The organism is Mesorhizobium sp. B2-5-7, assembly GCF_006440875.1.
Classification (GTDB): Bacteria; Pseudomonadota; Alphaproteobacteria; order Rhizobiales; family Rhizobiaceae; genus Mesorhizobium; species Mesorhizobium australicum.
Window position 1 is genome coordinate 111,013 of sequence record NZ_VFUO01000006.1, and the last position, 113,919, is coordinate 224,931.

Below are 113,919 nucleotides of genomic sequence, written 5' to 3' on the forward strand. Positions count from 1 at the left end.
CGCCGGTAACCATTGCCAACTTCGTCCTCGGGCCGAATGCGGTGCTGCCGACCAGCCGCTGGGCGCGAACCTACGGGCCGCTTTCGGTGACGGATTTCGTCAAGCGCTCTTCGGTCGGCTATGTCACCTCGGCCGCGTATCCGGAACTGGCGCAGCATGCCCGCAGGCTCGCCCGCTACGAAGGCTTCAGCTCGCACGAAAACGCGGTCTCGGAAATCCGCGACCGCTATCTCGCCGGCTGAGCGGAGACGATCGCGATGAGGGCGGCACGACTTTATGGACCGGGCGACCTGCGCGTCGAGGACATCGCCGCGCCAGGCATTCCCGATGCCGGCTGGGTAAAGCTCAGGGTCGATGCCGCCGGCATCTGCGGTTCGGACCTGCACAATTTCCGCACCGGCCAATGGATAAGCCGGGCGCCCTCGACGGCGGGCCACGAGTTGACCGGCACGGTGATCGCGCTGGGCGAGGGCGTCGATACCATTGCCGTCGGCGACAGGGTCGTCGCCGATTCCCGTTTCTGGTGCGGAGACTGCGCGCAATGCCGTGCCGGCAAGCGGCATCTCTGCGCAGCGCTGGGCTTCGTCGGCGAAATCTGCGATGGCGGCTTTGCCGAACAGGCGGTGTTGCCCGCACGTCTGCTGCATGTCATCGATGCGAGCCTTGACGAGCGCGTCGCGGCGATGGCCGAGCCGCTTGCCGTCGCGCTGCACGCGGTGCGGCGTCTGCCGAAGACGGCAGGTTCGGTTCTGGTCATCGGCTGCGGGCCGATCGGCGGTCTTGCCGCGCTGTTGCTTTCGCGAACCTTCGCCGGCACGGTGCTTGTCGCCGACCGCAACCAGGCGCGCTGCGCCCGCGTGGCGCGGGTGACGGGCGCCACGATCGTCGATCTCGACCGCGAGGCCATTGCAGCCGCGACCGCCAATGTCCCGTTGCTGGCGGCCATCGAGGCGACCGGTAGCATCGCGGCGTTCAGCCAGTTGCTCGGCGTTCTCGATCCTGGTGGTGCGATAGCGATGGTCGGCATCTTCCATGGCCGCCTCGACATCGACCCCAATGTTCTTGTCGAACGCGAGATCGCGTTGCTCGGCTGCCATGCTTTCGCGGACGAATTGCCCGACGCTGTCCGGATGCTGGGTGAGCTGAGTGAACCGCTGCTGGCCCTGGTCGATTGCGAGATCGGTCTGGACGACATCCCAGCCGCCTATGAGCGGCTGTTGGCGGGAAGCAGCGATGGCTTGAAAACAATCATCCGCATGCGGCAACCTGCCGGAAAGGATTTTTGAAATGATCGATTTGCCCGACACGGCAAGCCCCCTCTACGAGAAGGTGAAGGACTATATCCTGACCAATATTGGGACGGGCCGGTGGGGCAAGGACCGCAAGCTGCCGTCCGAGAACGAGCTGGTGGCGTCACTGGGCGTGTCGCGGATGACGGTCCACCGGGCTCTGCGGGAGCTGACCTCGGCGGGATTCCTGATCCGGCTGCAGGGTGTGGGAACATTCATCGCGCCGCCCCGGCCGCAGTCGACGCTGATCGAGATCAACAATATCGCGGCGGAGATCGTCGAGCGCGGCAACAGCCACCGCTCCGAAGTCCTCGTTCTCGAAACGATGATGCCGAGCAAGGAATTGGCACTGTCGTTCGAGTTTGCGAAGCGGGTTTCGATCTATCACTCCGTCGTCGTCAATTTCGAGAACGACTTGCCGGTGCAACTGGAGGAGCGTTTCGTCAATCCGGGCCTGATCCCCGACTACGACAAGCAGGACTTCACCAAGACAGCGACCTATGACTACCTGATGCAGAAGACGCCGGTGACCGAGGTCGAGCATATCATCTCCGCCATCCCGGCCGACAAGGAGGCCGCACAGCATCTCGGCATCGATGTCGGCAGTTGCTGCCTTCTCCTGCATCGCCGGACATGGACGGGGGCCATCGTGGCCACGATCAGCAAGCTGACCTATGCCGGCAGCCGCTACTCGCTCGGCAGCCGCTACTCGCCTTCCAAAGCGAGCTGAAGGCGACGGGAGCGAGCTGAAGGCGACGGGCCAATGCAAGCCGCCGAGCTGGATCAACCTGAAATTTGAGTCTCTCCAACTTGTATATGCATGTATGTATTTCAGCCTTGACATCCGCTGCCGCTGCCGCTGAAATATGTCAGCGCTTCAACCATGAAGTGGCGGGCAAGACGCCGAGGCACAGTGCCGCAAGAGCAGAACCCCGCAGTCTCACCAGACCGGATGCCTGGGTAAAAAGCGGTCTGATCATCAAGGGGAACGAAAGATGACGCTTAACCTAGCAGGACAATTTCGCGCGCTCGTGATGGCCGCCGCGATCGGGCTCGCCACCGCCCCGGTGGCCCACGCAGCCGATGCTGCCATCCCGACGACACCTGAAGCTGGATCGTTCAAGATAGGCATCGAGCCCTGGCTTGGATATGGTCAATGGCACGTCGCCGAGGCCAAGGGGCTGTTCAAGACAAACGGTCTGTCGGACGTCCAGATCGTCAACTTTGCCGAGGACAAGGATATTAACGCGGCGCTCGCAAGCGGCCAGCTCGACGCCGCCAACATCGCCACCCACACGGCGATGGGCATGGTTGCGGCCGGTCTGCCGGTGAAGATCGTGCTGCTGCTCGATGTCTCCATGACCGCCGACGCCATCGTCGCCGGCAAGGATGTCACCTCAATCGCCGATCTCAAGGGCAAGCAGGTCGCTTTCGAGGAAGGCACGACGAGCGACATCCTGCTCAAATACGCGCTCGCCAGGAATGGCATGTCGGTCGCCGATATCCAGCCGGTTCCGATGCCTGCCGCCGACGCCGGCGGCGCCCTGATCGCCGGCCAAGTGCCGGTGGCGGTCACCTACGAGCCGTACCTCACTGTCGCCATGGCGCAGAACAAGGACGTCAAGCTGCTGTTCACCGCCGGCGAGGATCCCGGCCTGATCAGCGACGTGCTGGTGGTGCGTGACGAGGTGATCAAATCGCGGCCCGGCCAGGTGCTGGCCATGATCAAGAGCTGGGACGCCGCGCTCAAGGACTATAACGCCGACACCCCCGGCGGCCGCGCCATCATCGCCAAGGCGGTCGGTTCCGACGTCAAGGACCTCAACACCGCTTTCGACGGGGTGCGCTACTATTCGCTCGCCGAAAACAAGACGGCGCTCACCGGCGAGTTTACCACCAAGACATTCGCCGATGTTGAAGGGGCCGCCAAGAACGCCAAGCTTCTGCAGGCCGATGTGACGCCGGAGCAGATGATCGATCCGTCCTTCGTCAAGGCGGCGCAGTGACGAGATCCGGATCGCGGTGGTAACGCGGATGTCCGGGGAGCCTCCCGCGAAAACCGGCTTGGCCCGCCCGGCACGAGCGCCCGCCGCAACACAGGCAAGGCGACGCCGGTCCTCCGGGATCGGCGTGCCCATCGCCCGGTCGCGTTTCCTTGCGATAGCGGTGGCCGTCTTTGTCGGCCTTGGCCTCGCCTGGTGGGCGGCGACCGGGCTGGGATGGGTGAAACCCATCTTCCTGCCGTCGCCGGGCAGCGTTGCGACCCAGATCGCCAAGCTCGCCGCCGACGGCACCTTGTGGCTCGACCTCAGGGCTTCGATGTACCGCATTTCCATCGGCTTCCTCCTCGCCTCGGCACTGTCCATACCGGTCGGCGTGCTGATCGGCAGTTTCCGTTCCTGGGAGGCGGCCATCGAGCCGCTGGTCGATTTCATCCGCTACATGCCGGTTGTCGCCTTCGTGCCGCTCTCCATCCTGTGGGCCGGCACCGGCGATACCCAGAAATTCCTGATCATCTTCATCGGCACTTTTTTCCAGCAGGTGCTGATGATCATGGACAATGTGAAACGGGTTCCCGCCGACTTCATCGGCCTTGGGCGCACGCTCGGCCTGCCGGACCACAAGATCCTGACCCGCATCGTCGTTCCCAGCGCCTTGCCGGGCATTTGGGATACGCTGCGCATCAGCCTCGGCTGGGCATGGACCTGGCTGGTGCTGGCCGAGCTCGTCGCGGCGACATCCGGCCTCGGCTATCGCATCACCGTGTCGCAGCGCTATTTCCAGACAAACACCATCATCGGCTACATCCTGCTCTTGGGCGTGCTTGGCCTCATCACCGATCAGGTCATGAAGGCCCTGGAGAAGGTGCTGTTTCGGCAGGAAGGCCACCCGCAATGAGGAACCGCCGGTGACTGTTCCCAAATTGCGCATCGCCGGTCTCGACAAGAGCTTCGGCACCGGCGAGCGGCGCACGCAAGTGCTGCGGGACATCAATCTCGACCTCGCCGACAACGAGTTCGTCTCCCTCGTCGGCACGTCGGGCTGCGGCAAGAGCACGCTGCTGTCGATCGTCGCGGGACTGCAGGATTTCGACGCCGGCGATCTCAGCATCGATGGCGCGCCGATCCTGCAGCCGGGCCTCGACCGTGGTGTTGTCTTCCAGTCCTATACGCTGCTCCCCTGGCTGACGGCGCGGCAGAACATCGAGTTTGCTCTCAAGGCCGCCGGCTATGATCGCGCCGCCTGCCGCGAGATCGCGCTCGAGCATCTCGACCTCGTCAAGCTCACGCAAAGCGCCGATCGCTTCCCGTCCGAACTGTCGGGCGGCATGAAGCAGCGCGTCGCCATCGCGCGCGCTCTCTCCTATCGCCCCAAAATGCTGCTGATGGACGAACCCTTCGGCGCGCTCGATGCCTTGACCCGACACCAGATGCAGGAACTGCTGACCCAGATCTGGGAGGAGCACCGGCTCACGGTGCTGTTCGTCACGCATGACGTGGAGGAGGCCGTTTATCTATCGGACCGCATCGTCGTCATGGGGATCGGCCCGGGACGCATCATGCAGACCTTCAACGTCGACATCGAACGCCCGCGCCGGGAAGAAGTGATGGAAACGCCGGCCTTCATGGATTTGCAGCGCGGCGTGCACAAGGCGATTCGCGAGGCGTCGAGACGTCCCGAAATGGCGTGATGCCAGCAACCTTCGTCGGCTCCGGCGGTCAGGCGTTAGGGGCCGTGGGGACCGCACAGGCCGAGCGTCCACTGGATGGTTCCACAGAAGTCGTCGGCACGGCCCCGGTAACTGCCGTAGCCATTGTAGTAGCTGTCCATCCAGTCGTTATTGTCAGCCGAATTCTCGCCGGTCCAGCCCCTGCCAACCCAACCGTCACGGTGGCCGCGTCCGCGGTTCGCGGCGTGCGCGTGGTCATTATGGGCGGCGTTGACGCGGACATAATGGTGCCTGGTGACGGCGGCATCGGCCACAGCGGCAAACGGGACGGCGCTCGCGGCCAACAGCACCACGAGGGAGCCGAGGAATACGCTTCGCTTTCTCATCGGCATGTCTCCTTGCCATTCGAGACATATGGGAAAGAACGCCCGCCTCGCTGCACACGTTCCTTCACGAAATCGGGACGGCGCTCGCTGAAATGGGCAGTGTTTGTCCGCGGCACTCGTGGTGCCGGTCAAGATTTGTTGACTTCCAGCGAAGCGGAAATGACTACCGCTCGCCGATTTGCCGGATCACAAGAGGGCCTGCGATCAGGCCCGGCTGGCCGGCAAGGCAATCTTGCCTTTGAACCGGGACAAGCCACTTTGGCCGATAGAAGCCATCTGCATGACGGAATTGACCAGAGCATTGGAACAGCCTCAATTTGCCACCGAGCGCGACCCGAGGCTGCGGCTGATCATTCCGATCATCGTCGCCATCGCGTTTTTGATGGAGCAGCTCGATTCCACCATCATCACCACCGCGATCCCGGCAATAGCGCAAAGTCTCGACACGACGCCGGTCCGTCTGAACCTTGCGATCACCACCTACATCTTGACGCTCGCCGTGTTCATCCCGGTCAGCGGCTGGTTTGCCGACAGGTTCGGCGCGCGCAGGGTGTTCGCGCTGGCGCTTTTTACCTTCACCCTTGGCTCGGCGCTGTGCGGCATGGCCGACAGTTTCGGCATGCTGCTGGCGATGCGTGCCCTGCAGGGGCTGGGCGGCGCCATGATGACGCCGGTCGGTCGGCTGATCCTGCTGCGCAGCTTTCCGCGCAGCGGCCTGATCACCGCCATGACCTATATGACCCTGCCGGCCATCATGGGGCCGGTCATCGGGCCACTGCTCGGCGGCCTGCTGACCACCTACGCGTCGTGGCGCTGGATATTCTATGTCAACGTGCCGTTCGGCTGCCTTGGTATCGTTGCCGCGCTGCGCTTCGTCGACGACTTCCATGGCGAGGCGGTGCAGCGTTTCGATGTCCCGGGCTTCCTGATGGTGGGGTTTGGCGTGGCACTACTGCAGTTCGGGCTAGAGAATATCGGCCGGCCGGTCATTCCCGGATCCGCGACGGTGCTGGTGTTCGCCGCGGCCGCGTTGCTGCTGCTTGCCTTCGGGCGCTATGCGCGCCGCGTCGTGGCGCCGGCTATCGACCTGACGCTATTTCGGTTCCGCTCGTTCTGGGTCGGCACGCTGGCGGGCGGCCTGTGCCGCGTCGGTCTCAACGGCGCGCCGTTCCTGGTGCCACTGATGCTGCAGGTCGGCTTCGGCATGAGCCCGGTCACATCAGGCTCGCTGACATTCGTCGGCAGCTTCGGGGCGCTGCTCATGCGGCCGCTGCTGTCGCCGCTGCTGCGGCGCTTTGGCTTCGGTGTGGTGCTGGTCGGCAGCGCGCTCGTCGGCTCCGCCACCGTGGCGGGCTTCGCCCTGATGGGTCCCGATACGCCGCATTGGCTGATCGGTTTCTATGTCTTTCTGTTCGGCATCGTCCGCTCGGCGCAGTTCATGACATCCAACACCCTGTCCTACGCCGATCTGCCGGCCGACAAGCTCAGCCGCGCCACCAGTCTTGGCGGCGTGCTGCAACAGCTCAGCGTGTCGCTTGGCGTCTCGATCGCCGCGATGCTGCTGGGCCTGATTGCGGGCGAAAGCCATGTCCTGACGCCGGAACGCTTTCACCAGGTGTTCCTGCTGACCGCGATCATCCCGCTGCTCTCGATTCCGGGCTTCCTGTACCTGCGCGCCGAAGACGGCGTTCAAGTTAGCGGCCACATCAAGGGATCTCGCAAATAGGTCGTGTCGGAGGCATCAGGCAATCCGTCGGCTCGCACCCTGCCGGCACCGGCTCACGTCGCTTTGCCGACCGAAGCGTCCATTCCCATGGCTTCCTCGGAAATGTCGTCGAAGGAAGCGTAGTTCATGTTGTAGAGGCGGGCGTAAAGACCTTTTCTCTTCATCAACTGTTCATGGTTGCCGCTTTCGACGATATCGCCATTCTGCAGCACGATGATGCGGTCGGCGCCCCTTATGGTCGCCAGCCGGTGCGCGATGACCAACCCAGTGCGCCCTTCGAGCAGCTTGATCAATGCCTTCTGGATCAGCATCTCGGTGTAGGAATCGATGCTGGCGGTGGCTTCGTCGAGCACCAGGATCTTGGCGTCGGCCACTAGCGCCCGCGCGAAGCTGATCAGCTGGCGCTGACCGAGCGAGAGATTGCCGCCGCGCTGCTCGAGTTCGGTGTCGTAGCCGTCAGGCAGTTGCTCGATGAAGTCGTGCGCGCCGACGGCTTGTGCGGCGCGGACCACCTCTTCGCGGCTGGCGCCGGTCTTGTGATAGCGGATGTTCTCCAGCACCGTGCCGGAGAACAGGAACGGCTCCTGCAGCACCATGGCTACCTGATCGCCGAGCGAATCCTGCGTCAGGTCGCGCACGTCATGGCCGCCGACCAGGACCTCACCCGACCAGACATCGTAGAAGCGGTGCACCAGCGCCATCGAACTCGACTTGCCTGATCCGGTCGGCCCGACAAGCGCGACCGTCTCGCCCGGATTGACGCGGAAGGAGATGTTCTTCAGCACAGGCTGGTTCGGCCGGTAGCCGAAGGTGACATTCCGGAACTCGACCGAACCGTCCATGTCGCGCGACAGCGCCACCGCATTTTCCTTGTCGCTGACATCCACGGGCACGTCGAGCACTTCGGAAATGCGCTGGCCCGACGCCATGGCGCGCTGCATGACGCTGTATTGCATGGTGAGCGAGCGGATCGGGTCGAAGAAGCGCTGGATGTAGAACAGGAACGCCACCATCACGCCGATATCGAGACTGTGCGACAGCACCATCGACCCGCCGACGACGATCACGGTCGCCATGGCGATGCCCGTCAGTGTGTCGACGATCGGCACCATCACCTGCGCATATCTCGCCGACCGCAGATGGGCGTTGAGATTGGCCAGCACCTTCTCGTCATAGAGATCGAAATTGACGTGCTGGCGTTCCAGGCTCTGCACCGTACGCACGCCGTGGATGCCTTCGGCCAGCGCCCCGTTGGCGATGGAGTTGGTCTCGTGCGCGGCCATGAAGGCGACCTTGGCGCGCGGCAGCCAGAACAGGCGCACGATGAACAGCGCCGGCATGGTCGACAGCGTCAGCAGCCCGAGCCGGAAGTCCAGCCACAGCAGGACGGTGACGATGCCGAACAGAAGCACGATGTCGCCAACCGACATCACGGACGTCTCGAGGAATTCCTGCATCGAATTGACGTCGCCCTGCAGGCGCGACATCAGCCGGCCGACCTCGGTCTTGTCCATGAAGCCCAGAGAGACACGCTGCAGGTGGCTGAACATTGCACGGCGCAGGTCGGACAGCACGTTCTCCGCCACCTTGCCGACGACGCTCTCCTGGACATGGCTGGCGGCGTAGTTGATGAGGATGATCACGGCAAAAGCGGCGATCGCGGTGGTCATCACCGAACGGTCGAGCCTGCCTGGCGCCATGCCGTGATCGATGGCGTAGCGGATGACCAGCGGGATCGCCAACTGCGTCAGCGTGAACACCAGCACCGCCGCGACCGAGATGAAGATCCGGCCCCGATATGGTCTGACGAAGCCCCAGATGCGCCTGACGATGCGCGGATCGTAGGCCTTGCCGAAGACCTCTTCCTCATCGCGGTGCGAGCCGACGACGGCCTTGGTCGGGCGTCGGCTTGTGTCTTCCTTCTCGTCGTCCTGTGTCGACATCAGGCGGCTCCCTCGAGCCGATCGTCGTCCGGGCGCAACTGCAGGTCGTAAAGCGCGCGGTAGCGTCCGCCGAGCGCCAGCAATTCCTCATGCGTGCCGCGCTCCACGATCTGGCCGCCCTCGACGAACAGGATCTGGTCGGCATGCATCAGCGAACTCAGCCGATGCGAAATGATGAGCGTCACGCGATCCCTGGCGAAGCGCTTCATCGCCGCCCGGATCCGCTGCTCGGTGCCGGCGTCGACCGCGGCCGTGGAATCGTCGAAGACCAGCACCGATGGTCTTAACATCAGGCTGCGCGCGATGGTCAGGCGCTGCCGCTGGCCGCCGGAAAGCGAGGCGCCGCGTTCCCCCACGACCGTGGTGTAGCCGGCCGGAAGCCCGATAATGTAATTGTGCAGCTGGGCATACTCAGCGGCCTGGCCGATGCGGGTCTCGCGCGCCCAGGGATTGCCGTAGGCGATGTTGTTCTCGATCGAGGTGGTAAACAGGAACGCATCCTGCTGCACGACGCCGACCGCCTTGCGCAGCGATTGCAGCGTGACATTGCGGATGTCCTGTCCGTCGATGGTGATCGCGCCCGAGGTCACGTCGTAGAAGCGCGGGATCAGGTGCGCGATGGTCGACTTGCCGCTGCCTGGCGGCCCGACGATGCCGACGGTCTCGCCGGGCCTGGCTTCGAAGGAAACGCCGGAAAGCGTCGGACGCTCGCCCGCGCCCTGATAGCGGAAACCAACATCGTCGAAGCGCAGCACGCCCTCGGTGATGACGAGCTCCCTTGCGTCGGGCGCGTCCTTGATGTCGAGCTCAGCGTCGAGCAGTTCGAACAGCCGCGTGCCGCAGGTCGAGGCGCGCGCGAAGGAGTTGACCATCAGGCCGAGCTGGCGCACCGGCATCTGCAATATGGTCATGAAGGTGAGGAACTGGGCCAGCGTGCCGACGCTGATCTGACCCGCGATCACCTTCTGTCCGCCGAACCACAGCACCAGGCCCATGGCGGCGAGGAAGGAAAAATTCATGGCGCTGGTGTTCGAGACGCGGATGTCGACGCGCTCATTGGCTAGGTCCAATGCGTCCCGTTTGGCACGGTCGAATTTTGCCAGCTCATGCCGTTGAGCCGCGAAGGCGCGCACGACACGGATGCCGCCGAGATTCTCGTCCATCACCCGGCTCAGCACCGACAGCCGCTCCTGCAGCGTCAGCCAGGTGCTGCGCAGTCGGAGCTGCGTCACTGACGAGCGCCAGGCAACAAATGGCACGAAGCTGAGGCTCAACAATCCGAGCACGAGATCGGTGCTGATCAACAGATAGGCGCCGACACCGATCAGGACGCCAAGCAGCACCACGCGCAGGATACCGGTCGAAAAGAACATGCGCACGCCGTCGAGGTCGAGCAGCCCGAGGGTGATGAGATCGCCGGTATGGACCTTGTCGTGGAAGGAAAAGCTCAGCCGCTGGATCTTCTCGTAGAAGGCGAGCCGCAGCTCATAGCCTGTCCGGTGGCCGACGGCTTCGCCATAGTAATTCTGCGCCATGGTGAAGAGGCCGCGCAGGATGCTGACGACCAACAGCGTCAGCGCCGTATTCCACAGCGCCCGCTCGGCGGCGGTGCCGGCGCCCGCCGCCATCACCCCTTGCGCCTGGTCGATGGCGCGCCCCAGGAGACGCGGAATGAAAAGCTGCAGCGTCGCCGCGATAAACGTCGAGATGAGGGTGATGGCAACCTGCCAGGGATGGCGCAGCGTCATGCGCACGATGCGCAGCAAGGTGCTGAGGCCCTTGCCCCAGGAGGCTTCCGCCACATGGGCGAATGATTTGCCGCGCTTGGCAGCGCTGGTCGCATCAGTGTGCAAGGAAATACCAGACCAATCCGGACATTAGCCCGAACGAATGTAGCAGACTCAATCAGATAGCGCGATTTTACGCGCGTCCGACCTGCCCGTTCAAGGGACCAATGGCGGCATCGCACTGTACCTGAAACCGGCAAGATCGTGTCGCAACTCGCCGCTGGTCTGCCGCCGGTGATCGATCTCGCGCCGTTCCCGGCGGATAGGTTCTGATTATTCAAAGCCTGCCGGACCAGCAGGACTCCGCTCTTGCACGAAGGAAACCGACGTGATCGCAAATGCCGACACCCGCGCCGTTGAACCGGTCGATCCGCAACGCGCCTACACCGTGCTGGTCTGCGATCTGATCGGCCTGCGCTTCGACGCCGACGGAAAGCCCGACCCGTCGGAGGTGCGTGCGCATATCGAAGCCAAGGGCGGCCGCTTTCATACGGCTGCGCTTGGCGACAAGGCCGCTCTCGAATCTGGCCGCGTGCATTTCTTCTATCAGCCGGACCTCAGCACCCGCGAAGAGCTGATCGAAGTCGCCGGCGATGGACGCTATGATGCCGTCATTGCCGCCGCGACCTTCCTGCCCGCCGAAACCGTCTTTCCGCTCGCCGGCGTCCGCATCGGCGCCGGCACCGGCAATATGGGTTCGCACTCCTGGGGCGGCGGCAGCGGCGAAGGCGGTACGGCCGTGCTGATGAATACGCCCGGCATCAACAGCCGCGCCACGGCGCAGATGGTGATGAAGGCGATCCTGAAAGTGCTGCCGGATCTCCCGGTGGACTTGCTTCACAACCGGGTGGCGCGCGGCGCCTTCGACACCGGCAGGGAGCTGCGCGATTTCCCGACCGAAAAGCTCGAAGGCAAGACGATCGCGATCGTCGGCTACGGCAATATCGGCAGGGAGGTGGCCAAACTTGCCCGGGCCTTCGGCATGCGCGTGGTGATCCACGCACGGCCCCGGCATCGGGACTGGATAGAGGCCGAAGGCTTTGTCTATGCGGCGGACCTCCTCGATGCGGCTGATGGTGCCGATGTGTTGAGTGTTCATGTCGGCCTGGGCAAGCAGGATGCGCAGACCGGCCGCTACGCCAATGCCGGGCTCATCGGCGCGGATGTCCTGTCGCGCGTGAACAAAGGCGCGGTGCTGGTCAACTACGATCGCGGCGAGCTTGTCGACGTTGCGGCCCTCGGCGAAGCCTTGTCCTCGGGCAGGGTGCGTCATGCCGCGATCGATGCCGACCTGTTCAAGGATGCCGCGACCGGTCGCCTTTCCGGACCGATGCTGCCCTATCTGGGCCTCGTCGAGAAGCACAGCGGAAAACTCGAGCTTCTGCCGCATGCGGCAGCCGATACGGATCATCCCTCGCGCGTCGCCGGCGCCAAGCAGGCCGTCGACCAGATCTTCGATGTCATCTGCCGAAAGTCGGTGACGAACGCAAAAGGCAGCGTGCCGCCGGCCTATCTTTCCCTTGGAGCAACCACGCCTCCAGGCATTGGATTGGTGACCTCCGGCCAGCTCTTGAAACTGACCGCTAGCGAATGTTCCGAGCTGGCGGATCTCTGCGGTCGGCAAGGCCGGTTGTGGAAGGCTCTCTCCGATAACTCGCCTGCCGAGCGAGGCGCCGTTGTCGCCGAGCAGGGCGAGGACCTTGTCCGGTTGATCGACCGCTTCTGCCTTCTGGCCGAGAACCTCAATCTCAGGGGACCTTTCCAGCGATAAGCCGGAACTCAGTCTCGGGGACCAGCCACCATCCGGGCGACCCGCGTCATGTCCGCGCTCATCTCGCGGTCGTCGTCGAGCGGGCTGACGAGCGCACGCACGGCGGCGTAGGTGCGCCGTGGTCCTTCGCCCATACTGTCGACGACGCCGCGCAACTCCACGCCCGTCGCCGCGAAGATCAGCTCCATCGCCACGAGATAGCGCAGGCGTTCGACAATCTCGGCTGTCTTGGCCACCACCCGTGGTGCCATCGACGACTGGTCCTCGATCCCGTCCGATACGGCAAGCGGGCTGAGCGACATCGGGTTGGCCAGATGCCGGATCTCGGCCTCCAGCGCGGCAAGCGGTTTCTGCAATTCGGCGTAGCCTTGGCGGCTGCCGCCCCTGGCCGACAGGAAGCGCGGCAGTTCCGCCACCGTCGGTGACATCAGCTTCATGCAGCGATTGGCGGTGCCCACGGCGCAATGCGCAAGCGCCTGGCCGAGCTGCTCCCAGGCCAGCGTCATCGCGGTGAGGTCGAAATTGCCGTTCGAGACGACGCGTCCGTCTTCGGGTAGGATCACCGGGTTGTCGCCGGAATGGGCCAGTTCGATCTCCGTTGCCAGCTTCGCCTGTTCGAACGCATGCAACAGGCCGCCCCACACCTGCGGCACGCAGCGATAGCTGAGCGGATCCTGGAGCCGCCGCGCGGCGTTCTCCTTCCACAGCCCGCTCCCAGCGAACTCCGCCCGCAGCCGCGCCCCGATCTCGCGCTGGCCGAACGCTGGTCGTGCCGACAGCGCAGCTTCATCGATGGCGGTGAGTGACGAGCGGAACGCTTCGTGGTTGAGTGCCACCGCGGCCAGCGACCAGTCGATGAGGTGGGCGACATCCTCCAGGCAGAGGCAAGCCGTGCCGGTCGACAGGCTGTTGGCGACGATGATGGCATGGCCGTCCTTCTCGCGCAGGTCGAGCCGTTCGAGCCCGGCGAGCGCGAGCGCCTCGGCCGACGGCATGATCCTGCCCTGGAACTCCGTCTCGCCGTCGCCGCGCAGCGCTCGCGCCATGTGGCCGAGATGGGCAAGGTCCGCCGCTCCGATCGATCCCCAGGTCGGGATCACCGGATGGACGCCGGCGTTGAGTGCCGCCACAAGGCCCATCACCACGCGTTCGGAAGTGCCGGTGCCGCCGGCGGCCATTCCCGAAATGCGCGCGGCCATCAGCGCGCGGACCGCCTCGGTGGGAAGGGCCGGGCCGATGCCCATGCTGTGGCTGAGCGGCACGCTGTGTTGGAAGGCGATCAGATCGGCCTGCGCGAGCGGCGTGTCGACGCAGGCGCCGAGGCCGGTGGTGACGCCGTACATCGGCTTGCCGAGTTGCGTCAGCTGCTCGATGAGCGCGCGGCTCGCCCGGATGCGGCGCATCGCCTCCTCGCCCAACATCAGCCGCGCATTGCGCCGCGCGATCTCGGCGACATCCTCGATGCCAAGCGGCTTGGCGTCGAGCAGTATCATTCGGGCTGTCATGTCTCGCCTGTATCCGTGACCGTATGCCCGGGCCGACGGCGCGGCGGGCGTCGCCGTTTGTGGCGGCTTACCGGCTGGTCTGCAAGCCATTCCGATTGTGGCGGCAGCAGGCGAGGGGAGCTTCAGGCGAAATGCAGGTTTCGGCAGGTCACTTCGCGACGGCGTCGGGCACCACCACCAGCTTGCCGACGAAATCCTTGGCGACGAAATCGGCTTGTGCGCGGTGGAAATCGGAGAGTTTGTAGACGCCGCCGACAAGCGGCCGGATCTTGCCCTCTTCGATATAGCGAACGATGCGGCGGAAATCGGAGCGCGTGCCCTGGCTCGATCCGTGCAGCTGCAACTGTTTCAGATACATGGTCCTGAGATCGAGCTGGACGACCGGGCCGGCGATCGCGCCGGCCGTGGTGTAGCGGCCCTCCGGCCTCAGGACGCGCAGCAGATCGTTGAAGATCGCGCCGCCAACGAGATCGGCGACCACATCGATCGGCTGGCCGCCGGTCGCCTCGCTCACGGCTTGCGGCAGGTCCGCGACGCCACGGGTGACGACCGCCTCGGCGCCGATGTCGAGCACCGCCTGTTCCTTGCCCTTGCCGACGACGGCATAGGGAATGGCGCCGCGCGCCCGCGCCAGTTGCACGATGCCGGAGCCGACGCCGCCCGACGCGCCGGTGACCAGCACCCGCTCGCCTGCCTTGAGCTTGGCCCGTTCCAGCATCTGTTCGCCGGTGAGATAGGCGCAGCAGAAGGTGGCGAGTTCGACGTCGCTCAAAATGGTGTCGACAACATGCGCGTTGTCGGCCGGCACGGTCTGATACTCGGCATAGCCGCCGTCGCGGCCATGGCCCATATAGTCGATGTCGGCAAGTGAATCGTCGTCGCGGTTGTAGATGGAGAAATCGACCATCACCCGTTCGCCGATTCGATCGGACGAAACGCCTTCGCCGACGGCAACGATGGTGCCGACAGTGTCGGTGCCCTGGATGCGCGGGAAGGTCAGCGTGTTGCCCTGGCGGCGCCAAGTCGAAACGGCGGCCGCGTCCTCTTCCGTGCCATAGGCGCCCTGGCGCACCCAGACATCGGTATTGTTCATGCCGCAAGCGGTGACTTTCACCAGCACTTCACCTGACGCAGGCGCGGGCACTTTCACATCGGTTCGGTAGACGAGCTTTTCCGGTCCGCCGTGCCCGGTGAGCAGCACGGCGGCCATGGTGGCGGGGACGGTTTTGGTCATGGCATTCATCGGTCGTCTCAGAGATTGGCAAATACGCTGTTCACGGCATCGGCGGTCTTGGCCACCACGATGTCGGCTTCCTCGCGGGTCAGGCACAGCGGCGGCGCGAAGCCAAGAATGTCGCCCTGCGGCATGGCGCGGCCGATGACGCCGCTTGCGGCAAGGGCCGTGGCGACCTGCGGCCCAATCTTCTGCGAAGCATCGAAGAAGACACGGTCGTCACGCTCTTTGACGAATTCCACCGCCGCCAGCATGCCGTCGCCGCGCACCTCACCGACGTGTTTGTGACCCCCGACGGCCTTGGCCAGTTCGGCACGGAAATAAGCGCCGGTCTCGCCGGCATTCCGCACCAGGTCCATCTCATCGATCAGTTCAAGATTGGCGACGCCGGCGGCAACGCAGATCGGATGCGCCGAATAAGTCCAGCCATGGCCGAGCGAGCCGAGCTTGTCGGAGCCTTGCACCAGCACCTGCCACATCTTATCGGCCACGATGACGCCCGACAGCGGCGCATAGGCCGAGGTCAGGCCCTTGGCGATGGTGATAAGGTCGGGCTTCATGCCGTAATGGTCGGAGCCGAACATGGTGCCCAGCCGGCCGAAGCCCGTCACCACCTCGTCGGCGACCAGGAGCACATCATACTTCTTCAGCACCGCCTGGATCTTTTCCCAATAGCCGGCGGGCGGCGGCACGATGCCGCCGGTGCCGAGGATCGGCTCGCCGATGAAGGCGGCGACGGTTTCGGGCCCTTCGGCGAGGATCATCTCCTCGAGCTTGTCGGCGCAATGCTGCGAGAACTGCTCCTCGCTCATCGAGCGGTCGGCGCGGCGGAAATAGTAGGGCGCCTCGGTGTGCAGGATCGGCGCGCGCGGCAGGTCGAAGGCATTGTGGAAGAGGTCCAGCCCGGTCAGCGAGCCCGTCATGACACCCGAGCCGTGATAGCCGCGCCAGCGCGAGATGATCTTCTTCTTCTCCGGCCGGCCGAGCACGTTGTTGTAATACCAGATCAGCTTGATGTTGGTTTCGTTGGCATCCGATCCGGAGAGGCCGAAATAGACCCTCGACATGCCCTTCGGCGCGCGGTCGATGATCATCTTCGCCAATGTGATCGAGGCCTCGGTGCCGTGCCCGACATAGGCGTGGTAATAGGCCAGGTTCTTCGCCTGGGTCGCGATTGCATCTGATATCTTCTGGCGGCCATAGCCGACATTGACGCAATAGAGGCCGGCGAAGGCATCGATGCTCTTCCTGCCATTGTTGTCCCAGACGGTGACGCCTTCACCGCCGGCCATGATCCGCGTCGGCGATTCACCGCGTGCGTGCGTGCCCATATGCGTTGAGGGATGGAAGAAATGGTCGCGATCCCATGCGGCGAGTTCGTTGGATTGGTCGAGCATTTTTTAACTCCTTGAAAGAGATCCGGGTGCGAGCCTACGCCACATCCAGGCAAAGGTATTTGAGGTCGGTGAAAGCTTCCAGCCCGTGGCGCGAGCCTTCGCGGCCGATGCCGGACTGCTTGACGCCACCGAATGGGATCGGCGCGCCGGTGATCTTCACACGGTTGATGGCGACCATGCCGTAGTCGAGCGCGCGGCCCATGCGCTGCTGGCGCGCGCCGTTCTCGGTCACCACATAGGCGACCAGGCCATATTCGGTCGCATTGGCGCGTGCGATGACTTCGTCCTCGCTGTCGAAGGGTGTGACGGCGGCGACCGGACCAAAGGTCTCTTCGCGCATGATCAGCGCGTCGTCGGCGACATCGGCCAGCAGCGTCGGCTGGTAGAAGAGCGGTCCGGCCTGATGGCGCCTGCCGCCGGCGAGGCAACGCGCGCCGAGAACCACGGCGTCGGCGACCTGTTCCTCGACCTTCTTGACGGCGCGCTCATGCATCAGCGGCCCGATGTCGATGTCATCGGCCAAGCCATTGCCGGCCCGCAGCGCCTCGACGCGCTTGGCGAAAGCGGCGCAGAAGCGGTCATAGAGCGGACGCTGGACATAGATGCGGTTGGCCGCAAGGCAGTCCTGGCCTGATGTGGCGAATTTGGCGTCGATGGCAATGGTCACCGCTTTGTCGAGATCGGCATCGGCAAAGACGATCAGCGGCGCGTGACCACCAAGCTCCATCACCAGCCGCTTCATCGTCGGCGCGCTTTGGGCGGCGATCAGCCGGCCGATCTCGGTCGAGCCGGTAAAACTCATGGCGCGCACGCGCGAATCTTCGCACATGCGTCCAACGATCGTCGCGGCCTTGCCGGTGACGATGTTGAAAACGCCGGCCGGCAGTCCGGCGCGTTCGCCGAGTTCGGCCAGCGCCAGTGCCGAAAGTGGCGTCTCAGAAGACGGATGGGCAACGATGGTGCAGCCGGCGGCAAGAGCGGCGGCTGCCTTGCGGGTCAGCATCGCCGAAGGAAAATTCCACGGCGTGACCACGCCGACGACGCCGAGTGGTTCGCGCCGCACCATCATTTCCGCGTTCGGCAGATGGCTGGTGACGCTCTCGGCGTTGAGGCGTTTTGCTTCCTCGGCATACCACTCGATGAAAGAGGCGGCGTAGTCGATTTCGCCAAGCGACTCCTTGAGCGGTTTGCCCTGCTCAAGCGTCATCAGCAGAGCGAGGTCGTCTTTCGCTGCGATGATCAGCTCGAACCATTTTCGCAGGATTTTGGAGCGCTCCTGCGGCAGCAGCGCCCGCCAGCCCGGAAAGGCGCGCGCGGCGGCGTCGATGGCTTTTGTCGTCTGGCCGGCATCGAGCGCTGCGACGAAGGCCACGGTGGTGCCGGTCGCGGGATCGGTGACCTCGAAGCTCTCGGCCGCCTCGCTTGCCGTCCAGTGGCCGTCGATATAGGCGAGTTCGCGCAGCAGCCGGCGGTCGGCGAGCCGGTCGAGCGCTTCGTGGCGATGCGAGCGGGCGAAATGCGCGGACATGGTCGAAGCCTCCCGGTTCGGTTTGATGCGGGGAGACTACCCCTCACCGGCAGACAGAGAGGCTGTTTGGACGCCTGGCCGTAGAGAGAGTCTCTCTATTGCGGCGAGGGGGCAGTCGATCTCTCCGGTCTAGGTCGACGCCGGCAGCAGGTCCGCTATCGGCAGCGCGATGTCATCCTTCACCGTCTTGATGACGATGTAGGTGAAGTAGCGGTCGATGCCGATCTCGCGATCGAGCAAGCCGTCGACCAGCCGCTGATAGGCGTCGATGTCGCGCGCCATCACCTTCAACACATAGTCGACGCCGCCGCCCACCGACCAGCAGGCGACGATCTCGGGAATGTCGCGGACGACGCGCTCGAAGCGGTCGAAATCGGCCTGGCGATGGCTGGCCAGCGTCACCTCCATCAGCACGGTGGCGACTGGCGCAACAACGCGCATGGCAATCCGGGCATGATAACCCGAGACGATGCCGGCCTTTTCCAGCTTGCGCAGCCGCATCCAGCACGGCGTCGGCGACAGCCCGACCTGCTCGGCCAACGCCAGCTTGGTGATGCGTCCATCACGCTGGATGGCGTCGAGGATTTTGAGGTCGATCGCGTCGAGTTTCGCAGCAGTCATCAGCGCCCACTTTTTCGTCGATCGTACCATGACGGCGCATTATTTCGATTGTCAATTGCACTGATTTCGATCTCTAATAAGTCATGACATTGTGGCACCCAGATCCCGCGCTCATCCGGCGGCCGGCCTATCAATCGTTGGCCGACCAGTTCGCACGCGCCATCCACGACGGCCGCCTCGCCAACGGCGCGCGGTTGCCGACCCACCGCCGCCTGGCCGACGACCTCAAGCTTTCAGTGCAGACGGTCAGCCGTGCCTATGAGGAACTGATCCGGCGCGGCCTGATTTCGGGCGAGATCGGCCGCGGCAGCTTTGTGCAGACGCAGCGCCGCGAACCGGAGCCGCCTTATCTGCCGGAGCGCCTGGGCGAAGTCATCGACCTGTCGATCCTGAAGCCGGTCTGCGAGCCGATGCACCTGGAGCGGATGAAGCAGGCGCTGGGCTGGCTCGCCGAAAACCTGCCGTCGAGTTCGGCACTGTCGTTCCGGCCAAATATGGTGTTCCCGCGCCACCGTGCCGTGGCGGTCGAATGGCTGAAGCTGTGCGGACTGGACGCCTCCGCGCAGAATATCAGCCTCACCAATGGCGCCACCGCCGGCATGACGGTGGCGCTGATGAGCGTGGCGCCGCCCGGCTCCACGGTTGCCACCGAGGCGATCGGTCATCACACGCTGGTGCCGCTGGCGCGCTATCTCGGCTTCAATCTTCAAGGCCTGCCGATCGATGGCAATGGCCTGATTCCGGAAGCGCTGGACGAAGCCTGCCGGCTGTCCGACATCCGCGCCGTCTTCGTGCAGCCTTCGGTAATCAATCCCACGGCAACGCTCATGGATGCGGAGCGTCGCGAGCAGATCGCGGCGGTGGCGCGCAAGCACGACATCGCCATCATCGAGAACGACGTGCTGGGTCCCTTGGTCGAGGATCGACCGCCGCCGGTCGCCGCTTTCGCGCCGGAACGGACGCTCTACGTCACCTCCTTCACCAAGATCACCGTGCCCGGCCTGCGCATCGGCTATCTCGCCGCGCCCGATCGCTACGTTGCCGCTGTCGCCAATCGGCATCTAGTCTCGAACTGGATGGCGACACCGCTGGTGGCCGAGATCGCCACCAAATGGGTGACCGACGGCACCGCGATGGAGCTGGTGCGCTGGCAGCGCGCGGCGTTGCGGCGGCGACAGGACATCGCGGGCGAGGTGCTGGCCGGCGTCGACTACCGTGCCCGTCGCGACGGGTTGCATATCTGGCTGCAACTGCCGGCCGACCGTTCCGAGGAAAGCTTTGTCGCCCAGGCTCGGCTGCAAGGCGTGGCCATTGCGCCGGGCACCTCCTTCCGTATTTCGGATACGCCCTGGCATCCGGCGGTGCGCATTTCGCTGGGTTCGACCACCGAGGGGGAACTGCGCGCGGGTCTCGGCGTTGTCACCAAGCTCTTGCTTGGCGATCCGGAGCATCTGCTGCTTGCAATCTGAGCATGCCGCCCAATACACCAAGGCGTTCTGACAAAGGCATGTCCAAAAAGCCGGCTGGGATTGACCGGAAAATGTGCGCAATCAGAATAATTGTCATGATATTATTTTCCCAATTGACATGATTTGGCGCGTTCCGCATCGTTAGGGCACCAGGCTTCTCCAGCACGGGGAAATTCATTTGTCCGCAACCGCGCCCATCATCAAGATCGACAGCATCTCGAAGAGCTTTGGCAGCTTCAAGGTTCTGGACGGCCTGTCGATGCAGGTCATGCCGCGTGAGAAGCTGGCGCTGATCGGCCCCTCCGGCTCGGGCAAGACGACGATCTTGCGCATCCTGATGACGCTGGAGCGCATCGACGGCGGTCACATCCAGATCGACGGCGAGCAACTCTACCACATGGAGCGCAACGGCCAGCTGCTGCCGGCTGACGAGCGCCACCTGGCGCGAATGCGCCAGAAGACCGGCATGGTCTTCCAGCTGTTCAACCTGTTTCCGCACAAGAGCGTCATCGACAATGTGACCCTGGCGCCGATGCTGACCAAGGGCACGCCGCGCGCCGCGGCGCAGAAGCGGGCGATGGAACTGCTCGAGATGGTCGGCATGGCCGACAAGGCGAAGGCGATGCCGGCGCAGTTGTCAGGCGGTCAGAAGCAGCGCGTGGCGATCGCCCGTGCGCTTGCTTTGCAGCCGAAGATCATGCTGTTCGATGAGGTGACGTCGGCGCTCGACCCGGAACTGGTCGAGGAGGTGCTCAACGTCTTGTGGCGGCTCTGCGCCGAGACCGACATGACCATGCTGCTGGTCACCCATGAGATGGGTTTCGCCCACGACTTCGCCGACCGGGTGCTATTCTTCGATCGCGGCAGAATAGTCGAGGAAGGCAAACCCGACGAGATTTTCCGCAATCCCAAGCAGGAGCGCACGCAAGGGTTCCTGAAGAAGATCATCGCGGCCGGACATCGTGTCTGACCGCATGCCAAAGGCGGCGATGCCGTCCCCATGGGCGGTTGAGCCGTCCTAAGATCACGCAAACCAAGACAAGAACAAGGAGTTGGGAACAATGAAGAAACTTGGCACTCTGGCCGGCGTCGCCGGTCTCGCGCTTTCGGCGGTTCTGGCCGCCTCGATCCCGGGTTCGGCCGACGACAGCAAGCTCGAACAGCTGAAGTCGCAAGGCTTCGCTCGCTTGGCCATCGCCAATGAGCCGCCCTATACGGCTGTCGCCGCCGACGGCAAGGTTTCGGGTGCCGCGCCCGACGTCGCGCGCGAGATATTCAAGCGGCTGGGCGTTGCCGATGTCGCCGCCTCGATCTCGGAATATGGCGCCATGATTCCCGGCCTGCAGGCCGGCCGCTTCGACGTCGTCACCGCCGGCCTGTTCATGAAGCCGGAGCGTTGCGCCGCGGTTGCCTATTCCGAGCCGGTTCTGTGCGACGCCGAGGCGATGCTGGTGAAGAAGGGCAATCCGAAAGGCTTCAAGAGCTACGAGGATGTCGCCAAGGACACGTCCGCCACAATCGGCGCGCCAGGCGGCGGCACCGAGGAGAAGCTTGCGCTCAACGCCGGCGTACCACGCGAACGCGTCATCGTCGTGCCGGACGGCCAGAGCGGCCTGAAGATGGTGCAGGACGGCCGCATCGACGCCTATTCGCTGCCTGTCCTTTCGATCAACGACCTGATGAAGAAGGCCGCCGATCCGAACCTCGAAGTCATCGCCCCGGTGCAAGGCGCGCCGGTCTATTGCGACGGCGCGGCCTTCAAGAAGGGCGACGAGGCGTTGCGCGATGCCTTCGACGTCGAACTCGCCAAGATGAAGAAGTCGGGTGAGTTCGCAAAGATCATCGAGCCCTACGGCTTCTCGGCGGCGGCGGCTATGTCGACCACGCGCGACAAGCTCTGCGCGGCGAAATAAGGGCGTCTTTCTTGCCTTCTCCCCGTTCACGGGGAGAAGGTGTCACGAAGTGACGGATGAGGGGCGGCGCCATATTTGGACAAGCTAGCGCTGCCCCTCATCTGCCTGCCGGCATCTTCTCCCCATAAACGGGGAGAAGGAAGCTGAAACCAACGTTGGAAACTTCAACTCAATGACCCAGTGGTCCGGCTATTTTGGCCTGATATTGCAGGGAGCGCTTGTCACCATCGAGCTGACGCTGATGGGGTCGGTGCTCGCCCTGATCATGGCCTTTCTCGCCGGCATGGGGCGCCTGTCGCGCTTCTTCGTGCTGCGGGCCCTGGCCACGGCCTATATCGAGTTCTTCCGCGGCACCTCGATCTTCGTGCAGCTGTTTTTCGCCTATTTCGTGTTGCCGCTGGTGGGCTTCGAACTGACCCCGCTGCAGGCCGGTGTGTTGGCGCTGGGCTTGAATGTGGGCGCCTATGCAGCCGAGGTGGTGCGCGGCGCCGTGCAGTCGATCGGCCGCGAACAGCATGAGGCCTGCGTCGCGCTCAATCTCGGCCGTTGGCAAGGCATGCGACACGTCATCCTGCCGCAGGCGTTTCTGGTGATGCTGCCGACCTTCGGCAACAACGCCATCGAGCTGCTCAAGGCGACATCGGTGGTCTCGCTGATCTCGCTCGCCGACCTGACGTTCCAGGCACAGGTGGTGCGCGCCCAGACCGGCAACACCATGGTGCCGTTCACCACCATCCTCATCATCTATTTCATCCTGGCGCTGCTCATCTCGTGGGGTGTGCGCTCGCTGGAACGCCGCATGGCGCGCGGCCTCGACGGAGTGCGCGTCTGATGGCCAGAGCATTCCTGATGAATTGGGTCCGCTGATGGATTGGGACTGGGACTTCGTCCGGCAGATCCTGCCGACCCTGATCCAGGGGGTGAAGATCACCATCCTGGCGACGCTGCTCGGCTCGGTGCTGGCCGCGATCGTCGGTCTGGGCATCGCGCTGGCGCGCCGCTCGCCCAACAAGGCGCTGTCGCGTACCGTCGGTTGGGTGGCTGAATTCATCCGCGGCACACCGCTCCTGGTGCAGCTCTATTTCATCTTCTACGTCTTGCCCGACATCGGCATTCTCTTGCCGCCGCTGGTCGCCGGCGTCATCGGACTTGGCCTGCACTACGGCACCTACACGGCGGAGGTCTACCGAGCCGGCATCGACAATGTGCCGCGTGGTCAGTGGGAGGCCGCCAAGGCGTGCAATCTCAGCGCGCGGCAGACCTGGTCCCACATCATCATCCCGCAGGCTATTCCGCCGATGATCCCGGCGCTGGCCAACTACTTCATCGCCATGTTCAAGGAGACGCCGCTGCTCTCGGCGATCACAGTGCTGGAGCTGATGAACCAGGCGAAAAGCGTCGCCAACACCTATTATCGCTACCTTGAGCCGATCACGCTGGTCGGCGCCTTCTTCCTCGCCATCAGCCTGATTTCGGTCGTGCTGCTGCGCTGGCTGGAACGCCGCTACGGCAAGATCGAAAGATAAAAGATGAAGCCCTTGTCCGAGATCAAGCTTGTGCCCGACCGGCCAGCGCTCGATGAGCGTCCGCTGGAGCGGCGTGTCGGGCTGATCATCCTGGCCACCGACCACACGACCGAGCCGGATTTTCGCCGCATGGTGGCGAGCGAACGGATCGGCGTCTATGTCGCGCGCATTCCCTACGCCAACCCGACGACGCCTGAGAACCTGCGCAAGATGCAGCCGGCGCTGACGGCGGGCGCTGCCTTGATCCTGCCCGACGAGCCGCTCGACGCCATCTGCTACTCCTGCACGTCGGCCTCGGTGGTGATTGGCGATGCCGAGATCGAGACGGCGATCCAGGCCGCCAAGTCAGGTATACCCGTTGTCACTCCTCCGATGGCTGGCGTGCGCGGGCTGAACGCCTTCGGGGTGCGCCGGATCAGCATCCTCACGCCCTATACCGTGGAAACCTCCAGACCGATGGCGACCTATTTCGCCGAACGTGGCTTCGAAGTCCTAAGCTTCACCTGTCTCGGCTTCGAGGACGACCGCGAGATGGCGCGCATTGCCCCGGCAGCCCTCATCAATCTCGCGCGCCGGGCGATGCATCCGCAGGCAGACGCGCTGTTCGTGTCGTGCACGGCGCTACGCGGCGCGCTGGCGGTCACTGGCATGGAACAGGCGATCGGCCGCCCGGTGGTGACCAGCAATCAGGCGACCGCCTGGAATTGTCTGCGCCTTTGCGGTGATGAGACAGCCCATCCCGAATTCGGCCGTCTGATGACGCTGCCCTTGCCGCGCGGTTGACGACCATGGCGACCGTGACCCTTGGCGATATCCGTGCCGCGCGCGAGCGAATTGCCGGCAAGATCGAGCGCACGTCGATCGTGCTTTCGGCAAGTCTCTCCGAAGGGCTGGGCGTCCCGGTTCGACTCAAGCTCGAGCACCGCCAGACCACCGGCAGCTTCAAATTGCGGGGCGCTTCGAACGCCGTCGCTTCGCTCAGCGCAGGGGAGAAGGCGCGCGGCGTCGTCGCGGCATCGACCGGCAATCATGGCCGTGCGCTTGCGCATGCGGCAAAGCTCGAGGGCATGCGTGCTGTGATCTGCATGTCTCGACTGGTACCCAGGAATAAGCTGGACGAAATCCGCCGCCTCGGCGCGGAAATCCGTATCGTCGGCAACAGCCAGGACGATGCCCAGCACGAGGTCGAGCGGCTGGTGGCGGAGGAGGGACTTTTAATGCTGCCGCCCTTCGACCATCCGGCCATCATTGCCGGTCAAGGCACGCTCGGGCTGGAGGTGATGGACCAGGTCCCGGATGCAGCTCTGGTGCTGGTGCAACTGTCCGGAGGTGGGTTGGCCTCGGGTGTAGCGGCGGCCGTCAAAAGTGTCCGTCCCGGAACAAGAGTCGTCGGCGTGTCGATGGCGCGGGGCGCCGCGATGAAGGCCAGCCTCGATGCGGGCCGCCCTGTGCTGGTCGAGGAACTGCCGACGCTGGCGGATTCGCTCGGCGGCGGCATCGGCCTCGACAACCGGCTGACCTTCGCCATGTGCCGCGACCTGCTCGACGATGTCGTCCTGCTCAGCGAGGACGAAATCGCTGCCGGCATTCGCCACGCCTATGAACAGGAACGCGAGATCGTCGAGGGAGCCGGTGCGGTAGGCATCGCGGCGCTGCTCGCCGGCAAGGTCAAGGCGGAGGGGCCGGTGGTGGTTCTGCTTTCCGGCCGCAACATCGACATGCAACTGCACAGGAAGATTGTCTGCGGGGAAATGCCATCGATTTCGGAGCGCGCCGCATGAGCAGGATGACCATCCTCACCGAAGCTGAACTGCGCGCAATCGTGACGCTCGATCTCGACGCCGTCGCCTGTGTCGAGAACGCTTTTCGTGCGCTCGCCACGCTGCCGGTGGCGATGCCGCCGATCCTGCGGCTCGATATCCCGCAGCATCGCGGCGAGGTTGACGTCAAGACCGCCTATGTGCCTGGTATCGATGGGTTCGCCATCAAGATCAGCCCCGGCTTCTTCGACAATCCCAAACTTGGCCTGCCCAGCGTCAACGGCATGATGGTGCTGCTGTCGTCGAAGACAGGGTTGGTCGAGGCCTTGCTGCTCGACAACGGCTATCTCACCGATGTTCGCACCGCTGCTGCGGGAGCCGTCGCGGCCAAGCATCTGTCGCGGCCGGACTCGTCGGTCGCCTCGATCTTCGGCGCCGGCGTGCAGGCTGGGCTGCAACTGCAAGCGCTGACGCTGGTGCGGCCGATCACGCAGGCCCGCATCTGGGCGCGCGATGCCGCCAAGGCCGAAGTGACCGCGGCCACCTTACGCGAAAGGCTCGGCATCGACGTGCGCGCCGAGACTGACGCAGCCAACGCTGTTGCCGGTGCCGACATCGTCGTCACGACCACCCCGTCGACCGAACCACTGATCAAGGCAGGGTTTGTCTCGGCCGGCCAGCACATCACCGCCATGGGTTCGGACGCCGAGCACAAGAACGAGATAGCGCCGGCGATCCTGCGCATGGCCGATCTCTATGTCGCCGATAGCGCGAAACAGACGCGGCGCCTGGGCGAATTGCACCATGCCATCGCGGCGGGCGTGGTGGCTGGAGACGCGGAGGTGACCGAGCTCGGCCAGATCATCGCCGGCGCGAGGCATGGCCGGCGCTCGGCCAGCGACATAACCATCGCCGATCTGACCGGCACGGGCGTGCAGGATACGGCGATCGCCACGCTCGCCCGCGACCGTGCGCTGGCCGCGAAAGCCGGAACGATCTTTGAAAGCTGACGCCGGCCGCAGGAGCATGATCCGGAAAATGGCAACCGGTTTCCCCAGCATCATGCTCAATCAAAAAATTCCCTGGAGCCAGATTCAACGAGTTGAAACGGGCTCCAGCCCCAACAAACGAGGACCAACAAAATGCAGCCGAACCTGAAATTCTCGCGAAGCGAATATGCGGAACGCCTCGCCAAGACGCGGAAAGCCATGGAGGCGAAAGGCGTCGATCTTTTGATCGTCAGCGATCCCTCCAACATGGCCTGGCTGACCGGCTATGACGGCTGGTCCTTCTACGTCCACCAGGCGGTCATCGTGCCGCCATCGGGCGAGCCGGTCTGGTACGGCCGTGGCCAGGACGCCAACGGCGCCAAGCGCACCGCCTACCTCGCACATGACAACATCGTCGGCTATGCCGACCACTATGTGCAGTCGACCGAACGCCACCCGATGGATTTCCTGTCGGGTGTGCTGACCGATCGCGGCTGGGGCAAGCTCACCGTCGGCGTCGAGATGGACAATTACTGGTTCTCCGCCGCCGCCTTCGCCTCGCTGCAGAAGCATATGCCCAACGCCCGCTTCGTCGATGCCACCGCGCTGGTCAACTGGCAGCGCGCGGTGAAGAGCCCAACCGAGATCGATTATATGCGCAAGGCCGCCCGTATCGTCGAGGCGATGCACCAGCGCATCGTCGACAAGATCGAAGTCGGCATGCGCAAGAACGATCTCGTCGCCGAGATCTACGATGCCGGCACGCGCGGCGTCGACGGCATTGGCGGTGACTACCCCGCGATCGTGCCGCTGCTGCCCTCGGGCGCCGACGCCTCGGCGCCGCACCTGACCTGGGACGACAAGCCGATGAAGTCGGGCGAGGGCACTTTCTTCGAGATCGCCGGCTGCTACAACAGGTACCATTGCCCGCTGTCGCGCACCGTCTTCCTCGGCAAGCCGACGCAGGAATTCCTCGATGCCGAGAAGGCAACGCTGGAAGGCATGGAAGCCGGCCTTGCCGCCGCAAAGCCGGGTAATGCCTGCGAGGACATCGCCAATGCCTTCTTCGCCGTGTTGAAGAAATACGGCATCGTCAAGGACAACCGCACCGGCTATTCGATCGGGCTTTCCTATCCGCCGGACTGGGGCGAGCGCACGATGAGCCTGCGCCCCGGCGATCGCACCGAACTCAAGCCCGGCATGACCTTCCATTTCATGACCGGCCTGTGGCTGGAGACGATGGGGCTGGAGATCACTGAATCGATCCTGATCACCGAAACCGGTGTGGAGTGCCTGGCCAACGTGCCGCGCAAGCTGGTGGTAAAGGATTGAGCCCGATGTCCAGTCTTCGCCCGTCGCCGGTCACGCCGACCGTCGATTTCGATCGTGACGGCGTCCAGCATGGTTTCCTGCGCCTGCCTTACAGCCGCGACGATTCGGCCTGGGGCTCGGTGATGATCCCGATCTGCGTCATCCGCAACGGCAAGGGGCCGGCGGCGCTGCTGACCGGCGGCAATCATGGCGACGAGTATGAAGGGCCGCTGGCGCTCTACGAACTCGCCCGCACGCTCGATCCCAGCCAGGTCAGCGGCACGGTCATCATCGTGCCGGCGATGAACTATCCTGCTTTTCGGGCCGGCACGCGCACCTCGCCGATCGACAAGGGCAACATGAACCGCAGTTTCCCCGGCCGGCCCGACGGCACGGTGACGCAGAAGATCGCCGATTATTTCCAACGCGAGCTGCTTCCCCGCGCCGACATCGTCTTCGACTTCCATTCCGGCGGCAGAACGCTGGATTTCGTGCCGTTCTGCGCCGCCCACACTTTGCCCGACAAGGCGCTGGAGCAGAAAGCCTTTGCCGCGGTGGCGGCATTCTCGGCACCATTCTCGATGCGCATGACCGAGATCGATGCGATCGGCATGTATGACACGGCGGCCGAAGAGATGGGCAAGGTCTTCGTCACCACCGAGCTCGGCGGTGGCGGCACGTCGCGAGCCGAGACGGTGCGGATCGCGCGGCGCGGCATCCTCAACGTGCTGCGTCATGAGGGTATCGTCGCCGGGGCGGCCGAGACGGGCGGAACGCAGTGGCTGGACATGCCCTCGGGCGATTGCTTCTGCTTCGCCGAGGATGACGGCATGATCGAAACCATGGTCGATCTCGGCGAACCTGTCGAGGAGGGCGCGGTGGTGGCCCGCATCCATTCCACCGGCCGCACCGGCGTCGCGCCGCAGGAAATCCGGGCCAAAATGTCGGGCATGCTGGCGGCGCGGCATTTCCCTGGCTTAGTCAAGGCCGGCGACTGCGCCGCGGTGGTCGCCGTAAAGGTCGATTGACTGATTTCTCCGCCCGGACCATGCCGGGCGGACCCACTCTTCTGCTCGAGATGTCGAATCCGGATTATCGCACCCGCTCGCGGACGGAACACCGCGATCTGCTGGCCGCCTGCCGCCGGCGCGACGGCAAGAAGGCGGTGAGCTTTCTGAGCATCTTCGCGAGGGAAGCGACACGCTGGTCAACGCGACGGATGGCGGCGGTTGTCGCGAAAATTCTAAGCCCGAAGGGCAGGGGGCCGCCCGCAAGCGTGGCGCGTGGTTGCCATCGCGCCGGTTCGCTGCCACATATTGCAACATCAATGCTCGACACGAGGATGCCATGTCTCCCGTCAGCCGCCTGCCGGCACGTGCCCTTGCCCCGCGCCGCCATGACGAGATCCTGCGGCGGCTGGGGGCCCAGGGTTCCGTTAGCGTCGCCGAACTGGCTGGGTTCTTCGACGTCTCGCGCGAAACCATCCGCCGCGATTTGAAGCTGCTTTCCGACCAGGGCAGGCTCGGCATCGTGCATGGCGGGGCCGCCCGCTTCGAACCGAGCGAACCCGCGATGAGCCAGCGCAGCCAGGAAAATGCCCAAGGCAAGGCCGCGATCGGCAGGGCGGCCGCCGGGCTGGTCAGGAATGGCATGGTGGTCTTTCTCGATTCCGGCACCACCACTTTGGCCATCGCGCATGCAATGACGGAACTGCGCGATCTGACGATCTGCACGGCCAGCCTGAAGATAGCGCTGCACCTATGCCATGTTCCCGGCATGCGCGTGCACATGCTGGGCGGCGAAGTCGACCCGGGCGAGGAGGCGGCTTCCGGCATCGACACGCTCGATGCGATGGCGCGCTTTCGCGTCGATATGGCCTTTCTGGGTGGCGGAGCGCTGTCTCCGGTCGGCGAGGTGACCGATTTCACCCGCGCCGGGGCCGAACAGCGGGGCCGGATGATTAGCCTCGCCGGCAAGGCCTATTTCGTGCTCGACAGCAGCAAATTCGGCAAGCTGACGCCGCTCAGAATTCCGAATTTCGAACGTGCCACTGGGGTAATCGTCGACACCGACCCCGAATTCGCGCTTGCCGAGGCGCTTTCGCACAGGGGGCCTGAACTCATCGTTGCAGCTTGATGTGATATTTTGTGATATTATGAGTTGATATTTGGTTTTCCCATGGTAATGTCTCGGCCATCCCTCAAATGGCGGAACGCTCATGGCACATGAATTTCCCACCCAGGCTCGAACTGTCATTGTCGGCGGCGGCATCATCGGCTGCTCGGTCGCCTATCATCTGACCAAGCTGGGCTGGAGCGATGTGGTGCTGCTTGAGCAGGGACAACTCAGCGGCGGCACCACCTGGCACGCGGCCGGTCTTGTCGGTCAGCTGCGCAGCCATTCCAACATGACCAGCCTGATCCGGTACTCCACGCAGCTCTACAGCGAACTGGAGGCCGAGACCGGCCTCGCCACCGGCTGGAAGAACTGCGGTTCGCTGTCCGTCGCGCGCACCACCGACCGCATGACGGTGTTGAAGCGCACGGCCGCGTCGGCGCGTGCCCAAGGGGTCGAGATCGACGTCATCTCGCCTCGCGAGGCAGCCGAGCTCTGGCCGGTGATGGCGACAGACGATCTGGTCGGCGCCGTCTGGCTGCCCGGAGACGGCAAGGCCAATCCCACCGATCTCACGCAATCGCTGGCCAAGGGCGCGCGCAATGGTGGCGTCAAAATCTTCGAGCGGGTGCAGGTCACCGGCATCACGGTGAAAAACGGCGTCGCCTGCGGCGTCGAGACGGACCGCGGCGACATCGCCGCCGAGATCGTCGTCAACTGCGCCGGCCAATGGGCCCGCAAGGTCGGGCTGATGTGCGGCGTCTCGGTGCCGCTGCATTCGGCCGAGCACATGTACATCGTCACCGGCCGGATCGAGGGTGTGCATCCGGACCTGCCTGTCATGCGCGACCCCGATGGCTTCATCTACTTCAAGGAGGAGGTCGGCGGTCTGGTGATGGGTGGCTTCGAGCCGCACGCCAAGCCGTGGGGCATGAACGGCATTCCCGAAAATTTCGAATTCGCGCTGCTGCCCGACGACTGGGACCAGTTCGAGATCCTGATGGAAAACGCGCTGGTGCGCGTGCCGCAGCTGGCGCAGGCCGAAGTCAAGAAATTCTACAACGGACCCGAAAGCTTCACGCCGGACAACAATTTCCTCCTCGGCGAGGCGCCGGAGTTGAAGAATTTCTATGTCGGCGCCGGCTTCAATTCGATGGGCATTGCCAGTGCCGGTGGCGCCGGCAAGGCACTGGCCGAATGGATCGTCAACGGCGCGCCGACCATGGATTTGTGGCCGGTCGACATCAGGCGCTTCGCCGCTTTCAACAACAATCCGCGCTGGCTGCATGACCGCGTCAAGGAGACGCTCGGCCTGCATTACGCCATGCCGTGGCCGAACCGCGAATTGGATACCGCGCGGCCGTTCCGCCGCTCGCCGCTCTATGATCGGCTCGCCGCCAAGGGCGCCTGCTTCGGTTCCAAGATGGGCTGGGAGCGTGCCAACTGGTTCGCGGCGCCGGGAGAGAAAGCCGGGAACGACTATGCCTTCGGTCGCCAGAACTGGCACGAGGCCGTGCGGCGCGAGATGAAGGCGACGCGCGAAGCCGTCGCCATCTTCGACCAGACCTCCTTCGCCAAGCTTCTTGTCCAGGGCCGCGATGCCTGTGCCGTGTTGAACCGCATCTGCGCCGGCGACATCAATGTGCCGGTCGGCACGTCGGTCTACACCGGCGTGCTCAATGCGCGCGGCGGTTACGAAAGCGATCTCACCGTGATGCGGCTTGGCGCGGAAAGATTCCTCATCGTTACCGGCTCCGCCCAGGCGGTCCACGATGCCGACTGGATCGTCAAGAACATTCCGGCCCATGCCCACGCCGTCCTGACCGACGTTACCTCTGCTTACGCGGTGCTGGCGTTGATGGGGCCGCGTTCGCGCGATCTCCTCTGCAAACTGTCGTCGGCCGATCTTTCCAACGCCGGCTTCCCCTTCGCCAGCATTCGCGAAATCGATATTGGCTACGCCACTGCCTATGCCAACCGCATGACCTATGTCGGCGAACTCGGCTGGGAACTGATCGTGCCGGCCGAATTCGCCGTCGGCGTCTACGAGGCGTTGCATGAGGGCGGCCGCGAATTCGGTTTGGCCGACGCCGGCTACTACGCGCTCGATGCCTTGCGCATTGAAAAGGGTTTTCGGGCCTGGGGTCGGGAACTGACGCCTGATATCAATCCCTGGCAGGCGGGGCTTGGCTTTGCCGTTGCCATGGACAAACCGGGTGGGTTCATCGGCCATGACGCGCTTGTTGAGGCAAAGTCGTCGTCGGGACCGGCAAAGCGTATCGTGCTCCTTACGCTCGACGACACCGAGCCGATGCTGTGGGGCGGTGAGTTGGTCCTGCGCGACGGCAGGCCGGTCGGCGAGGTCCGCTCGGCCGCCTACGGCCATACGCTTGGCCGGTCAGTGGCGCTCGGCTTGATCGAAAACGAAACCGGCGTGGATGCTGTGTTCCTGAGCGGCGGCCATTTCGAGATCGATCTAGCCGGCGTACGCCATGCGGCTACCGTGCATCTGCGCAGCCCCTACGATCCGAAATCGGAGCGGGTGAAAGCCGATGTGGTGGAGGTTCGTGCCGCGGCTTAATCCGTCGACATAGAGCGCGCCATGTCGAGAAAGGCGCGCACCAGTTTGCCGCCGCTGCGCTCGCGCAGGCAGATCAGCGCCTCGTCCATCAAGGTCTCGGGCGCGTCGATGGTGATTGGGACGAGCCGCGAATCCTGGCCGAATTCGGCCGCCGAGACAAAGCCGATACCGGCGCCCGAGGCGACGATTTCGCGCACGGCTTCGCGGCCTTCTGCCTCGATCACAGGCCTCAACTCCACCTTAGAAGCCGCTGCCAGGTCTTCGAGCTTCTGGCGCGTCTTCGAGCCGCGCTCGCGCATGACCAGGGATTCCTGTGCGAGCTGCTTGAGCGTCAGCGATTTCTTCCCCGACAGCGGATGGTCGATCGAGGTGAAGGCGATGATTGGCGTCGAGTTCAGTTTCAGCACTTCGAAGTCGCGTCCGGCGGGCACCTCGCCCAGCACGCCGATATCGGCATCGTAGCTGTAGAGGCTGCTGATCACCGTCTCGGTGTTTCCGGCACGCACCGAGACCTGCACTCCGGGATAGCGGGCGCGGAAGCTGCCGAGAATGTGAAGCAGATGATGCGCGGCATCGGCGACGATGCGCAGCGTGCCGGAGCGCAGGGCGCGCGACTCGGTCAGAAGCTCAAGCGCTTGCTGCTCGGTGTCGAACATGCGGTGGGTTATTTCGAGCAGTTTCTGGCCGGAATGGGTCAGCGTGACCTGCTTCTTGTTACGGTTGAACAGCAGGACATCGTACTCTTCCTCGAGCTTGCGCACCTGGTCCGATATCGCCGGCTGGGTCAGGAACAGCGCTTCGGCCGCCCGCGAAAAGCCGCCGGAGATCGCCACCTGATGAAAGGCCCGTAACTGAACATAGCGCATCTTCTTCGCTCTCGCCTCTCTGGTTGCCAGCAGCCTATCATAAGCCCTGCTATGCAAAAGCCGGAAACAAACGATTCGCTTTATGCTTTGGCCTGCCGGGTTTCACGAAGCTGTCACGAGCGCCATGCAGCTTGTGCTCCATGCATCAGGTCATAAGTGAAATCGATATGTCGATACAAAATAACGATTTTACAAATATGTGACCTCAGCCAACAATGGCGCGACATCAAAAAAGCAGCGACCTGTCGGAGGACATCATGCTCGCCGAAACGAAATTTGCCGCGGAGCCGCTGGCCAGGCCGGCGCTGGGCGAGCCCTATCTGTTGACCCCCGGGCCGCTTACCACGGCCTATTCGGTCAAGCAGGCGATGCTGCGCGACTGGGGATCATGGGACGGCGACTTCCGCGCCATGACGTCAGACATGCGCCGCCGCCTGCTGGCGCTGACCGGTGACACCAATGGCGAGTTCGACTGCGTGCCGATGCAGGGCTCAGGCTCGTTCTGTGTCGAGGCGATGCTGGGCTCGTTCGTGCCCAGGGATGGCAAGGTTCTGGTGCTGGCCAACGGTGCCTACGGCCTTCGTGCCGCACAGACCATGCAGTATCTCGGCCGGGCCTATACGCTGATCGACAAGGGCGATTACCTGCCGCCGCGCGGCGACGAGGTGGCGGCAGCGCTCGAAGCCGACCACGCCATCACCCACGTCATCGCCATTCATTGCGAGACCAGCTCCGGCATTTTGAACCCGGTTGCCGAGATCGCCGAGGCCGTCCATGCCAAGGGCCGCAAGCTGCTGGTCGATTCCATGAGCGCGTTCGGCGCCGTCGCGCTCGAGGTCAACGAGATCCGCTATGAGGCGATGGTCTCGTCGGCCAACAAATGCATCGAGGGCGTGCCCGGCTTCGGCTTCATCATCGCCCGCAAGAGCGAACTGGAGGCAGCCAAGGGGCGCAGCCATTCCCTGTCGCTCGACGTCCACGCGCAGTGGGCGCATATGAACAAGACCGGCCAGTGGCGCTACACGCCTCCGACGCATGTCGTCGCCGCTTTCCTGGAGGCGCTGCGCCAGCATGAGGCCGAAGGCGGCGTTGCCGGCCGTGGTGCCCGCTACACCAGGAACCGGGACGTCATGGTGTCGGGCATGCGCGAACTCGGCTTCGAAACATTGCTCAAGGACCGCTGGCTGTCGCCAATCATCGTCACCTTCTTCAACCCTGCCCACGCCAACTTCGCCTTCGATCGCTTCTACGAACTGATGAAGGACAAGGGCTTTATCATCTACCCCGGCAAGCTGACGGTCGTGGACTCCTTCCGTGTCGGCTGCATCGGCCAAATGGACGAACATGTCATGCGCCGCGTCGTCGAGGCGGCGGCACAGTCGCTTGATGAAATGGGCGTCGACACCGCCGCTCCACCCGCCGCGGCAATCGCCGAGCGCGCCAAACTCGCCGCCTGAGCGGCCGATTTCGAGGATACCAGATGAACCAGATGTCTCCCATCAACGTCGCGGTCAACGGCCGCACCTACGCCTGGCCGCGCGTGCCGGCAATCGCCATCTGCCTCGACGGCTGCGAGCCGGCCTATCTCGATGAAGCGATCAAGGCCGGGCTGATGCCGGCCCTGGTCAGGATCAAGGAGAAGGGCACGGTGCGTTTCGCACACTCAGTTATTCCGAGCTTCACTAATCCCAACAATTTGTCGATCGCCACCGGTCGCCCGCCCTCGGTGCACGGCATTTGCGGCAACTATCTCTACGAGCGCGAGACCGGCAAGGAAGTGATGATGAACGACCCGCGCTTCCTGCGCGTGCCGACCATTTTTCAGGCCTTCTATGATGCGGGCGCCAAGGTTGCCGTGGTGACCGCCAAAGACAAGCTGCGTGCGCTGCTCGGCAAGGGTCTGTCTTTCGACGAAGGGCGCGCGCTGTGCTTTTCGGCGGAGAAGTCCGATACGACCACGGTTGGCGAGCACGGCATCGACAATGCCTCGAAGCATTTCGGCCTGCCTGTGCCGGAAGTCTATTCGGCCGAACTGTCGGAATTCGTCTTCGCCGCCGGCGTCCAGTTGCTCAGGGAATTCCGCCCCGACATCATGTACCTGACGACGACGGACTATGTGCAGCACAAATACGCACCGGGCGTGCCGCAGGCCAACGCCTTCTACGAGATGTTCGACAAGTACCTGACCGAACTCGATGCGCTGGGCGCCGCGATCGTCGTCACTGCCGACCATGGCATGAAGCCCAAGCACAAGGCCGACGGTGCGCCCGACGTCGTCTACGTCCAGGACCTGCTTGACGAATGGCTGGGCAAGGATGCCGCCCGCGTCATCCTGCCGATCACCGACCCCTATGTCGTGCACCATGGCGCGCTGGGCTCTTTCGCCACCGCCTATTTGCCTGATGGCGCCGACCAGGCGGGCATCATGGCGCGGCTGGCCAAGGTTGACGGCATCATGCTGGTCGTCGATAGCCGGACGGCCTGCGAGCGCTTCGAACTGCCGGCCGACCGCATCGGCGACATCGTGCTGGTCTCGACCGAGAACAAGACGATCGGCACATCGGAACATCGCCATGATCTGGCGGCGCTGAACGAGCCGCTGCGCTCGCATGGCGGGCTGACCGAGCAGGAAGTGCCGTTCATCGTCAACCGCATGCTGCCGGATCTGCCTGATGAGCCGGCGCTGAGGAACTTCGACGCCTTCTACTACGCCACGCTTGCCGCGGCGCTCGCGTGACGGATGGGTCGGGTGCCGGTAGGTGTCGCCTCCATGATGGCGCTGGTCGACCCCCACTCCGTCGAGCTTCGCTCGACACCTCTCCCCCGATCGACGGGGGAGAGGAAATCAGGCGAGGTCGGCGCCACCACGCTTTTAGGCTAAGCCGCCGCTAGCCCTGGCGGCCTTCCTCTCCCCCGTCGATCGGGGGAGAGGTGGCCCGAAGGGCCGGAGTGGGGGTCGACCCCTCGCCGCGACGTACCCAAGAATCTGCTGGAGCAGAGCACATGACCCAACTTGACCCCGCCATCAAAGTTCGCCACGAGCCGATGCGCATCGCCGGCAGGAAGATCGATGCCGATGGTGTCGTGGAGGTGCGTTACCCCTGGAACGACACCGTCATCGGCACCGTCCCCGCCGGCCGCGCCGAACACGCCCGCCAGGCGTTCGAGATCGCTGCAGGCTACAAGTCGAAGCTGACGCGCTACGAGCGCCAGCAGATCCTGTTCCGCACGGCGGAAGCTCTGGCGTCGCGCCGGGAAGAGATATCCGATCTGATCACGCTCGAGCTCGGTATCTCCAAGGCCGACTCGCTCTACGAAGTCGGCCGCGCCTATGACGTGTTCACGCTGTCGGCGCAGATGTGCATCCAGGACGATGGCCAGATATTCTCCTGCGACCTCACCCCGCACGGCAAGGCGCGCAAGATCTTCACCACGCGCGAGCCGCTGAAGGCTATCTCGGCGATCACTCCATTCAACCATCCGCTCAACATGGTCTCGCACAAGGTGGCGCCGGCCATCGCCACCAACAATTGCGTGGTGGTGAAGCCGACCGAACTGACGCCGATGACGGCGTTGATGCTGGCCGACATTCTCTACGAGGCCGGCCTGCCGCCGGAAATGCTTTCGGTGGTAACCGGCTGGCCGGTCGACATCGGCAACGAGATGATCACCAACGAGAATATCGACTTGATCACCTTCACCGGCGGCGTGCCCGTCGGCAAGATGATCGCCCGCACCGCCGGTTACAGGCGCCAGGTGCTGGAACTCGGCGGCAACGATCCGCTGATCATCCTCAACGATCTCTCCGATGACGATCTGGCCAAGGCCGCCGACCTCGCCGTGGCGGGCGCGACCAAAAACTCCGGCCAGCGCTGCACGGCGGTCAAGCGCATCCTCGTCCAGGAAAGCGTCGCCGACCGCTTCGTGCCGCTGGTGCTGGAGCGGGCGAAGAAGATCCGCTTCGGCGACCCGATGGCCCGCTCGACCGATCTCGGCACCGTCGTGCATGAGAAGGCGGCGGCATTGTTCGAAGCGCGCGTCCACATGGCGGCCGAGCAGGGGGCTGAGATCCTCTACAACCCGGGTCGTCAGGGTGCGCTGCTGCCGCCAATCGTCGTCGACCGCGTGCCGCACACATCCGAACTGGTGATGGAAGAAACGTTCGGGCCGATCATCCCGATCGTGCGCGCGCCAGATAACGATGAAGCATTGATCGCGTTGTCCAACTCGACCGCCTTCGGCCTGTCGTCGGGCGTCTGCACCAACTCGTTTCCCCGCATGCAGAAATACATCGCCGGCCTGCAGGTCGGCACGGTGAACATCTGGGAAGTGCCGGGCTACCGCATCGAGATGTCGCCCTTCGGCGGCATCAAGGACAGCGGCAATGGCTACAAGGAAGGCGTCATCGAGGCGATGAAGAGCTACACCAATGTGAAGACATTTTCACTGCCTTGGTCCTGACCGGGTCACATAAGCTGGCAGAACAAACAGAGGGAGCGTCCCACGCTCCCTCATTCGCATTTCGGAGACAATGATGGCCGCGATATCAGAGCTTGTGCATACCGAAGGCGATTCCAACACGACGGCGGCGCGCGGCCGCTGGGATACCGGCCAGAACGATCCCCGCATTCGCGGCCTGCTCGATCGCGATGCCGCCGCGTTCATGCACCAGAGCCTGTCCAGCCCCTGTCTTTCGACGATCGCTAGGGCGGAAGGCATCTGGATCGAGGACACCGCCGGCCGCCGCTTCATGGATTTCCACGGCAACAGCGTGCATCACCTCGGCTACGGCCACCCGAGATTGGTGGCGGCGATCAAGAAGCAGCTCGACGACCTCTGCTTCGCGCCGCGCCGTTTCACCTGCGAGCCCGCCGTCGAACTGGCCGAAAAACTGGCCGCGCTGGCTCCCGGCGATCTCGGCAAGGTGTTGTTCACCACCGGCGGCTCCGATGCCATCGAGGTCGCGCTGAAGATCGCGCGGGCGGCCACCGGCCGTTTCAAGACGGTGTCGTTCTGGGACGCTTTCCATGGCGCCGGCTTCGGCGCTGCCAGCGTCGGCGGCGAGGCGACGTTCCGTTCGCATATATCAGGCCCGATGATGACCGGCACCGAGCATGTCGCGCCCTGGGATGGCTATCGTTGCCCCTATGGCCACGATAGCCTCGAGGCATCGGGGCTCGCTTGCGCCAACATGATCGCCTATGTGCTCGGCCGCGAGCAGGACGTGGCGGCGGTCGTTGCCGAGCCGATGCGCGCGACGCCCAATCCGCCGCCAGCCGGCTTCTGGAAGCGGGTGCGCGAGGCCTGCGACATGCACGGCACGCTGCTGATCTTCGACGAGATCCCGACCGGCCTCGGCAAGACCGGAAAATTTTTCGCCCATGAGCATGACGGCGTAACGCCCGACATCGTTGTCCTCGGCAAATCACTCGGCGGCGGCATCCTGCCGATCGCCGCCGTCATCGCGCGCCGCGACCTCGACGTCACTGGCGGCTTTGCCATCGGTCACTACACCCATGAGAAAAACCCGGTCACGACGCGTGCGGCGCTGACGACCATCGACATCATCCTGGAGGAGGGGCTGGTCGAGCGTTCGGCTGAGCTTGGCGGCCATATGCTTGCACGTATGCAGGACCTGATGGCGCGCTCGCCCCATGTCGGCGACGTCAGGGGCAGGGGGCTGATGGTCGGCGTCGAACTCGTCGAGGACCGTGCTTCACGCCAGCCGGCGCGGGACCTCGCCGAACGTGTCTTCTACGCTTGCCTGGAACAAGGCCTGAGCTTCAAGGTCAGCCACGGCAACGTGCTGACGCTCTCGCCGCCGTTGGTTATTTCCAAGACCGATCTCGACCGCGCGCTCGACATTGTCGAGGACGCCGTGATGGCCGCCTGATCATGAAGGCCGTCCGCACCGACCGCGAACTCGAATGCCCTGAAATTGATGCCGGCTTGCGGGCGAAGGGCGTCGACCTGGTGACGCTGCCGGATGGCATTCCCGAAGCCGATCTCGCCAACGCGGTCGCCGACGCGGATCTCCTGCTCATGTGCTACACGCCGATCACGGCGCGGGTGATCGATGCCGCTCCCAGGCTGAAGGGTATCGTCAAATACGGCGTCGGCATCGATGCCATCGATATTCCCGCAGCGATGCGGCGCGGCATTCCCGTGGTCAACGTGCCCGACTATGCCGAGGAAACCGTCGCCGAAGGCGCCTTCGCGCTGATGATTGCGCTCGCCAAGCGGCTGCCGGGGATCACCCAGGCAATGACGCGAGACGGCTGGATCTGGCCCGAACAGCGCTGGCTGGGACGCGATATATCAGGCGCCACGCTTGGGCTGGTCGGCTGCGGCAAGATTGGCCGCAGCATGGCGCGCATGGCCGGCCGGGGATTTCGCGCGCGCGTCGTTGGTTTTGATCCCGGTGTCGATGCCGCGACGATGCGCGCCGCCGGCATCGAGAAGGCCGACGACCTGCACGCCATGTTGCGTGCCTGTGATTTCGTTTCGTTGCATTGCGTGCTGAACGACCAGACACGCGGCCTGATCGGCAAGCATGAGCTCGCCTGCCTGAAACCGTCGGCCATCATCGTCAATGTCTCGCGCGGCGCGCTGATCGATGAGGCGGCGCTCGTCGAGGCGATCGTTGCCGGTCGCATCGGTGGTGCCGGGCTCGATGTCTATTCGGTCGAGCCGCTGGCGAGGTCAGGCCATCCGATGAGCGCATTGTTCGGTCGCGACAATGTGATCCTGTTTCCGCATCTTACCTTCTTCACCTACGAGGCGATGCGCCGGCTGGAAGACGACACGCTCGCGCGCTGTTTCGAAATTCTCGAAGGCCGGCCAGTGACCATCCGCTCGCATGATCCGCGATTGCGGGCGCAGACCGCAGGCATTGTGTTCGGCCGATAACCTATATTTTCAAACCGATAGCCGCCATCGGCGCAGCATATTTGTATTCACGACATCGATGCGACAGTTCCATGACAAATATCAGAGAAAGTTTGGCTATCATAAAATAAATAGATTTTACTTATCGATGCCCAATCCCCAGAGTTGTCACAACGAAGACATCCAACCGGCTCAACGTCCGCCAGAGACCCAAAGGCCGGTTGGTCCTAGTGCATCGCAGAATGTGCCTTCAATCAAAGGGGAACTGGTTATGAAATCAAGGAACGCAACCATGGTCGCGGCCTTCGCCGCATTGCTCGCATCGGCGGCTCTCATTGGGCCGGCACTCGCCGACGGCGTCGTCACCGTCTACTCCGCCGATGGGCTGCATGACGGCAATGGCAGCTGGTACGAGACCGAATTCGCAGCCTTCACCAAGGCCACCGGCATCACCGTTCAGTATATCGAGGCAGGCTCGGGCGGCGTCGTCGAGCGCGTCGCCAAGGAAAAGTCGAACCCGCAGGCCGACGTGCTGGTGACCTTGCCGCCCTTCATCCAGCGCGCCGCCGCGGACGGTCTGCTGCAGGATTACAAACCCGAAGCCGCATCCCAGATCGACGGCGGCACCGACAAGTACCGGCCGCTGGTCAACAACTTCATGAATTTCATCTACAACAGCGCCGTGCTGTCGGAAGCACCGAAGAGCTATAACGATCTGCTCGATCCGAAGTTCAAGGGCAAGATCCAGTACTCGACCCCCGGCCAGGCTGGCGACGGCACGGCCGTCATGCTGCAGATCATCCATGCCTTTGGCGGCGAGGATGCCGGCTTCGAGTTCATGAAGAAGCTGCAGGACAACAATGTCGGCCCGTCCGCCTCGACCGGCAAGCTGACCGCGCTGGTCAACAAGGGCGAGCTGCATGTGGCCAATGGCGACCTGCAGATGAACATGTCGCAGATGGCAGACAATCCCAACATCAAGGTGTTCTGGCCCGCTGGCCCCGATGGCACCCGCTCCACCTTTGCGCTGCCCTATGAAATCGGCCTGGTCACCGGTGCGCCAAATAGCGACAACGGCAAGAAGCTGATCGACTTCCTGCTGTCCAAGGAGGCACAGTCGACTGTAAGTTCCGTTGCCCTCGGCATGCCGGCCCGCAAGGACGTGACGCCGTCCGACGCCAATTTCGCCAAGCTGCAGGAGGCGATGAAAGGCCTGACCATCTGGTCGCCGAACTGGGACGAGGCGCTGAGCAAGCTTCCCGACTACGTCAAGAAGTGGAACGAAGCGACCGGAAGTTGATCCGCACGGGAAGCAATCCGGAGAACAATGCCATGTCGGCCGCCGCCTTCACGGGCCCTAGTGTCACGGACATCGACGCCGCGAAGGTTCGCGGCGCCGGCTCGAACGTCCACTTCGACAAGGTCGTTGTCGCCTATGGCGCCCATGTCGTCCTGCATCCGCTGACCCTCGACATCGCGCCTGGCGAAATCCTGGCGATGATAGGCCCGTCCGGCTCCGGCAAGACGACCGCTCTGCGTGCCGTTGCCGGCTTCGTGCGGCCGGCAAGCGGCCGCATCCGCATCGGCGCCACCGACGTCACCGATCTGCCGCCCTATGAGCGTGGGCTCGGCATGGTGGTGCAGAACTACGCGCTGTTCCCGCATATGCGGGTCGAGGACAACGTCGCCTTTGGCCTCAGGGCACAAGGCGCCGACAAGGCGCTGATCGGCGAACGGGTGAAGGATGCGCTCGCCACCGTCGGCATGGCGACGTTTGCCCGGCGTTATCCGCGCGAGCTTTCGGGCGGCCAGCAGCAGCGCGTCGCGATTGCGCGGGCGCTTGCCGTGCGGCCGCGCGTGCTCCTGCTTGACGAACCGCTTTCGGCGCTCGACGCGCAGATCCGCCGCAACATGGTCGAGGAGATCGCCCGTCTGCACCGCAGCCTGCCGGGCCTGACCATCCTCTACGTCACCCACGACCAGACCGAGGCGCTGACGCTTGCCGACAAGATCGCCATCATGCGCGACGGCAGGGTCTGTTCGCATGGACCGACGACCGAACTCTATCGCCGTCCGCCAAACCGCTTCACCGCCGAGTTTCTCGGTCGCGCCAACCTTCTGCCGGTGACGGTTGCCGAGGCTGCGGGCCCGAAAGGCTTTGCCATGGCCAAGCATGGCGATGCCGTACTCGCCGGTGCCGGTCGCGGCGAGAAGGTTGGCGACAAGAGCCTGCTTTGCATCAGGCCGCAGCATCTGAGCCTGACGGCCGACAGCGAGCACACCAACCGCATTGTCGGCACGCTCAGGGAGGTGCACTGGCAGGGTGAACTCACGCATCTGGTGCTCGATGTCGACGGCACGCCGGTGCGCGTCTCGGCAACGAAACTGCCAATGGCCTTGCCGGAACCCGGCACAGAGGTGCCGCTGTTCTTCGCGCCGGCCGATACGTCGCTTCTTCCGGAAGACGCCGGTGTCTGAAGCGCTCGCCATTGGTATGCCGACGGCCAGAAAGCGAGAGCCGGGCCGGCTGTGGATCGTGCCGCCGGCGGCCCTGCTGGCACTGCTGTTCTTCTACCCGCTGGCGCTGATTGTACGTCAGGCCTTCCTCGACGACAGCGGCGTCGCCAATGTCGCGGAGATCGTCCGCGTCATGCATTCGCGCTTCTTCCTCAACGCGCTGGTCAACACGGTGACGATCTCGGTCACGGCGACCGCCGGATGCCTGGTCGTCGGCCTGGTGCTGGCGCTGATCCTCGCCTTCGTGCCGTTTCCCGGCAGCGGCTTCATCGCCAGGCTGATCGACACTTTCATCGCCCTGCCGACCTTCCTGGTGACGCTGGCCTTCACCTTCCTTTACGGCTCCGCCGGCATGCTCAACTCCGGGCTGATGGAAGCCTTCTCGCTGCCGCTGCCGCCGGTCGATTTCCTTTATTCGACATGGGGCGTCGTGCTGGCCGAGGTCACGGTCTACACGCCCTTCATCCTGCGGCCGCTGCTTGCCGCCTTTTCGCTGGTCGATCGCGGCCAGATCGAAGCGGCAAGCGTGCTTGGCGCGCGACCGTTCCGCATTGTACGCCAGGTCATTCTGCCGGCGGCGGTCCCCGCGCTCATCGCCGGCGGCAGCCTCTGCCTGCTCCTCACCGTCAACGAATTCGGCATCGTCCTGTTCATCGGCGCCAAGGGCGTCATCACGCTGCCGCTGCTGATCTATGGGAAGGCGATCCAGGAATCGGCCTACCAGGTCGCCTGCATCATCGCCGTGGTCAACATAGCCCTGTCGCTCGGCCTGTTCGGTCTCTACCGGTTCGCTGCCGGCCGGTTGGGAGTCTAGCGATGCTGGTCTGGTCACGTCCCGGCCGCTTCGTCATCTGGGTGATCTTCGCGCTGATCTTCGGCGTGCTGTTCCTCGCGCCGCTGGCTGTCATCCTCTTGTCCAGCCTCGCCGACCAATGGAACGGCGTGCTGCCCAATGGCTTGACCACGGAGCACTACGCGGATGTCGCCAAGGGCGCGGCCTGGAACGCGGTCAAGGCGAGCCTCGTCACCGGCTTCGCGGCAAGCGCATTGGCGCTGGTCAGCGGCACCTGGGCGGCATTGTCGCTTCGTCTTCAGGGTCACATCTTGAAGCGTTTGCTCGGCCTGCTGTTCTTCATCCCGAGCGCTGTGCCTTCGGTGTCGGTCGGCCTTGGCCTGCTGGTTGCGTTCAGCCATCCGCCGCTGTTGCTCAACGGCACGATCGCAATCGTCATGATCGCGCATTTCGTGCTGATCTCGGCTTTCACCTTCGGCAATGTATCGGCCGGGCTTGCGCGGCTGTCGCCCGACTTCGAGCAGGTCGCGTCGAGCCTTGGCGCACGCCCTGCCTATCGGCTCCGGCATGTCACGCTGCCCTTGCTCACCCCCTATCTGGTCGCGGCCTTCGGGCTGAGCTTCGCGCTGTCCATGGGCGAGCTTGGCGCGACCGTGATGGTCTATCCGCCGGGCTGGGTGACGCTGCCGGTGTCGATTTTCTCACTGACCGATCGCGGCGACATCTTTGCGGGGGCGGCGCTCACCATGATCCTGGTGGCGGCAACGCTGGTCCTGCTGCTCGGTCTGGAGCGCATCACCAAGCGCGCTACCGGCGCATAGCGGACATTGCGTCAGGCCGGCTGGCGTTCGACGATGTAGATGTGGTCGGCCGCCAGCACCACCTCGCCGCGCTGGTTGATCACTTCGCAGCGCTCGATCACCCGCCCCGAAGCGGGGCGCTTGGGGTCGTCCTCCTTGGCCGCGATGGTGGTGCGTGTGCGGATCGTGTCGCCGATGAACACGGGCTTGATGAAGCGCAGCCGGTCGTAGCCATAGGAAAAAGCGACGGGATTGATGACCGTTGCCGTCAGCCCGATGCCGACCGAGAACACCAGCGTGCCATGCGCGATGCGCTGGCCGAACTGCGTCGTCTTCATGAACTCGGCGTCCATGTGGTGCGGGAAGAAATCGCCGGTGTGACCGGCATGGACGATGAAGTCGGTCTCGGTAATCGTGCGGCCGCTGGTCAGCCGCGTCGAGCCGATCTCGTACTCCTCGAAATACTGGATCTGTTCCATCAGGGCCTTTCCGCGATCGGCGTCGCCGGCGCCGCGCTCGAACGATAGGCGGCTTCCACCAGCGCCATTGTGTTCCATGCGTCCTCGACCGAACTGATCAGTTCGGCGTCTTCGCCGGATGCAAAGCGCTGGACATTTGCCATGCGCCCGACAAAGGCGTCGGGAAACCACTCGCCGGCCAAGGGCACCGCGATCCAGTCCGATCCGCCCTTCGGATAGATTTCCAGAATGTCCGGCTCGCCCCGGGGATAATCGAGATTGAGACCGAGCTTGAGATAGGCGGCACCCTCGGTGCCGCAGACGCGAAATTCGCAGGCCTGATGCCGGCGCCCGAACTTGTGGTCGTGGTTGATCGATAGCGCGCAGCGTACGGTGTCGCCATAGTCGAGAATGGCGCTGGTGCGTGTCTGCGCCACGGAATGATTGGGATGGCCGAGCGTCTTGGCATGCACGCCCTTGGGGTCACCGAGCAACTGCCGGATCAGGTCGAGATAGTGGATCGAGTGCATGGCGATCTCGACGCGCGGCGCCTTGAGCAGGAATTCCCACAACTGCCACGGCGTCGCCAGCGCCAGCCAGGCATCGAAGTCGACGACCTCGCCGAGCCAGCCCTTGGCGATGGCGTCCTTCAGCGCCAGCATCATCGGCGCGAAGCGGAGCTGGAAATTCACCGCCGCCTTGAGCTTCTTGGCGCGGCAGATTTCGAGGATTTCGCTTGCCTCCTCGAGATAATTGCCCATCGGCTTTTGGATCAGTGCGACCGCATCGTCGGGCAGAGCCTTCAGGATATCGGCGTGCCGCCCCGGTGGCGTTGCCAGATCGAAGATCGCGTCCTTAACTCCAGCGGCTTCTTGCACCGAGCGGAACGCCTTCACGTCCCATTTATCGGCCAGGGCGCGCGCCTTGGCCTGGTCCGGATCGTAAAGACCGGCGATCGGAAACCCCGCTTTTCGGTAGGCCGGGAAATGCGCGTCGCCGACAATCGACCCTCCACCGAAAGTGACGATCGGTCGGGGTTGTGAGGGTTTGGCCCAGGCCTGGACGAGTGAGGCAGGGTCGAAACCGGCCTCAGTCATGGTGGAAGACCTCGTCCATCGAAGCCCACCATTCACCCTCCTTGCGGGTCGCAAGCGGCTCCTGGCAAGGTATGCAGACGGCCCACCATTCCTGCGTCCTCGGATCGGCCGCCATCTTGGCCATGTCGGCCTCGTAGTCGGTGCCGTGGTATTCGAAGGTGCTGAACAGCAGGTTCTCCGGCCGCTTCAGGTAAATGGAATAGTTCTTGATGTTGCATGCCGAAATCATGGTCAGCACGTCAGGCCAGACGGCGGCATGGAGGCGAACATAGTCCTCGACCTTCTCCGGCTTCAGCCCAAGCACAAATCCCATCCGCTGCATATCAGCTCCTTATGTCGTGATCGCCGTGGTGAATTCGGCGATGCTCATGGCCTTGACCGCGTCCCAGTCCCAATCGATGCCGATACCGGGCTCGTCGGGCGCCAGCGCATGCCCATCCTCGATGCGCATGTGCTTGCCGGTCAACTGGTCGAGTTGCGGAATGTACTCGACATACCTGCCGTTCTGAACAGCGCAGGTCAGGCTGACATGCAATTCCATCAGGAAATGCGGGCAGACTGGAATGTCGAAGGCCTCCGCCGCATGGGCGATCTTGAGCCAGGGCGTGATGCCGCCGATGCGGCCGACATCGACCTGCACGATCGAGCAGGCGCCTTTCTGCATGTATTCGCGGAAGTGCCTGACGGAATAGAGCGACTCGCCGATGGCGATCGGCGTCGGCGTCGAATTCGACAGCCTGATATGCCCGTCTATGTCGTCGGCCGGCAGCGGCTCCTCGATCCAGGCAAGATCGAGTTCTCGAAGCCTCGCCGCGCGCCGGATCGCCTCGTCAACGGAGAAACCCTGATTGGCGTCGGTCATGATCTCGTAGCCGTCGCCCACCGCCTTGCGCACCGCCGACAACCGCGCGAGATCCTCGGAGCCATGCGGCCTGCCGATCTTCACTTTCGAGCCGCGAAACCCCTTGGCCTTGGCGGTCACCGCATCGTCGACCAGCGCCTGCGTCTCGATGTGCAGCCAGCCGCCTTCTGTCGTGTAAAGCGGGCAGCGGTCCTTGGCGCCGCCAGCGAGCTTCCATAGCGGCAGGCCCTGTTTCTTCGCCCTGAGGTCCCAGAGCGCCGTGTCGATCGCCGCGATGGCGATTGCCGTGATGGCGCCGATCGTGGTGGCGTGGGTGGCGAATTCGAGATCGTGCCAGATCGCTTCGATCATATCAGGGTCGCGGCCGATCAGGCGCGGCACCAGATGGTCGGACAGGAGCCGCATCACCGACGAGCCGCCGGTGCCGATCGTGTAGCTGTAGCCGGTTCCGACCGCGCCATCGGAATCGGTGATGGTGACGATTGGCGTCTCTTGGCTGACGAAGCTCTGGATCGCGTCGGTGCGCTTGACCTTGGGCACAAGGTCGACCATGCGCAATTCTATCTTTTCGATCTTGGCCATGTCGGTCAACTCCGCAATGTCTTTCCGGTCTCAGCGGCAAACAGATGCGCCTGCGACAGGTCGAGGCTCATGGCGACGCGCTCGCCTGGCTTCAGCGGCCTGGGGTTCAGCATGCGAGACACCCAGTCACTGCCGTTGAACTCGACGAACACCAACGTCTCGTTGCCGAGCGGCTCGGTGACGGTGATCGGCAGTTCGATCTGATGCACGTCGGCCGCGCCGCCGGAGCTGATACCATGGCCGGTCGGATAGATGTCGTCTGGCCGCAACCCGAACACGACTTTGTCGCCGGCAGCGACGTTGACCTTGAACTGACCGGGCAGGGGCAGCTTGGCGCCGCTGGCGAAAACCAGCTGACCGTCGTCGACCGTCGCCTCGTGCAAATTCATCGGCGGCGAGCCGATGAAGCCGGCAACGAAGCGCGTGGCTGGCCGGCGGAACACTTCATCTGGGGTGCCAACCTGTTCGATATGTCCGTCGCGCATGATGACGATACGATCGGCAAGCGTCATCGCCTCGACCTGGTCGTGGGTGACGTAGATCACCGTCGATTGCACCTTGGCGTGCAGCTTCTTGATCTCGGTGCGCATCTGCGTTCTGAGCTTGGCATCGAGATTGGAAAGCGGCTCGTCGAACAGGAAGACGTCGGGGTCACGCACGATGGCGCGGCCCATGGCGACGCGCTGGCGCTGGCCGCCGGACAGTTGCGATGGCCGACGGTCGAGCAAAGCATCGAGCCCCAGGATGGCCGAGGCCTCGGCGACGCGGCGATCCATGTCGTCCTTGGCGGCGCCGGCGATCTTCAAGGAGAAGCCGAGGTTTTCGCGCACCGTCATGTGCGGGTAGAGCGCATAGGACTGGAACACCATCGAGATGTTGCGCGAACGCGGCGGCAAATCGTTGACGACGCGCCCGCCAATCTCGATCGAACCGGCGCTGATCTCTTCCAGCCCGGCGATCATGCGCAGCGTCGTCGACTTGCCGCAGCCGGAAGGACCGACCAGCGCGATGAATTCGCGGTCGGTGATGTCGAGGTCGATGCCATGCACGATCTCGATATTGCCGTAGCGCTTGGTCAGCTTTTTGAGGGAAACCGTTGCCATGAGATCAGCCTTTCACCGCGCCGGAGGTCAGGCCGCCGACAAGGTGCTTCTGGACGATGAAAGTGAGGGTGAGCGCCGGAATGATCATCACCACGGCGAGCGCGCACATGCCTCGCCAGTCGATGGTGAACTCGGCCGTGTAGTCGAGCAGGCCGACCGGCAGCGTCTTGGCGCTGACCGAGCGGGTCAGTTGGGAGGCCAGCGCGAACTCGTTCCAGCAGGTCAGGAAGGCGAAGATCGCGGCCGATGCGATGCCTGGTCCGGCGAGCGGGAACTCGACCTGCCAAAAGGCCTGCCAGCGCGTGCAGCCGTCGATTTGTGCTGCCTCGGCGAGATCCTTCGGCACCTGGCGAAAGAAGCCGTCGATCAGCCAGATGGTGAAAGGCACGTTGAGCGCGACATAGGCAAGGATCAGCCCGAAATGCGTGTCGATGATACCGAGCCGCACATAGAGGAAGAACAGCGGCAGCGACAGCGCGATACCGGGCACCGTGCGTGTCAGCATCAGGCCGAGGAAGACGCTCGATTTCCCGCGAAAGCGATAGCGCGCGAAGGCATAGCCGCCCGCCATGCCGATGGCGACCGCGATCACCGTCGAAGTCACCGAGATGATCAGCGAGTTGCGGAAATATTCGATGACAGGGATGCCACCCTTGCCGATGCCTGAGAACATCGCGACATAGGCGTCGAACGAAATATCCTGCGGGATCCACACCGGCGGCTTGGCCATGATCTCGACCGTCGGCCGCAGCGACGACAGGACGATCCACAAGCCCGGCAGGCAGATGGTCAGCATCGCCAGGAACAGGCCGATGCGATAGACGATATCAAGCAGCCTGCGCTTAAGGCGGGCGGAAGAATTCTCGTCCATCTTCACCACTCCGCGCCGATTTGCGTGCGCGCCGCGGCGAGCTTGTTGAAGAAGTAGACTGTGAAGGCGATCGACAGCAGGATCGAGAAATACGCCATGGCGTTGGCCATGCCCATGCGCCCGTCGCTGTAGGCGGTGCGTGCGACCAGAGTCCACAAAAGCTCCGTGCGGCCGGCCGGACCGCCATCGGTCATGATCTTGACGATGTCATAGGCACGCGCCACGTCGAGCGAGCGGATGGTCATGGCGATGTAGGCGAAGGGCATGACGAACGGCCAGGTCACATAACGGAAGGTCTGCCACGGCGTGCAGCCATCGACGCGCGCCGCCTCGATCGGCTCTTTGGGCATGGCGAGCAGCCCGGCGAGGATCAGGATGGCGAAGATCGCCGTCGACGACCAGATCTCGGCAACCGAGATGGCGATGAAGGCGAGGTGACCCTCGATCAGCCACGGGATGGCGTCCCTGGTGATGCCAAGCGACTGCAGCGCATTGTTCACCAGGCCGATATTGTCGTTGAACATGAACTTGAACTGGAAGCCGACGAGGATCGGCGAGAACATCATCGGAAACATCATCAGCGTGCGCAGGATGCGCTGGCCGCGCGTCGCCTTCTCAACCAACATGGCGAGACCAAGGCCAAGCAGCATTTCAAGATTGAGCGCGATCGTCAGCAACAGAACGGTACGGCCGAATGCCCACCAGAAATCGGTGTTGGCCAGGATCGACAGGTAATTCCTGAGGCCGATGAAGACGAAGAACGTCTCGGGCTTGGTCAGGCGGAACGGCGTGAAGCTTGAATAGAGCGACAGAAGCAGCGGCACCACGACGACCGCCGCCAGAACGACGATGGCCGGAAGCAGCAGCAGGAACGGCGCGGATGGCTTGAGGCCCTTCATCGGGCTCCTCTGGTGTCTGGCATTCAAATTTGGGCAGAGGCCCGACATGATGAAACGGGCAACGCCGGCAAAAGGCGATCGCCTCCCCCATTCACGATGGGGAAGGCAATCTTGGGAGCAATGCTTACAGTTTGCCAGCGTCCTGCAGGATCTGCGTCGCCTTGGCGGCGGCTTCGTCCAGTGCCTGCTTGGAGGTCTTGTCGCCGAGAATCGCGGCCTGCAACTCGGGATAGACGGCGTTCGAGATCTCGATCCACTCAGGCGTCTGCGGCACGGCGAAGGCGTGCTTGGCTTCTTCCTGGAAAGCCGACAGAACCTCCTTCTTGTAAGGGTCGTTGGCGGCTTGCTGCAGGTCCCAATCCCAGACCGCGGTGCGCGTTGGCAGCGGGCCGGCGGTGGCCTCGAGCTTCTGGCTGTCCTCGTTGGTCAGCCACCATACGAGCGATGCCGCTGCCTCCTTGTTCGGGCAGTTCTCGGTCACCGAGAAGCCATGGAAGCCCGACCAGCCGGTGCGCACCCCGGCGGAACCTTTCGGCGCGACCTTGACGCCGACATTGCCCGCGACTTTCGACGATTTCGGATCGTTGAAGAAGCCAGCCCAGCCCGGCCAGTCCAGATTGATGGCGACGGTGCCCGAGGCAAAGCCCTGGCCGAGATCGTCCCAGAGGTAGTTGGTGGTTCCGGCCGGCACGGCCTTGGCCTTGTAGAGGTTGACGAACCAGTCGAGCGCCCGGATGCCGGCTTCGGAATTGAAGACCGGCTTGCCGTCCTTGTCGAGATATTCGCCGCCCTCGGCGACGACCATTTCGTAGAAGCGGCCATTGATCGCCTCTTCCTTGCCGGCAAACTGCGTGCCGTAGAAATTGGGCGGGTTGGCGAAGAACTCAGCCTGGTCGGTGACTTCCTTCCAGGTGTCCGGCGGCACCAGGTCATAGCCGTATTTGGCCTTGAACTTGGTCTTGTTGTCGGCGTTCTCGTACAGGCTCTTCTGGTAGTAGAGCGCCGAGACGTCGAACTGCGCGCGCGGCAGCATTTCCAGCTTGCCGTCGATGGTTGCCGCCTTGATCGTCGACGGCACGAAGGCGTCGATCTCCGACTTCGGCAGGAGCTTGCTGAGGTCGGTGTAGAGGCCGGTGTATTGCGGCGCGAAGGAGGAATGATTCCAGCCGACGCACCAGTTGGTGCTGCCCGAGGCGATGTCGGACTTCAATTCCTTGTCGATGTCGAAGCCGTTCTTCTTGGTCAGGATGTTGACCTTGGCGCCTGTCGCCTTCTCCCATTCGGGAATGCGCTCGTAGAGCTTCTCATATTGCTGGCCGCCGATCAGCTTCACGTCGACGGTCACGCCGTCGAACTTGCCGGGCAGGTCGCCGGCAAGGGCGGTGCCTGCGCCTGACGCAAGCATCAATGCGCCGGCGCATACGCCGGAAAGCAGTCTGTTCATTGGTATCCTCCCTGGGTGCGCCTCGGTGGCGCCCGCAACTCGTCACGTGACAAGAAATGCTACATTCATATACAAACAAAACATTCATCCGTACGTCAAGGCGAAATTTGTTTCCGCCTGGCCGCGTTCCTGCGTATATGAAGAGTTGAATTCACTGGAGGGATGAGCCATGGACGACAGCGAAGACGAACGTTATCGCGCGCCGGCGCTCGACAAGGGGCTCGACATCCTTGAGCTTCTAGCGGGCGTGGACGGTGGCCTGACCCAGGCGGAAATCGCCAAGAAGCTCGACCGCAGCCCCAATGAATTCTACCGCATGCTGGACCGGCTGGTGCGGCGCGGTTACGTCACACGGCTCGATGGCGATCGTTATTCGCTGACGCTCAAGCTGTTTGGCCTGGCACAATTGCACGCGCCGGTGCGGCGGCTGGTTTCCTATGCGACGCCGCTGATGCGCGAACTGGCCGAGACCTCGCAGCAGGCCAACCAACTCGTTGTTTTTGATCGTGGTTCCGCCGTGGTGATAGGACAGCAGGAGGCGCCGAACTACTGGGGGATTTCGATCCGGGTCGGCTCCCACATCAGCCTGTTCGACACCGGTTCAGGCCATGTCCTGCTCGCCTTCCGTTCACCGGAAGAGCGGCAGATGATGATCTCGGAGCACGTCCGCAGCACCGACAAGACCGCGCAGCCGGCCGAGTTCTTCGCCCGTCTCGACCAGATCCGCGACCGCGGCTACGAGATGATGGCTTCCATGCAGACCGCGGGCGTCTTCAACCTTTCCGCTCCGGTGCGTGGTTCCGACGGCAAGGCCATAGCGGCGCTGTCGATCCCCTACATTACGGTCGTCAACGCGCCCTCGGCACCCGACATCACCCGCACCATCGAGTTGCTGCTCGCAACCTGCGAGAAGCTGTCGCACCTCGCTGGGTCGGCCGTCGGTTCATCGGCCTGAATTCTTATTTGAATGAAGAATTCCTCCGTGAGAGGATCGAAAAAGCTACAGGGAGGAGCCCGCCATGATCATCGACACCCATTTGCATCTCATCGATCGCTCGGCGCTTCGCTACCCCTGGCTTGCCGGCGTACCGGCACTGAACCGCGATTTCTCCTATGAGGAATACGCCACGGAGGCAAAGCGTGCCGGTGTCGAACGCGTGCTGCACATGGAGGTCGATGTCGACCCGGCCGACATCGAGGCGGAGACCGCCCGTGTCGAGGGCCTCTCGCGGCAAGCGGGCAGCATGCTCTCTGGGACAATAGCATCCTGCCGTCCCGAAGACGCTGACTTTGCCGCTTATCTCGAACGCCAGCGGACAAACCCCTTCGTCAAGGGTTTCCGCCGCGTCCTTCACGTCGTGCCGGACGATCTTTCGGAAGGCGCGCTGTTCCGTGACAACATCAAGCGGCTTGGCGGCACCGGCCTGACCTTCGACCTCGTCGTGCTGCCGCATCAGATTCCCAAGGCGATCGCGCTCGCCGAACTGGCGCCCGACGTACAGTTCGTCCTCGACCATTGCGGCGTTCCCGACATCAAGGGCGGAGCCGAGCATCCCTGGCGCGAACACATGAGCGAGATCGCACGGCGCCCGAACGTGATGGCCAAGATTTCCGGCGTGGTCGCCTATGCCGACGCCGCCAATTGGACCGTCGATACGCTGCGGCCTTACGTCGAACACACCATCAATTCGTTCGGCTGGGACCGTGTCGTCTGGGGCAGCGACTGGCCGGTCTGCACGCTTGGTGGCGGTCTCTCGACCTGGGTGGCGGCGACCCATGCGCTGCTCTCGGGTTGCAGCGTTTCGGAGCGTGACAGGCTGTTGTCGGGCAATGCCCGCAAGCTTTGGCGGTTGAAATAGCGACCTCGCTCAGCTCTCGCCAGGCGAGGGGGAACTGGCCCGGAACAGGCTGATGAGATCGGCGACGACCCGGCCGGCAGGATGGCCGGAGGTCAGGCCGGAATTGATGCGGTCTGACGCCGCCTGCTGGAACGCCATGTAGCCGTCATGGCGCGGCCGCACCCAGGCGCCCTCCAGCGTCGCGCGCGTGCCTCGATAGAAGTTGCCGGCCACTTCATTGATAGTCTGGTCTTCCCAGGCAGCCGCATGGCCCGGCTGGCCGCCGGCGGCGGCATAGATGCCACGCTGGACATCGCCGCTGGCGACCCAATAGGCAAAATCGATCGCTGCCTCTTTAGCCTTGGAGAAGGCTGATACGGCTATGCCTGTGCCGCCGAGCGCCGAGCCGATCGGACCATTGGAACCGACCGCCGGGATGTCGGCAAAAGCCAACCTGTTGGCGCGAAAACCCGACGCCGCATAAGAGACGTAGCCATAGATCAGCGGCGCGCAGACAATGCGGGAACCAGCCTCGGCCATGCGTTCCGAAACGGCGATCGGGTCCATGTCGAAGCACGTCGGGTCGACCAGCGCGGCGATCTCACGCATCGTCTCGAAGACTTCGCAGCCCGTCTCGACAGCGATGAGATCGCCCGACGGATCGGTCGCGCAGGGATGCCCGAGATTACCGACCAGCGTGTAGAAGGTCATCAGGCAATGCGGCGGTCGCAGCGGCAGCAGCACGCGGCCTTGCCGGGCGAGATCGAGCACTTCGCTCCACGTCGCTGCCGGCGCATCGAGCGCGTCCGGCCGCCAGGCCTGCACTTGGCTGGCCGCATCGATCGGAAACGCCCATTGCCGGTCTTGCCATGTGTAACTCGGATAGGACTGGCCAACGCTCCCCGACGCAAGCGCGGCGCGTTCCGCCTCGCGGCCGGCGACGTCGAGAGGCTCGAGGCAGCGCTCCGCGGTGATCTGGCCGACATGCGGATGGTCGATGACGATGAGGTCGTAGGCGCGCGCCAACTCCTCGACCGGGAAGGACTCGAAATCCTGCAGCGAACGCTTGTCCCATTCGATGGCAACTCCTGTCCGCTCGCGCCATAGAGCCGAGCAGGCAACCATGGGATCATAGCCACGCGGATGGCTCCAGGTCATACCCCTAAGCTTGAGGCTCACAGGTCGAACTCCTCGCGGATTTTTGCGCTGTGCTCCCCGATGCGGGGTGCCGCGCGGTCGACCTTGGCCCTGATACCGTCGACCCTCAGCGGCGAACTGGTGGTGAGGATCGAGACGTCGTCCTCGCGCGTCACCGTCTGCAGCATGTCGAGGGCCTGAAAACCCTCGCTTGCCAGCATCTCCGGCCAGGTCAGCACCTTGGCGCACCAGATGTCGGCGGGTTCGAGAATGGCCAGCCAATCGTCGATGGTCTTGGTCGCGATTCTCTGGGCGATGATCGCCTTGATATCGTCGCGCGCGGTGAACCAGGATGCCGGCTTGTCGCGATAGGGAGCCAATTCATCGAGCGACAAAAGGTCGGCCAACTTGGGGATCGGCGTCATGGCGATGGCGAGATAGCCGTCCTTGGCCGGATAGACTCCGTAAGGCGCCGAGAGATAGGCATGCGCGCTGCGGAAGCTCGAGCGCCTGGGCAGGCGGCGCCCGTCATTGAGATGCGTGGTCAGCACCTCGAACTGGAAGTCGACCAGCGCTTCCAGAAGGCTGGTCTCGATATGGCTGCCCTGGCCAGTGATGCCGCGCCGCACCAGTGCGGCCAGGATGCCTTGCGCGCAGGCCGCACCCGCCAGCATGTCGCCGATGGCGAGGCCGAACGGCACCGGTCCCTGGTCTTCGTCGCCGTTCAGCCACATCACGCCGGAGCGCGACTGCGCCAGCAGATCCTGGCCCGGGCGCTTCACCCACGGGCCATCCTCGCCATAGCCGCTGATCGAGGCATAGACCAGGCGCGGATTGATCTGGCGGACGGTCTCGTAGTCGAGGCCAAGGCGCTCGATGACGCCCGGTCGGAAATTCTGGATCAGCACATCGGCCTTGGCCAGCAGCCCGCGCAATGTATTGAGGTCCGCCTCGTTCTTCAGATCGATGGCGAGGCTTTCCTTGGCCCGGTTGATGGCATGGAAGATGGTGGAATCGCCGCCGATCTCGGTGTCGCTGAGATAGAGCCGGCGCGACAGGTCGCCGCCGTCAGGACGCTCTATCTTGATGACGCGGGCGCCGAGATCGAGCAGCCTGAGCGAGCAGTAGGGTCCAGACAGGAACTGGCTCATGTCGACGACGACGAGACCGGCAAGCGGCAATTCGGCTGCTGCCGGCATTTCTACTTCTCCGTCTTGCCGACGAAATCGGCAGGGTTGCGGTACTTCACCGTCTGCAGATGCTCGCAATAAAGAACGAGCTCGCCTTCGCCCTTGAACACCTCGTAGCTGGCGCGGATCAGCCCCATCTCCTTGTAGCGGGGGTGTTTGTCGAGGTTGGAACGGATCGAATAGATCGTGTCGCCGATGAAGACAGGCTTTATGAATCGTAGCTTGTCATAGCCATAGGAAAAAGCGTTGACGCAGTTGGTGGCGACCAGCCCGAGGCCCGCCGAGAAGACGAACGCGCCGGCAATCAGCCGCTTGCCGAAAATGCCCTCGCTCTCGGCAAACATCTGGTCCTGCACGTAAGGATGGATGTCGAGCACCAGTGCGTTGAAAAGGTGACTGTCGCCCTCGGCCATGGTGCGACGCAGCGAGCGGATTTTCTGGCCGACCGGCCAGTCCTCATAGAACCAGTTCTCGGCGTTCCACACCGGCAGGGCGGCATGATCGGCGGGCATATTCCTGGGATGCGTCGAGACAACGCCAACGGTTGGCGCGAAATCGCTCATGGCGTAGTCCACCGGGCTCGCGAGAGCGCCCATCCAGCCATTCGAGCACGCTTCAAAGCGCCTGGGTGCACGACGTCTCCTCCCGTCAATCTTCTTTTGTAAATACTATTTTCACATATGGGGTTGCGTTGCAAGCGAGGACAAGCGAAATTTTGGCGGTCCCACGGTACTGAGCACCGGCGGGCAGGGAGGGAAAACATGCGCAAAGCCTGTCTGGTCTTCGTCGGCAGCCTGAACCGCGAAGCGCCTTATTTTCAGAGTGCGCGAGGCGTCGGCCTTGGTGTCTACAGCTTCGACGAGGAAACGCTGCAAACAAGAAAGCTGGCCGAGACGAATAATGTCGACAACCCTACCTTCCTGTCGGTGACACCGGATGGCTCGCGCATCTACGCCAATTCGGAAGTCTTCACCTGGCGCGAGGGCACGGTCTCGGCCTACAGCTTCGATCGCGGCTCGGGCACGCTCGCCTATTTGAACAAACAGCCATCGCTGGGCAGCATCACGGCGCACAATACCGTCACGCGCGACGGCACCAAACTCCTGGTCGCCAATTACGGCATGGGCGAGGGTGGTCCGGACCGAGCGGTGGCTGTGTATGGTTTCGACGGGGAGGGCGCACTGTCCGCGCCATTGGCCAGCGTTTCGCACAAAGGCACCGGCCCCAACGCGACGCGGCAGGAACGCTCGCATGCCCACAGCGTCACCGAAACCATTGCCGGTGGAACGGCAATCGTCGCCGATCTCGGCATCGACCGGCTGGTGTCCTATCGGATCGGACAGAACGGAAGTCTGGTGAAGCTCGCAGAGTCCGCGCTCCCTCCGGGTGCCGGCCCGCGTCACATTGCCTTGCACCCGAACGGCCGCTTTGTCTTTGTCATGAACGAGCTGGATTCGACCGTCGCGTCGATGGCGCTCGACAATGCGACCGGCAGGCTATCGATCATCGACACCAAGCCGGCGGTGCCGGCCGAGGCCCGCGACAGCAATCACTGCGCCGATATCCAGATCTCGCCGGACGGCCGTTTCGTCTATGGCGGCAACCGTGGCCACGACAGCGTCGTCATCATGGCGGTCGACCAGCAGACCGGCAGCTTAAGTCTTGTCGGCTATGTCCCTTGCGGAGGCGCCACGCCACGCAACCTGGCGCTGACGCCTTCGGGCGGCCATCTGTTCTCCGCCAACCAGAATGCCGACCGCATTTCGATCTTCGTCCGCGACGCCGGCAACGGCATGCTGACCAATACCGGGCGCAGCATCGAGATCGGCACGCCGATGTGTGTCAAGATCGTCGCGTGACCGCCGGCCAGCAGACTAGCCGGGCTCAAGCCTCTTGGATGGCCGAGAGCTTCCAGGTCGAGCCATTCTGGCGCGTGAACGTCCACAACTCGGTCGTCTCCGTCGGATGCTCTTCGTCGCCCTCGACGACCTTGCCGCTCGCCCGTTCGCGCATCACGTCGCGAGACTCGTAGCGCAACGCCGCCGTGGCGTAGTCGCGGTCATCCTCGCGCCAGCTTTCCGCGATGTCGGCCTGCAGCAGGGTGACGTCGGACACTTCGTTCCTGAGACCTTTCTGGGCATTGTCGGCCAGCTCTTCCGAGAGATAGGATACCATCTCGGGCGTGACCGACCGGCGCAATGCCGCATGGTCTTCGCGCCCGAACGCTTCCTGGACATCGGTCAACAGCTGCTGGAACGCGTCAAGGTCGGCCTGGGCCAGCGTGATCTCTTCGGATCGGGTGGTCTCGTAGCCTCCGCCCGATCCGCCGCCAAACCCGGGAATTGTGAAGGAGCCAGCGCTGCTCGTGTTCTGCTGTGCCGTTGCGCGGTTCTCGAACCGTGAAGCTTGGGCATCGCCCATGCCGGCGAGCGCGGGCGCGGGGCCACGCGCGGATTGCGACCGGAAGAACCTGATGGCCAGCATGATCGCGCCACCGATGAGCAGGGCCTGGAGCAGGAATCCGAACATGCCGGCGAGGCCGCCGAAACCTTGGCCAAGGAGCAGTCCGATCAGGCCGCCGATCAGCAGGCCGCGCATCATCGTTCCACCGAAGCCGCTCATGAAGCCGGGCCTCTGCAGGCCGGTCTGTGGTTGCCGGGCAGCATTGTTGACGCCGGCGTTGGGTGTCATCGAACGCTCGACCGGAGCGGTCGGCGCCGGCGCGGTCCGGGTCGGCGGTGCCGATTGGAACGTGCGTGTGCCGCGGCTGCCGAAACTGCCGCCGCGCCGCGCCTCGGCATGATCGATCGCGACCATGGAGAATGCAAGGAACAGGCCGGCAAAGAGGGTGACAAATCGGCTTGTGCGGGAAATCATCGGGGTGACCTTTATCGCTGTGGTTTCGGACGTTTTCGGCAAAGGCTGGCCTCGGGAAGACCGGGCTCATATGGTCAATCGAACAGCTCTTCGAAAAATGATTTCTTCCGCTTCGGATAGCGGTGGCCATGCGAGCGGGAATAGTCGCCATCGCGGTCCCGGCTGTGTTGCGGCTGGGCAAATGGCGCCGGCTGTGGCTGCGGCGCGGGAGACGCGTCCCTGGTGGACCGTTCGATGATCTTGTCGAGTTCGCCACGATCGAGCCAGACGCCGCGGCACTGCGGACAGTAGTCGATCTCGATCCCCTGGCGTTCGCTCATCACGAGGGCGACGCGGCAGGAGGGGCAAACCATGCCGAGGAGGGAAGATGTCATGTGGGGCTCCTAACCAGAAAGTAATGAGCCCACTTAACCGAAAGGAATGGAAACGGGCCCGTTGAAGCGGTCCGACATCACGGTCGCCAAAGCGACAGTCAGAGGGGCCCGGCCCGCACACGGGAGTTAGGAATGCGGGACGAAGCCTTCAAGGGGCAATGTTGCCGGTGAGAGCGATTTGCTGCTCAAACCGTCACCACGATCTTGCCGAACTGCCCGTTCGATTCGAGATAGCGATGCGCCTCGACGATCCGGTCGAAGGGAAAGATCCTGTCGATGATCGGCCTGAGCGCGCCGTCCGCGAGGCCTTCGAGGATGAATGCCTTGGCCGGCTCCAACTTCTCCGGGTTGCCGGTGATCTCATGCACGAGATAGCCGCGCAACGTCAGTGTCTTGCCCAGTACCGCAGGCAACGGGAACGGCGTCGGCTGGCTGCTGAGGCCGCCATATTCGATCAGAATGCCGCCTCGCGACATCGCCGCAGTCAGCGGCTCGAAGATCGGCCCGCCGATCGCATCCAGCACCACGCGCACGCCTTGCGGCCCGGCGATCTGGCTCAGTCTGTCGGCAAGTTCCTCTTCCTCAAGGACCACGACATGCGCCGCGCCGGCGTCGAGCAGAGCCTGCCTCTTCACCGATGTCCGCGTCACCGCGATTGCTATCGCACCAACGCTGTTGGCGATCTGGATCGCTGCAAGCCCGACGCTGCTCGAAGCCGCCGTGATGACGACGACCTCTTCGCGGCGCAGCCTGGCGATGTCGATCAGCGCGCCGTAGGCGGTGAGGTACGGCATCCAGACCGCCGCCGCGGTTTGCCAGTCGAGGGACGCCGGATGCTTGACGATGAGCCCCGCGGGAAAGGTGACAAGCTCACCGTAAGCCGGCCAGCGAACCATCGATTGCGGCGGGATGACGCTCACGGCGTCACCATGTGCCAGCCCCATCACGCCTTCGCCAATTGCCTCGATGACGCCCGCCGCTTCCAGCCCAAGCCCGGAGGGCAGGACGGGTGTCTCAATGTAGCTGCCCGCGCGCAGCAACGCCTCGGCGCGGTTGAGGCCGAGCGCCTTGACGCGGATCTGAACCTCGCCCGGACCCGGTGGCGGAAGGTCGACCTCCTCGATGCGCAGGACCTCGGGACCGCCATGCTGGTGGAAGCGAATGATACGGGCCATTTGGCTCACTCCAAAATATTTGACACTGAATGAGCTATGACGCGAAAGCTTTGTGCGATAAACGGCTGTTTGGATTGTTCAGTAGAAACCAGGAGTTTCGAATATGGATAGGCTCGAGAGCATGGCCGTGTTCGTCAGGGCGGTCGATCTCGGCTCGTTCGCGGCGGCGGCCACCGCGCTCGATCTATCCGGACCGATGGTCGGCAAGCATGTCCGGTTTCTCGAGGAGCGGCTTGGCATGCGTCTGATTAACCGGACCACGCGCCGCCAGAGCCTGACCGATTTTGGCCGCGCCTATTATGAGCGGTGCCGCCTGGTGCTGGCCGAGGCCGAAGCGGCCGATGCGCTCGCCGCCGACCAGCTCTCGGAACCGCGCGGAAAACTGCGTGTCACCATGCCGGCGCATTTCGGGCGCCATTGCGTCGCCCCCGTGCTGCTGAAGCTGGCAGGGCAGTATCCAATGCTGGAACTCGAGCTGTCGCTCAGCGACCGCTTCGCCGATCTCGCCGAGGACGGTTTTGACCTCGCCATCCGGACCGGCGGTCTGGACGACAAGGCCGGCGTGATCGCGCGTCGCCTTGCACGCCAGGACATGGTCGTCTGTGCCGCGCCTTCCTATCTTGAAATTCATGGCGAGCCACGGCGGATCGAGGACCTCGCCGATCACCAGGCGATTGTCTACCGCCGGCTCGGCATGATCGTTCAGCCGTGGCTATTTCCGCGCGAGGGGCAGACTGCGCTCGAGGTCACCCCAAACGGCCGGCTGCGGCTCGACGATCTGGATGCCATCGCCGATGCCGCCGTCGACGGCATGGGACTGGCGTGGTTGCCTTACTGGCTGGCTCGCGAGCGCATCCAGGTCGGCACGCTGGTCGAGCTGTTGCCGGACCAGCCGCGCTATCCCTACGATTGTCATGCGCTCTGGCTGCGGACGCCGCATCTGTCGCTCAAGGTCCGGCTGGCCGTCGACGCATTGGCGGCCGCCTTGCCGAAAATGATGGCGTGATCGCCAACAGACGACATGCGCTCTTTGAGGCGTGGCGTTCCGGTGCCATATGAAGATGGCTTATGGAATGCGCGCATCGCAGGAGAGACGGTTCATGACCAAGGGTTCGGATCTGTTCGTGGCGGCCCTCGAAAATGAAGGGGTCGAACGAATTTTCGGCATTCCGGGCGAAGAAAATCTCGACATCGTCGAATCCATTCGCCGCTCGTCGATTCAGCTGATCCTGACGCGCCACGAGCAGGCGGCCGCCTTCATGGCCGCCACCTATGGCAGGCTCACCGGCAAGCCGGGTGTGTGCATCACCACGCTTGGCCCCGGCGCGCTCAATCTGACCACCGGCTCTGCCTATGCGCTGCTCGGCGCGATGCCGATGATCATGATCACCGGCCAGAAGGGCATCCTGTCGTCCCGGCAGGCGCGCTTCCAGATCGTCGATATCGTCGCGGCGATGAAGCCGCTGACCAAGCTGTCGCGCCAGATCGTCTCGCCCAGGATGATCCCGTCGCTGGTGCGCGAAGCCTTCCGCGTCGCCCAGGAAGAGCGCCCCGGCCCCGTGCACCTCGAACTGCCGGAAGACATCGCGGCGGCGGAATGCGAGCCGATCGCGCTGGTGCCGACACATCCGGTCGAATTGCCCCTGGCCAGCGCTGGCGCGCTCGATCGCGCCGCCCGCATGATCATCGAGGCCAAGCGTCCGCTGCTGATGTTCGGCGCCGCGGCGTCGCGCCCGCGGGTGACTCCCGATGTCGCCCAGTTCGTGCTGCGAACGCAGATTCCCTATTTTACCACGCAGATGGGCAAGGGCACGGTGCCCGGCGGCACCGAACTCTACATGGGAACGGCGGCTCTTTCGGAACGCGACTACGTGCACGAGGCCATCGAACAGGCCGACCTGATCATCACCATCGGCCACGACACGGTCGAGAAGCCGCCCTTCATCATGGGGGCGAAAGGACCGAAGGTTATTCATGTCGGCTACCAGACGGCTGATGTCGAGCAGGTCTATTTCCCGCAAGCCGAGATCGTCGGCGACCTCGGCCCGTCGCTGGCGCTGCTGGCGGACCGCATCGAGGGCAGGATTCCCAACGCGCAGGCCCTGCTGCCGCTGCGCGAAGGCATTTTGAGCCGCATCGCCGCGCGCGCCACCGAAGACCGTTTCACGCCGCAGCGCATCGTACATGATGTGCGCGCCGTGATGCCGGCGGATGGGATCCTCGCGCTGGACAACGGCATGTACAAGATCTGGTTCGCGCGCAACTACCGCACGCGCATGGCCAACACGCTGCTGCTCGACAATGCGCTGGCCACCATGGGTGCCGGCCTGCCGTCGGCGATGATGGCGGCACTGCTCTATCCCCAGCGTCGTGTCATGGCTATCGCTGGCGATGGGGGTTTCATGATGAACAGCCAGGAACTGGAGACTGCTGTCCGGCTCAAGCTCAACCTCGTCATCCTGCTGCTGGAAGACCACGCTTATGGCATGATCCGCTGGAAGCAGGCTGTCGACGAATTCCCGGATTTCGGCATGACCTTCGGCAATCCCGACTTCGTCAAATACGCCGAAGCCTATGGCGCCAAGGGCACCAGGGTTGGCGCGATAGCCGACCTGCAACCGGCGTTGGAACAGGCCTTCGCCGGCGGCGGCGTGCATCTCGTCGTGGTGCCCATCGACTATTCCGAAAACACCAGGGTGCTCGTCGACGAATTGCGAGAGCGACTGCCGGCGCCAAAGGCACCCTGACGGCAGCGGCAAAGCCGCCGTCAGGATCGGTTGATGCCTACAGCTTGCAGTAAGGCGTTACCGGCGCGATCGTGCCGAAATCCTTGACGATCTCGTAGCCGATGCCGTCCGCCGCCGCCTTGCCGACATAGGAATGGCAGAGCGTGTGGTTGTTGCTGGCATCGACCCGGATCTTGCCTTGTGGCGCATCGAACTCGATCGTCGGCAGCGCCTTGAGCACATCGTCGTCCTTCAGCGAGCCGGCCTTCTCGGCCGCCAGCGCGTAGAGATGCAGGCCGTTATAGCCGGCCTCGCCGATGCCATTGACCATCTTCTCCTGGCCGAATTTTTCGCGGAAGTTCGCTATGAACTTCTTGTTGACCGGGTTGTCGAGCGCCATCCAGTAGGGCTGCGGCGCGTAGGTGCCGGCGGCGACGCCAGGCGGCAGCGCGTCCTTGTTGAAGACCTCGTCGAGCGGTGCGATCAGAGGCTGCTTGATGTCGAAGCTGCGATACTGCTTGAGCTGCGTGACGGCGTCGTTGCCGACCACCATCGACCACACGACATCGGGCTTCAGCGACTTGATCTTCTGGAAGGCCGGGCCGAAATCCGTGGTGCCGAACGGATAATAGTCGGCGCCGACGATCTTGCCGCCGGCCTTTTCATAGGCGGCTGTGATCGCCTCGGCCATTTTCTGCGGCCAGGCGTAGTCGGAGGCCATGATGTAGATGGTCTTGCCGAGGTTTTCGGCCACCCACGGCATCATCGGGTCTACCTGCTGCATCGGGATAGGTCCGGTGGCGACGAAGTAGCGATTGCATTCGCCGCCCTCGAAATTGGTCGGGTAGAAGAACAGCTTCTTGGCCTTCGAGGTGACGGAAAGCGTGGCGCTGCGCTCGGGCGAAATGATCGTTCCCATGATCACGTCGACCTTGTCCTCGTTGAGGAGCTTGCGGGCCTTGTCGATGGAGCCCTTGGTCGTGGTCTGGTTGTCCTCGATGAAGAGCTCCACCTGGCGCCCGCCAATGCCGTTGGCGGCGTTGAGTTCGGCGGCGGCGAGCTTGTAGCAGTTGAGCAGCGTCTCGCCGAGGATCGCCTGCAGCCCGGTGATCGGGATCGACAGCCCGACCTTGACCGTGTCTGCGGCGCGCAGGATTCCCGGCGCGCCGACCATTGCGAAGGCGGCCGCGGCGCCGCCGGATTTCAGAACAGTTCTTCTGTTTATCATTGTTGTGTTCCCTTCCAGTCCAGGCGCGCCCCATGCACGCCTTACAAAGCCAAGAGGTCCTTCAGCAGGGTCTCGTCGGCGAATGCTTCCGGCGTGCCCTCATGCACGATCCTGCCCTTCTCCATCACCAGGCAGCGGTCCGCCGCCTTGAGGACGAGATCGAGATTCTGCTCGACCAGGACGATGGCGATGCCGCGCTCGCGCGCGATGCGCGGCACCAGCTCGGCGATCGACTGCACGATGTTCGGCTGGATGCCTTCCGAAGGCTCGTCGAGCAGCAGCACCGACGGCAGGCCGCACAGTGCGCGGCCTATCGCCAGCATCTGCTGCTGGCCCCCCGAGAGCGTACCGGCGGTCTGCGCCTCGCGCTCGCGAAGGATGGGAAAATAGCCAAAGATGTCGGCTGGAATGTCGCCGTCGCCACGATCCTTGGCGGCGCGCGTGCCGACTTCCAGGTTCTGCCGCACCGTCAGCTGGTTGAAGATACCGCGGCCCTGCGGCACATGGGCGATGCCCGCCCGCGCGCGGCGGAAGGCCGGGGCGTTGGTGAGATCCTGGTCGCCGAGAACCACCGCACCGCCGCTCGCCTTCAGGCCCCCGGCGATGACGCGCAGCAGCGTTGTCTTCCCGGCGCCGTTGCGGCCGAGCAGGCCGACCACTTCGCCCGCCGCGACGCCGAGGTCGATGCCGTTCAGCACCGGGAGCAGGCCGTAGCCGGCCGACACGGCAAGTGTCCGCAGCATGGTCAGCGCCTCCCCAGATAGACGTCGCGGACCATCTCGTCGGCCTCGATGTCGTGGAAGGGACCGCTGCGAAGCCGGCGACCCTGGTGCAGCACCAGCGTTTCGCAATTCAGCGCCCGCACGAAGCGTATGTCGTGCTCGACGGCGACGATCGAGAACTCGCCCTTCAGCCGCAGCAGCATTTCGGCCGTCGCCAGCGTCTCCTGCGGCGTCATGCCGGCGGTTGGCTCGTCGAGCAAAAGCAGCCGTGGCTCGATGGCCAGCGCCATGCCGATCTCCAGCCATTGCTTCTGGCCGTGCGCCAGTTCGCCGGCCAATGTGGCAGCACGATTGGTCAGCGCGACCAGTTCCATCAATTCACCGATTGGCCGCGCCGGGGAAGGGGCACCCCATCGTGCGACCTTGAGGTTGTCCTCAACCGAGAGGCTCGGGAAGACCGACGGGATCTGGAACTTGCGGGCAATGCCGAGCCGGGCGACGCGATGCAGCGGCAGGCCGGCAATGTCGCGGCCGAGGAAATGGACGCTGCCGCTGGTCGGGCGCAACGTGCCGGTCAGCACGTTGAGGAAGGTACTCTTGCCGGCGCCGTTCGGGCCGATGATGCAGCAGAGCGCCTTGTCGCGGACCGTCAGGTTCAATCCTTCGAGGGCCTGCAACCCTCCGAAGCGGATGCCGACATTTTCGGCTTGGAGCAGGACGTCGCTCATCAGGCCTGGCTCCTGCCTTTGAACAGGCTCTTCAGCCGCGCATAGATCGACAGGATGCCGTCCGGCAGGACAAAGACGATGATGACGAAGACGCAGCCCAGCAGCAGCGGCCACAGGCTCGGATTGAAGCTGCTGATCGTCTGCTGCGCGCGCTGGATGAAGATTGCGCCCAGCACTGGGCCAAGCAGCGTGCCGCGCCCGCCGACCGCCACCCAGACAATGACCTCCGTCGACAGAAGCAGTCCGGACAGGTCGGGGGCAACCAGCCCGGCCATGCAGACATAGAGCGCGCCGGCAAGCCCGGCGATAGCTGCCGAAAGGATGAAGGTGACGAGCAGCCGTAACGGCGCATTGTGGCCGAGTGCCGCCGCCCGGACCTCATTATCCTGAATGGCGGTCAGCACCGTGCCCCAGCGGCCACGGCTGATCGACCACAGCGACAGAACGGCCACCGCCACGATGACCGCGACGAAGATATAGCTCGACAGGTCCTGGCTGAGATCGACATGCCGGCCGCCAAGATCGAATTCGATCGGCGGGATCCCGATCAGGCCGCTGTCGCCGCCGGTGACCGAACTCCAGGAGATGGCCGCCTGCTGGCAGATGACGCCCATGGCCAGCGTGACGATGGTGAAGTAGCTGCCGCGGATGCCGCCGAAGAACAGGAAGTAACCGATGATGGCGGCGACGAAGGCAGCCCCGGCAATGGCGCCCACGATGCCGAGCAGGCTGCCGAAAGGAATCGCGTCATTGAGCGTGACCAATGCCATGATGTAGCCGCCGATGCCAAAGAAGGCGGCGTGGCCGAAACACAGGATTCCGGTGCGGCCCCAGAAGAAGTCGAGGCTCGCCGCGAACAGGCCGAAGATCAGCGCGTCGCGGATCACCGTCAGTTGGTAGCCGTCGGCGAGGAAGGGATAGAGGATCGCGAGCGCCACGCAGACGGCGAAGATCAGCAGCCAGTTGCGGTCGCGGGCGATCATCGCGACGCCCCGTTGAACAGGCCGTTGGGCCGCACCCGCACGGCGACGATGGCCGCCAGCAGCACGACCGCCTGCGCCAGCGATGGCGAGATCTGGTAGTTGAGGATGCTGGTCAGCCCGCCGACGAAGACGCTGCCGGCGACGAGGCCGCCAATCGAGCCGACCCCGCCGACGATGACGACGAAGAAGGCGTTGGCGAGATAGTTCACCCCCATCTGCGGCAGCACGATCGCCAGGGGCGCGACCAGTCCCCCAGCCAGCCCCGCGATTGCCGCGCCGAAGGTGAAGGCGATGGCGTAAGTGCGGCGCGTGTTGATACCGACGCCCTCCGCCATTTCGCGGTTCTGGATGACGGTGCGGATGTCGAGCCCGAACGACGTCCGGCTGATCAGCAGGATGACGCCGAGCAGGGTCAGCATGGCGATGGCAATCAGGATCAGCCGGTAGGCCGGATAGACGGTGAAGAAGAGGTCGAGCGTGCCCTCGACCGGCGGCGTCACCGGCTTGGCGCCGAGGCCAAAGGTCAATTCCAGCCCTTGCTGCAGGATGAGGCTGACGCCCCAGGTGGCAAGCACCGTCGACACCGGCCGCGAATAGAGGTGGCGAATGACGGCGAATTCCAGGATGCAGCCGACCACGGCGCCGGCGATCGGCGCCGCAGCCAGGCCCAGCCAGAACGAGCCGCCCATACTCTGGATGAAGTATACCGCGAAGGCGCCGACGGTCACAAACTCGCCATGCGCCAGATTGGTCACGTTCATCAGGCCGAAGCTGATGGCGAGCCCGAGCCCGACCAGCATCAGGATGCTGATCAGCGTCAGCGCATTGAGCAATGTCGTGATGGCGAAATCCATCGCTTCAGGCCGCGCTGGCGAGGCGTTGGCGCAAGCCCGCGAGCAGGCCTTCAGCGGCATCGATCACCGCCGCCTGATGCGGCTGCAGGTCCTGCCCCGCCCACTCGTCGATATGGTCCGACAGCGGGTCGACCACCTCGGTGCGGTGATTGGCCAGCGTCTCGATGACGGCGTGGCCGCAGAATGGCACATAGCCCTCGGAATAGCCGCCTTCATGGCTCATCATCAGCCGTCCGTTCGAGACTTCGGCCGCAAACGCCACCATGCGCGCGGCAAGGCGGCGAAAACATTCGCTGTTGAGCATCATGCGGCCGAGCGGATCGAAGCCGGACGCGTCGAAACCGGAAGCGACGATGACGAGGTTGGGCTTGAACGCGCGCAAGGCAGGACCGATGACGCGGTCGAACGTGGCTTCATAGGCGCCTGTGCCGCTGCCGGCCGGCAGCGGGACGTTGATGTTATAGCCTTCGCCGGGTCCCTTGCCGTTGTCGACGAGCGCGCCGCGTCCGGTCGGGTATAGATTGTCCTGATGGAGCGAAATCGTCAGCACCGACGGATCGGAATAAAACACCGTCTCGGTGCCATTGCCGTGATGCACGTCCCAGTCCACCACGGCGGCACGGCCGAGCAGGCCCTCGTGCTGCAGCCGCCGCACGGCGACGCCGATGTTGGAGAACAGGCAATTGCCCATGGCCTGGTCGGGTTCGGCGTGGTGCCCGGGCGGCCGCGCCAGCGCATAGGCGTTGTCGACGCGGCCGGTCAGCACCGCACGCATCGCGGCATAGGTGGTGCCGGCGGACAACAGCGCGATGTCGAAACTGTTGAGGCCGATCGGTGCCTGAGGCCCGGCGAAACCGGATCCGCCTTCGCTCAGCATCCTGATATCATCGACGTGGCGTTGCGTGTGGACGCGCAGCAGGTCTTCCACCGTTACCGGTTCGGCAATGATCGGAACCAAATGGCGTGCCAGGCCACTGACCTGGATGAGATTGTTGAGCCGTCGTTTGGATCCAGGCGATTCCAGGTGGCGTCCGGGTTCCACGAAACGGCCGGGAGGCATCATGTCGGCGCTGGAGCCGGTATCATGCCACATCAGCTGTTCGTGAAAAACGTAGCCTGTCGCCATCCGCGGCATCCTCTAAAAACCAGACGCTAGCAGGCTAACAATCGCCCGGCCCGACCCTAAAGAGGGGCCATGTCAGTCATCTATGCCCCTCCTTTCGGAGGGGTGCGGAGGTTTGCGGCGACCTGCGCGGCGCGCACTGCCTGGACGCGGTTCGATACCGAGAGCTTGCCGAAGATGTTTTTCAAATGCCACTTCACCGTCGTTTCGCTTACCGACAGTGCAACGGCGATATCGCGATTTGACATGCCTTCCGACAGAAAGTGCAGCAGCTCGGACTCGCGCTGGGTGAGCTGTTCTTTCTCGACCGTCGGGGCGGCTGTTTTGCGCGTCGTCACGGGCATCGTCTGCGCGGCATCGATGATGCGCGTCGCATAGGCCGACAGTGACGGGTCGGCCTTTGCCTGGGCCGCCCGGAGCCGCATCAAACCCTCGACGACAGACTTGCCTTCGTCGACGAAGGAGCGGATGAAGCCCGAGGGTTGCGCAAGGCGCAATGCTTCGTGCAGATGGCGGTCTGCTTCCCGCTGGTCATGGCCGGCGCTCTTGGCGCGCAGGATCAGCGCCAGTATGTGCCGGCGCATGCGCCCGCTGCTTTTCGTTCGCTCCAGCAGCGCGTCGAAAATCGCCGCCGCCGCCGCGTAGGATTTTTCCGCCGTAAGCAGCCGGCCTTCGGCGAAGAACTCGAATTCATTGGCGACGGTAGAGGCGGTTTCAGCGCTTTCGCGGCGATGCTCGTCGAGCAGCGCGCGGGCTTCCGGGGTGCGGTTCTGGTCAAGAAGCAGCCGGATGCGATCGTGCACCAGCACCGAAGCGAGGCGGCGGTAGACGGAGCCGCGCACGCGCTGGTAGACGCGCTCCAGCATGTCGAGGGCGGCTTGGCCGCGACCGGTCAGCTGCAGCACCCGGGCATAGGTCGGCACGCTGGCCAGGGGATAGACAATGACCGCTGCGCCCTCGATCAGCGGCCCGAGATTCTCGACCAGCGCCAGTGCTTCGCCGGATGCGTTGGTCTCATAGGCGAGTTCGGCAAGCAGCGTTCCGGCGAGGGCCTCGGCATAGGAGTTGGCGCCGATCCGCGTCCTGGCCTCGATGATCGCGTTGCGCAGCAGCCGTTCGGCCGCGGGCAGGCGGCCGGCCGACCGCTCGATGACGGCCATGTAGCAGTTGGCGATGGTGACGCCGAGCAGGCTGCCGCTTCGCTCATGGGCCTTGCGCGCCGCATCCACAGCAGCGCGTGCCCCCTCAAGGTCGCCCAGCGCGTATAGATTGTAGCCGATGACGTTTGCCGTCGCGCCTTCCATGAACCACGCATCGGGGGCTATGATGCGCAGGGCCGCCAGTGCGGTGTCGCGCGCGTCCTCGAACTGTTCCAGCGTGCTGTGCACGGCCGCTGCAAGGACCTCGAGTTCCGCCTCGATGGTCGTGCCGGTCAGCGTGCCCGGATCCTTGCTATCGGTCGGCCCGGTTTCGACGAGCTGGCGCGCATTGGCGAGGGTCTGCTGGGCAATCTCGGGCTGGCTGCTGTGCACCGCAAGCCACAGCACGACGAGTTGCAGCCGGATGCGCTGATCGATCAGTTTCCTTGGCAGCAGCGCCAGCAGCTGGCGCACATAGAGAAGCTGGCATTGGGCGATGAGTTCGAGCGCGTTGTTCTCGATGAACACCGCGGCGCGGGCTTCGTCGCCGGCGGCGAGCGCATGGCCGATGGCCTCGGTCAGCATCTTGCGTTCGCCGAACCATTCCGAAGCCGCCAGGTGCAGCGGTGCGATCATCTCCGGCTCGCGCCGTTCCATTTCACGGCTGAGGAAGTCGTGGAAAAGGTGATGATAGCGGAACCAGCGCCGTTCCTCGTCGAGCGGCACCAGGAACAGGTTGCGGGTCTCGATCTCGGTGATGGCAACCTCGGCGTCCGCCGCCCGCATCACCGCCCGGCAGGCCTCGGCGCTGAAGCGCTCGAAAATCGAGGAATAGAGCAGGAACTTCGCCAGCGCCGGCGGCAGTTCCAGGAACACTTCTCCCATCAGGAAGTCGGCGACGTTGCGGTTGGCGCCGGTGAAATTGCCGATGACTGTTTCGGGCGCATGGGCCGCACCGAGCGACAGCGAGGCGAGCTGCAGGCCGGCGGCCCAGCCTTCGGTGCGCGAGCACAGTGTTTCCACCGTGCCGCTGCTGACAGAGAGGCCAAGCTTGTCGTTGAAGAAGGCTTCGGCTTCCGACGAGGCGAAACGCAGATCGTCCGGGCCGATTTCAAAGATATCGCCGAGCACCCTGAGCTTGCCGAGCTGCAGCTCGGGCAGGTTGCGCGAACCGATGACGAAGACGACGTTGGTTGGTGCCTGCCGGGTCAGCCGTTCCATGAACCGCTTCACCGCCGGTGCATCGATGGCGTGATAGTCGTCGAAGAACAGGGTGATGTCGGCGTGGCGTGCCGCCAAACCCGACACGAGTGCCGCAAGCACCACGTCGAGTTGCGGGATGGGGCTCGACTGGAAGGCGAGGTCGAGCTCGGCCGGGTTCTGGACGAGATGGCGCAACGCCCCCACCAGATGCGACAGGAAGGCGCCTTCGTCATTGTCCGTCGCCTCGCAGGACAGCCAGGCCGTCAGCCGGCCGTGGCGCGCGACTTCGGCCGCCCATTGCGCCATCGTCGTCGATTTGCCGAAGCCGGCGGGCGCGGCGAACAGCACGATGCGCGTGTCGACATGCCGCTCCAGCCTCGACAAGATGCTCTCGCGCCGTACCCACCGGCGATGGTGAGGCGATGCCAGGCTGGCGGGTTGCGACGACGGTCTCATCTGGCGCCGGGCACCCATTCCGTTTCGATCAGCGGAATTTGCGGCGCGCAATCGCGCGGCAGGGTGCCCTTGATCCTGGGATCATCGGTGATTTCGAAACCGGTTGCATAGGGTTCAAATCCGCAAGCCCGGTAGAAACCGATAACGCTGTGATGATCGAAGCTGCTGGTGTGCAGCCAGATGCGGATGGGGCCTAGGCGCCATGCCTGGTCGAGCGCGCCCGCCATCAGCCTTTTGCCGAAGCCTTGGCCAGTCAAGGAGGGAAACAGGCCCAAATAGGTGATCTCGATCTCGTTGCTGTCGGCGACCGAGAATTCGACCATGCCGACATGCCCCCCACTCTCATCACGGCCGTAGTAGAGATGCTGACGTGGGTCGGCGAAATGCGCCGCGATGTCGGCGTCCGACATTTCGGCGGCGCGGTCCCAGAGCCAGGGAGCGCCGATCCCGAGGAAGACTGCGCGGTAGATGGCGGGATCGGGCTTGGTGACGCGGGTCATCGCTAGCGGATGCGCGAGACCGGGCACCGGGGCACGCGCCTCCATCCACGTCACCGCATTGATGATTTTGCCTGCCGGCACGCGCCGGTAACCCGGCGCCAGATCGGTGGTTTCATCCGGCAATGAGCCTTCAGTGACTTGCATCTGTCCTCGGTCCTCCGCCGCGCAGCCTGGCCGGCATGTCAAGAAGCTGATGCCAACTCTGCGGCCGCCTGCCAAGTGGCTCCAGAGGTGGGCCATGATTTTGACCCGCCTGTCGCCTTGCCTTTTCGAAGAATGGCATATGAGATATGATACACCATCCATGGAGAAGCGGAATATCATGCCTGAACGAATTGCGGACGAGGCCATCTTGCGGGCGGTCGACGATGGCTTCGACCGCCAGCTCGCCTTCTTGGCGGACCTCGTACGCTTTCCCTCGCAGCGTGGTGAGGAACACGCCGCGCAATCCTTCATGGCGGCCGCCTATGAAGCCAATGGCTATGCGGTCGATATGTGGCGTGTCGATGTCGATGCGATCCGCGACCTGCCTGGATTCTCGCCCGTAGCGGTTTCCTACGATGACGCGTTCAACGTCGTCGCCACCCACACGCCGAAAAACGTCACCGGTCGCTCGCTGATCCTCAACGGCCATATCGATGTGGTGCCGACCGGACCGCTCGACCGCTGGGTGCGAGATCCCTACGATCCGGCGATCGAGGATGGCTGGATGCATGGGCGCGGCGCCGGCGACATGAAGGCCGGCCTGTCGGCCTGTCTCTATGCGCTGGCCGCCTTGCGCGGCCTCGGCTATCAGCCGGCGGCGAAAGTGTTCCTGCAGTCGGTGGTCGAGGAGGAGTGCACCGGCAATGGCGCGCTTGCTTGCCTGCAGCGCGGTTATCGCGCCGACGCCGCCTTCATTCCCGAACCGCTGGAACCAAGACTGATGCGGGCGCAGGTTGGGCCGATCTGGTTCAGGGTCGAGGTCGACGGCGATCCGCAGCACGCGTCGGGCGCCTTTTCCGCCGGCGCCAATGCCATCGAGAAGGCGTTTCTCATCATCCAGGCGCTGAAGCAACTCGAAATCGTCTGGAATGCCAGAAAGGTTGACGACAGGCATTTCTGTAATCATCCGCACCCGATCCGATTCAACCTCGGCAAGATCGAAGGCGGCGAATGGACATCGAGCGTTCCCGCCCGCTGCGTCTTCGAGATGCGGGTCGCGACCTATCCCGGCCAGAAGCTCGAGGACGCCAGGGCCGAACTCGAGGCCTGCATCGCCGATGCCGCCCGCCCCGATCCGTTCCTCGCCAATCGCCCGCCCAGGATGACCTATAACGGCTTCATGGCCGAGGGCTATGTGCTGGAAGGCGCCGACGAGATGGAAGCCGTGCTGCGCCGCAGCCACACCGCCGTGTGGGGTGAGCCGTTGACGGAACATGTCACCTCGGCCACCACCGATGCGCGCTTCTTCGGCCTTTATGCCGACACGCCGGCAATCGTCTACGGCCCGATCTGCCGCATGCCGCATGGCTATGACGAGGCTGTCGATCTCGATTCCGTGCGCAAGGTCACCCAGACCATTGCGCTCTTCATCGCCGACTGGTGCGGCCTCGAACCCATCGATGCCGAGGTCAGGCCATGAACGCGGCCGTATCGGATGCTTTCGGCGAGACGCTCGCGGACGATGCGCCCGATGTCTCGATCGCCGAGGCGCTTGCCCTGTTGCGTCGGCACTATGGGCTCACTGGCAGCGCGCGCACGCTGCCAGGCGAACGCGACCACAATTTTCACATCCAGACGGAAGGCGAGGGCGAATTTGTCCTGAAGGTCTCGCATCCGGCGGAAGAGGCTGATTTCACCGATTTCCAGAACAAGGCGCTCGACCACATACTGATCGTCGACCCGGCTTTGCCGGTTCCCTCGGTGCGCAAGAGCCTTGAAGGCGAAGCGCAGTTCATGGTCGACCTCGGCGGATCGGTGCCGCGCATCGTGCGGCTCGTCACCTATCTGCCGGGCCAGCTGCTTTCGCGCTCGCCCACCTCATCGGCACAGGATCGCAATCTCGGCATCTTCCTCGCCCGGCTTGGCCGGGCGCTGCGCGGCTTCTTCCATCCGGCCGCCGGCAGCGACCTTTTGTGGGACATCCGCAAGGTCGCCAAGACGCGGCCCATGCTGGCGCATATCGTTGATGCCGGCCACCGCGCCATGGTCGAGCGCGCCATTGACGCCTACGAGGAGCACGCGGCGCCGGTTATTCCCGGACTGCGCGCCCAGATCGTCCACAACGACATGAACTCCTACAATGTGGTGATGGACGCTTCGCGACCGGAAATGGTCAACGGCATCCTCGATTTCGGCGACATGATCCATTCGCCGCTGATCTGCGATCTCGCCATCGGGGCCGTCTATCGCTGGCCGGCCGAAGGTCATCCGCTGGCGCCCGCCGCGCGCTTCGTCGCCGGCTATCAGTCCGTGCAGCCGCTCGAGATCGAAGAACTTGGCATCCTCTTTCACCTCATTCGTGCCCGCCTCGCACTCATCGCCAACATCGCCAGCTGGCAGGCCGAGCGTTTTCCGGCCAAGCGCGACTATGTCCTGCGCCTCATCGCCGAGGTCTGGGCCTCGCTTGAGCGGCTGGACGGACTGTCGTCCGCGGACGCTCGCCGCTATTTTTTCGACCATTCCAAGCCGGAGTAGATGCCCGTGTCCCTGTCCTCGCCACATCCTGCAAATGTCGATTCGGCGGCATCCGAGCAAGCGCTTCTCGAACGTCGCGCCAGATTGCTCGGGCCGACCTATCGCGCCTTCTACCGCAGCCCGATCCATCTGGTGCGTGGCAGCGGTGTCTGGCTCTACGATGGCCAAGGCCGAAAATACCTCGACGCCTATAACAACGTCGCCTCCGTCGGACACTGCCACCCGCGCGTCGTGGAGGCGCTGTCTGGGCAGGCCGCCACGCTCAACACGCACACGCGCTATCTCAGCGAGATCATCCTCGACTACGCGGAAAGGCTGCTCGGTACGCTTCCCTCCCATCTTGGCCATGCCATGTTCACCTGCACCGGCAGCGAGGCCAACGATCTCGCCATCCGCATCGCCCAGCACTCGACCGGCAACAGCGGTGTGATCATCACCGACTTCGCCTATCACGGCGCCACCATCGCGACAGCACAGCTGTCGCCGGCGGCGGTCGGGGCAGCGGGCGTGCCCGCCCGGCATCGGGTCGTGGCAGCGCCGGACACGTTCCGCGACGGCGGCCGCGCCGCGCATGATTTCGCCAGAAATGTCGCCGCTGCCATCGAGGATATGCGCGCGCAAAACATCCGCCCGGCGGCGCTGCTGCTTGATTCCGCCTTTTCCAGCGACGGCATTTTCTTCCCCGAGGCTTCCGTCATGCGCGAGGCGGCCGATCATGTCAGGAAGGCCGGCGGCATCGTCATCGCCGACGAGGTCCAGTCCGGTTTCGGCCGGCTCGGCCAGGGCATGTGGGGCTTCGCCAACTATGGCCTCGCGCCTGACATCGTCACCATGGGCAAGCCGATCGGCGACGGGCATCCCATGGGCGCGGTGATCGTGCGGCCGCAGCTGGTGAGCTCGTTCGGTTCGAACACCGGCTACTTCAACACTTTCGGCGGCAATCCGGTCGCCGCCGCGGTCGGCATCGCCGTGCTCGATGTGATCGAGGGCGAGGGGCTGATCGAGAACGCGCGGACGGTTGGCGCCTATACAGGAGAATTGCTGCGCGCCTTGCAGAGCCGGCACGGCATGGTCGCCGATGTCAGGCACAACGGCCTCTATTTCGGCGTCGAGCTGATGGCGGAGGATGAGGCCACTGCTGCTGCCAAGACTTCATCCGTCGTTGAAGCCATGCGCGAGGACGGCGTGCTGATTTCGTCCTGTGGCCCCCGCGGCAATGTGCTGAAGATCAGGCCGCCACTGCCCTTTGCCAGGGACAATGCCGAGCAGCTGGCCGAGGCGCTCGATCGCGCACTGTCGAACTGGTGAGCTGAGCGGGCACGCATGCTGAAGCTCGAGCATCAAACCCTCAATGACCGGGCCTACGGCGCGCTCAAGCAGGAGTTGATCTCGGGCGGCTTCAGCCCGGGCCAGATACTGGTCATCCGCAAGCTTGCCGAGAGCTTTGGCATTTCGACGACGCCGATCCGCGAGGCGCTGCAAAGACTGGTCGCCGAGCGACTTCTGGAAATGCAGAACAACCGCTCGATCATCGTGCCCTTGCTCTCCGCGCCCGCCTTCTCGGAACTGACGCGCATCCGCATCGCCGTCGAGGGACTGGCAGGCGAGATGGCCACGTCACGGATGACTGAAAGCGGGCTGGCCGACATCCAAGCCGCGCTCGCCGACATGCAGCGGGCCATCGAGGCGCAGGACGCCACGGCCTATCTGGCCCTGAACGAAGCCTTCCATTTTGCTATTTATGAGCACGCCGGCGCGCCGATCCTCTTGAACATGATCCGCGATCTCTGGGGGCGCGTCGGACCCTATCTCAAGCTCCTGATGCGGGCCGATCGCTACATTCCGCAATCCAATGACGCACACCGCGGGATCGTCGCCGCATTGGAACAGCGCAACGGCTCGGCCGTTCGGGCTTCCCTTGAAGAGGATATCTCCGTGGCGGCCGCGGTCCTCTGCGACAATCTCCACATGGCGCACTGATCGCGGGCAGGCTCGGTCGGCCTATGCCGTCTCGTCCATCCGGTCGCGCAGGATGCTCCAGCCGAGCAGCATGTTGGGCGCGTGCCGCAGCAGGGCATGGAGCGGAATTGGCGCCGGCGGTGCGAAGGGCACCGGCAAATCACGCGCTTCGGCTCCAGCGGCCCAGTCGGCCAGCACCTTGCCCATCGCCGTAGTCATGGCAATGCCGCGTCCATTGCAGGCGCGACCGGCAATCAGCCCCGGTCCAAGGTCCAGGAGATGCGGCAGGAAATCCGGTTCGACCGCCGCCATCCCCGACCAGCTGTAGGCAAGGGGGGGCAAATCAGGCAGGTCGAGGTGCCGGCCAAGCCGTCGCCAGATTGTTTGCGGCACGCGCGTATCGGCGCCAGCGCCAAGAATATGCATGCCGCCGCTGATCAGCCGGTTGTCGGCGTCGAAGCGAAAGGTGAAGAGGTTGCGCCTGGTGTCGCCGACGCCTTGACCGCCAGGCAGCAGACGCGTTCGGATTTCATGCGGCAGGGGCGCGGTCGCGATCTGGAAGACCTTCAGCGGAATATAGGTTCGCCGCAGCGACGGATCGAGCGATCCGCCATAGGCGTTGGTAGCGATCAGCACCTTGGCCGCGCGTATCAAGCCCAATCGTGTTTGAAGTGCCCAACCATCGGCGACGCGATCGATCGAGGCGACCGGCGTGTGCTCGAAGATCTTCGCGCCGGCCTTCTCCGCCGCATCGGCGAGCCCCAGCGCATAAGCGACCGGATTGAGCACGCCGCCGGAACGATCCATCCAGCCACCGACATAGCCGCGCGCGCCGGTCAGCGCCTCGACCTCTTGCCGATCCAGGGTGACGACAGGCCGGCCGCGCCGCGCCCATTGGTCCGCGCGGGATTTGACCTTCTCCAGGGCCGCCGGCGAGTGCGCCGGCTGGATCCATCCGTTCTGCACCGCGTCGCAGTCGATGCCGTGCCGCCGGATCAAGCCGAAGACGAGGTCGGCACTGCCGGCGGCAAAATCGATGAGCCGTTCGCCGCGCTCGGCGCCGAGATGCGCGAGGATGCTGTCTGGATCCATCCTGGCGAAGTTAGGCACGACGAAACCGGCATTCCTGCCAGTCGCGCCCCAGGCGATGATCTCGGCTTCGAGCACTGCGACCGAGATGCCTTTTTCGGCGGCGTGCAGCGCGGTCGACAGACCGGAAAATCCACCGCCGACAATGGCAAGGTCGACATCGAGGTTGCCACTCAGCGCAGGCCGCTTGCGGCGATCGCGGCTGATGGCATGCCAAAGCGAAGTGCCGTTCGCACTCTGCCGGACCGGGGAATTCATGAACCGGAACTGCTTTTGTCCGTGGCGATCCGCGTGCGCTTGCCGAAGCGCGTCCGCAGCGGCCTGTCGCCGAACAATCCGTTCGGCCGCATCAGCAGGATCACGCAGAGCATCACGCCGATGGCGACGATCTGCAGCGAAGCGGCGCGCGCCTGCTGCTCGGGCGGGAAGAACACGCTGGTCAGCGTGCCCGATCCGGCCCAAATCCCCCAGACCAGGACACTGCCGATGACCGCGCCGAGATTGCTGCCCGAGCCCCCGACGATCAGCATCACCCAGACCTGAAAGGTGAGGATCGGCAGGTAATTGTCCGGCGCGATGAAGCCGGTGAAATGCGCCTGCAGCGCGCCGGCCAGCGCCATGATGGCGCCGCCGACGGCAAACGCCTGGACGCGGTAGAAGCGCGCGCTCTTGCCCAGCGAAATCGCGGCCCGCTCGTCCTCCCGCAGCGCCTTCAGCACACGCCCCCAGGGGCTGCGCGACAAGTGTTCCAAGGCGAGATAGGCAATCAGCGTCACAGCGCAGACGACGGCAAGGTTCGACAGGTTGAACAGCAGCGGCGTCTCCGCCAGGCCGCCGAAGGGGCGCGGGATGAAGCCGATGCCGAACGGTCCGCCGGTCAGGTTCTGCGCGTTGAGTGCGACCAATTGCACGACGACGGCCACGCCGAAGGTGGTGATCGCCAGATAGTCGGATCTAAGACGTAACGTCGCCATGCCGGTAAGCGCCGCCGCAATGCCGCCAACGACCATGGCGCCCACCCAGCCGGCGAGGATGGGCAGGCCAAAGCCGCCGAGCCGCGCGGGATCGTCCGGTGTCGTCAGCAGCGCCGAGGTGTAGGCGCCGATGGCGACAAAACCGGCGAGGCCGACATTGAACAGGCCGGTCAGTCCCCATTGCAGGTTGAGCCCCAGCGTGACCAGCGAGAAGATCAGCGCCGTGGTCAGGAAGAAGGCGCCGTAGCCGACCAGATCGATCATCGTTCCCGAACTCCGAAAAGGCCGATCGGCCGCACGAACAGCACAGCCATCAGGATGATGAAGGAAACGGCGGCGCGCCATTCGGCGCCGATCAGCTGCACCGCGCCGGCTTCGGCGAGACCGATGATCAGGCCGCCGAGCACCGCGCCCGGGATGCTGCCGATGCCGCCGAGGATGGCGGCGGCGAACATCGGCAGCAGCATGTCGAAGCCCATGAACGGGCGAATCTGCACTAGGATGCCGATCATCACGCCAGCCACGCAGGCGAGCGCGCCGCCGATGATCCACGTCACCCGCACCACGCTGGCAACGTCGATCCCGACGACGCGGGCCAGTGCCGCGTTTTGGCTCAAGGCCTGCATGGCGCGGCCAGTCTGCGTGCGCGTCATCAACAGATGCACGCCGAGCACGAGTATGGCGGTCAACACGAGCAACGCGATCTGGTCGGGCGTGATGCGGATGCCGAAGCCGACCGGCATGGCGATCTGGATCGCTCGGCTGAAATAGGTCGGCCGTGAGGTGAAGGTGAATTCGAGCAGGCTGCGTAGCGCCATCGAGGCGCCGAAGCTCGCCATCACCACGATGATCGCCTGGCCCTGCGAGCGCAGCCGCGAAAACAGGATCTTGTCGAGCAGCAGTGCGAGCAAGGCGGTGAATGCCATGCCGACGATCAGGGCAACAAGAAGCGGCCAGCCGAAGGATAGCGGCCCGATCGGTGCCACCTTGCCGAACATCGCACCGATGGCACTGACCACGGCCAGCGTCGCATAGGTGCCCCAGGCCATGAAGTCGCCATGGGCGAAGTTGGAGAAACGCAGGATCGAATAGGTGAGCGTCACGCCGATGGCGCCGAGGCCGATCATCGAGCCGGTCAGCAATCCGTCGACGATGAATTGCAGGCTCATGCCGCGCCTCCCTTGCCTGCATGGGAAGGGCGCTGGCCAAGATAAAGTTCGGCGACGACAGGGTCGTCCCACAATTCGGAGGCGACGCCCTCGTGCCGGTCCTTGCCTTCGGCCAGCACATAGGCGCGGTCGCCGATGGCAAGCGCTGCCTTGGCATTCTGCTCGACCAAAAGGATGGTGACTCCGGACTTGCGGATGCCGGCCAGCATCTCGAATACCATCGCGACGAACTTCGGCGACAGGCCGGCGGACGGCTCGTCCAGCACCAGCACCTTGGGATGGACGATTAGCGCCCGCGCCACGGCAAGCATCTGCCGCTGGCCTCCCGACAGATTGCCGGCGGCGGTGCGGCGCTGGCGCACAAGGTCGGGGAAGGCGGCGTACATTTCCTCGATGCGAGCCGGGATTTCGCGCCGCTCGAGGATGCCGCAGGACACCTTGAGATTGTCCTCCACCGACATCAGCGGAAAGATGTTCTCGGTCTGCGGCACGAAGGCGAGGCCAAGCCGCACCATGGTGTGGGCGGGCGCGGCGGTGATGTCCCTGCCGTCCAGCAGCACCGTGCCGCCGGTGATCGGCACGAGGCCGGCGATCGCCTTGATGAAGCTCGACTTGCCAGCGCCGTTGGGGCCGAGCACGACGACGATCTCGCCTCTGTCGACGGTGATCGAGGCGCCGCGCACGATCGGCACACCGGGCTCATAGCCGGCTTCGAGGTCGCGCACATCGAGGACGGTCTCGTTCATACGGTGCCTCCGAGATAGGCCTCGATGACGCGCGGGTCGCGCGCGACCTCTTCCGCCGTGCCTTCGCTCAGCAGTTGGCCGCTCGCCATGACAAGGACGCGGTGGCAGAGCCGCGTCACCATGTCGATGTTGTGCTCGATCAGCAGGAAGGTGATGCCGCGCGCGTTGATGTCGCGGATGCGGTCGATGATGACTTCGAGCAGCGTCGCGTTGACGCCGGCGGCGGGTTCGTCAAGCAGGATGATCGCCGGGTCGGCCATCATGACCCGGGCAAGTTCGAGCAGCTTGCGCTGGCCGCCGGACAGCACGCGCGCCGGCTCATGGGCGAGATGGCTGAGGGTGACGAGTTCGAGCAGCTCGAGGGCTTTCGTCCGGGCGGCTTTTTCCTGTGCCGCCACCCGCCACGGCGTGAGGAAGTTAGCCAGCAGCTTTTCGCCGGCCTGGCCCTGTGCCGCGAGCATGATGTTTTCGATCAGCGTCAGATTGGGCAGCGGGCGCGGGATCTGGAAGGTGCGGCCGAGCCCTCTGCCGATGCGCAAATGAGCGGCTTCGCCGGAGACGCGCGTGCCGTTGAGAAGGATATCGCCGCTGGTCGGCAGGATGCTGCCTGCGAGCAGGTCGAACATGGTCGTCTTGCCGGCCCCGTTGGGTCCGATCAGGCCGAGGATTTCGCCGGCTTTGACATGAAACGAGACATCGTTGACGGCGACAAGGCCGCCGAACCGCCTGACGACGTTGCCTGCCGTCAGAACCGGGACACGGGTCTCCTTCCCCTGCCTTTCCGCTGCCTCGCTCATCAAACCCTCTGGCCGAAGACGGTCGTCGCCGTCTTCTGATTATGATTTGTGATCACACTTGCTTTGATCACGCTATTCGGCTTTAATTTCATCCGCAAGCCGAAAACCCGCCGAGAACGGAATTCCATGCAAAAGGCTGCCATCGAAAAAAACAACGAGGCGATTGCGGCCCAGCTCGCGCCGGTCGGCCGCGAGACGGTGCAGGATCGCGTCTATTCCGAACTGCGTCGCGCCTTGATCGGTGGCCTGTTCGAACCAAGCCAGGTGCTGACCATCCGCGGTCTGGCCGATGCGCTGGTCACTTCGACAATGCCGGTGCGGGAGGCGCTTGGCCGGCTGATCACGGAAAAGGCGCTGGAGGCGCTGCCCAACCGCTCGGTGCGCGTGCCGCCAATCACGCTGGAACGCCTCGACGATCTCCTGCGCGCCCGCATCCTGATCGAGGGCGAGGCGATCGCGCTGGCTGCCGCCCGCATGGGACCGCGCCAGATCACCACCATCGAAACCATTCTCGGCGAGTGGGACGAGATGCGGGCGCTGAAACACAAGAAGGATGTCGACCGCGAAGTGACGCTCAACCAGAGCTTTCACTTCGAGATCTATCGCTCCTGTGGCTCGGCCGTGTTGATCCCGATGATCGAGAGCCTGTGGCTGCAATCAGGTCCATGCATCCGCGTCGCCATCTACGCTTTCTCGGAAGCCGGCGAGGTCGACACCGCCCAGTATCACCGCCGCATCGTCGAGGCGCTGGCCACGCAGGATGCTCGGGCGGCGCGCGAAGCACTGGTCGCCGACATCAGCCGGCCCTTCACCTTCCTGCGCAGCAAGCTGCAATCCGCCGCCGCGAAAGGCCAGATATGACCTCCATCAGCATCAGCGAGCCCCGCTCCAAGCTTTCCGTCACTGCGCTGCTGCTGCCGGAAAAGGCGCCGGAGAATGCGGCCTTTCTCACAGCCTATCTCGCCACGCCACGTGTCGTCCCCGCCATTCACGCCATGTGGACGGGACCTGAGATCTCCTCTCCGGTTCCATCAGCCGATCTCGAGGGGCAGGCCTATGCCCAGCCGCTGCCGGCGGAGAACGCGACCCTGACGCCGCAGCCAGGTGACATCGTGTTGTCCTACGTGCCGCCGCGCATGTGGGGCGGCCACCCCAACGCCATCTTCGACATCGGCCTGTTCTACGGGCAGGGCGCGCGTCTGCTGTTCCCGATCGGCTGGCTGGCCGGCAGCGTCGTCGCGCAGGTGAAGCCCGAGGAGCGCGATCAATTCGCGGCTGCCTGCGGCATCATCCGCCGCAACGGCGCCTGCGACATCACCTTCAGCCTGGTGGAGGCCTGAAATGGCTGACGACAGTTTCGAACTCTTCGATCTCCGCGTCGAGGCGGTCATTCCGCGGGGCAAGCCGATCTATTGCGGCGCCAGGGCCGGCGACTATTTCGAGCTCAAGGGCGAGATGCTGTCGATGCCAGCCGGGCAGGGCTTTTCGATCTATTCGATCTCGGCGGTGCTGCCGCTCCTGGCGGCGAAGCAGCGCCCGACCCACCCGAACGACTGGATGACCTCGGACGCGGAGATCGCCTGTCCCGATCCCAACTGTGCCAGCAGGCTGCGGATCGTCAGGCTGGCCAAGCGGCGATTCAGCCATGCCGAAACCACGGCCGTGCCGCTGCCGAAAGGGAATGACCTGACATGACCGCCAAGACATTCGAGCTCAGCCCCGGCTACGCGATTTCGCGCGTCATACGCGGTGGCTGGCAACTGGCCGGCGGCCATGGCGCCATCGATCGCAGTCAGGCCGTAAGCGACCTGATCGCCACCTTCGATGCCGGCATCTGGACCTATGATTGCGCCGATATCTACACCGGCGTCGAGGAATTGATCGGCGCCGCGCGCTTGCGGCTGGCCAATGAGCGTGGTCTCGATGCAGCCGCCAAAATGAAGGTGCACACCAAGCTCGTGCCCGACCTTGAACGGCTCGCTACGATCAGCCGCGACTATATCAGGGGCATCGTCGACCAGTCGCTGCGCAGGCTTAAGACCGAGCGGCTCGACCTCGTGCAGTTTCACTGGTGGGATTATGCGCAGCCGCGCTATGTCGAGGCGATGGGTTGGCTCGACGAGCTTCGGCGCGAGGGCAAGCTGCGCAATCTCGGCACCACCAATTTCGATACGCCCCGGCTTGCCGAAATTCTGTCAGCCGGCATACCGCTGGTCAGCCAGCAGCTGCAATATTCGGTGCTCGACCAGCGTCCGGCGAACAGCCTCGCGGCGCTTGCGGAGGAAAACGGCGTCAGCTTCCTCTGCTACGGTTCTGTGGCCGGCGGCTTTCTCAGCGACAAATGGCTTGGTGTCGCCGAACCCGGCACGCCGCTCGAAAACCGCTCGCTGGTCAAGTACAAGCTGATCATCGACGATTTCGGCGGCTGGGACCTGTTCCAGCAACTGCTTCGCGCGCTGAAGGTGGTGGGCGACCGCCACGCCGTCGACATCGCCACCATCGCCAGCGCCTGGGTGCTGGAGCAGCCGCGAGTGGCCGCGGTCATCGTCGGTGCCCGCAATCAGGCGCATGCGCTGGCCAACGCCAAGATCATGGATGTCGTACTCGACGCCGATGACCGTGCGCGGATTGCAGCCGTGATAGCGAGGGGCAACGGCCTTGAGGGAGATGTCTACACGCTGGAGCGCGACCGCCACGGCCGCCACGGCTCGATCATGCACTACAATCTCAACGCGGGCCGGATATGAAGACCATGGACGACAGGTTGTTTTCGCAGGCCAGCGCCGAAGTCGTCGATCTGCATCGCTTTTTCGTCGACTGGTTCGTCGCCTCGCGCGCCGACAAGGTGGATTTCGGCCGCTTCGAAGCCGTCATGGGCGAAGGCCTGACCATGATCGCACCAGGCGGCCAGATCCTCGACCGCGATGCCGTGATCGACCATGTGCGCTCCAGCCGCGCCACTTGCGACGACGGCTTTGCCATCTCCATCGAGGACATCCGGCCCGGCTGGCAGGATGGCGACACGATCGTCGTCCTCTATGTCGAGGCGCAGCTGCGCGCGGGCAAGCACAGCCGCCGCCAGTCGAGCGCGGTCTTCACCACCCGTTCATCGGCGCCCAACGGCGTCCAATGGCGGCATCTGCATGAAACCTGGCTGCAGGTGCCGGAACACTGAGACTTTCCAGACGTCAAATCAGTTCGTGTAACTCAAGGGGAACAACAATGAGAAAGACGTTACTCCAGCTCACCACGGCACTTGCTCTCGTGACGATGGCGGGTGCCGCACAGGCCGCCGACTGCAAGATCACCATCGGTCTCGTCATGGAACTGACCGGTCCGGCCGGTGAATACGGCCAGGCCGGCGCCAAGTCGGTCGAAATGGCCTTCCGCGACATCAACCAAGCCGGCGGCGTGCGCGGTTGCGATCTCGTCACCGACACGCGCGACAGCCAGAGCCAGGGCAACATCGCGGTCGATGCCGCCACCCAGCTGGTTCAGGTCAAGAAAGTGCCTGTGATCATCGGCGGCATCATCTCCTCGGTGTCGATCCCGATCCTGACCTCGGTGACCGCGCCGGCCAAGATCGTCCAGGTCTCGCCGGCGTCGTCCTCGCCGACGCTGACGACACTCGGCCGCGACGGCAAGACCAACGGTATCTTTTTCCGCACCATCACCTCGGATGCGCTGCAGGGCGTGGCCGCCGCCAAATATGCCGTCGACAAGGGTTTCAAGAAGCTGGCGATCATCCACGTCAACAACGACTTCGGCGTCAACATGGTGGCCGAATTCTCGCGGGCCTACAAAGCGCTCGGCGGCACCATCGTCTCCGACACGCCCTACAACGAGAAGCAGTCGAGCTACGCCTCGGAAGTCACCGCGGCGATGGGTGGCGAACCGGATGGACTGTACCTGGTCAGCACGCCCGTCGACGGCGCCACCATCGCCCGCACCTGGATTTCGCAGGGCGGCGTGCAGAAATTCCTGCTCAATGACGGCATGAACAGCCCCGATTTCATCGAGTCCGTCGGCGCCGATTATTTGAAGGACGCCTATGGCACGTCTTCCGGCACCAGCCCGACCGCCTCGACGGAGTATTTCACCAAGAACTACAAGGCGTTTTCCGGCATCGAACCGTCAAATCCCGCGGCAGACCGCTCCTATGATGCCGGCGCCATTGTCGGGCTCGCCATCGCGATTGCCGGCTCCGAGGACCCGGCCAAGATCAAGGACGCGATGTACAAGGCAGTCGATCCCGCCGGCACGCCGATTTATGCCGGCAAGGAAGAATTCGCCAAGGCGCTCGGCCTGATCAAGGACGGCAAGCCGATCCGCTATGAAGGCGTCATCGGTCCCGTCGCCTTCGACAAGTTTGGCGACATCACTGGCCCGTTCCGGCTGTGGAAGATCGCCGACGGCAAGGTGACGACTGATGGTGAAATGACCACCGACGACGTCAACGCGCTGCAGGCCAAGCTTCAGTAAGCCGACGCTGTACTTCCGGCATCGATCTCGCCCATCGCGATCGATGCCGGCATAGTCTGAGACAGCTCGATATCGCTTGCACGACAAGCGGGCGCGATTAGGATCGGCCGGCTGCAGTTCAAGGGATGGCGAGCGTGCTGGACAAGGATACTCATCGGGCGATCCGGTTGTTGGATGCTGACGGTGCGCCCTGTCACGCAGGCGCCTGAGCCGGATGTCGCCTGAAACACAACGGCTGCTCTCCGCGCTTGGCAACAGGCTGGGCGCGGGCGGCGTGCTCGCCGGCTCCGACGTGGACCAGCGCTATCGTGACGATCCCGACGGCAAGCTCGGCGTGCTTCCCGAAGCCGTGCTGCGCCCGCGCGATGCCGAGGGTGTCGCGGCGGCACTCGCCGCGTGCAACGCTCTTGGCCAGCCGGTCGTCGTCCAGGGCGGGCGCACCGGGCTGGCCGGTGGCGCGCGCGTCCAGCCGGGCGAGGTCGTGCTGTCGCTGGAGCGCATGACCGGCCTTGCCGCCCCGGATTGTCAAGCCGCCACCATCGTCGCCGAAGCTGGCGCGACGCTGCAATCGGTGCAGGAAGCGGCCGACGGCGCCGGGCTGATGTTCGGCGTCGATATCGGCGCGCGCGGCTCCGCCACGGTCGGCGGCAACATCGCCACCAACGCCGGCGGCATCCGCGTGCTGCGTTATGGCATGTACCGGGCACAGGTGCTGGGGCTGGAGGCGGTACTCGCCGATGGCACCGTGCTGACGTCGCTCAAAGGCCTGCCCAAGGACAATTCCGGCTACGACCTCGGCCAACTCTTCATCGGCGCGGAAGGGACGCTTGGCGTCGTCACCCGCGCCGCGCTCCGGCTGCATCCCAAGCCAGCATCGGAGGTGAACGCCTTCTGCGCGCTGCCTTCGCTCGATGCGGCGATCGCCCTGCTTGGGCTGCTGCGGCAAAAGCTCGGCCCGCTTTTGTCCGCCTATGAGGTCAATATCGCGCCGCTCTATGACGTCATGGTCGCCAGCATGGCCATGCCGGCGCCGCTTCCGGCTGGATCACCCGTCTACGTGCTGGCTGAAATCCAGGGCAGCGAGCCAGAACGCGACGGCGAGCGCTTCGCCGAGGTCTTGATGCAGGCGGTCGAGGACGGCGTCGTCGACGATGTTGTCGTCTCCCAATCGCCGCGCGAATTCCGCGCGCTGTGGGATGTGCGGGAGGACGCCAACCGCGTCCTGTTTTCGATGAAAGGCCTGATCGGCGTCGACATCAGCATCCCGTTGGCGCGAATGGGGGCGTTCCTGCAAGAAGCGGATGCCGCCATCCGCGCGGTCGATCCCGGTGCCGACATCTACGTCTTCGGCCATCTCGGGGACGGCAACCTGCACTATCAGGTGCTGACGGCGGACCCGGCGGCGGCCTACGGTATCATCTATCGCGGCGTGGCGGCGGCCGGAGGTGGCGTGTCGGCCGAGCATGGCATCGGCCTCGACAAGAAGCAGTGGCTGAATCTGGTGCGCAGTGACGCCGAGATCGCCACGATGCGGCGGCTGAAGACGGCGCTCGATCCGAAGAACATCCTCAATCCCGGACGAGTCTTCGACCTTGACCCAACCGTTTGAAACTCAGGTACGTTCCGTCGCCATTTGCCTGGGAATGAGAAAACGGGCGGCGAGCACGCACAGCAGCACGGTGAACATCAGGATCAGCGCCACCAGCGCGTTGATGTCGGGCGAGAAGCCTAGCCGCATCATCGCCCACAGCCGGACCGGCAGCGTGCTCTGCGTGCCGGTGACCAGGATGGTGATCATCGTCTCGTCGAACGACAGCGCGAAGGCCAGGATGGCGCCGCCGACCATGGCGCTCGACAGGTTCGGCAGGATGATGCGCCAGAAGGTCTGCCAACCGCTGGCGCCGAGATCGTAGGATGCTTCGACCAGCGTGCGGCTCATCGACTGCAGCCGCATCAGCACAGTGCGGTAGACGATCGCCAGCACGAAGACGGTGTGGCCGATGACAACCGTCAGCAGCGAGCGTTCGAGGCCGATCTCACGGAAGAAGATCAGCAGCGCCAGGCCGCTGATGATAGGCGGCATCAGGAATGGCAGGAAGATGATGAACTGCAGAACCGAACGTCCCGAGCGGCGGCCGTGATAGTAGAGCGCCAGCAGCGTCCCGCTGACCACCGACAGGATCACGGTACAGACGCCGACGATCAGCGTGGTGCGCAACGCGGTCAGGATGTCATGGTTTTCAGCCAGCGCCACATAGGTCGAAAAGGTCGGCGACGACCAGTCGACATTGCCATGCGAAATGGTGAAGAACGACGACACGATCGGCACGAACAGTGGGCTGTAAAGCAGTACCGCGACCAGCGTCGTAATCGCGGCCAGGAAGATGGTGGAAGGCCGGGGCAGCGCGCTCATACCGACGTCCCCCGGCTGCGCCCGAACCGTTCGCCAATGAGAATGGCGGCGATCACCACGATCGCAAGCGCCACCGACAGCGCGGCGCCGAACGGCCAGTTATAGGCCGTGCCGAACTGGCTGTAGAGGATGCGGCCGAAGGTGAAGCCGCTGATCCCGCCGACCATCTGCGGTGTCAGGAAATCGCCGATCGCCAGTACGAAGACGAAGCTCGCCGCCGAGGCGACGCCGGGCAGGCTCAGCGGCAAGGTGATGCGCAGGAATGTCTGCAGGCTGCTGGCGCCCAGGTCATCCGAGGCGCGCAGCAAGGTCTGCGGAATCCGCTCCAGCGACAGGAAGATCGGCAGGATGGCGAACGGGATCAAAAGCAGGCTCAGCGTCAAGAGGATGGCGTTCATGTTGAAGACGAAAAGCGTCGACGGCTGATCCAGGATGCCGAGCGCCACCAGCGCCTTGTTGAGGAAGCCGTTGAGGCCGAGGATGCTGCGGATCGCGTAGATCTTGATGACGTAGCTCATCAGCAGCGGCACCAGCAGCAGCATCAGCAGGGCGTAGCGCCACCGCCCCTTCAGCGTCGTCAGGAAATAGGCGGCGGGATAGGCGAGAAGGATACAGATGACGGCCACCGATACGCACAGCACGATTGTGTTCCAGAACACCGGCAGAAAGATCGGGTCGGTGAAAAACCTGACATAGTTGCCGAGCGTCGGTGCATGGACGATCGTACCCTGGTCGACGCTGAAGAAACTGTAGACCAGGAAGATTGCCAGCGGCACGAGGACGAAGATAACCGGCAAGGCGAATGCCAGCACCGTCACCAGCCGTGACAGCCGCCGTTGCGCGGCGTGTGTCGAGCCGGTTCCGCTCATGCCAGCACCAGATGGCCTTCATGCGGCGCAAACGAAAGCCAGACCGTCTCGCCGGATTTCAAGATGCTGCCGTCGATCCGGCTCGGCATGCGCAGCCGCAGGCGCTGCGCGGCATCGTCCGCACCCGCCATGATCGTGGCGACCGTCGACGAGCCGGCAAAGGCGAGATCGACAATGGCACCGGAAAAGCGATTGGCGCCATCACGGGCGTCCGCGAGATGCAAGGCTTCGGGGCGGAACGCCGCGAAAGCCGCGGCGCCATCCGGGGCAATCTTCAGATGCGGCTGGTCGCTGATCGAGCAGACCAGCCGTCCGAGTGCCGTCTCGATCGGTCGCTGCTCGCCTTGCACCGGACCGAGTTTTCCAGCCACCAGATTGTTCTCGCCGAAGAAGCGCGCCACGAATTCGCAATTCGGCTTGTAGTAGAGCTCATGCGGCGTGCCGAGCTGGCGGATATGGCCGGCCTGCATGACGCAGATCCGATCGGCCATGCCGATCGCTTCTTCCTGGTCGTGGGTGACGAACAGGAAGGTGGTCTTGATCTCGCGCTGGATGGATTTCAGGAACTCCTGCATCTGCCGGCGCAATTCGAGATCGAGTGCCGCCAGCGGCTCGTCGAGCAGGATCAGGCGCGGCTGGCAGATCAGCGCCCGGGCGAGCGCGACACGCTGGCGCTGGCCGCCGGAAAGCTGTGCCGGAAAGCGCTCGGCGAAACGTCCGAGCTGCACCAGATCGAGGGCTTGCGCCACGCGGCTGGCGATCTCCTTGCGCTTGATATGGCGCACCGAAAGCCCATAGCCGACATTGCCGGAGACGGTCATATGGGGGAACAGCGCATAGTCCTGGAACACCGTGTTGAACGGCCGCTTGTTGATCGGCATGCGGCTGATGTCCTGGCCGTCCAGCCGGATCTCGCCGGACGTCAGCGGCTCCAGCCCGCCGATCAGCCGCAGGACCGTGGTCTTGCCCGAACCCGACGGCCCAAGAACGGTGAGGAACTCACCGTCCCGGAGCGACAGGTCGATGCCGTGCAGCACGGGAACCGTGCCGTAGGATTTCGAGACGGACCGCAGCGTCAAGAGGTCGGTGTTCTGGCTCATGGGATATTCTCGCATACGCTTCGGCGGTCCGGAACGTCCGGACCGCCGGGTCCTTCGAAGTCAGGCGCGGAAGGGATCAGGGCGTCGCCTTGACCTCGTTCCACAAGTCCGAACGCTTGAGCGGATCCTCGACATTGTTGAGCCAGACCAGCTTGTCGTTGCCGCCCGCACTGCTCGACTCGACCACCGTGTTGCCGAATCCGGTGCGCTCGGAAAGCGCGCCGCTGACCTTCTTCGTCAGCATGAAGTCGATCCATTTCTCGGCCGCGGCATTGTCGCGGACGCCCTTGGAGATCACCCAGTTGTCGAGCCAAGCAAGCGCGCCTTCGCTCGGATTGACGTAGGCGACATGGGCGCCGATCTTCTGCAGTGCCTTCACCTGCTGCTGGCCATAATTGGCCCAGATCAGCGCAACATCATTGTTCTGGTAGATCTGCTGCGCCTCGTCGGCGGTGGTGTAGAAGCTCAGCACATTGCGCTTGAGCTCGACCAGCTTGGCCTTGACCGCCGCCATTTGTTTTTCGTCGAGGTTGAACGGATCCTTGTAGCCGAGCGTCAGCGCGGTGAACGAGAAATTGTGCTCGCCATTGTCGTAAGCGAGGATCTTGCCCTTGTAGGCCGGATCCCACAGGACGGACATCGAGGTCGGCGCCGGCTTGACCTTGTCGGTGTCGTAGATCAGCCCGATGGAATCGAAGCAGAACGGAATACCGTAGACCTTGCCGTCCTTGGTGTCGCCGCTGACCTGAGACAGATCGCGGAAGCGCGGCAGCACGTCCTTCTGGTTCGGCAGCTTGGTGATGTCGATCGGCGACACCAGATCGGCCTTGATGTAGCGCTGCAACTGGGCGGTGTTGACGGCGAAGACGTCGAAGTCCTGCCCTTCGCTGCCCTTGATCTTGGCCCAGATTTCGTCATCGCTGCCGATGAAGACGACATCGACGCCGATGCCGGTGGCGGCGGTGAAGTCCTTCACCCAGTCCGGGTCGGCATAACCGTCCCAGGCCAGCACGCGAAGGTTCGCGGCCAGCGCCGCCGACGTCATCAGGCCGATGCCGAGCCCGATGGTCGCTAGTCTCAGAAACGCTTTCTTCAGTCCCATTTTTAATCTCCCATTGTCGTTCTGGTGGACCGTAATTTCCGGGGCTATCGCCGTCACAGCTGGGTGACTGCGACCAGTCCCTCGTCCGGCACCGACACCATCCGGTTGCGCAACGGCTTGCCGAATGTCTGTGCCTGGATTTCATACTCGTCGCCGGAAGCCGTCTTGACGCCGGAGGCGTAGCTCATCACCGCCGCTCCGAAGAAATAGGCGTGCAGGTCGCCCGCCCTGCGGTGCATCGGGTAGCGGAAATGGAAGTGTTCGAGATTGGCGATCGAATGCGACATGTGCGCTTCGCCCGACAGGAATTCCTGTTCCCAGATAACAGTGCCGTCGCGCAGAATGCGGGAATGGCCACGCACTTCTTCGGGCAGGTCGCCGATCAGAAGCTCCGGTCCGATCGAGCAGGAGCGGAGTTTCGAGTGGGCGAGATAGAGGTAGTTCTCGGCCTCCGTCACATGGTCGGAATATTCGTTGCCCAGCGCATAGCCGATGCGATAGGGGCGGCCATCCGGCCCATTGAGGTAAAGGCCGACGATCTCGGCTTCTTCGGCGCCGGCTTTCGCGAAGGCAGGCATCGGCAGATCGGCGCCAGGCGGCACGACACAGGTGCCGACGCCCTTGAAGAACCACTCGGGCTGGATGCCGATCTTGCCGGCGCCGGGCTTGCCGCCTTCCAGGCCCATGCGGAAGATCTTCAGCGAATCCGATTCCTCGGCGTCCTCGCCATGGGTCAGCACATGCATCTTGTCGCGCGCGGCGGCACTTCCGGTGTGGGTGAGGCCGGTGCCGGTGACCAGGAAGCGCGCCGGTTCCGGATGGTCGACGGGAGCGAGCACGCGGCCATCGCGCAGCAGTTCGCTATAGTCGATCGTGGCCGCACCCGTCCGCTTCTCGACCAGCGCCGCGATCGATGCACCCTGGGCGATCGCCGCTTCGGCGAGCTCCAGCACGGTGCTTGTCTTGTCGAGTGGATGCAGGCGATTGCCGTCATCGGAAACGCGGCCGACCCGCCTGCCGCCATCGATCGTTGTGTACTGAACAAGACGCATGAAATGCCCTTCTTCCCTAGAGGCCGTACGGGGTCACACCCAGCCCGCGTCGACGATGAACTGTTGGCTCGTGCACATCAGGCTGTCGTCGGCGGCGAGGAACAGCGCCATGCGCGCAATGTCGGATGGCTGCAGCCGGTCGGGCAGGCACTGCCGCTCCGCGATCTGGCGTTCGCCGGCGGGGTTCAGCCATAGCCGCATCTGGCGCTCTGTCATCACCCAGCCAGGCACCATGCAGTTGACGCGGATGCGCTCGGGGCCGAGTTCGCGGGCCAGCGCCCGCGTCATGCCGTAGACAGCGGCTTTCGCGGTGACATAGGCAGGGCAGTCGGGATCGCCGACCATCCAGGTAATGGAACCGAAATTGATGATCGAGCCGCCGCCCAGCGAGCCCATTTGCGGGCGCACCGCCTGGGCGGCGAAGAACTGGTGGCGCAGATTGACCGCCATGCGGTCGTCCCAATAGGCCACCGTGACGTCCTTGGTCTGGTGGCGGTCGTCATTCCCGGCATTGTTGCACAGCACCTGGATCGGGCCGTTGTGCCGCATCGCCTCGACGGTCGCCGCCTGCAGCTGCTCGACATTGCGCAGGTCGCAGGGAATGAATAGCGGCGCGGCATGCCCTTCGGCCGCGATCGCATCGACCAGGCGCCGTGAAGGCTCCTCGGCCAGATCCACGAAGGCGACGCGGCTGCCTTGCGCGCAGAAATGGCGCACCAGGCTTTCACCGATGCCGCCGCCGCCGCCGGTTATGAACACGCTGCGGCCCTTCAGGCTGGGGTAGGTCGCGTAGCTGCCGATCTGATCCGTCATCGCGCCCCTCTCTAATGGGAATGCCGGGGAATGCCGGCATCGCGCCGACCGACGAGAAAGTCGAAGTCGCAGCCCTTGTCGGCCTGCAGCACGCGCTCGACATAGAGGCTCTGGTAGCCACCCTGCGGCGGCTCCGGCGGCTTCCAGTCACGGCGGCGGATCGCCAGTTCCTCGTCCGAAACCAAAAGCTCGAGACGGCGGCCGGCGACGTCGAGCTCGATGAGATCGCCGTCGCGCACCAGGGCCAGCACACCACCGGCCGCGGCCTCCGGCGCCACATGCAGCACCACCGTGCCGTAGGCGGTACCGCTCATGCGCGCGTCCGAAATGCGCACCATGTCGGAAACGCCTTCTCTGAGCAGCTTGGTTGGCAGCGGCATGTTGCCGACCTCGGCCATCCCGGGATAACCGCGCGGTCCGCAATTCTTCAGCACCATCACCGAGGAGGCGTCGATATCCAGCTCCGGATCGTCGATGCGGGCATGGTAATGCTCGATGTTCTCGAAAACGACCGCCTTGCCGCGATGCTGCATCAGTTCGGGCGTTGCCGCGGACGGCTTGATGACCGCTCCGTTGGGCGCCAGATTGCCACGCAGGATCGAGATGCCGCCCTCCTTGGTCAGCGGCTCGCGCAGCGGCCGTATGACCTCACGGTTATAGTTGGGCGCGCCGTCGATCAGTTCACCGATGGTCTTGGCGCTGACGGTCATGGCGTCGCGATGAAGAAGCCCCACTTCATCAAGCGACGCCATGACCGCAGCTAGCCCCCCGGCATAGTAGAAATCTTCCATCAGGAACCGGCCCGACGGCATCAGGTCGACAATGGTTGGCACGCCGCGGCCAAGGCGGTCCCAGTCATCGAGGCCGAGATCGACACCAACCCGGTTGGCGATGGCGATCAGATGCAGCACCGCATTGGTCGAGCCGCCGATCGCGCCATTGACGCGAATGGCATTCTCGAAGGCTTGCCTGGTAAGGATCTTTGCAATCGTCACGTCGCGGTGGACAAGATCGACGATCTGCCGTCCGGCCAACTGGGCAAGCACGCTTCGGCGCGAATCCACCGCCGGGATCGCGGCGTTGTCGGGCATGCCGATGCCGAGCGCCTCCACCATGCTGGCCATGGTCGAGGCGGTGCCCATCGTCATGCAGCTGCCGGCCGACCGGCTCTGGCCCTGCTCGGCGGCAAGGAAGTCGGCGACCGGCATGCGGCCGGCCTTGACCTCCTCGGCGAATTTCCAGACATGCGTGCCCGAGCCGATATCCTGTCCGCGGAACTTGCCGTTCAGCATCGGCCCACCGGAGACGGCGATGGTTGGCAGGTTGCACGAGGCAGCCCCCATCAAGAGCGCCGGCGTGGTCTTGTCGCAACCGACAAGCAGGATGACGCCGTCGATCGGATTGCCGCGGATGGATTCTTCGACATCCATGCTGGCAAGGTTGCGAAACAGCATGGCGGTGGGGCGCATGTTGCTCTCGCCCAGCGACATCACGGGAAATTCGAACGGCAGGCCGCCAGCCTCATAGACGCCGCGCTTGACGTGATCGGCGAGCGCCCGCAGATGCGCATTGCACGGGGTCAGTTCCGACCACGTGTTGCAGATGCCGATGACCGGGCGGCCGTCGAAGGCGTCAGCGGGAATGCCCTGGTTTTTCATCCAGCTGCGGTGCATGAAAGCGTTCTTGCCTTCACCGCCGAACCAGGCTTCCGACCGCAATTTGCGTTTGGTCTCGGTCACGATTGCAGACCCCGCTCGTTGCGGCGTTTGTTGCGGTTCTCGACGCTGCGGCGCACGTCATCCTCGGCATTGTCGATAAGCACCAGCAATGCCTTTTGCGCGCCGGCGGCGTCGCCGTCGGCAATCTTCTCGGCGACTTTCCGGTGCAGCGGCAAGGAATGGCGCTGCCCTTCCGGATTGTCGTTGGAGAGGCGAAAGCTCATTACCAACGCGGTCTCGACCAGTGCGGCCAGCGAGCCGATCAGCTCGTTGCCGGTCATGCGCAATATGGTCTGGTGGAACACCAGATCGGGCTTGGCGAAGCGGTCTCCGTCATCGCTCAGTGCTTCCATTTCGGCCAGCGCTGCATGGATCTCGGCGATCTGAGCCGGCGTCGCACGCTGCGCGGCAAGAGCCGCCGACATCGGCTCGATGGCGCGGCGCAGTTCAAACAGCGCCCGCACATCCTCCGCACTGACACCGCCGGTATAGCGCCAGGACAGGACGTCGGGGTCGAGGAAATTCCAGTCGGCGCGAGGACGCACCCGCGTGCCGGTCTTCGGCCTGGATTCGACCAGCCCCTTGCCAGCCAGGACCTTGATCGCCTCGCGCAGCACTGTGCGGCTGACCCCCAGCATCTCGCTGGAATCGTCGGCATTGGGCAGCGCCTCGCCGGGCAGGAAGTCGCCTTGCACGATGCGCAGCCCGATCTGCTCGACGACGGTGGCGTGCAGCGCGGTGGAGCCGCTGGAAACCGCGACCGCGACTCGTGACGTGCGGGCTGTGCTGAATGATTTTCTATTCTTCATACTATTCATATGATATGTCTTATAGGCGTGGGGATTGGAGTCAAGGGATTGGGGGAGTGCCGATGACAAAGAATTTCGCTGTGGCCGTCGCGCAGTACACGGAACTGGTCTCGATCAGCGACGGCATCGCGACGGTCGAAATTGCTCCCGCCGCTGGTGGAGCGCTGGCGTCGTATCGATGGTGGCGGGATGGTTCGGCCGTGGATTGGCTGCGTGCGGCTCACCCAGCGGCGATCGGCCGTGGCGATGCCGGCGCCATGGCCTGCTTTCCGCTCGTGCCCTATTCCAACCGCATAAGGAATGGCCGCTTTGAATTCGCGGGGCGCCCCATTCAATTGCCGACGGCCCCGGACGATCCACATCATGAGCACGGCCATGGCTGGCGTCACCCGTGGGCCGTCGTGAGCCATGAAGCGAGCATGATCGTCCTGCGCTATCGCCATACCGCCGATTCCTGGCCATGGAGCTACGAAGCCGAGCAAGTGATCTCGCTGGCCGAAGGCAGGCTTTGCATGACCATTACCATGGGCAACCTGTCGGACGCGCCGATGCCGGTTGGCCTCGGTCTCCATCCTTACTTCCCATCGACACCGTGGACGCATGTCCAGGCACGGGTATCAGGCATGTGGGAAACCGATGCGGAGGTGCTGCCCATCCGGCATGTCCCGCCGCCCGTGGGGGCCGACCCGTCGATCGGCTTTGACGTATCGGAAGTGGACTTCGACACGGTCTTCACCGGATGGGCGCGCCGCGCCCGGATTACCTGGCCCGAACACGGACGGCAGCTGGACATCGAGGCAGAGGCGCCGCTCGACTTCCTCGCCCTCTACACGCCGCCGGGCGAACCGTTCTTTTGCGCCGAGCTGGTCAGCAACATTACCGATGCTTTCAACCGGAGGGGCGACAAGGACATCGACACCGGCTGCATTGTGCTGGCCCCTGGCCAGAAACAATCCGCAAGCGTCCGCTTCATACCGTCGCTGGCTGTTTGATCTTCGCCGCGGCTTGCTCGACGCGAGGCCAGGTCAGAACGGATAGTGCTGGCCCGGTCCTCGGCCGTCACCCAGCGCAAATCGGTGAATTCGCCGACCGAGGCCTTGCCGCCGGAGCAACCATAGCCGGAGCCCTTGACGCCGCCGCTGACGCGCATCGCGATCTGGCGTTACGCCGCACCACGTGGGCCCTGGTGCCACAGCCATGAAAGTCGGGATCAGCCGGTTGCGCTGGCATAGATGTCGAGAACGTCCGTCACGCCTGCGATGAGGAGTTCCCTGGCCTTTGGCGCGACGGATCCGCTCGCTACCGCGCTGTCGAGGCGGCCGAGATACTGGCTGATCAGGGGTGAGGGGATGTCGCGCTCGCCCAGCGCCTGCATCAGCGCGTTCACGGACTGCCGCGCCGCCGGCGCAGGCCAGTAGTAGCGGATACGGTCGCTGTAGGAAAAATGCCGCTCGATCCGCTGCTCGGCCTCGGAGCCGTGATAGTAATTCTTCCAATTGCCGGGCGCCGCCAGCATGACGCGCTCCATGGCCGCCGGCAGGCTTTCCCGCGATGGGTCGGGAACCAGAATGTCGGCGATATGGCTCAGACCATAGAGGGCTTCGCGCAGCGCGAAGGTCAGCCAGGGCCCGACCTTTAGTATGGCAAAACCGTCGTCGACCAGCGCGCTCAACGCCGCAGCGGGCTGGTAGTCGGTCGAGTGGGCCTCGAAGACGAATTGCGGCAGGTCTCGCAGCGTGCCGGCAAGCGCCCGGGCGCGTTCCGGCCGGTAGGTGATGACCTCGGCATTGCCGAATTCGACGCCCGGCTGCACGACGACGCCGATCGCCCGCGAGAAAGCCTGGTCGAGGCCGCGCCGGCTAAAGGCATCGTGGTGGATGCGAACCGTCTCACCCGCAGCCTCCGGTGTCGTCACCGCCAGATGGTCCATGGCCTGCTGTGCGCCGCCCGGCACCGGCACTTCCGTGCCGATGACATAGACAGGCCTGGTGCCGCCTGTTCGTTCAACCGCGGCCTCCGCCACCTCGGCCAGTTCGGCGGCGCGCGCGGCGATGGTGGCGTCGGGCGGTGCCGCGCCTTCGCCGGCGCAGCCCATGCTGGCGTCCAGGTGGATCTTTGTGAAGCCGGCCTCGGCATAGGCATCCACCATGCGTGCGGCTTTTTCCATCGCCTCGGGCGCCGGCAGGTGCTTCCAAGGATTGGGGCCCAGATGGTCGCCGCCGAGCACCAGCCTGTCCAGGGGAAAGCCGGCCTTTCCGGCGATCGTCTCGACGAAGCGGCGGAAATCGCGCGGTGTCATGCCGGTATAGCCGCCCTCGTGGTTGACCTGGTTGCAGGTGGCCTCGATCAGCACATCGGCGCCGCGCGCCTTGCCGTGGCGCAGCGCCGCTTCGACGACCAGCGGATGGGCCGAGCAGATCGAGGTGATGCCACAGCGTTCGCCGGCCGCACGGCGCGTGGCGATGCCAGCCAGTCGATCGGTCGCCTGGCTCATGCCGGTGCTCCGGTCCGGGCGGTCTCGATGAACGCCTCAACGGTGGCGAGCGAGGCGATGCCTTCCATTGGTCCCTTCTTCGTCACCGCCAGCGCGCCGCAGCCATTGGCTATTCGCAGCGCCCTTTCCGGTGCCTCTCCACGCAGCCAGAAGGAGACAAAGGCCGCGGTAAAGCAGTCTCCGGCGCCGGTCGGATCGATTTCCTCGACGACGAAGCCGGGTGAGGCTGTGCGCCCCGACTGGGCGTAGTGGACGGCGCCCTGCGCGCCCTTCTTGACGACGATAGTGGAGATGCCGCGGTCCAGCATTTCGCGTACCGCGCTTTCCTCGTCGTTTGCCTCGGCGAAGGTGAAGAGTTCCGGCCCGCTCGGCAGGAACACGTCGGTCTTTGACAACACGAAGAGCAAGGCGTCGCGCATGCCCGGTAGATCGAGCATCTCCTTGCGGATGTTGGGGTCGAAAGAGACCGTGCCGCCGCGCATCTTGACGGCTTCGATCCCGTTGCGGGCAATTTCGATCACCTCGGGCGAGAACAGCGATGTCCCCATGACGTGAAAATGGTCGGCGCCGGCCAGCAGCGCGCGCGCTTCCGCGCCCATCTCGATCAGGCCGGCGGCACTCTGCTTGATGTTGTAGACGAAGTGCCGGCTGCCATCGCTCTCATAGGTGACGAAGGCGGTTCCGGTCGCGGCACCGTGATGGACGGTAATGGCCGAGATGTCGGCGCCGTCGGCACGCAGGCGCTCGATGTTCAAATGGCCGAAATCGTCGTCGCCCACTGCCGCGATCAGCCCCGCCGGCTGGCCGAGCCGCGCCGCCTGATCGACGAAGATGGCGGGAGCGCCTGAGGGAAACGGACCGACCAGCGGGCCGGGGGCGCGAAAACTCTGGCCGATCCGCTCGGCCATGATCTCGACCAGGATCTCGCCGGCACAAACCAGTTTCTTCATGTCCTCACCATCTGCCGGACGGACGGCCTCCGCTTGGCCAGAAATTCCTTTATCCGTGCATGTTCAAAACCTAAGTTGTCGTTTTCGGAGCGTCAATAAATAATTTGACGTGCGCAATGCTTTTGCGTTGTACTGGAAATATGGAAATTTGACTGAATAAGTCCGCTCAAGCAATGCTGCCTCACCGCGACGATCGCAAGACTGATTCTGGCCAGAGCGTTAAGGCTGGCATCGAGGATAAGGGGCCTGAAATATAGATGGCGGAAAAGACCCACCGGACGATGGATGATTTCGCCAGGGCGTCCGGCGTTTCGCGGCCGACCCTGTCGAAGTATTTCGACGATCCGGCCAGCGTGAAGCCGGCGACCCGGGCGCGCATCGAGGCGGCGCTTAGTTCGTCCGACTATCAGCCGAATGTTTTTGCCCGCAACCTCAACCGCAAGCGCACCCGCAATGTCGGCATCGTCGTACCGGCGATCACCGATCCGTTCTACGCCGAGATGGTCAGCCGCATCGAACGGCGCTGTCGCGACGAAGGGTTTTGGCCGATCGTCATCTCCTCGCACGGTTCGCCGAAACTGGAGGCGGAATCGGTCAGGACGCTGATGTCGCTGAAGGTCGCGGGCGCCATCGTCGCGCCCTTGGGCTTGGTCTCCGAACCCGGCGTCTTCGAACGGATGAGCGAGGACATCCCGATCGTCTATTTCGACACCTATATCGAAGGCGACACGCCATTCGTCGGGAATGACAACCACCAGAGCACCTCGACCATCGTCGATTATCTCTGCCGGTCCGGCGAACCGCCTGTCTATGTCGACATCCCGCACGTCAACCACAATTCGGGCGAACGCCTGCAGAGCTATATCGACGCGATGCAGGCCGCGGGCCTGGAGCCCACCGTTCTCAAGGCGGCGGGCGACTATAGCTGGGACTTCGAGCGCATCGGCCACGAATGGATGGACAGGACGCTGGAGAAAGGCGGCCTGCCGGCCCGCACGCTGCTCTGCGCCAATGACCGTCTCGCCTTCGGTGTGATGGCGGCCGCCTTTTCGCGCGGGCTGAAGATCGGCCGCCGCGCCGATTGCGATTTTCGCGTCGCCGCCCACGATGATCATCCGTTGAGCCGCTACACCTGTCCCGCGCTGACCACCATGGCACAGGACTTCGCCGCCATGGCCGGCCGCAGCGTCGAGATCCTGCTGGCGTTGCTGGACGAGGCCGATCCGTCCGGCCATGATCTGGCGCGCAACGTCAAGCTTGGCGCCACCCTGGTGATGCGTCAGTCGGCCTGAGTGATCGGCTCCGGCGTCTGTAGGCGGAGCCAGGCCGCCGCCTCGCTTACCGTTTGCCGCGCGGCCAGGATGTGGCGGCCCATCGAGACGAAGCCGTGGATCTGACCCGGCCAGTGTCGCAACGCCAGCGGCACTCCGTCGGCGCGCAGGCGCTCGGCATAGGCCGTGCCTTCGTCGGCAAGGATGTCGTGGCCGGCGATCACGACGAAGGCCGACGGTGCGCCGGCGAGGCTGGAGGCCAGCAGCGGCGATACGCGCCAGTCCGCGATATCATCGGGCGTTCGCACATAGTGGTCGCGGAACCAGGCCATGGTGGCGGCGGTGAGTCCGAAGCCGTCGCCGAAACGCCGGTAGCTGTCCGCCGTCTGGCGGGCATCGGTGTTGGGGTAGATCAGGGTCTGGGCGGCGAGCGGCGGCGCCAGCCTGTCGCGGGCGAGCAATGCCAGCACGGCGGCAAGGTTGCCGCCGGCACTGTCGCCAGCGACGGCAATACGGGTCGGGTCGATGCCGAGTTCTCCAGCGGCCATGAAGCGCAGCGCTGCCGCGCAATCCTCGAGCCCGGCGGGAAACTTGTGCTCCGGCGCCAGCCGGTAATCGGGACAGACGACGACGGCGTTGCCGAGATTGGCCAGCCAGCGGCAGATATCGTCATGCGAGGCGAGATTGCCGATCACCCAGCCGCCACCATGCAGATAGAGCACGGCACGCGCCCCGGTCCGCGGCGCGCCGATACCGCGATGGATGCGGATCGTCACCGGACCGTTCGGCCCGTCGATCTGCTGCTGCTCGGTTGCCGCGACCTGTTCGTGCTCGCCCTGCAGCGTCGGGAACGAAGCGTTGTACGCGGCCCGCGCCGCCGCGACGCTGCCATTCTCGAAGGGTTCGCCGCGGGCGGCACGGCCGATTTCCAGGGCACGCAGCGCATCTGGGTCGAGCGTCATCGCCATCTCCGTCAAAGCAATTCCAGGAAAAGTGTGCAGCGGTTTTCCGTCCGGAATTGCGGGAAAACAAGGAACGTTTAGGCGAGCAGGCCGCGCGCCTCGTCTTCGCCAAGCTGGGCCGGCTGGACGACGTCACCTGCTATGGCGACCGGACTCTTCGTCTCGCCCGAATGCAGGATCGCTTCCATGATCTCCAGCACATGCAGCGCCAGATTGCCGGAAGCGCGGGGCGTCGCGCCTGTCTGCAGCGAACGCACCAGGTCGGCGACGCCGAGCATGCGGTAGTTGGCGCGGTCGGGCGCCGCGTAAGGCCAGTTGCAGGCGCCGTAGAGTTCGCCTTCGCTGGCGAAATCCTTCCAGTCGGCGCCGCGTTCCGACAGCGACACCGTGCCGCCGAACGTATCCGGGTCGGGCAGCCGCAGCGAGCCTTCCGTGCCGTGCAGTTCGATCGGATGATTGGAATGCCTGAAGACATCCCATGACGAGCCGAAAGTGACGGTCGCGCCGGAGCGGAATTCGAGCAGCGACAGCACACTGGTCGGCGTGCCGACCTTGAATGTGGTGTTCTTGAACGGCCCTTCGGCCGTGATCAGGCGTTCCTCCTGGCCGCGTGTCACCATCGCCATGACGCGTGCGACCGGGCCGAGCAGATTGACCAGCATCGTCAGGTAGTAGGGACCCATGTCGAACACCGGGCCGCCGCCCGGCTGATAATAGAATTGCGGGTTGGGGTGCCAGTGCTCCATGCCGCGCCCCATCACGAAGGCGGTGCCGGTGACAGGGCGGCCGATGGCGCCCTCGTCCATCAGGCCGCGCGCTTTGCGTCCGGCTGCGCCAAGGAAAGTGTCCGGAGCCGAGCCGAGCAGCAGGCCGCGTTTGGCCGCCTCCGCCACCAGGCGGCGGCCGTCGCCGGCCGAGGTTGCGAGCGGTTTTTCAGTGAAGACATGCTTTCCCGCCGAAAGGGCGGAGAATGAAATATCGAAATGCGCCGCCGGAATGGTCAGGTTGAGGACGAGGTCGATCTCGGGATCGGCCAGCAGCGCATCGACGCCAAGGGGCCGGATACCGTATTCCTTGGCTCGCAGCGCCGCCATCTCGGCTGAAATATCGGCGCAGGCGCGCAATTCGATGCCGCCGAAAAGCGCGGCATTGCGCAGGTAGGTCATCGAGATGTTGCCGCATCCGATGACACCGATGCCGAGTTTGGCTTGTGAGTTTGCCTGCATTTTCTGTCGTACCTCCCAATGCGATCACGTCTGCCCGATCCGTCGCGACGGTGCCGGATCGGGCTCGAAATGGCTATACAACGTTTTAAATATTGACGCGCGTAAAATTTTTATAGAACATGCGGAAATGCCTGCGCGGTGTCGGGAGTCTGCTGGCCCTGGGAGGAGAAAATGATGGACATGAAAACCGGCCGATCGCGGGCGCCGAAGCCCGCGGGTCATTCGGCCTCGGATATTTCGAGGGCGGCCAGGAATCGCGACGGGTTCAGGCATAGATCACCATGGCCCCGATCCTATCAAGCTGGCTGCGTATTGGACCGGGCAGGCCATCGTCGGTGATCACCACATCGACGCCCGACAGCGAAAAGGCCTTGGAGGTCCCGCTGACGCCCCATTTGCTCGAATCCGCCAGGAGGACAACGCGCCGGGCCATGCGCACGAGGATTCGCTTCGTTCGCGCCATGTCTTCGTTCACGTCGACCACATCCAGTGACGAGTCGATCGCATGCGCTCCGACAAAGACCTGATGCGCTACCAAGCCGCCGAGAGCCGTGTCGGCATCGGTAATCAGCGTGCTCACCGTGTCTGGATAGACCCGGCCACCGATCATGTGAACGTCGAGCCCGGGCCGATGCATCAGATGCTGCACGATATTCATCGCCGTGGCCGCGACCACGACATTGTTGAGCGGCGGTAGCTGCATGGCAACCTGCATCAATGTCGAGCCGCCGTCGAAGATGACCGACTGGTTGTCCTCGAACAGCTCTACCGCTGCCCGGGCGATGCGTTTCTTCGCATCGAGGTTGGTTTGCATCCGGCGGGCGAACGCGGCCGTGGTCGAATCCGTGGTCCGGGTCACCGCCCCTCCACGGGTCTTGGTCAGCAGTCCCTTGCGGTCCAGTATCTCGAGGTCGGAGCGGACCGTGACTTCCGACACGCCAAAATCGTCTGACAGGTCCTTGATGCGAACCTGTCCGCTGCGTTGCACCTCACACAGGATCGATTGGCGTCTCTGCTCTGACAACATTGCCTTGTCCTTGCCTCCATATGCCAAGCCCTGGCCTCGGCTCACGCTACCGAAAATACGCGAATTCGAAAGATTTCGAAAGATTGCATTTATCCTTTCTTTCGAAAACACTGGATCCAGGATTTGGAAATCAATCGATTGGAGAATTTTGCACTCATGAGCCTCGGAACCCAGGTGCGCCTTGCGCGCCTCTTCTCGCATCCATCGGGCAATCTTTTTGGCGGCGCGGTCGACCACTTTGTCGGCTATGGCGACGTGCGCAAAGGCGGTCTTGCCGATCTGCCCGGTGCGCTCGCCCGCGTCATGGTGGGCAAACCCGACTACGTCAGCATCCAGCCTGGCACAGCGCGCCATCTATGGCCGCAATACGCGGGCAAGGCCTGCCTGGTGATCCAGGCCGGCTGCTTCACCCCGGACGATCGCATCAGTGAGCTGATCGCAACGCCCGAGGATGCCGTGCGCGCCGGCGCCGATGCCTTGGCCGTGGCCATTCCGGTACGCGGCGCGACCGAGGGCAAATACATACGCTGGCTGACCGATTCGGTGAATGCAGCGGCCCGCTACGGCATGCCGGTGGTCGCGCATATCTATCCTCGCGATTTCACCGACGGGGCAAAAATCGTCTTCACCCCCGACGAGATCGCCTATGCGGCGCGCATCGGCTACGAGTCTGGCGTCGACGTGATCAAGATCGGTTACACGGGAGATTTCGAATCGTTCCGAGAGACCGTTCGGACATGCCCGGTGCCGGTTGTGATCGCGGGTGGCCCGAAGACCGATACGCTGCTCGGCGCCCTCCAGCAGACGGCGGACGCCATCCGTGCCGGTGCGCGCGGTGCCGTGGTGGGCCGCAATCTCTGGGGGCATGGCGATCCGGAGAAAGCAGCGATAGCCTTTCGGGGCGTCATCCATGACGGCCTTTCGGCGCAAGACGCCCTGGCAAGGGCGGGTGCCTGAACGATGCCCGCCGTCCCTTCAATCCTCGGCTTCGGAGCTATTGCGATCGACGACATCGTCTATGTCGATCAGCCGTTGTCGGCGGGCAAGGGGAAGGTTCTGCAAAGCGCCCGGGCTTTCGGCGGAAATGTCGCGACGGCCCTTGCCGCCGTCGCGCGGCTCGGCGGCACCGCCGGGTTCGTCGGATGGCTGGGCAGTGCCGCGGACGACGCCGTGCTGTGCGATCTCGTTGCGAGCGGTGTTGAAACTGCATTCGCGCCGCGCCACCCGCACGCACGCCCGGTGCGCTCGCGGATCACCGTCGGCTCGGATGGGGAGCGGTTCATCGCCTATGACGACGAAGCGATGCTGGGCACCGCGCCGGACTTTCCGGACGAGGTCCTCAGCCGCGCGACAGTCCTGATCGTCGATAGTTACGCGATCCGGTCGCTGGATGTCGTGGTTCGGGCTCGCGATCTCGGCCTTGCGATCCTCGGCGATATCGAATGGAGCAGAGGCCCAGCCACCGAGAAGCTGATCGCGCTCTGCGACCACCTCATTCTTCCCCTCGGCTTTGCGCGGATCGCCACAGGGTGCCGCTCGCCCGCCGAGATACTCGATGCATTGTGGTTGCCGTCGCGGTCCGCCGTGGTTCTGACGGATGGCGGCAGGGGCGTCTATTATCGCGGACGCGACGAGAAAGGGCTCTGGCACCTGCCTCCCCATCGGGTTGCCGTTGTCGATTCGACCGGCGCCGGTGACTGCTTTCATGGCGCCTATGCCCTGGCATTGACGCGCGGGGCCGACACCCCACGCCGGGTCGCGTTCGCGGCCGCGGCGGCGGCCCTTTCGATAACGGGGCGGGGCGGGCGCGAGGCGCTGCCGACCGACGGCCAGGTCACGGAATTCCTTGCATCGACGAACGCGCCGTCGGCAGTCGAACTGAAATATGCGCCGCTCGATACTGGTACATAGCCTGAACTGTCCGAGCAAATATTTCGCAGGCGAACATAAGCCAAGGAGAACTATAAAAATCGGCGGGCTGGACTTGTGGAGGGAGGAATATGGCTCAAGTCATTCTTGAGAATATCTGCAAAACCTACGGGAACAATTTTAACGCGATCGACCACTTGAACCTGTCGGTCGAGGACGGCGAGTTTTTGATTCTCGTCGGGCCGTCAGGCTGCGGCAAATCCACCGCGTTGCGGATGATCGCTGGGTTGGAGGACATTACCAGCGGCAGCCTTCGGATCGGCGGCATCGACGTCGTCGACATGCCGCCCAAGGACCGCGACATCGCGATGGTCTTCCAGAGTTACGCGCTCTACCCGCATATGACCGTGTTCGAAAACATTGCTTTTTCGATGAGGCTGGCAGGCAAGCCAAAGGCCGAGCGCAAGAAGCGCGTCGACGAGATCGCCAAAACCCTGCAGCTGACGTCGCTGCTGGACAGCAAACCCGCGAATCTTTCAGGCGGACAGCGTCAACGGGTTGCCATGGGCCGCGCCATGGTGCGCGACCCGGCCGCCTTTCTCATGGACGAGCCCCTTTCGAATCTGGACGCGAAACTGCGTGTTCAAATGCGCGCCGAAATCACCAGCCTGCAAAAGCAGCTGGGCGTCACGACCATATACGTCACCCACGACCAAACCGAAGCGATGACGATGGGGGACAGGGTCGCGGTGCTGAAAGGCGGCGTGCTGCAGCAGGTCGACACCCCCAAGAGACTCTATGAATCGCCGGTGAACGCCTTCGTCGCCGGCTTCATCGGTTCTCCTTCGATGAACCTTTTCGAGGCGACCCTGGCGGGCGACGACCTGATTTCCGGCACCTTCGCCATCCGGCTGCAGGATGAGGCCTTCGTCCGCAGGCCGGGCTTGAGATCGTATGCGGGACGCAAGGTCGTGTTCGGGATTCGACCGGAGCATCTCTATGACAGCAGCCTCGAATCCGGTCGCAAGTACCAGACGATCCCGGCAAAGGTGACCTCGATCGAAGAACTCGGATCCGAGCACATCGTCCACCTGAACATCGACGCGGTCCGGGTAGATTCCGGCGACCCGGACGCGGTGGAGGATTTCGGCCGGGCGTCGAACGCGGTGGCGAAATTCGAACCGGTCAGCGCAGCCCGCTCCGGTTCGGAAATCCGGGTGGCCCTGGATGACGCCAAGCTCCATTTCTTCGATCCCGAGACGCATCTGGCGATCTGAAGATCCGTGGCAAGGCCCGCGGGCGAGGGCGAGGCGTCCGCGTAAGAAGACTTCTGAATAACCAGACGATCGGCGGCATTGTGCGGTCGATCATAAAAGAGAAGGAGGAGAATATGACGTTTCATATGAAATCCGCGATGCTGAAAATAGCCGCGGCCGCGTGGTTGCTTGGCGCAACCGGTGCCATGGCGGACACGACGCTGGAATTCACCCAATGGTGGGAGCCCGAACTGCCGGCCGGCTCGCTCAGGGCAATCATGGATGGCTTCGAGGCCGCAAACCCCGGAATCAAGGTGACGCTGGTCAGCGGCCCCTACGCGACCACGCGGGACCAGATCTCGGTTGGGGCTGCAACCGGAACGCTCAGCGACGTCGTCGGCCTCGACGGCGCCTGGGTGAACAATCTGAACGCGCAGAACGCACTCGCCGACATGAACCCGATGATGGATGCGAGCAAGTTCGACAAGAGCCAGGTCGCCGATATCATCAAGGTCGACGGCAAGGCGGTGATGTTTCCGGTCGCCTCGTTCGTTTATCCGGTTTTCGTCAATCTGGACCTTGCCGCCCAGGCAGGCGTGACCAAGCTGCCGTCGACGCGCGCGGAATTTCTCGAAGCCGCCAAGAAGATGACGCACGCCGACAAGAACCAGTATGGCTGGGTGCTGCCTCTGTCGCTGCAAACGCCTTCCGGTGTCCAGAACGACATGATGTCGTGGGTCTGGGCTTCGGGTCAGTCGATGATGGCGAACGGCAAGCCCGCCCTCGAGGGCAAACCGGTGGTGGATATGCTCTCCTTCGTCAAATCGCTCAATGACGCCGGCACCATCTCGCCCGGCATCGCCACCAAGACCGAACAGGAAAAAGTCGAGGAATTCGTCAACGACCGCGTCGGGATGATGATCGACTCGCTCGCGCATGTGAACCTCATCCGCAAGCGCAATCCCAAGCTGAACTTCGACCTCATCCCGGTCCCGGTTGTGGAGGGCTATACGGGCAAGCGCGGCCTTCCCTATGCCTCCTGGGGCATCGGCATCTCCGCTGCCTCGAAACATCAGGAGGAGGCTTGGAAACTCGTCCAGTATCTGATGAGCGAAAAGGTGAACGCCAAGCTCGTCTCGCTTGCCAACGCCTTCCCGGGCAACGTCAACGCCAAGCCCGATTTCGTGACCTCCGACAAGGCTTTCGGCAAGGCTTTCGAGATCTTCAAGACCGGCTATCTCGCCAACGAGTTCACGGGCCTGCCGGTGGCTGAAGACCTGATGACCCAGTTCGACGTGCAGGCTCAAAAGATGCTTGCCGGCGAGCAAACGCCGGAAGAAGCAGCCGCTGCCGCGCAAAAGGGCTGGATAGCGAAATTCTGACCCTCGTGCTCCGCTCTTGCGGCCCATCTACCGGTTGGCCTGCCATTAGGCGGGCCAGCCGGCAAATGACCACTCCGAATGGTTTGAAGCTCTTTTCTCTTGTCGCGAGGTTGGCCCTATGACCCGGCAGAAGCGCTCCCATCACAAGCTCAAGCGAGCCGTGACACCTTATCTCTATCTGTCGCCCTCGATGCTCATAGTCGGGCTCCTGATGCTGTTGCCGATGGTTACGGTGATTGCCTATTCCTTTCAGAACAGCGCGGTCCTGCGTCGTGATCCATCCTTTGCCGGGCTAAAGCACTACCAGGCGATCTTTGACGATCCGGTGTTCTGGGCTTCGCTGTGGCATACGCTCTATTTCACATGCATGAGTGTGGTTTTCCACATGACCATCGGCATGATCTTCGCGCTCATGCTGAACAGCGACCGCATCAATCCGACGCTGCGCAATGTACTGCGCGTGCTCTACATACTGCCTTGGCTGTTCACCGCGGTGATCATCGCCGTGATCTGGCGCCTCCTGCTTGAGCCGAACGGCGTCGTGAACAGCATCCTCATGCAGATGGGCATCATCGGTTCCAAGGTCGAGTGGTTTTCCTCGCCCGAGACCGCGCTGCATGCCGTCACTTTCGCCAATATCTGGGCGGGCTACCCACTTTTCATGGTCAGCCTGCTCGCAGGCCTGCAAGGCATTCCCAAGGACTTCTACGAGGCTGCCGATATCGACGGGGCGAAAGCCTACCAGAAGCTGATCTTCATCACCATCCCGCAGCTGATGCCGATCATCATCAGCATCTCGCTGCTCGACTTCATCTGGACCATGCAGGTCTTCCCGTTGATCTGGATAACCACGGGCGGCGGCCCGATCTACGCGACCGAGGTCCTCAGCACCTACACCTACAAGCTGGCGTTTTCGAGCTACAACCTGTCTCAGGCATCGGCGAGCGCCGTGGTCATCCTGCTGATCTCTCTCGGCCTGACGCTGTTCTATATTCGCTATCAGCGGGCCAGGTAGGACGCCATGAGGAAACGGAACTCCGGCAAGGACAAACTGACCACCGTCGCGCTGCATGTTGCTCTTGCGGCAGGGCTGTTCTTCGCAGCCTTCCCGATTTACTGGATGCTCAGCAGCTCGTTCAAGTCGAATACCGAAATCTTTGCCCTGCCACCGACCATCCTGCCGAAGGCCTTCACCCTGGAAGCCTATGCGGCCATCCTTGGCGACCCGGTAAAGCTGCGCTTCTTCTTCAACAGCTACTTCGTCGCGGGGGCGGTGACCGTGCTCACGGTGCTGATCGCCTTGCTGGCGGCCTATGGGTTCAGCCGCTTCAACTTCCGCGGCAAGGGCATTCTGAACACACTCATCATCAGCACGCAGACGATCCCTCCGATCACGCTTCTGATCCCCTTCTTCGGGCTTGTCGTCTCGTACGGCATCTTCGACACCTATGTCGCGCTGATCCTGACCTACCTGGTGTTTACGTTGCCCTATGCGATCCTGCTGATGACAGGGTACCTGAACACGTTGCCACGCGATCTCGATGAAGCCGTTGCCGTTGACGGCGGCACCAGTTGGACGGCGCTCTGGCGGGTAATCGTGCCGATCTCACTGCCTGGTATCGTGGCGACGTCGGTCTACACCTTCCTGTTATGCTGGAACGAGTTTCTCTTTGCGCTGACACTAACGAAGTCGACCTCCATGCGCACCGTTCCGATCGGCATACAGCTGTTGATGGGGCAGCACGCCTTCGAATGGAACCAGATGATGGCGATGAGCGTGCTCGGCTCGCTACCGCTCTTGCTCATCTACCTCGTTGCCCAGAGGTTCTTCCTCGCCGGCATGACCGCGGGCTCGGTCAAGTAGGATGTCCATCCCAAGGAGACTGACGGAGCAGGGTCCGTGTGTTGCAATGGATGATTGGACCCTGTCTGCTGGCGGGCGATATCGCCGCGCCTCTGCCGTCGTCACCGTTCCGCCAATTGCACTCGTGCCGTTCTTGCATCATCGAAGGGCCGACAAGGGCGGCATCAAGGAATAGGCGGGATCAAGGAATGAAAGGATGAACGTGGAAGACCTCAAAGTCGGCTGCCAGACCTTCACCTGGGAAATGCTGGGAGACCGGTTCACCGGCGGCCCCGACGATCTGTTGAAGGCGATCGCCGATGGTGGCTATGCCGGCATCGAGATCACCGACACCATGATCGGCCACTATGCCGGCAAACCCACCGAGTTCGCCGCCGCGCTGAAGTCGTCCGGTCTGGCGCTCGTTTCCTTCGCCTTTGGCTCCAGGAGCGGCTTCACGCTCAAGGACGGGATCGGCACCGATCTCGAAACCGCCAGGCGCTGGATCGATTTCGTGGCAAACTTTCCCGATGCGCTCGTGTCGATGGGCTCGGCCACCGTCGTCTCCGACGGGCCACGCCACGACAAATTCGCTGTCGCGGCCGAGGTTTACAACAAGGCCGGCGAACTCGGCCGCAAGGCGGGTGTCCAGGTGGCGGTGCATCCGAGTTCGCACCACAACACGCTGCTGTTCGACCGCGCCGATTACGACGCGATTTTTGCCTTGCTCGACCCCGATCTGGTCGGCTGGGTGCCGGACACCGGTCACATCCTGCGCGGCCACAGGGACATGGCCGACACGCTCACCACCTACCGCGACCGCATCCGCTACATCCACCTCAAGGACGTCGATGCCGACGGCACCTGGGCGATGCTGGGCCAAGGCGTCTGCGACACGCCTCAAGTCATCGAGATCGCCGGTACCGCGCCGAACTTCAACGGCTGGCTGGTGCTGGAAGAAGAATCCGACACCGCCGCCGCCGATCCGGCCGGCGCGGTCAAGACCAACCGCCGGACCATGCGCGGCTACGGGGCCTGAGACGATGATCAAGAAACAGGACAGACGCCTCAGGGTCGGTGTGCTCGGCTGCGGCCCGATCGCCCAGTTCGCGCATCTGGAATCCTGCGTCAAGGCCGGCAATGCCGACCTCTACGCCATCTGCGATGCGGCACCCGATTTGCTCGCCCGCATGGGCGCCACCTATGAACCAAAGAAGATGTATGCCGACTATGACGCCATGCTCGCAGATCCCGAGCTCGAAGCAGTCATCGTCGCCACGTCGGATGCCTATCACGTGCCAATGTCGATCAAGGCGCTCGATGCCGGCAAGCATGTTCTCTGCGAAAAGCCGATCGGTACCTCGGTCGAGGAAGGCGAGGCCTTGGCAGAGGCGGTCAAGCGCTCCGGCAAGGTGCTGCAGGTCGGCCACATGAAGCGCTTCGATCCGGCGCTGGAGGCCGCCCGCGACTTCGTTCGCGACGAGATGGGCGAGGTGCTGGCACTGAAGGCCTGGTATTGCGACTCCACCCACCGCTACACCAACACCGACGCCGTGCAGCCGCTGCCAGTCACCAGCAAGCTCGCAAAAAAGCCCGGCGGAAATCCCAAGGCTGATCTCAGGCGATATTTCATGCTGGCGCACGGATCGCATTTGGTTGACACCGCCCGCTTCCTCTGTGGTGACATCGTTGCCGTGCGCGCCCGCCTCAACGAGCGCTTCGGCGCCTATTGCTGGTTCGTCGAAACCGAATTCGCCAGCGGCGCGCTCGGCCATCTCGACCTCACCGTCGCCGTGCGCATGGACTGGCACGAAGGGTTTCAGCTCTATGGCGAGAACGGTTCCGTCATCGCCAAAACCTTCAATCCTTGGTATTTCCGCGCCAGCGAGGTCGACATCTTCCATGAGAAGGACGCGACCTCGCGAAAACCGCTTGGTGCCGACGGCCACTTCTTCCGTCGCCAGCTCGAGGGCCTTGCCGACACCGTGCTCACCGGCGCGCCGATGCGCGGCGCCAATGTCGGGGACGGCACCGCGTCGATCCGCGCCATGGTGGCGATTGCGCGCTCTGTGGAGACTGGCGAGCGGATCGAGCTTGCCTCGGTTTCGGGTGCGGTCTGATGCGCCTCGGCATCTTCGCCAAGACATTTGCGGGCACCGATCCGGCCACCGTGCTGGCTGCCGTGAAGCAGGCCGGCTACGAGACGACGCAGTTCAATCTCGCCTGCGCCGGCCTGCCGTCGATGCCGGATGCCGTGCCGGCGAATGCCGTCGCCGCCATTGGTGTCGCCGCGCGATCGTCAGGCGTTTCGCTGGCCGCGCTGTCGGGCACCTACAACATGGCGCATCCCGACAAGGCTGCGCGCGACGAGGGGCTGAGGCGCCTGGCGGTGGTCATCGACACTGCAGCCACGCTCGACATCCCGCTGGTCACGCTCTGCACCGGCTCGCGCAACGCAGCCGACCAATGGGCATACCATCCCGACAATGCCGATCCGTCGGCCTGGTTCGACATGGCCGTCGAAATGGCGAAGGCACTGGCGCTGGCCGAGGAGGCCGGCGTCGATCTCGGCATCGAGCCCGAGCAGGCCAACATCGTCACCTCGGCCATGGATGCGACCCGGCTGATTGCCGAGATGGGTTCGAAGCATCTGAAGATCGTGCTCGACCCCGCCAACCTGTTCGAGCATGCAAAGCCCGATGAAGCGAGAGCCATCGTCGCCGCCGCGATCGATGAGGCCGCTGGCCACATCGCCATGGCGCACGCCAAGGATCGTTTTGCCGACGGCCGCTTCGCCACATCAGGCCAGGGTGTCGTCGACTTCCCGGATTTCGTCGCGCGGCTGAAGGGGGTGGGTTTCGATGGCGCGCTCGTCACCCACGGCTTGTCCGCCGACGAGGCTCCTGGCGTCGCAACCATCCTGCGGGGGCTGCTCTGATGGGTGCCGCGCCGACGATCATGCTGCGCGACGACGCTGCGCTCCACGTCTTCGACACCCAGGTCTTCGACACCCAGGTCTTGGACACCCACGTCTTCGACACGGGGCAGGGGCTTCCCATCGTCTTCCAGCATGGTCTCGGCGGCGATGCCGCGCAGGTGGCGCTGAACTTTCCCGACAGTCCGTCGCGCCGCCGGCTGACGGTGGAATGCCGCGCGCAGGGCGGCTCAGGTGCCGGCGGCAAGCGTCCGTTTTCGATCGGGATGTTCGCCGACGATGTGCTCGCCGCTGCCGATGCAGCTGGCATTGAGCGCTTCGTTGCCGGTGGCATCTCGATGGGCGCCGCCATTGCACTGCACCTGGCGGCCCGCCACCCGGCTCGCGTCACCGGTCTTGTGCTGGTGCGCCCGGCCTGGACCTTCGACGCGGCCCCGCAAAACATGCGCCCTTATGTCGAAGTGGCGGAACTCATCCGCGACCACCCGCTGGAAGAGGCGCGCGACATCTTCGCGGCTTCGGCAACGGCGGCCCGCTTTCGCAGCGAGGCGCCGGACAATCTCGCCTCGCTGCTCGGTTTCTTCGCCCGCGAAAACGCGGATGTCTTTGCCGAGGTGATGCAAGCGATCGCCAATGACGGGCCTGGCGTGACGCGGGCGATGGCGACCGGCCTCGCAATCCCGACGCTCGTCTTCGGCAGCGGCATAGACCTCGTCCATCCCCTGGCGACCGCCCGCGAACTGGCTGAGACCATCCCCGGCGCCGCCCTCACCGAGGTGACGCCGAAAGCCCTCGACAAGGATCGCCATTTCACCGAAATCCGCGCCGCCATCGGCGGCTTTCTCGATAGAAATTTCAACAACCAGGACCAATCATGATCTCGAAACCTTTGTCAGGCCCGGCCGCCATCGCCGCACTGCCGCGCGACCGTCTGATCGCCGAATTCTCATCGTGGTCGGCCAATCTCGCCAATTTCGAG

At 64.0% G+C, this 113,919-nt stretch carries 107 protein-coding genes (2 of these 107 cut by a window edge); 58 read left to right on the top strand and 49 right to left on the bottom strand.

Annotation, left to right across the window (positions count from 1 at the left end):
• The 6 genes from hisD to FJ543_RS24545 all read left to right on the top strand — a co-directional run.
• Positions 1 to 242 carry the final stretch of a histidinol dehydrogenase gene (hisD, locus tag FJ543_RS24520; protein WP_140877866.1) on the top strand. Its footprint begins 1,081 nt before the window's first position, so the window shows 242 of its 1,323 coding nt (coding positions 1,082-1,323); its start codon lies beyond the left edge, outside the window; it ends in the stop codon at positions 240 to 242.
• Between the two features lie 15 nt (positions 243 to 257).
• Positions 258 to 1,286, top strand: a complete 1,029-nt coding sequence (locus FJ543_RS24525) for an alcohol dehydrogenase catalytic domain-containing protein (RefSeq protein WP_140877868.1) — start codon at positions 258 to 260, stop codon at positions 1,284 to 1,286.
• Between the two features lies 1 nt (position 1,287).
• Positions 1,288 to 2,019: a histidine utilization repressor gene (hutC, locus tag FJ543_RS24530; RefSeq protein WP_140617508.1), complete on the top strand. Its 732-nt coding sequence runs from the start codon at positions 1,288 to 1,290 to the stop codon at positions 2,017 to 2,019.
• A gap of 265 nt (positions 2,020 to 2,284) precedes the next feature.
• Positions 2,285 to 3,295, top strand: coding sequence for an ABC transporter substrate-binding protein (locus FJ543_RS24535; RefSeq protein ID WP_140877870.1), 1,011 nt, complete (start codon positions 2,285 to 2,287; stop codon positions 3,293 to 3,295).
• A gap of 124 nt (positions 3,296 to 3,419) precedes the next feature.
• Complete coding sequence (locus tag FJ543_RS24540; protein WP_181174075.1) at positions 3,420 to 4,187, top strand: ABC transporter permease; 768 nt, start codon at positions 3,420 to 3,422, stop codon at positions 4,185 to 4,187.
• Between the two features lie 10 nt (positions 4,188 to 4,197).
• Positions 4,198 to 4,980, top strand: coding sequence for an ABC transporter ATP-binding protein (locus FJ543_RS24545; protein ID WP_015319092.1), 783 nt, complete (start codon positions 4,198 to 4,200; stop codon positions 4,978 to 4,980).
• 35 nt (positions 4,981 to 5,015) lie between these two features.
• Here the strand turns inward: FJ543_RS24545 and FJ543_RS24550 are convergent, their stop codons facing one another.
• Positions 5,016 to 5,345, bottom strand: a complete 330-nt coding sequence (locus tag FJ543_RS24550) for a hypothetical protein (RefSeq protein ID WP_140877874.1) — start codon at positions 5,343 to 5,345, stop codon at positions 5,016 to 5,018.
• 280 nt (positions 5,346 to 5,625) lie between these two features.
• On the opposite strand from FJ543_RS24550, the gene FJ543_RS24555 reads away from it, so the two are divergent.
• The gene (locus FJ543_RS24555; RefSeq protein ID WP_140877876.1) at positions 5,626 to 7,071 is read left to right on the top strand and encodes a DHA2 family efflux MFS transporter permease subunit; all 1,446 of its coding nucleotides are present in this window, start codon (positions 5,626 to 5,628) and stop codon (positions 7,069 to 7,071) included.
• 53 nt (positions 7,072 to 7,124) lie between these two features.
• On the opposite strand, the gene FJ543_RS24560 is transcribed toward FJ543_RS24555, so the two are convergent.
• Together FJ543_RS24560 and FJ543_RS24565 are read right to left on the bottom strand one after the other, a co-directional pair.
• A complete protein-coding gene (locus FJ543_RS24560; protein ID WP_181174076.1) occupies positions 7,125 to 9,014 on the bottom strand; it encodes an ABC transporter ATP-binding protein in 1,890 nt (629 codons plus the stop codon).
• Positions 9,014 to 10,867: an ABC transporter ATP-binding protein gene (locus FJ543_RS24565; protein ID WP_140877880.1), complete on the bottom strand. Its 1,854-nt coding sequence runs from the start codon at positions 10,865 to 10,867 to the stop codon at positions 9,014 to 9,016. Before FJ543_RS24565 ends, FJ543_RS24560 begins: the two co-directional genes overlap by 1 nt.
• A 262-nt stretch (positions 10,868 to 11,129) precedes the next feature.
• Between FJ543_RS24565 and FJ543_RS24570 the strand changes: the two genes are divergently transcribed.
• Positions 11,130 to 12,572, top strand: coding sequence for an NAD(P)-dependent oxidoreductase (locus FJ543_RS24570; RefSeq protein WP_140877882.1), 1,443 nt, complete (start codon positions 11,130 to 11,132; stop codon positions 12,570 to 12,572).
• Positions 12,573 to 12,580: 8 nt separating this feature from the next.
• Here FJ543_RS24570 and hutH read toward each other — a convergent pair whose 3' ends face one another.
• From hutH to FJ543_RS24595, 5 genes are all read right to left on the bottom strand, one after another.
• Positions 12,581 to 14,077, bottom strand: a complete 1,497-nt coding sequence (gene hutH / locus FJ543_RS24575) for a histidine ammonia-lyase (protein ID WP_140877884.1) — start codon at positions 14,075 to 14,077, stop codon at positions 12,581 to 12,583.
• 148 nt (positions 14,078 to 14,225) lie between these two features.
• A complete protein-coding gene (locus FJ543_RS24580) occupies positions 14,226 to 15,320 on the bottom strand; it encodes an alcohol dehydrogenase family protein (RefSeq protein ID WP_140877886.1) in 1,095 nt (364 codons plus the stop codon).
• 8 nt (positions 15,321 to 15,328) lie between these two features.
• A complete protein-coding gene (locus FJ543_RS24585; protein WP_140877888.1) occupies positions 15,329 to 16,708 on the bottom strand; it encodes an aspartate aminotransferase family protein in 1,380 nt (459 codons plus the stop codon).
• Positions 16,709 to 16,742: 34 nt separating this feature from the next.
• The gene (locus FJ543_RS24590) at positions 16,743 to 18,236 is read right to left on the bottom strand and encodes an NAD-dependent succinate-semialdehyde dehydrogenase (protein ID WP_140877890.1); all 1,494 of its coding nucleotides are present in this window, start codon (positions 18,234 to 18,236) and stop codon (positions 16,743 to 16,745) included.
• Between the two features lie 129 nt (positions 18,237 to 18,365).
• Positions 18,366 to 18,857, bottom strand: coding sequence for an Lrp/AsnC family transcriptional regulator (locus FJ543_RS24595; protein ID WP_140617495.1), 492 nt, complete (start codon positions 18,855 to 18,857; stop codon positions 18,366 to 18,368).
• A gap of 83 nt (positions 18,858 to 18,940) precedes the next feature.
• Between FJ543_RS24595 and FJ543_RS24600 the strand changes: the two genes are divergently transcribed.
• The 12 genes from FJ543_RS24600 to FJ543_RS24660 all read left to right on the top strand — a co-directional run bounded on the left by FJ543_RS24600 (position 18,941) and on the right by FJ543_RS24660 (position 32,521).
• A complete protein-coding gene (locus FJ543_RS24600; protein ID WP_140877892.1) occupies positions 18,941 to 20,326 on the top strand; it encodes a PLP-dependent aminotransferase family protein in 1,386 nt (461 codons plus the stop codon).
• 178 nt (positions 20,327 to 20,504) lie between these two features.
• Complete coding sequence (ehuA, locus tag FJ543_RS24605; protein WP_140617493.1) at positions 20,505 to 21,296, top strand: ectoine/hydroxyectoine ABC transporter ATP-binding protein EhuA; 792 nt, start codon at positions 20,505 to 20,507, stop codon at positions 21,294 to 21,296.
• A gap of 91 nt (positions 21,297 to 21,387) precedes the next feature.
• Complete coding sequence (gene ehuB, locus FJ543_RS24610) at positions 21,388 to 22,239, top strand: ectoine/hydroxyectoine ABC transporter substrate-binding protein EhuB (protein ID WP_023782340.1); 852 nt, start codon at positions 21,388 to 21,390, stop codon at positions 22,237 to 22,239.
• A 172-nt stretch (positions 22,240 to 22,411) separates the two neighbouring features.
• The gene (gene ehuC, locus FJ543_RS24615) at positions 22,412 to 23,071 is read left to right on the top strand and encodes an ectoine/hydroxyectoine ABC transporter permease subunit EhuC (protein WP_015319078.1); all 660 of its coding nucleotides are present in this window, start codon (positions 22,412 to 22,414) and stop codon (positions 23,069 to 23,071) included.
• A gap of 34 nt (positions 23,072 to 23,105) precedes the next feature.
• Positions 23,106 to 23,765, top strand: a complete 660-nt coding sequence (gene ehuD / locus FJ543_RS24620; RefSeq protein ID WP_015319077.1) for an ectoine/hydroxyectoine ABC transporter permease subunit EhuD — start codon at positions 23,106 to 23,108, stop codon at positions 23,763 to 23,765.
• Positions 23,766 to 23,768: 3 nt separating this feature from the next.
• Positions 23,769 to 24,548, top strand: coding sequence for an ectoine utilization protein EutA (eutA, locus tag FJ543_RS24625; RefSeq protein WP_140877894.1), 780 nt, complete (start codon positions 23,769 to 23,771; stop codon positions 24,546 to 24,548).
• Positions 24,549 to 24,553: 5 nt separating this feature from the next.
• The gene (gene eutB, locus FJ543_RS24630; protein WP_140877896.1) at positions 24,554 to 25,546 is read left to right on the top strand and encodes a hydroxyectoine utilization dehydratase EutB; all 993 of its coding nucleotides are present in this window, start codon (positions 24,554 to 24,556) and stop codon (positions 25,544 to 25,546) included.
• Entirely contained in the window at positions 25,543 to 26,535 is a 993-nt protein-coding gene (eutC, locus tag FJ543_RS24635; protein WP_140877898.1) for an ectoine utilization protein EutC, read from the top strand. Before eutB ends, eutC begins: the two co-directional genes overlap by 4 nt.
• A gap of 132 nt (positions 26,536 to 26,667) precedes the next feature.
• Positions 26,668 to 27,846: an ectoine hydrolase DoeA gene (doeA, locus tag FJ543_RS24640; RefSeq protein ID WP_140877900.1), complete on the top strand. Its 1,179-nt coding sequence runs from the start codon at positions 26,668 to 26,670 to the stop codon at positions 27,844 to 27,846.
• A gap of 5 nt (positions 27,847 to 27,851) precedes the next feature.
• Positions 27,852 to 28,853: a N(2)-acetyl-L-2,4-diaminobutanoate deacetylase DoeB gene (gene doeB, locus FJ543_RS24645; protein WP_140661585.1), complete on the top strand. Its 1,002-nt coding sequence runs from the start codon at positions 27,852 to 27,854 to the stop codon at positions 28,851 to 28,853.
• Positions 28,854 to 29,172: 319 nt separating this feature from the next.
• Positions 29,173 to 29,961: a DeoR/GlpR family DNA-binding transcription regulator gene (locus tag FJ543_RS24655; protein ID WP_140878167.1), complete on the top strand. Its 789-nt coding sequence runs from the start codon at positions 29,173 to 29,175 to the stop codon at positions 29,959 to 29,961.
• Positions 29,962 to 30,043: 82 nt separating this feature from the next.
• A complete protein-coding gene (locus FJ543_RS24660) occupies positions 30,044 to 32,521 on the top strand; it encodes an FAD-dependent oxidoreductase (RefSeq protein ID WP_140877902.1) in 2,478 nt (825 codons plus the stop codon).
• On the opposite strand, the gene FJ543_RS24665 is transcribed toward FJ543_RS24660, so the two are convergent.
• Entirely contained in the window at positions 32,518 to 33,387 is an 870-nt protein-coding gene (locus FJ543_RS24665; protein WP_140617485.1) for a LysR substrate-binding domain-containing protein, read from the bottom strand. The two genes, FJ543_RS24660 and FJ543_RS24665, sit on opposite strands and share 4 nt — an antisense overlap.
• Positions 33,388 to 33,644: 257 nt before the next feature.
• Between FJ543_RS24665 and FJ543_RS24670 the strand changes: the two genes are divergently transcribed.
• The 9 genes from FJ543_RS24670 (at position 33,645) to FJ543_RS24710 (ending at position 44,406) form a co-directional block, all read left to right on the top strand.
• Positions 33,645 to 34,844: a 2-aminoethylphosphonate--pyruvate transaminase gene (locus FJ543_RS24670; RefSeq protein WP_140877904.1), complete on the top strand. Its 1,200-nt coding sequence runs from the start codon at positions 33,645 to 33,647 to the stop codon at positions 34,842 to 34,844.
• 23 nt (positions 34,845 to 34,867) lie between these two features.
• Positions 34,868 to 36,124, top strand: a complete 1,257-nt coding sequence (phnA, locus tag FJ543_RS24675; protein ID WP_140877906.1) for a phosphonoacetate hydrolase — start codon at positions 34,868 to 34,870, stop codon at positions 36,122 to 36,124.
• 266 nt (positions 36,125 to 36,390) lie between these two features.
• Entirely contained in the window at positions 36,391 to 37,848 is a 1,458-nt protein-coding gene (gene phnY / locus FJ543_RS24680; protein ID WP_140877908.1) for a phosphonoacetaldehyde dehydrogenase, read from the top strand.
• Positions 37,849 to 37,921: 73 nt separating this feature from the next.
• Entirely contained in the window at positions 37,922 to 39,280 is a 1,359-nt protein-coding gene (locus FJ543_RS24685) for an aspartate aminotransferase family protein (RefSeq protein ID WP_140877910.1), read from the top strand.
• 2 nt (positions 39,281 to 39,282) lie between these two features.
• Positions 39,283 to 40,296, top strand: a complete 1,014-nt coding sequence (locus tag FJ543_RS24690) for an NAD(P)-dependent oxidoreductase (RefSeq protein WP_140877912.1) — start codon at positions 39,283 to 39,285, stop codon at positions 40,294 to 40,296.
• A gap of 250 nt (positions 40,297 to 40,546) precedes the next feature.
• On the top strand, positions 40,547 to 41,575 hold the full coding sequence (locus FJ543_RS24695) for a 2-aminoethylphosphonate ABC transporter substrate-binding protein (protein ID WP_140877914.1): 1,029 nt from the start codon (positions 40,547 to 40,549) through the stop codon (positions 41,573 to 41,575).
• Between the two features lie 32 nt (positions 41,576 to 41,607).
• Positions 41,608 to 42,753, top strand: coding sequence for an ATP-binding cassette domain-containing protein (locus FJ543_RS24700; protein WP_140877916.1), 1,146 nt, complete (start codon positions 41,608 to 41,610; stop codon positions 42,751 to 42,753).
• A complete protein-coding gene (locus FJ543_RS24705) occupies positions 42,746 to 43,606 on the top strand; it encodes a 2-aminoethylphosphonate ABC transporter permease subunit (protein WP_140877918.1) in 861 nt (286 codons plus the stop codon). Before FJ543_RS24700 ends, FJ543_RS24705 begins: the two co-directional genes overlap by 8 nt.
• A 2-nt stretch (positions 43,607 to 43,608) precedes the next feature.
• On the top strand, positions 43,609 to 44,406 hold the full coding sequence (locus FJ543_RS24710) for an ABC transporter permease subunit (protein ID WP_140877920.1): 798 nt from the start codon (positions 43,609 to 43,611) through the stop codon (positions 44,404 to 44,406).
• An 11-nt stretch (positions 44,407 to 44,417) separates the two neighbouring features.
• Here FJ543_RS24710 and FJ543_RS24715 read toward each other — a convergent pair whose 3' ends face one another.
• The 8 genes from FJ543_RS24715 to FJ543_RS24750 form a co-directional block, all read right to left on the bottom strand.
• Positions 44,418 to 44,867, bottom strand: a complete 450-nt coding sequence (locus tag FJ543_RS24715) for a MaoC/PaaZ C-terminal domain-containing protein (protein ID WP_181174093.1) — start codon at positions 44,865 to 44,867, stop codon at positions 44,418 to 44,420.
• Entirely contained in the window at positions 44,864 to 45,940 is a 1,077-nt protein-coding gene (locus tag FJ543_RS24720) for a Gfo/Idh/MocA family oxidoreductase (RefSeq protein WP_140877924.1), read from the bottom strand. Before FJ543_RS24720 ends, FJ543_RS24715 begins: the two co-directional genes overlap by 4 nt.
• Complete coding sequence (locus tag FJ543_RS24725; protein ID WP_015319057.1) at positions 45,933 to 46,262, bottom strand: L-rhamnose mutarotase; 330 nt, start codon at positions 46,260 to 46,262, stop codon at positions 45,933 to 45,935. Before FJ543_RS24725 ends, FJ543_RS24720 begins: the two co-directional genes overlap by 8 nt.
• 9 nt (positions 46,263 to 46,271) lie before the next feature.
• Positions 46,272 to 47,384 (bottom strand): mandelate racemase/muconate lactonizing enzyme family protein, encoded by a 1,113-nt coding sequence (locus FJ543_RS24730; protein WP_140877926.1) that lies wholly within the window; start codon positions 47,382 to 47,384, stop codon positions 46,272 to 46,274.
• Positions 47,385 to 47,389: 5 nt separating this feature from the next.
• Positions 47,390 to 48,487: a sn-glycerol-3-phosphate ABC transporter ATP-binding protein UgpC gene (gene ugpC, locus FJ543_RS24735; protein ID WP_140877928.1), complete on the bottom strand. Its 1,098-nt coding sequence runs from the start codon at positions 48,485 to 48,487 to the stop codon at positions 47,390 to 47,392.
• A gap of 4 nt (positions 48,488 to 48,491) precedes the next feature.
• Positions 48,492 to 49,358, bottom strand: a complete 867-nt coding sequence (locus tag FJ543_RS24740) for a carbohydrate ABC transporter permease (RefSeq protein WP_140617472.1) — start codon at positions 49,356 to 49,358, stop codon at positions 48,492 to 48,494.
• Between the two features lie 2 nt (positions 49,359 to 49,360).
• Positions 49,361 to 50,257 carry a sugar ABC transporter permease gene (locus FJ543_RS24745; protein ID WP_140877930.1) on the bottom strand — a complete coding sequence of 299 codons (897 nt, stop codon included), beginning with the start codon at positions 50,255 to 50,257 and terminating at the stop codon, positions 49,361 to 49,363.
• 124 nt (positions 50,258 to 50,381) lie between these two features.
• Positions 50,382 to 51,701, bottom strand: coding sequence for a sugar ABC transporter substrate-binding protein (locus FJ543_RS24750; RefSeq protein WP_140724430.1), 1,320 nt, complete (start codon positions 51,699 to 51,701; stop codon positions 50,382 to 50,384).
• A gap of 169 nt (positions 51,702 to 51,870) precedes the next feature.
• On the opposite strand from FJ543_RS24750, the gene FJ543_RS24755 reads away from it, so the two are divergent.
• On the top strand, positions 51,871 to 52,656 hold the full coding sequence (locus FJ543_RS24755; protein ID WP_023771193.1) for an IclR family transcriptional regulator: 786 nt from the start codon (positions 51,871 to 51,873) through the stop codon (positions 52,654 to 52,656).
• 64 nt (positions 52,657 to 52,720) lie between these two features.
• The gene (locus tag FJ543_RS24760) at positions 52,721 to 53,560 is read left to right on the top strand and encodes an amidohydrolase (RefSeq protein ID WP_140877932.1); all 840 of its coding nucleotides are present in this window, start codon (positions 52,721 to 52,723) and stop codon (positions 53,558 to 53,560) included.
• A gap of 9 nt (positions 53,561 to 53,569) precedes the next feature.
• On the opposite strand, the gene FJ543_RS24765 is transcribed toward FJ543_RS24760, so the two are convergent.
• The 3 genes from FJ543_RS24765 to FJ543_RS24775 are packed head-to-tail and all read right to left on the bottom strand — an operon-like array spanning position 53,570 to position 56,429.
• Positions 53,570 to 54,718, bottom strand: a complete 1,149-nt coding sequence (locus tag FJ543_RS24765) for an extracellular solute-binding protein (RefSeq protein WP_015319049.1) — start codon at positions 54,716 to 54,718, stop codon at positions 53,570 to 53,572.
• Positions 54,715 to 55,875, bottom strand: a complete 1,161-nt coding sequence (locus FJ543_RS24770) for a CaiB/BaiF CoA-transferase family protein (RefSeq protein ID WP_015319048.1) — start codon at positions 55,873 to 55,875, stop codon at positions 54,715 to 54,717. Before FJ543_RS24770 ends, FJ543_RS24765 begins: the two co-directional genes overlap by 4 nt.
• 2 nt (positions 55,876 to 55,877) lie before the next feature.
• Positions 55,878 to 56,429: a MaoC family dehydratase gene (locus FJ543_RS24775; protein WP_140877934.1), complete on the bottom strand. Its 552-nt coding sequence runs from the start codon at positions 56,427 to 56,429 to the stop codon at positions 55,878 to 55,880.
• 198 nt (positions 56,430 to 56,627) lie between these two features.
• Between FJ543_RS24775 and FJ543_RS24780 the strand changes: the two genes are divergently transcribed.
• Positions 56,628 to 57,725 (top strand): lactonase family protein, encoded by a 1,098-nt coding sequence (locus FJ543_RS24780; protein ID WP_140823451.1) that lies wholly within the window; start codon positions 56,628 to 56,630, stop codon positions 57,723 to 57,725.
• Positions 57,726 to 57,750: 25 nt separating this feature from the next.
• On the opposite strand, the gene FJ543_RS24785 is transcribed toward FJ543_RS24780, so the two are convergent.
• The 3 genes from FJ543_RS24785 to FJ543_RS24795 all read right to left on the bottom strand — a co-directional run bounded on the left by FJ543_RS24785 (position 57,751) and on the right by FJ543_RS24795 (position 60,292).
• Positions 57,751 to 58,743, bottom strand: a complete 993-nt coding sequence (locus tag FJ543_RS24785; RefSeq protein WP_140617466.1) for a Tim44 domain-containing protein — start codon at positions 58,741 to 58,743, stop codon at positions 57,751 to 57,753.
• 74 nt (positions 58,744 to 58,817) lie between these two features.
• Positions 58,818 to 59,117: a zf-TFIIB domain-containing protein gene (locus FJ543_RS24790; RefSeq protein ID WP_140617465.1), complete on the bottom strand. Its 300-nt coding sequence runs from the start codon at positions 59,115 to 59,117 to the stop codon at positions 58,818 to 58,820.
• 185 nt (positions 59,118 to 59,302) lie between these two features.
• Complete coding sequence (locus FJ543_RS24795; protein WP_140877936.1) at positions 59,303 to 60,292, bottom strand: zinc-dependent alcohol dehydrogenase family protein; 990 nt, start codon at positions 60,290 to 60,292, stop codon at positions 59,303 to 59,305.
• Between the two features lie 103 nt (positions 60,293 to 60,395).
• Between FJ543_RS24795 and FJ543_RS24800 the strand changes: the two genes are divergently transcribed.
• Positions 60,396 to 61,298, top strand: a complete 903-nt coding sequence (locus tag FJ543_RS24800; protein ID WP_140877938.1) for a LysR family transcriptional regulator — start codon at positions 60,396 to 60,398, stop codon at positions 61,296 to 61,298.
• Positions 61,299 to 61,392: 94 nt separating this feature from the next.
• Positions 61,393 to 63,039 (top strand): acetolactate synthase large subunit, encoded by a 1,647-nt coding sequence (locus tag FJ543_RS24805; protein ID WP_140877940.1) that lies wholly within the window; start codon positions 61,393 to 61,395, stop codon positions 63,037 to 63,039.
• 37 nt (positions 63,040 to 63,076) lie between these two features.
• On the opposite strand, the gene FJ543_RS24810 is transcribed toward FJ543_RS24805, so the two are convergent.
• The 8 genes from FJ543_RS24810 to FJ543_RS24845 all read right to left on the bottom strand — a co-directional run bounded on the left by FJ543_RS24810 (position 63,077) and on the right by FJ543_RS24845 (position 72,098).
• The gene (locus FJ543_RS24810; RefSeq protein WP_140877942.1) at positions 63,077 to 64,246 is read right to left on the bottom strand and encodes a substrate-binding protein; all 1,170 of its coding nucleotides are present in this window, start codon (positions 64,244 to 64,246) and stop codon (positions 63,077 to 63,079) included.
• Between the two features lie 41 nt (positions 64,247 to 64,287).
• Positions 64,288 to 64,989, bottom strand: coding sequence for an ABC transporter ATP-binding protein (locus tag FJ543_RS24815; protein ID WP_140661557.1), 702 nt, complete (start codon positions 64,987 to 64,989; stop codon positions 64,288 to 64,290).
• 2 nt (positions 64,990 to 64,991) lie between these two features.
• Entirely contained in the window at positions 64,992 to 65,696 is a 705-nt protein-coding gene (locus FJ543_RS24820; protein ID WP_140877943.1) for an ATP-binding cassette domain-containing protein, read from the bottom strand.
• On the bottom strand, positions 65,696 to 66,679 hold the full coding sequence (locus FJ543_RS24825; protein ID WP_140823445.1) for a branched-chain amino acid ABC transporter permease: 984 nt from the start codon (positions 66,677 to 66,679) through the stop codon (positions 65,696 to 65,698). The genes FJ543_RS24820 and FJ543_RS24825 overlap by 1 nt, the downstream gene beginning before the upstream one ends.
• Complete coding sequence (gene urtB / locus FJ543_RS24830; protein ID WP_224595494.1) at positions 66,676 to 67,593, bottom strand: urea ABC transporter permease subunit UrtB; 918 nt, start codon at positions 67,591 to 67,593, stop codon at positions 66,676 to 66,678. The genes FJ543_RS24825 and urtB overlap by 4 nt, the downstream gene beginning before the upstream one ends.
• A complete protein-coding gene (locus FJ543_RS24835; protein ID WP_015319035.1) occupies positions 67,538 to 68,659 on the bottom strand; it encodes a class II histone deacetylase in 1,122 nt (373 codons plus the stop codon). Before FJ543_RS24835 ends, urtB begins: the two co-directional genes overlap by 56 nt.
• A gap of 80 nt (positions 68,660 to 68,739) precedes the next feature.
• Positions 68,740 to 71,382, bottom strand: a complete 2,643-nt coding sequence (locus tag FJ543_RS24840) for a LuxR C-terminal-related transcriptional regulator (RefSeq protein ID WP_224523776.1) — start codon at positions 71,380 to 71,382, stop codon at positions 68,740 to 68,742.
• Between the two features lie 68 nt (positions 71,383 to 71,450).
• Positions 71,451 to 72,098: a GNAT family N-acetyltransferase gene (locus FJ543_RS24845; RefSeq protein WP_140877944.1), complete on the bottom strand. Its 648-nt coding sequence runs from the start codon at positions 72,096 to 72,098 to the stop codon at positions 71,451 to 71,453.
• A 178-nt stretch (positions 72,099 to 72,276) separates the two neighbouring features.
• On the opposite strand from FJ543_RS24845, the gene FJ543_RS24850 reads away from it, so the two are divergent.
• Genes FJ543_RS24850 through FJ543_RS24865 form a run of 4 tightly spaced genes read left to right on the top strand, consistent with a single transcriptional unit; the run spans position 72,277 to position 76,613 of the window.
• Positions 72,277 to 73,578 carry an ArgE/DapE family deacylase gene (locus FJ543_RS24850; protein ID WP_181174077.1) on the top strand — a complete coding sequence of 434 codons (1,302 nt, stop codon included), beginning with the start codon at positions 72,277 to 72,279 and terminating at the stop codon, positions 73,576 to 73,578.
• Positions 73,575 to 74,633 (top strand): phosphotransferase, encoded by a 1,059-nt coding sequence (locus FJ543_RS24855; RefSeq protein ID WP_140877945.1) that lies wholly within the window; start codon positions 73,575 to 73,577, stop codon positions 74,631 to 74,633. Before FJ543_RS24850 ends, FJ543_RS24855 begins: the two co-directional genes overlap by 4 nt.
• A complete protein-coding gene (locus FJ543_RS24860; RefSeq protein WP_181174078.1) occupies positions 74,634 to 75,941 on the top strand; it encodes an aspartate aminotransferase family protein in 1,308 nt (435 codons plus the stop codon).
• A 15-nt stretch (positions 75,942 to 75,956) separates the two neighbouring features.
• Complete coding sequence (locus FJ543_RS24865) at positions 75,957 to 76,613, top strand: GntR family transcriptional regulator (RefSeq protein ID WP_140877946.1); 657 nt, start codon at positions 75,957 to 75,959, stop codon at positions 76,611 to 76,613.
• A 21-nt stretch (positions 76,614 to 76,634) separates the two neighbouring features.
• Here FJ543_RS24865 and FJ543_RS24870 read toward each other — a convergent pair whose 3' ends face one another.
• The 5 genes from FJ543_RS24870 to FJ543_RS24890 are packed head-to-tail and all read right to left on the bottom strand — an operon-like array spanning position 76,635 to position 81,367.
• Complete coding sequence (locus FJ543_RS24870; RefSeq protein ID WP_140877947.1) at positions 76,635 to 77,939, bottom strand: FAD-dependent oxidoreductase; 1,305 nt, start codon at positions 77,937 to 77,939, stop codon at positions 76,635 to 76,637.
• The gene (locus tag FJ543_RS24875; protein WP_181174079.1) at positions 77,936 to 78,919 is read right to left on the bottom strand and encodes a branched-chain amino acid ABC transporter permease; all 984 of its coding nucleotides are present in this window, start codon (positions 78,917 to 78,919) and stop codon (positions 77,936 to 77,938) included. The genes FJ543_RS24870 and FJ543_RS24875 overlap by 4 nt, the downstream gene beginning before the upstream one ends.
• Positions 78,916 to 79,824: a branched-chain amino acid ABC transporter permease gene (locus FJ543_RS24880; protein ID WP_140617455.1), complete on the bottom strand. Its 909-nt coding sequence runs from the start codon at positions 79,822 to 79,824 to the stop codon at positions 78,916 to 78,918. The genes FJ543_RS24875 and FJ543_RS24880 overlap by 4 nt, the downstream gene beginning before the upstream one ends.
• Positions 79,821 to 80,570 (bottom strand): ABC transporter ATP-binding protein, encoded by a 750-nt coding sequence (locus FJ543_RS24885; protein ID WP_140877948.1) that lies wholly within the window; start codon positions 80,568 to 80,570, stop codon positions 79,821 to 79,823. The genes FJ543_RS24880 and FJ543_RS24885 overlap by 4 nt, the downstream gene beginning before the upstream one ends.
• Positions 80,567 to 81,367 (bottom strand): ABC transporter ATP-binding protein, encoded by an 801-nt coding sequence (locus FJ543_RS24890; protein ID WP_140877949.1) that lies wholly within the window; start codon positions 81,365 to 81,367, stop codon positions 80,567 to 80,569. The genes FJ543_RS24885 and FJ543_RS24890 overlap by 4 nt, the downstream gene beginning before the upstream one ends.
• A 126-nt stretch (positions 81,368 to 81,493) precedes the next feature.
• On the opposite strand from FJ543_RS24890, the gene FJ543_RS24895 reads away from it, so the two are divergent.
• The 7 genes from FJ543_RS24895 to FJ543_RS24925 all read left to right on the top strand — a co-directional run bounded on the left by FJ543_RS24895 (position 81,494) and on the right by FJ543_RS24925 (position 87,458).
• On the top strand, positions 81,494 to 82,228 hold the full coding sequence (locus FJ543_RS24895; protein ID WP_140877950.1) for a GntR family transcriptional regulator: 735 nt from the start codon (positions 81,494 to 81,496) through the stop codon (positions 82,226 to 82,228).
• Complete coding sequence (locus FJ543_RS24900) at positions 82,225 to 82,707, top strand: DUF3830 family protein (RefSeq protein WP_140877951.1); 483 nt, start codon at positions 82,225 to 82,227, stop codon at positions 82,705 to 82,707. The genes FJ543_RS24895 and FJ543_RS24900 overlap by 4 nt, the downstream gene beginning before the upstream one ends.
• A 1-nt stretch (position 82,708) precedes the next feature.
• Entirely contained in the window at positions 82,709 to 83,062 is a 354-nt protein-coding gene (locus tag FJ543_RS24905) for a TIGR04076 family protein (RefSeq protein ID WP_140617451.1), read from the top strand.
• Complete coding sequence (locus FJ543_RS24910) at positions 83,059 to 84,114, top strand: aldo/keto reductase (protein WP_140877952.1); 1,056 nt, start codon at positions 83,059 to 83,061, stop codon at positions 84,112 to 84,114. Before FJ543_RS24905 ends, FJ543_RS24910 begins: the two co-directional genes overlap by 4 nt.
• Positions 84,111 to 84,542, top strand: coding sequence for a DUF4440 domain-containing protein (locus tag FJ543_RS24915; protein WP_041163518.1), 432 nt, complete (start codon positions 84,111 to 84,113; stop codon positions 84,540 to 84,542). The genes FJ543_RS24910 and FJ543_RS24915 overlap by 4 nt, the downstream gene beginning before the upstream one ends.
• Before the next feature lie 47 nt (positions 84,543 to 84,589).
• Positions 84,590 to 85,849, top strand: a complete 1,260-nt coding sequence (locus FJ543_RS24920) for an ABC transporter substrate-binding protein (RefSeq protein WP_140661546.1) — start codon at positions 84,590 to 84,592, stop codon at positions 85,847 to 85,849.
• A gap of 214 nt (positions 85,850 to 86,063) precedes the next feature.
• A complete protein-coding gene (locus FJ543_RS24925; RefSeq protein WP_140877953.1) occupies positions 86,064 to 87,458 on the top strand; it encodes an FAD-binding oxidoreductase in 1,395 nt (464 codons plus the stop codon).
• A 3-nt stretch (positions 87,459 to 87,461) separates the two neighbouring features.
• Here FJ543_RS24925 and FJ543_RS24930 read toward each other — a convergent pair whose 3' ends face one another.
• The 8 genes from FJ543_RS24930 to FJ543_RS24965 all read right to left on the bottom strand — a co-directional run bounded on the left by FJ543_RS24930 (position 87,462) and on the right by FJ543_RS24965 (position 95,734).
• Positions 87,462 to 88,262 (bottom strand): ABC transporter permease, encoded by an 801-nt coding sequence (locus tag FJ543_RS24930; RefSeq protein WP_015319016.1) that lies wholly within the window; start codon positions 88,260 to 88,262, stop codon positions 87,462 to 87,464.
• Positions 88,259 to 89,131, bottom strand: coding sequence for an ABC transporter permease (locus FJ543_RS24935; protein WP_140715236.1), 873 nt, complete (start codon positions 89,129 to 89,131; stop codon positions 88,259 to 88,261). Before FJ543_RS24935 ends, FJ543_RS24930 begins: the two co-directional genes overlap by 4 nt.
• Entirely contained in the window at positions 89,128 to 90,231 is a 1,104-nt protein-coding gene (locus tag FJ543_RS24940) for an ABC transporter ATP-binding protein (RefSeq protein ID WP_140877954.1), read from the bottom strand. The genes FJ543_RS24935 and FJ543_RS24940 overlap by 4 nt, the downstream gene beginning before the upstream one ends.
• A 76-nt stretch (positions 90,232 to 90,307) precedes the next feature.
• Complete coding sequence (locus FJ543_RS24945; protein WP_023782299.1) at positions 90,308 to 91,333, bottom strand: ABC transporter substrate-binding protein; 1,026 nt, start codon at positions 91,331 to 91,333, stop codon at positions 90,308 to 90,310.
• A 53-nt stretch (positions 91,334 to 91,386) separates the two neighbouring features.
• The gene (araD1, locus tag FJ543_RS24950; protein WP_140877956.1) at positions 91,387 to 92,385 is read right to left on the bottom strand and encodes an AraD1 family protein; all 999 of its coding nucleotides are present in this window, start codon (positions 92,383 to 92,385) and stop codon (positions 91,387 to 91,389) included.
• 33 nt (positions 92,386 to 92,418) lie between these two features.
• Positions 92,419 to 93,198, bottom strand: a complete 780-nt coding sequence (locus tag FJ543_RS24955) for an SDR family oxidoreductase (protein ID WP_140877958.1) — start codon at positions 93,196 to 93,198, stop codon at positions 92,419 to 92,421.
• Positions 93,199 to 93,209: 11 nt separating this feature from the next.
• A complete protein-coding gene (locus tag FJ543_RS24960) occupies positions 93,210 to 94,937 on the bottom strand; it encodes an IlvD/Edd family dehydratase (protein WP_140617442.1) in 1,728 nt (575 codons plus the stop codon).
• The gene (locus FJ543_RS24965) at positions 94,934 to 95,734 is read right to left on the bottom strand and encodes a FadR/GntR family transcriptional regulator (RefSeq protein ID WP_224622742.1); all 801 of its coding nucleotides are present in this window, start codon (positions 95,732 to 95,734) and stop codon (positions 94,934 to 94,936) included. The genes FJ543_RS24960 and FJ543_RS24965 overlap by 4 nt, the downstream gene beginning before the upstream one ends.
• 71 nt (positions 95,735 to 95,805) lie before the next feature.
• Between FJ543_RS24965 and FJ543_RS24970 the strand changes: the two genes are divergently transcribed.
• Positions 95,806 to 96,717, top strand: a complete 912-nt coding sequence (locus FJ543_RS24970) for an aldose 1-epimerase (RefSeq protein ID WP_246678880.1) — start codon at positions 95,806 to 95,808, stop codon at positions 96,715 to 96,717.
• A 218-nt stretch (positions 96,718 to 96,935) separates the two neighbouring features.
• On the opposite strand, the gene FJ543_RS24975 is transcribed toward FJ543_RS24970, so the two are convergent.
• Both FJ543_RS24975 and FJ543_RS24980 read right to left on the bottom strand, forming a co-directional pair.
• A complete protein-coding gene (locus tag FJ543_RS24975; RefSeq protein ID WP_140877960.1) occupies positions 96,936 to 98,219 on the bottom strand; it encodes a D-tagatose-bisphosphate aldolase, class II, non-catalytic subunit in 1,284 nt (427 codons plus the stop codon).
• Positions 98,216 to 99,169: a sugar kinase gene (locus FJ543_RS24980; protein WP_140877962.1), complete on the bottom strand. Its 954-nt coding sequence runs from the start codon at positions 99,167 to 99,169 to the stop codon at positions 98,216 to 98,218. Before FJ543_RS24980 ends, FJ543_RS24975 begins: the two co-directional genes overlap by 4 nt.
• Positions 99,170 to 99,426: 257 nt before the next feature.
• Between FJ543_RS24980 and FJ543_RS24985 the strand changes: the two genes are divergently transcribed.
• Positions 99,427 to 100,461 carry a LacI family DNA-binding transcriptional regulator gene (locus tag FJ543_RS24985; RefSeq protein ID WP_015319005.1) on the top strand — a complete coding sequence of 345 codons (1,035 nt, stop codon included), beginning with the start codon at positions 99,427 to 99,429 and terminating at the stop codon, positions 100,459 to 100,461.
• Here the strand turns inward: FJ543_RS24985 and FJ543_RS24990 are convergent.
• The 3 genes from FJ543_RS24990 to FJ543_RS25000 form a co-directional block, all read right to left on the bottom strand.
• The gene (locus FJ543_RS24990; protein WP_140877964.1) at positions 100,449 to 101,402 is read right to left on the bottom strand and encodes an alpha/beta hydrolase; all 954 of its coding nucleotides are present in this window, start codon (positions 101,400 to 101,402) and stop codon (positions 100,449 to 100,451) included. The genes FJ543_RS24985 and FJ543_RS24990 overlap by 13 nt on opposite strands.
• 77 nt (positions 101,403 to 101,479) lie before the next feature.
• Complete coding sequence (locus FJ543_RS24995) at positions 101,480 to 102,628, bottom strand: Gfo/Idh/MocA family oxidoreductase (RefSeq protein WP_140877966.1); 1,149 nt, start codon at positions 102,626 to 102,628, stop codon at positions 101,480 to 101,482.
• A gap of 265 nt (positions 102,629 to 102,893) precedes the next feature.
• Positions 102,894 to 103,655, bottom strand: a complete 762-nt coding sequence (locus FJ543_RS25000; RefSeq protein WP_015319002.1) for a DeoR/GlpR family DNA-binding transcription regulator — start codon at positions 103,653 to 103,655, stop codon at positions 102,894 to 102,896.
• 156 nt (positions 103,656 to 103,811) lie between these two features.
• Here FJ543_RS25000 and FJ543_RS25005 point away from each other — a divergent pair, with 156 nt between their 5' ends.
• The 11 genes from FJ543_RS25005 to FJ543_RS25055 form a co-directional block, all read left to right on the top strand.
• A complete protein-coding gene (locus FJ543_RS25005; protein WP_023771143.1) occupies positions 103,812 to 104,612 on the top strand; it encodes a class I fructose-bisphosphate aldolase in 801 nt (266 codons plus the stop codon).
• 3 nt (positions 104,613 to 104,615) lie between these two features.
• Positions 104,616 to 105,566: a PfkB family carbohydrate kinase gene (locus FJ543_RS25010; protein ID WP_015319000.1), complete on the top strand. Its 951-nt coding sequence runs from the start codon at positions 104,616 to 104,618 to the stop codon at positions 105,564 to 105,566.
• 89 nt (positions 105,567 to 105,655) lie between these two features.
• Positions 105,656 to 106,801 (top strand): ABC transporter ATP-binding protein, encoded by a 1,146-nt coding sequence (locus tag FJ543_RS25015; RefSeq protein ID WP_015318999.1) that lies wholly within the window; start codon positions 105,656 to 105,658, stop codon positions 106,799 to 106,801.
• A gap of 113 nt (positions 106,802 to 106,914) precedes the next feature.
• A complete protein-coding gene (locus tag FJ543_RS25020; RefSeq protein WP_015318998.1) occupies positions 106,915 to 108,162 on the top strand; it encodes a sugar ABC transporter substrate-binding protein in 1,248 nt (415 codons plus the stop codon).
• Positions 108,163 to 108,280: 118 nt separating this feature from the next.
• Positions 108,281 to 109,177 (top strand): sugar ABC transporter permease, encoded by an 897-nt coding sequence (locus FJ543_RS25025; protein ID WP_140877968.1) that lies wholly within the window; start codon positions 108,281 to 108,283, stop codon positions 109,175 to 109,177.
• Between the two features lie 6 nt (positions 109,178 to 109,183).
• Complete coding sequence (locus FJ543_RS25030; protein ID WP_015318996.1) at positions 109,184 to 110,026, top strand: ABC transporter permease subunit; 843 nt, start codon at positions 109,184 to 109,186, stop codon at positions 110,024 to 110,026.
• A gap of 196 nt (positions 110,027 to 110,222) precedes the next feature.
• A complete protein-coding gene (locus FJ543_RS25035) occupies positions 110,223 to 111,044 on the top strand; it encodes a sugar phosphate isomerase/epimerase (RefSeq protein WP_140617435.1) in 822 nt (273 codons plus the stop codon).
• Between the two features lie 4 nt (positions 111,045 to 111,048).
• Positions 111,049 to 112,125: a Gfo/Idh/MocA family oxidoreductase gene (locus FJ543_RS25040; RefSeq protein ID WP_140877970.1), complete on the top strand. Its 1,077-nt coding sequence runs from the start codon at positions 111,049 to 111,051 to the stop codon at positions 112,123 to 112,125.
• A complete protein-coding gene (locus FJ543_RS25045) occupies positions 112,125 to 112,943 on the top strand; it encodes a sugar phosphate isomerase/epimerase (RefSeq protein ID WP_140877972.1) in 819 nt (272 codons plus the stop codon). The genes FJ543_RS25040 and FJ543_RS25045 overlap by 1 nt, the downstream gene beginning before the upstream one ends.
• Complete coding sequence (locus FJ543_RS25050; RefSeq protein ID WP_140877974.1) at positions 112,943 to 113,818, top strand: alpha/beta hydrolase; 876 nt, start codon at positions 112,943 to 112,945, stop codon at positions 113,816 to 113,818. Before FJ543_RS25045 ends, FJ543_RS25050 begins: the two co-directional genes overlap by 1 nt.
• Positions 113,815 to 113,919: the beginning of a ribulose-phosphate 3-epimerase gene (locus FJ543_RS25055; protein WP_140661532.1), read on the top strand. 618 nt of this gene lie beyond the right edge of the window; the window shows 105 of its 723 coding nt (coding positions 1-105); the start codon lies at positions 113,815 to 113,817; its stop codon lies beyond the right edge, outside the window. Before FJ543_RS25050 ends, FJ543_RS25055 begins: the two co-directional genes overlap by 4 nt.

Coding starts and splice junctions, on each gene's coding strand:
- FJ543_RS24525 (WP_140877868.1), top strand. CDS start 258: ATGAGGGCGGCACGACTTTATGGACCGGGCGACCTGCGCGTCGAGGAC.
- hutC (WP_140617508.1), top strand. CDS start 1,288: ATGATCGATTTGCCCGACACGGCAAGCCCCCTCTACGAGAAGGTGAAG.
- FJ543_RS24535 (WP_140877870.1), top strand. CDS start 2,285: ATGACGCTTAACCTAGCAGGACAATTTCGCGCGCTCGTGATGGCCGCC.
- FJ543_RS24550 (WP_140877874.1), bottom strand. CDS start 5,345: ATGAGAAAGCGAAGCGTATTCCTCGGCTCCCTCGTGGTGCTGTTGGCC.
- FJ543_RS24555 (WP_140877876.1), top strand. CDS start 5,626: ATGACGGAATTGACCAGAGCATTGGAACAGCCTCAATTTGCCACCGAG.
- FJ543_RS24560 (WP_181174076.1), bottom strand. CDS start 9,014: ATGTCGACACAGGACGACGAGAAGGAAGACACAAGCCGACGCCCGACC.
- hutH (WP_140877884.1), bottom strand. CDS start 14,077: ATGACAGCCCGAATGATACTGCTCGACGCCAAGCCGCTTGGCATCGAG.
- FJ543_RS24580 (WP_140877886.1), bottom strand. CDS start 15,320: ATGAATGCCATGACCAAAACCGTCCCCGCCACCATGGCCGCCGTGCTG.
- FJ543_RS24585 (WP_140877888.1), bottom strand. CDS start 16,708: ATGCTCGACCAATCCAACGAACTCGCCGCATGGGATCGCGACCATTTC.
- FJ543_RS24590 (WP_140877890.1), bottom strand. CDS start 18,236: ATGTCCGCGCATTTCGCCCGCTCGCATCGCCACGAAGCGCTCGACCGG.
- FJ543_RS24595 (WP_140617495.1), bottom strand. CDS start 18,857: ATGACTGCTGCGAAACTCGACGCGATCGACCTCAAAATCCTCGACGCC.
- FJ543_RS24600 (WP_140877892.1), top strand. CDS start 18,941: ATGACATTGTGGCACCCAGATCCCGCGCTCATCCGGCGGCCGGCCTAT.
- ehuB (WP_023782340.1), top strand. CDS start 21,388: ATGAAGAAACTTGGCACTCTGGCCGGCGTCGCCGGTCTCGCGCTTTCG.
- ehuC (WP_015319078.1), top strand. CDS start 22,412: ATGACCCAGTGGTCCGGCTATTTTGGCCTGATATTGCAGGGAGCGCTT.
- ehuD (WP_015319077.1), top strand. CDS start 23,106: ATGGATTGGGACTGGGACTTCGTCCGGCAGATCCTGCCGACCCTGATC.
- eutA (WP_140877894.1), top strand. CDS start 23,769: ATGAAGCCCTTGTCCGAGATCAAGCTTGTGCCCGACCGGCCAGCGCTC.
- eutB (WP_140877896.1), top strand. CDS start 24,554: ATGGCGACCGTGACCCTTGGCGATATCCGTGCCGCGCGCGAGCGAATT.
- eutC (WP_140877898.1), top strand. CDS start 25,543: ATGAGCAGGATGACCATCCTCACCGAAGCTGAACTGCGCGCAATCGTG.
- doeA (WP_140877900.1), top strand. CDS start 26,668: ATGCAGCCGAACCTGAAATTCTCGCGAAGCGAATATGCGGAACGCCTC.
- doeB (WP_140661585.1), top strand. CDS start 27,852: ATGTCCAGTCTTCGCCCGTCGCCGGTCACGCCGACCGTCGATTTCGAT.
- FJ543_RS24655 (WP_140878167.1), top strand. CDS start 29,173: ATGTCTCCCGTCAGCCGCCTGCCGGCACGTGCCCTTGCCCCGCGCCGC.
- FJ543_RS24660 (WP_140877902.1), top strand. CDS start 30,044: ATGGCACATGAATTTCCCACCCAGGCTCGAACTGTCATTGTCGGCGGC.
- FJ543_RS24665 (WP_140617485.1), bottom strand. CDS start 33,387: ATGCGCTATGTTCAGTTACGGGCCTTTCATCAGGTGGCGATCTCCGGC.
- FJ543_RS24670 (WP_140877904.1), top strand. CDS start 33,645: ATGCTCGCCGAAACGAAATTTGCCGCGGAGCCGCTGGCCAGGCCGGCG.
- phnA (WP_140877906.1), top strand. CDS start 34,868: ATGAACCAGATGTCTCCCATCAACGTCGCGGTCAACGGCCGCACCTAC.
- phnY (WP_140877908.1), top strand. CDS start 36,391: ATGACCCAACTTGACCCCGCCATCAAAGTTCGCCACGAGCCGATGCGC.
- FJ543_RS24685 (WP_140877910.1), top strand. CDS start 37,922: ATGGCCGCGATATCAGAGCTTGTGCATACCGAAGGCGATTCCAACACG.
- FJ543_RS24690 (WP_140877912.1), top strand. CDS start 39,283: ATGAAGGCCGTCCGCACCGACCGCGAACTCGAATGCCCTGAAATTGAT.
- FJ543_RS24695 (WP_140877914.1), top strand. CDS start 40,547: ATGAAATCAAGGAACGCAACCATGGTCGCGGCCTTCGCCGCATTGCTC.
- FJ543_RS24700 (WP_140877916.1), top strand. CDS start 41,608: ATGTCGGCCGCCGCCTTCACGGGCCCTAGTGTCACGGACATCGACGCC.
- FJ543_RS24710 (WP_140877920.1), top strand. CDS start 43,609: ATGCTGGTCTGGTCACGTCCCGGCCGCTTCGTCATCTGGGTGATCTTC.
- FJ543_RS24720 (WP_140877924.1), bottom strand. CDS start 45,940: ATGACTGAGGCCGGTTTCGACCCTGCCTCACTCGTCCAGGCCTGGGCC.
- FJ543_RS24725 (WP_015319057.1), bottom strand. CDS start 46,262: ATGCAGCGGATGGGATTTGTGCTTGGGCTGAAGCCGGAGAAGGTCGAG.
- FJ543_RS24730 (WP_140877926.1), bottom strand. CDS start 47,384: ATGGCCAAGATCGAAAAGATAGAATTGCGCATGGTCGACCTTGTGCCC.
- ugpC (WP_140877928.1), bottom strand. CDS start 48,487: ATGGCAACGGTTTCCCTCAAAAAGCTGACCAAGCGCTACGGCAATATC.
- FJ543_RS24740 (WP_140617472.1), bottom strand. CDS start 49,358: ATGGACGAGAATTCTTCCGCCCGCCTTAAGCGCAGGCTGCTTGATATC.
- FJ543_RS24745 (WP_140877930.1), bottom strand. CDS start 50,257: ATGAAGGGCCTCAAGCCATCCGCGCCGTTCCTGCTGCTGCTTCCGGCC.
- FJ543_RS24750 (WP_140724430.1), bottom strand. CDS start 51,701: ATGAACAGACTGCTTTCCGGCGTATGCGCCGGCGCATTGATGCTTGCG.
- FJ543_RS24755 (WP_023771193.1), top strand. CDS start 51,871: ATGGACGACAGCGAAGACGAACGTTATCGCGCGCCGGCGCTCGACAAG.
- FJ543_RS24760 (WP_140877932.1), top strand. CDS start 52,721: ATGATCATCGACACCCATTTGCATCTCATCGATCGCTCGGCGCTTCGC.
- FJ543_RS24770 (WP_015319048.1), bottom strand. CDS start 55,875: ATGCCGGCAGCAGCCGAATTGCCGCTTGCCGGTCTCGTCGTCGTCGAC.
- FJ543_RS24775 (WP_140877934.1), bottom strand. CDS start 56,429: ATGAGCGATTTCGCGCCAACCGTTGGCGTTGTCTCGACGCATCCCAGG.
- FJ543_RS24780 (WP_140823451.1), top strand. CDS start 56,628: ATGCGCAAAGCCTGTCTGGTCTTCGTCGGCAGCCTGAACCGCGAAGCG.
- FJ543_RS24785 (WP_140617466.1), bottom strand. CDS start 58,743: ATGATTTCCCGCACAAGCCGATTTGTCACCCTCTTTGCCGGCCTGTTC.
- FJ543_RS24790 (WP_140617465.1), bottom strand. CDS start 59,117: ATGACATCTTCCCTCCTCGGCATGGTTTGCCCCTCCTGCCGCGTCGCC.
- FJ543_RS24795 (WP_140877936.1), bottom strand. CDS start 60,292: ATGGCCCGTATCATTCGCTTCCACCAGCATGGCGGTCCCGAGGTCCTG.
- FJ543_RS24800 (WP_140877938.1), top strand. CDS start 60,396: ATGGATAGGCTCGAGAGCATGGCCGTGTTCGTCAGGGCGGTCGATCTC.
- FJ543_RS24805 (WP_140877940.1), top strand. CDS start 61,393: ATGACCAAGGGTTCGGATCTGTTCGTGGCGGCCCTCGAAAATGAAGGG.
- FJ543_RS24810 (WP_140877942.1), bottom strand. CDS start 64,246: ATGATAAACAGAAGAACTGTTCTGAAATCCGGCGGCGCCGCGGCCGCC.
- FJ543_RS24815 (WP_140661557.1), bottom strand. CDS start 64,989: ATGCTGCGGACACTTGCCGTGTCGGCCGGCTACGGCCTGCTCCCGGTG.
- FJ543_RS24820 (WP_140877943.1), bottom strand. CDS start 65,696: ATGAGCGACGTCCTGCTCCAAGCCGAAAATGTCGGCATCCGCTTCGGA.
- FJ543_RS24825 (WP_140823445.1), bottom strand. CDS start 66,679: ATGATCGCCCGCGACCGCAACTGGCTGCTGATCTTCGCCGTCTGCGTG.
- urtB (WP_224595494.1), bottom strand. CDS start 67,593: ATGCCGCTGAAGGCCTGCTCGCGGGCTTGCGCCAACGCCTCGCCAGCG.
- FJ543_RS24835 (WP_015319035.1), bottom strand. CDS start 68,659: ATGGCGACAGGCTACGTTTTTCACGAACAGCTGATGTGGCATGATACC.
- FJ543_RS24845 (WP_140877944.1), bottom strand. CDS start 72,098: ATGCAAGTCACTGAAGGCTCATTGCCGGATGAAACCACCGATCTGGCG.
- FJ543_RS24850 (WP_181174077.1), top strand. CDS start 72,277: ATGCCTGAACGAATTGCGGACGAGGCCATCTTGCGGGCGGTCGACGAT.
- FJ543_RS24855 (WP_140877945.1), top strand. CDS start 73,575: ATGAACGCGGCCGTATCGGATGCTTTCGGCGAGACGCTCGCGGACGAT.
- FJ543_RS24860 (WP_181174078.1), top strand. CDS start 74,634: ATGCCCGTGTCCCTGTCCTCGCCACATCCTGCAAATGTCGATTCGGCG.
- FJ543_RS24865 (WP_140877946.1), top strand. CDS start 75,957: ATGCTGAAGCTCGAGCATCAAACCCTCAATGACCGGGCCTACGGCGCG.
- FJ543_RS24870 (WP_140877947.1), bottom strand. CDS start 77,939: ATGAATTCCCCGGTCCGGCAGAGTGCGAACGGCACTTCGCTTTGGCAT.
- FJ543_RS24875 (WP_181174079.1), bottom strand. CDS start 78,919: ATGATCGATCTGGTCGGCTACGGCGCCTTCTTCCTGACCACGGCGCTG.
- FJ543_RS24880 (WP_140617455.1), bottom strand. CDS start 79,824: ATGAGCCTGCAATTCATCGTCGACGGATTGCTGACCGGCTCGATGATC.
- FJ543_RS24885 (WP_140877948.1), bottom strand. CDS start 80,570: ATGAACGAGACCGTCCTCGATGTGCGCGACCTCGAAGCCGGCTATGAG.
- FJ543_RS24890 (WP_140877949.1), bottom strand. CDS start 81,367: ATGAGCGAGGCAGCGGAAAGGCAGGGGAAGGAGACCCGTGTCCCGGTT.
- FJ543_RS24895 (WP_140877950.1), top strand. CDS start 81,494: ATGCAAAAGGCTGCCATCGAAAAAAACAACGAGGCGATTGCGGCCCAG.
- FJ543_RS24900 (WP_140877951.1), top strand. CDS start 82,225: ATGACCTCCATCAGCATCAGCGAGCCCCGCTCCAAGCTTTCCGTCACT.
- FJ543_RS24905 (WP_140617451.1), top strand. CDS start 82,709: ATGGCTGACGACAGTTTCGAACTCTTCGATCTCCGCGTCGAGGCGGTC.
- FJ543_RS24910 (WP_140877952.1), top strand. CDS start 83,059: ATGACCGCCAAGACATTCGAGCTCAGCCCCGGCTACGCGATTTCGCGC.
- FJ543_RS24915 (WP_041163518.1), top strand. CDS start 84,111: ATGAAGACCATGGACGACAGGTTGTTTTCGCAGGCCAGCGCCGAAGTC.
- FJ543_RS24920 (WP_140661546.1), top strand. CDS start 84,590: ATGAGAAAGACGTTACTCCAGCTCACCACGGCACTTGCTCTCGTGACG.
- FJ543_RS24925 (WP_140877953.1), top strand. CDS start 86,064: ATGTCGCCTGAAACACAACGGCTGCTCTCCGCGCTTGGCAACAGGCTG.
- FJ543_RS24930 (WP_015319016.1), bottom strand. CDS start 88,262: ATGAGCGCGCTGCCCCGGCCTTCCACCATCTTCCTGGCCGCGATTACG.
- FJ543_RS24935 (WP_140715236.1), bottom strand. CDS start 89,131: ATGAGCGGAACCGGCTCGACACACGCCGCGCAACGGCGGCTGTCACGG.
- FJ543_RS24940 (WP_140877954.1), bottom strand. CDS start 90,231: ATGAGCCAGAACACCGACCTCTTGACGCTGCGGTCCGTCTCGAAATCC.
- FJ543_RS24945 (WP_023782299.1), bottom strand. CDS start 91,333: ATGGGACTGAAGAAAGCGTTTCTGAGACTAGCGACCATCGGGCTCGGC.
- araD1 (WP_140877956.1), bottom strand. CDS start 92,385: ATGCGTCTTGTTCAGTACACAACGATCGATGGCGGCAGGCGGGTCGGC.
- FJ543_RS24955 (WP_140877958.1), bottom strand. CDS start 93,198: ATGACGGATCAGATCGGCAGCTACGCGACCTACCCCAGCCTGAAGGGC.
- FJ543_RS24965 (WP_224622742.1), bottom strand. CDS start 95,734: ATGAATAGTATGAAGAATAGAAAATCATTCAGCACAGCCCGCACGTCA.
- FJ543_RS24975 (WP_140877960.1), bottom strand. CDS start 98,219: ATGAGCCAGGCGACCGATCGACTGGCTGGCATCGCCACGCGCCGTGCG.
- FJ543_RS24980 (WP_140877962.1), bottom strand. CDS start 99,169: ATGAAGAAACTGGTTTGTGCCGGCGAGATCCTGGTCGAGATCATGGCC.
- FJ543_RS24985 (WP_015319005.1), top strand. CDS start 99,427: ATGGCGGAAAAGACCCACCGGACGATGGATGATTTCGCCAGGGCGTCC.
- FJ543_RS24990 (WP_140877964.1), bottom strand. CDS start 101,402: ATGACGCTCGACCCAGATGCGCTGCGTGCCCTGGAAATCGGCCGTGCC.
- FJ543_RS24995 (WP_140877966.1), bottom strand. CDS start 102,628: ATGCAGGCAAACTCACAAGCCAAACTCGGCATCGGTGTCATCGGATGC.
- FJ543_RS25000 (WP_015319002.1), bottom strand. CDS start 103,655: ATGTTGTCAGAGCAGAGACGCCAATCGATCCTGTGTGAGGTGCAACGC.
- FJ543_RS25005 (WP_023771143.1), top strand. CDS start 103,812: ATGAGCCTCGGAACCCAGGTGCGCCTTGCGCGCCTCTTCTCGCATCCA.
- FJ543_RS25010 (WP_015319000.1), top strand. CDS start 104,616: ATGCCCGCCGTCCCTTCAATCCTCGGCTTCGGAGCTATTGCGATCGAC.
- FJ543_RS25015 (WP_015318999.1), top strand. CDS start 105,656: ATGGCTCAAGTCATTCTTGAGAATATCTGCAAAACCTACGGGAACAAT.
- FJ543_RS25020 (WP_015318998.1), top strand. CDS start 106,915: ATGACGTTTCATATGAAATCCGCGATGCTGAAAATAGCCGCGGCCGCG.
- FJ543_RS25025 (WP_140877968.1), top strand. CDS start 108,281: ATGACCCGGCAGAAGCGCTCCCATCACAAGCTCAAGCGAGCCGTGACA.
- FJ543_RS25030 (WP_015318996.1), top strand. CDS start 109,184: ATGAGGAAACGGAACTCCGGCAAGGACAAACTGACCACCGTCGCGCTG.
- FJ543_RS25035 (WP_140617435.1), top strand. CDS start 110,223: ATGAACGTGGAAGACCTCAAAGTCGGCTGCCAGACCTTCACCTGGGAA.
- FJ543_RS25040 (WP_140877970.1), top strand. CDS start 111,049: ATGATCAAGAAACAGGACAGACGCCTCAGGGTCGGTGTGCTCGGCTGC.
- FJ543_RS25045 (WP_140877972.1), top strand. CDS start 112,125: ATGCGCCTCGGCATCTTCGCCAAGACATTTGCGGGCACCGATCCGGCC.
- FJ543_RS25050 (WP_140877974.1), top strand. CDS start 112,943: ATGGGTGCCGCGCCGACGATCATGCTGCGCGACGACGCTGCGCTCCAC.